The following is a 115343-nucleotide window of genomic DNA, read 5'->3' on the forward strand; positions in this document are numbered from 1 at the left end:
GCCGCAATTTTCGTTTCTAAAAGATACTTTGCCATAAAAAACTACACCTCCAATTGTTATGTGTGTCTAACAATTGGAGGTGCAGTTCATTCGCTCAGTGCTTTTTTAATTCCTCCATCACCTGCTGGTCAAGGTTTCTTGCAGCCTGTTCGTCATATGTTTTGGCAAAAGCAGGTTCTGTAACGATTTTTGCGCCGTAAAACATAACATCCCGCACTTCGTCTATCTCAAGACGGATAATTGAAAGACCGATTGGTACGTCTGCCGATGACTGACCCGCCACTTTCGCTCTGCCACTGATAGAATAAGTGCTTCCACCTGCAATGATCGAGAGTGAGCAGAGTGGCTGTTTTTCGATATTCTGAATGATTCTTGAACGGTGGTCCACCGCAAAGATCAGCACTGACTCATCCTTTGCATGTACCCATGACAGAGAAGCAATATTTGTACCTCCAGTCTGCGCATCCACTGTTGCCAGCTGCACAAACCGCTCATGTAAAAACTCCTCATATAAGCCCGGTGTCAGATGATCTTCAACTCTGTTAGCCACAACATCACTCCTTTTTTGGTTTATTATACAGCACATTTTCTTCCCTTAACAGTTCCCCGCTGCCTCGTGTTATAATATGTTCAAAAGAACTGTAAAAAGGAGCTTTGTCATGAGAGTTAAATGTTTTTTATGCGATAAAATCGAATCAATTGAAGATTTCAGTCCACTTGCCAAAAAGCTCCGCAACCGGCCGATTCACACTTACCTGTGCGAGGAATGCAACACACGTATTGAAAGTAAAACAAAAAAACGGATCGCTACCGGTAATTTTAAGCAATACAAGAGCTCAAGGAAAATTGAAAAAGACTTTTAAGTAACAAGACTAATTCATTTTTCAAACGAAAAAATGAATTGATTAAAAACCTATAGTGCAGCGAAATAATTAAGAGCCTGAGACAGCATACAGTCTCAGGCTCTTAATATGTTAAATAATCAACTTGCGCTTTGGTTCCTTCACTTCCCCGGCTAATTCAATACATTTACCGAGTTTAGCTGCATCAAAATTTCCGCCGCTCACAATGACGCCTGTCTGACCTGAATAAGATAATGTATTGCTGAGAAGAGCTGCAATACCCGCAGCACCTGCTCCTTCAACCATCATTTTTTCTCTTTCAAGCATAAACAGGATGGCTTTAGCAATCTCACCTTCTGTTACTGTCACCATATCATCTACGTATTTGTTGATGATAGAAGTTGTCAGTTTACCGGGTGATTTTACTTTGATTCCTTCAGCAATTGTTGGTAAAAACGGCACTTCACTGCTGGACTGTCCAAAGAACGACGCTGCGATCGCCGGTGCTGATGCAGATTGCACGCCGATTACTCTTACAGATGGCTTCAGCGCTTTAACAGCAAGCGCAGTACCTGCCAGTAATCCGCCTCCTCCTGCCGGCACAAATACTCTTTCAAGGTGCGGACACTGCTGCAGCATTTCGAGTGCAGCAGTTGCCTGCCCTTCAATGATTTTAAGATCATCAAATGGGTGAATAAAAACAGCACCTGTTTCCTCCTGCTTTTTGCAGGCTGCTGCATATGCCTCATCAAATGATTCACCAGTAAGGACAACTTCAGCACCATACTCACGCGTGGCGTTTACCTTTGTCTCAGGCGTTGAAAGTGGCATAAAGATGGTCACTTCCACCCCTTTTTTCTGACCTGCAAGTGCCACACCTTGCGCGTGGTTACCGGCTGATGCCGCGATAATACCTCTTTTACACTCAAGCTCAGTCAGTGAAGATACTTTATTCATCGCTCCCCTGACTTTAAATGAACCTGTTTTCTGAAGGTTTTCAAGCTTCATCCATACCTGCTGTCCAGTCATCTTATTCAGTGTTTCAGACTGTTTGCATGGCGTTCTGTGTACATAACTGCTTAGTTCTTCTGCTGCGTCAAATAATGCGCTCGTGTTATAGAAATTCCCAAGTTGATCATCCTCTCATTTTAATTAGACGTGTGACTCTTCATATTTCCTGATCGCTTCTTCATACTGAAATGTAATTGAAATTTCATCCCAGCCATTCAGAAGCATCTGTTTCCAGTAAGAATCAATTTCAAAGTGCCACGTTTCACCATCACAAGTAACGGTTTGTGATTCAAGATCAACAGTAGCAGCCTTTCCATCTTTTCCTGCCTTTATGACTTTATCCGCTTCCGGAAGTCTGATTGCGAGTATACCATTCTTTACGCAATTATTGTAAAAAATATCCGCGAAACCTGGTGCAATAATAACTTTAAAACCGTAGTCCTGCAGTGCCCAGGGAGCGTGTTCTCTTGAAGAACCGCAGCCAAAGTTTTCACCCGCTGCCAGAATTTCAGATCCTTTATAGGTAGGGTTATTTAATACAAAATCCTGATTTGGTGTTCCATCTTCATTAAAGCGCCAGCCATAAAAGAGAAACTGACCAAATCCAGTACGTTCAATTCTTTTCAGAAACTGCTTCGGTATGATCTGATCGGTATCAACATTGATACGGTCAAGCGGTGTTATATTGCTTGTTAATTTTTTTACCGGTTCCATCAACTTCCCTCCTTATGCATGTACGTGAAGCTTTCTGACATCTGTGAATTTGCCTTCAACAGCTGCTGCTGCTGCCATTGCAGGACTGACAAGGTGAGTTCTGGATCCTGCACCCTGTCTCCCTTCAAAGTTACGGTTAGAAGTTGATGCGCAGCGTTCACCGGCTGGAACGATATCGTCGTTCATCGCAAGACACATACTGCATCCTGATTCACGCCATTCAAAACCTGCCTCCTTGAAAATCCTGTCTAACCCTTCTTCTTCGGCTTTGATTTTCACTGTAAATGATCCAGGCACGACAATTGCCGTTACATTCTCATGAACCTTCTTACCTTCAATTACTTTAGCTGCTGCTCTCAAATCTCCGATACGCGAGTTCGTGCATGAACCGATAAACACGTGCTGGATTTCGATATCAGTAATCGGCATTCCCTCTGATAAGTCCATATAGGTCAGCGCCTGCTTCAGCTCTTCTTTTTTTGATTGAGTCGAATAGTCTTCAGACCTTGGAACCGTAGCCGAGATACCTGATCCCATTGACGGGTTCGTTCCCCACGTCACAAACGGTTCGATCTCATCTGCATGAATAGTCAATGTCTGATCATAAACAGCCCCTTCATCAGAAGCATAGCTGAGCCATTTATCTTTCAATTCCTCATACTGCTCAGCCGGTACATGTGCACGGTTCTTTAAAAATTCAGCTGTTGTTTCATCAGGACTGATCAATCCTGCACGGGCACCTGCTTCAATCGACATATTACATACTGTCATACGCTCTTCCATCGACATCTTTCTGATCGCATCACCTGTATACTCCACAACGTACCCTGTTCCTGCATCAACGCCGAACTTAGAGATAATGGCAAGAATCACATCTTTAGCTGTTACACCAAACCCGAGTTCACCTTCCACTCTGATTTCCATCGTCTTCGGCTTTGACTGCCAGAGTGTCTGGGTAGATAATACATGTTCAACTTCGCTTGTACCGATACCAAATGCCAGCGCGCCGAATGCACCGTGCGTTGAAGTATGGCTGTCACCGCAGACGATTGTTTTACCCGGCTGAGTCAGACCGAGTTCAGGACCGATGACGTGAACGATTCCCTGATCAGGGTGATGCATGTGAGCAAGTGGTATACCAAATTCCTTACAGTTATCTGCCAGCGTGTTCATTTGCTGCTTTGACACCGGGTCTTTAATCACTTCACGATTTTTAGTGGGCACGTTATGGTCCATCGTGGCGAAGCTTAAATCAGGTCTTCTGACTTTTCTTCCTTGTAACCTTAATCCTTCAAATGCCTGCGGTGAAGTCACTTCATGGATCAGGTGCAGATCAATATAGAGAAGATCAGGTTTATTCTCTTCTTCATATACAATATGGTCGTTCCAAACTTTTTCAATAATCGTCTTCGCCATAAGACTGTTCCCTCCTCACTTATACATAAGCAGACAAGATATGATCTGATACCAGTTCTCTTTCAAGTTCTTCAATTACTTTATCTGCAAAAGCGGATGTGCTCAGTACTCTGTGTCCTGCTTTTTGAACATCCGTTGTACAATATCCATCGTCAAACACGCTGTATACAGCTGTTTCAACAGCAGACGCTTCTGTTTCCATTCCAAATGAATATTTAAGCATCATTGCAACCGACAGAATGGCTGCAGATGGATTGGCAATATTCATTCCGGCGATATCAGGCGCTGAACCGTGTACGGGTTCGTATAGACCGAAGCCGTCAGAACGGATACTTGCTGAAGGAAGCATACCAAGCGATCCAGTAAGTACGGATGCTTCATCACTCAGGATATCTCCAAACAGATTCTCAGTCACAACTACATCAAATGATGCAGGCTGGGTAATCAGTTTCATTGCTGCAGCGTCAACCAGCAGGTGTTCGACCTCAACATCCGGATAATGTGCTTTCTTTTCTTCCACTACTTCTCTCCACAGCTTACTTGTTTCAAGAACGTTTGCTTTATCGACAGATGTTACTTTTCCTTTTCTAAGGCGTGCCAGCTCGAATCCCTGTTCAACAATGCGCTCGATTTCTGCACGTGAATACGTCAATGAATCAACCGCTCCGTTATGGGTTTTTCTTTTTGGTTCACCAAAGTAAAGTCCACCTGTTAATTCTCTAACAATCATCATATCAACGTCTTTTGACAGATGGTCCTTTAGAGGAGATGCTTCACTCATGCCTTTGACCGCTTTAACCGGTCTCAGGTTAGCAAATAATCCAAAGTGTTTTCTGATGCCAAGAAGTCCTTTCTCCGGGCGGAGTGCTGAAGGGTTTTGGTCCCATTTCGGACCTCCAACTGCACCAAGTAAAACTGCATCGCTTTTCTCACAAACCTCAAGTGTTTCTTTTGGCAGAGGATCACCTGTTTCATCAATAGCAATTCCACCAATCAGCCCTTCTTCAACCTCAAATGTATGGTCAAATCTCCGTCCAACTGACTGGAGAACTTTCACTGCTGCCTCTGTTACTTCCTGTCCAACTCCGTCTCCATGTAGAACTGCTACTGTTTTCTTCATGATAATTCCTCCCCTTTGCTATACAGTTTTTGCGTAAGATCTCTTGCGTTCGTTGACCAGCTGCCTGTTGATGGCATTCAGGTAAGCTTTAGCTGAAGCTTCAAGTACATCCTGAGCAACATCACGACCTGTCGTCGATTTTCCGTTATACGTCATATTCACAACTGCTTCTCCAAGTGCGTCGCGTCCTTTTCCAATAGAAGTAACACGATAATCAAGCAGATGAACTTTCCCCTTCACCAGACGTTCCAGCGTATTACAAATTGCTTCTACACTGCCTGATCCGGTAGATGCTTCCTGCAGCAGATCACCATCAGGTGAGATGACTGATACTGAAGCGGTCGGAATGCTTCCATTACCGTATTGAACCTGTACTGATTTCAGTTCATATACCGGAACTTCTTCTTCCTGAATCTGCTGATCTGTTAACAATACGTACAGATCATCTTCTGAAATCTCTTTTTTCTTATCAGCAAGTGCTTTAAATGCTTTAAATGCTTCAGTAATCTTTTCATCACTCAGCTCAAAGCCAAGTGCAATCGCCTTGTCTTTGAATGCATGACGACCGGAATGTTTTCCGAGTACGATTTGTGTTGAATTTTCACCGATCAGTTCAGGTGTTATAATCTCATACGTTGTGCGTTCTTTCAGCATGCCGTCCTGGTGAATTCCTGATTCATGAGCAAATGCATTTTTACCAACGACTGCTTTGTTTGCCTGGATTGCCATTCCTGTCAGCTGGCTAACAAGCTGGCTCGTACGTTTGATTTCATCTAATTTGACATCAGTGCCAAATGTGAATTTATCTTTTCTGATATGAAGGGCTACTGCAAGCTCTTCAAGCGCAGCATTCCCTGCACGTTCACCAAGACCGTTGATTGTGCCTTCAACCTGATCTGCACCATTTTCAATCGCTGCGATTGTATTCGCCACGGCCATTCCAAGGTCATTGTGGCAGTGCGCTGAAAGTTTTACACGATCAATGCCATGAACATTTTCTTTCAAATGTCTGAACATCGCCCCATACTCAGAAGGTGTTGCATAACCGACTGTATCCGGAAGATTAATCGTAGTCGCACCCGCTTTAATGACTTCCCTAACGACTCTGACAAGAAAGTCAGGGTCTGATCTGAATGCATCCTCAGCTGACCACTGCACAAGCGGAAAATGCTTTTTGGCATATTTCACAGATTCAACTGCGATATCAACCACCTGATCAGGCGTCTTTTTTAATTTGTGCGTCATATGAATCGGTGACGTTGCCAGGAAAATATGAATATGTGGCTGCTCACCGTATTTAAGTGCTTCCCAGGAAGTATCAATATCGCTTTTTACTGATCTCGCAAGTCCTGTCACAATTGAACCTTTAACTGTTTGCGCGATTTTTTTAACTGCTTCGAAATCACCCTGTGATGAAGCAGGAAATCCTGCTTCAATCACATCGGCATTAAAACGTTCAAGCTGTCTGGCAATCTCAAGTTTTTCTGCAGTGTTCAGGTTTATTCCGGCTGACTGTTCACCGTCTCTAAGCGTTGTATCGAATACATCAATTTTTCGCACTCGCAACCACTTCCTTCTGTTTTTCTTTACCTGCTTTAACAAATGGCATCATGCTGCGCAGCTCTCGACCCACCTTTTCGATCTGATGTTCGTTCTCTCGGTTAGCAATTGCTGTGAATTCCGGGCGGTTCAGCTGATTCTCAAGCAGCCATCCTTTAGCAAACTTTCCGTCCTGGATATCTGTCAGGATGTCTTTCATGCGCTTCTTCGTATCTGCATCAACGACACGCGGACCCGATACGAAATCTCCCCACTGAGCTGTATCTGAGATTGAATATCTCATTCCGCTCATGCCATCCTCATACATTAAGTCAACGATCAGCTTCAGCTCATGCAAACATTCGAAGTATGCAAGTTCCGGCTGATAGCCTGCTTCTACAAGTGTTTCAAATCCTGCTTTCACAAGTGAAGTAAGTCCTCCACAAAGTACTGCCTGCTCTCCGAATAGATCTGTTTCAGTTTCTTCTTTAAATGTTGTCTCAAGTACACCTGCACGCGCGCTTCCGATTCCTTTAGCGTAAGCAAGTGCTGTTTCAGCAGCTTGACCTGACTGATCCTGATAGACTGCGAACAGTGCCGGTACACCTGCGCCTGATTCGAATGTTCTGCGGACCAGGTGTCCAGGGCCTTTAGGTGCAACAAGGAATACATCTACATCAGACGGTGGAACGATCTGGTTGAAGTGAACGTTAAAACCGTGTGCAAATACAAGTGATTTACCTGCGCGTAGACCCGGCTTGATTTCTTCTTCATATACATGCGTTTGTCTTTCATCCGGAAGAAGAACCATGATGATATCTGCTTCTTCAGCTGCATCTCTTACTGTTTTTACTTCGAGTCCATCCTGTTCAGCCTGCTCCCATGACTTCCCTTTTCTTACGCCGACTACTACGTCATGACCTGTATCTTTAAGGTTTTGTGCGTGTGCGTGACCTTGTGATCCGTATCCGATTACTGCTACTTTTTTGCCTTCTAGTGAGCTGTTGATGTCCTGATTGTAATAAACTTTTACCATGATAAATTCCTCCAGTGTTTGTTTGAGTTTTAGTTTTCAATAACCGCTGAATCTCTACGTGGAGGACTACGCTTTCCTGCCCCCGGACGGTGAGCTTCCTCAGGCTGCGCCTTGCGGGATCTCACCACTCCTTTCCCGGGGCGGGAGTCTACGTCCGTAACGTAGAGTTTCAGCTATTGTGGATTTCAAAAGTATTCATTTTAATCAATCAATTTACTAATCAATAATTTATAAAATTGATAATTGCTGGGATGGTGTTTTCTGGTTTTCTCTGACAAAGGCTGTTGCGCCTGTTCTGGTCATTTCTTTGATGCCGTATGGTCTGACCAGGTCGATAAATGCCTCTACTTTTTCAGGATCACCTGTTACCTGAACGGTGATGACATTTTTACTCATATCAATGACAGTCGCTCTGAATGGTTCAATGATACTTGTGATCTCACTTCTGACTGCCGGCGGCGAGAGCACCTTAATCAGTGCGAGCTCTCTCGTAACAATGGCTTTATCTGAAATGTCATTTACTTTCAGCACGTCAATCTGTTTTTGCAGCTGCTTTAAGAGCTGTTCAAGCTTTCTCTGGTCCTCTACATGAACAACGAATGTCATTTTTGAAATGCCAGGCTGTTCAGTGTGCCCTACTGTGATGCTTTCAATGTTGAACTGTCTTTTCATTAGCAATCCGGTCACCCGGTTCAGTACACCGCTTTGGTTAATAACGGTTGTTGTGATCACTCGTTTCATGGTTTCACCCCTAACATTTCATGCAACCCTTTTCCTGGTGCAACCATTGGGTATACATTTTCAATCTGTTTGACTCTGCAGTCGATCAGGACTGGTTTATTTGAATTTAACGCTTTTTCAAATACCGCATCTGCTTCATTAAGGCTTGTTACTTTGTAACCCTCGATGTCGTATGCCTCAGCCAGTTTGACAAAATCCGGCTGGGATGGCATCAGTGACTCAGAGTATCTTTCCTGATAGAAAGTCTGCTGCCACTGGCGTACCATTCCGAGACACTGGTTATTCAGAATGATGACTTTCACCGGAATCTGACTTTCCTGCAGCAGTGAAAGCTCCTGCAGTGTCATCTGGAATCCTCCATCACCTGTGATAGCAACAACTGTTTCTTTCGGCTTAGCCAGCTGAGCGCCAATCGCTGCCGGGAAGCCGAATCCCATTGTGCCAAGACCGCCTGATGTTACCCAGTGATCAGGATGATTGAACTTATAGTACTGGGCTGTCCACATCTGATGCTGTCCTACGTCAGTTGTGACAATGGCATCACCGCGAGTGTGCTTGTGTATCATCTCGATTGCTTCCTGAGGGAGTATACCTTCTTCTTCATTTTTATAATGCAGCGGATATTCCTCTTTCATTTCATTTAAATGAGCTGTCCACTGTTCAATTCCTTCTGTACTAATGCCAAGTTTGAGTAATGCCTGGATTGCTTCCTTTGCATCAGCAACTATCGGGATATCAGTAGGAACGTTTTTACCGATTTCAGCAGGATCAATATCAATGTGAATGACCTGCGCATTCGGTGCGAAGTGTTCCAGATTTCCAGTCAGTCTGTCATCAAACCTGGCACCGAAGTTGATGAGCAGATCGCATTCACATATTGCCATGTTCGCTGCGTATGTACCGTGCATGCCGGCCATACCAAGGAACTGTGGATGCTCTCCGTGAATCGTACCGAGACCCAGGAGTGTGTTCGTCACTGGAATTTTTGTCTGTTCTATAAAAGCTGTCAGGTCTTCTGCAGCCTTAGCGTGTAATACACCCGCTCCTGCAAGTACAAGCGGCTTTTTTGCTTTCTGAATTGCCTGCGCCACTTTCTGAATCTGCAGAAAATTTGGTGTAGTGGTTGGCTGATAACCAGGTAAGTTCACTTCAGTCTGTTTCACTTCAGCCATTGTAAAGATTTCGTTTGATACATTCTTTGGAATGTCTACCAGAACAGGACCCGGTCTTCCGGTTGAAGCAATGTGAAACGCTTCATGGATAATTCTTGGCAGATCATTCACATCTTTTACCTGATAATTGTGTTTGGTAATTGGCTGTGTGATTCCTACGATATCTGCTTCCTGGAATGCATCCGTACCGATTACCGCACTGGCAACCTGGCCGGTAAAAACAACGAGCGGCAGTGAATCCATCATGGCATCAGCAATACCGGTAACAAGGTTTGTCGCTCCGGGACCGGAAGTTGCAATGACAACCCCTGTTTTACCCGAAACTCTCGCATAACCTTCTGCAGCATGTATTGCGCCCTGCTCATGTCTTGCCAGAATATGAGGAATCGGATTTTTGTATAATGCATCATAGATCGGCAGTACTGCTCCACCCGGATAACCAAAAATCATTTCCACCCCTTCGTTTTGAAGTGACTGGATAAATATATCTGCTCCCTGAACTGCCTGCTTCTCTACATCACCGCCAAGTGCTTCTGCCTGTTTCGTATTAACTTGCACACTCATTGAAACATGCCTCCTTTAATTCCTTTTATTGACATATAAAAAAGTCTTTCAATCCCATACAAATAGATACGTGATCCTTTGTATAGGGATGAAAGACTTTTCATGGTACCACCCTACTTCGCAGCAAATGCTGCCTCATGAACAGTTAAACTGTTCTTTGATAACGAACAAAAGTCCGTGAACACCTACTGAAATTTCAGTGTTCCACTCCGAGGGGATGTCATACACAGCTGGCAATACCGGGTTCCACCAATCCCGGCTCTCTGTAAATGCCGCTTGCTGCATACTTTAACCTCATCAATGATTTAACGTATAAGTGCTTTAACTCACGAAAGTTAAGCGATAAATTTTTAGCCGGCGTTTAATGCTGAATTATATACTTTCACACCGTCTTTAATGACTAATTCTCTAAATGATTCTAATAAATCGTTTGTTACCTGACCCGGAGTACCATCTCCTACAACACGGCCATCAACTTTAACAACTGCAATGACTTCAGCTGCTGTACCTGTAAGGAATACTTCATCTGCTACATATACATCATGTCTTGTAAAAACGGCTTCTTCCATCTCATAGCCTTTATCTTTAGCTAATTCAATAATGGCGTTTCTCGTAATGCCTTCCAGTGCGCCTACATAACCTGGAGGCGTCAGGATCTTGTTCCCTCTGACAATAAAGATATTGTCAGCTGATCCTTCTGCTACATAGCCCTGATCATTTAACATCAGTGCTTCAGGAACTCCTGCAAGTCCTGCTTCAATTTTTACTAAGATGTTATTTAAATAATTGAGAGATTTTACTTTTGGACTCAGTACGTCTGAGCGGTTTCTTCTGCTGGCAACTGTAACAATTTCAATGCCAGTTTCATAAAGCTTTTTCGGAAACAGTGCTAAGGATTCGGCGATGACAATGACACTTGGTCTTTTGCAAGTAAATGGATCAAGTCCAAGGTTGCCAACCCCCCGTGAAACAACTAATCGGATATAACCATCTTTCAAGTTGTTTTTCTGCAGTGTTTCAATCACAATCTGCTGCATCTCCTCTTTCGTATAAGGGATTTCCAGCAAAATTGATTTTGCAGAATCATATAGTCTCACAAGATGTTCTTCGAGCCGGAATACATTTCCATTGTAGGAACGAATACCTTCGAACACCCCATCGCCATATAAGAAACCATGATCATAAACAGAGATTTTTGCATTTTCTTTTGACACATATTCTCCATCCAGAAAAATTAATTGTTCACTCACCTTATTCACTCCTTCCATCGCTTTATTGTCGCCCGTAGGCTTGAATTGTTGACAATCATAACGCGGATATACAAGTCCGTCAACAGCTGAAAATTAAATTTTTAGACAAATTAGAATTTTATGATATTATGTATGCGTTTTCATTGTTGATACTATGCACTTTTTTGCAGAAGAAAAATTTTTTATTTTTTACACACTGATGTGAGATATTTTTTGACAAATCCCTTTATACAGGTGTCTTGACACCCCCTGATGGAACGATTTTTTGATTCGGGTGACTAAATTTGACGATGATTAAGACTATGCATTTTAAAGAATTAATATTCATCATTATTCATACTTTTTCTAAAAGAATGTTTCTAAATAAACATTTAATAAAAAATGTCACTCAATTATTTATGCATTCATTACTGATTTTACACATAAAAAAAGACACCTGCATAAGCAGATGTCTTTGTCTTTCATACGTCGGATATAAACTCTATACTGTCCCTTTAGCCTGTTCCCTTCTTAGTCTGATCTTATAAATAATCAGAATCAGCGCTGCAATGATCAGGCCTTCTGTAACCGGGAGAAATACTGCCAGAAACGTCAGCACTGTACAGCCCAGAATAAGAAACAGGTAGATCAGTGCTGATTTTAATGGCGGCAGCTTTTTTGCAAAGCCGAGCTTATAAACAACAATTGATAATAGAATAATCGTGAGGTAAAGATACCACATTCCTGCCTCAGGATTTACATCCACTCTGTAAAGCGCAGGAAAAAACGATAAACGGTCTTCTACATTTACCATGGAGGCAGTCAGCTCCTCTTAATTATTTACCTGCTTCAGCGTACTTCTGTTTCTTTTGTGCACGCTCACGTTCGTTCTTGTCAAGGATCTTCTTACGGATTCTGATTGATTCTGGTGTGATTTCACACAGCTCATCATCATTCAGATACTCAAGAGATTCCTCAAGTGTCATTAATCTTGCTTTTTTAAGCGTTGTAGTCTGCTCTTTGTTTGCAGAACGGATATTGTTTGCCGCTTTAATTTTCGTTACATTAACTGTCAGGTCATTTTCACGGGTATGCTCACCAACAACCATTCCCTCGTACACTTCTGTACCCGGTTCGATAAAGATCGTACCACGGTCTTCAACACCAAGGATCGCATACTGTGACGCCTGACCCTTATCCATTGATACAAGCACACCTGCGCGGCGTCCGCCTACGCGGCCCTGCTGCATCGGCTGATAGCTGTCGAATGAATGGTTAATGATACCAAATCCACGTGTAATTGTCATAAACTCAGTTGTGTATCCAATTAATCCGCGTGCCGGTACCATAAATACAAGACGTACCTGACCATTACCGTTATTGATCATATCAAGCATTTCGCCTTTTCTTGCACCCATTGATTCAATAATTGAACCTGTATTTTCTTCAGGCACGTCAATTTGAACGCGCTCAACAGGCTCACAGCGAACACCGTCAATTTCACGTACGATAACCTGAGGCTTGGAAACCTGCAGCTCGAATCCTTCACGTCTCATGTTTTCGATCAGAATCGACAGGTGAAGCTCACCACGTCCTGATACGACCCAAGCATCCGGTGAATCAGTCTGATCGACACGAAGACTTACATCAGTCTCAAGCTGTGCTTCAAGACGCTCTTCAATCTTACGTGCAGTCACAAACTTACCTTCACGTCCAGCGAATGGACTGTTGTTTACAGAGAAAGTCATCTGTAGTGTAGGCTCATCAATACGCAGAACAGGCAGTGCTTCCTGATGATTGACAGGCGTTACTGTTTCTCCTACGTTGATGTCTTCCATTCCTGATACTGCAATCAGATCTCCTGCTTTTGCAGACTGGATCTCTTCACGCTTCAAACCGAAGAAACCAAAGATTTTGGTTACACGGAAGTTTTTCACACTGCCGTCAAGCTTCATAAGTGAAACCTGTTGTCCAACTTCAATTGTTCCTCTGAATACACGGCCAATTCCGATACGGCCAACGTAATCGTTATAATCAAGAAGGGCGATCTGGAACTGAAGCGGATCAGTGCTGTTATCAACTGGTGCAGGGATGTTCTCTACGATTGAATCATAAAGACATTCCATTGTTTCATCCTGCTGTTCAGGATCAAGACTTGCCGTTCCGTTGATAGCCGAAGCATATACAACAGGGAATTCAAGCTGATCTTCATTTGCATCAAGTTCGATGAAAAGCTCAAGTACTTCATCAATGACTTCTGCAGGACGTGCAGCGTCACGGTCAATTTTATTAACGACAACAATCGGTGTAAGATTCTGCTCAAGCGCTTTTTTCAGTACAAAGCGCGTCTGAGGCATACAGCCTTCATATGCATCAACGACAAGCAGAACACCATCTACCATTTTCATGATACGTTCTACTTCTCCACCGAAGTCTGCGTGTCCCGGTGTATCGAGAATGTTAATACGTGTATCTTTATATTGAATCGCAGTGTTTTTCGCAAGAATCGTAATACCGCGTTCTCTTTCAATGTCATTCGAATCCATTGCACGTTCGTCTACATGCTCATTTGATCGAAAGATACCTGACTGTTTCAAAAGCTGGTCTACTAAGGTTGTTTTACCATGGTCAACGTGAGCAATAATTGCAATGTTTCGTAAGTCTTGCCTAATATTCGTCATTATTTCACTCCTGTTTTTACGTTCTAATCTTTTCTAACTGTACTATTGTATCACAATTGGTGGAAATATAGAAATGAATTATGTAGAATGGCTTTATAGAGGAGGATGACGATGAAAAATAATGCAGTATTTTTACTATATGCTTTTGCCGCGGTCATCGCAATGTCCGGTATTGGTGTAGCAATCGCTGAACGCAGTGCGATCGGTGCCATTGTGTCTATACTGGCTGTCATTGCAGTATTTGGTATGGGGTTCAAAACGAAGAAGAAATATCGTGAGCAGGCTGAGAATTAATAAAAACGTGCAGACAATTTCCTGCACGTTTTTTCATTTATTTTTTTAAATATTGATTGAGCACTTCCTGATGGACAGCAGGGTTACCTGCAAAGACAGGTGAGTGATCCACCATTGAAAGCTCTTCACCATTCAGGTCTGTTACGACGCCACCAACCTCTTCAATCAGTACTTTACCACCTGCAAAATCCCACGGTGACAGCCTCAATGTAATATATCCATCCAGGCGGCCGGCAGCAATATAAGCCAGTTCAATGGCTGCCGATCCATATGACCTTGTCCCTCTTACCCTGTGTACTAATGGTATAAAGGTTTCATGGTCAACTTTTCTGTTAGGCACGAGCCATGTTGCATTTAATGAAAGAATCGCTTCTTCAATGGGCACATCCTTCAGTGGGGAAAGCTTTTCATCATTCAGGAAAGCTCCGTGACCTTTCCGGGCATGGTAAAGCTCATCTGAAACCACATCATATATATAGCCAAGAACCCCTTCACCTTCATGGAATACACCGATTGAAATCGCAAAGTTTCTCTGCTGATGAACAAAATTCATTGTTCCATCAATCGGATCAATGATCCATACAGTGCCTTTCATATCCTCAACCTGATCTCCAAAGCCTTCTTCACCCATCACTCTGTGTTCAGGATATTGCTTGTCTATCATTTCTACAAAAAACTTTTCAATTTGTTTGTCCATATTTGTAACAAGGTCATTTACATTAGTTTTTGTCTGTATTTTCAGTACTTCATCAAAAGAATCAATAATTTTACGGCCTGCTTCTTTAATTGCCTCTTTTGCAAAAACATCAATATCATTCCAGTTTTTGTCCATTCCAGCTACCTCCAGTACCTAACAATCTTAAACTAAACTGTAGAGGATTCTGATGACTTTATCAAGAAAACTGCTACCATAAGCAATGCTAAGACGAACGCTTAACAAATAAGCGCTCGTCTTAGCATTGCTTCAACCCATTAACAATTAATTCTTTCATCTTGCAAATCCGTCCAGTTCATTGATCTCATGGCGGATTAGTGACAATCTTTCCTTCGTGCTGTCGATATCATCGTTATTCCCAAGTTCCATGGCTTCAAATAATACTGCCAGTTCATAATCAAGTTCCATTCTAAGTACAGCGAGTCTCTCCTGAATATAGTCTCTTTTTCTTGTTACCTGGATTACCTGCTTCATACCCTCTCACTCCTCTTGAATTATTGTGTTTAAAGCAGTTTATTCAATTCAAATCAGTTTATTCGCAAAGATCAAATATGCTAGAATAAATTCAGTTTCAGGCGGCCTGTTACATGTATTATAGCCAAAATATGCAGAGCTCAAACTGATCAAAGAGTTTTATAACACAACGGAGGGTTGTTCATGACCGGGTATTTCAGTACAAAAGATTTTGAAGTATTTAATATTGATGGGTTAGATGAAAGAATGGAAAGTATCCGTTCGAGGATTCAGCCAAAGTTTCAGGAGCTAGGTGATCTTACGGTTCCTGCACTGTCAGAACAGACTGGTGAGGAGATGCATTTACACATCGCACGTCATGCCAGACGTTCAGTTAATCCGCCAAATGACACCTGGATGGCAGCAGCACCGAGTAAAAGAGGCTATAAGAAAATGCCTCATTTTCAATTCGGACTCTGGGGTGACCACCTCTTTATCTGGACAGCTTTTATTTACGAGCTTCCTGAAAAAGAAAATATTGCGAAAACAATGATTGAAAACTTTGATGATTTGATGAAGGTTCTGCCTGAGGACGGTTATATCAGTGCTGATCATATGAAAAAAGAAGCCAAGAAAATCAGCGAGATGAACGAAGGCGATATCTTACATGTTCTTGAAAGATTTGAAAAAGTAAAGAAAGCGGAATTTCTCGCCGGGAGAAGAATTGAAGCTTCTGAAGCAATTAAAATGAGTAAGGATGAATTAAGTGAACTCATTCTGCAAACCTGGACAGAGCTTCTGCCTCTATACAAGCTGGGTACACGTGTACAGCAGGCTGTATAAGATAAAAAATGCGGGTGCCCAAAGATGCACACCCGCATTTTTTATTTTTTCATCGATATTTTATCCCCGGGTGCAGCTTCCCTGGCTTTTTTCTGAGTGCGGTAAATCGAATAGCCGCTCATCTCTTGAAATTCCTTATCAATTGTTTTCTCTTCTGCTTTTCCGGGAACGATTTCCTTAAACCGTTTATAATGACTCATAAATTCTTCTCTCTTAATTGTCTTTTCGTAAGCTTTTTCGACAGCTTCATAAAATTTCACTGCATCAATCACTTCTTCTGTCGACCAGTCCATTGACAGCGGATACTGATATTCCATGATTCAACTTCCTTTCTGTACATACACACAAATATTTCTTTTTATATGATGAAATGCTATAATTCTTCTGTTATCCTTCTTTAGATAACAATACCGCTAATGAGGTGAATTTTCAATTGTCCAATACACCTTCATCTCTGCTTAATGTAGAGAGAAAAGACCATACTTTAACACAAAATGATACGCCATTATTCACAGGATTAAAAAAACATGCAGACCGCAACCCTGTTCAGTTTCATATTCCGGGTCATAAAAAAGGTGCCGGAATGGACCCTGAATTCAGAGCGTTTGCCGGTGACAATATATTATCAATTGACCTGATTAATATCGCTCCACTTGATGATCTTCACCAGCCCAAATCCCTGATAAAAGATGCTCAGGACCTTGCTGCAAAAGCGTTTGGTGCTGATCATACATTTTTCTCAGTACAGGGAACAAGCGGAGCGATTATGACAATGGTAATGAGCGTATGCGGACCCGGCGAAAAAATTATCGTCCCGAGAAACGTTCATAAATCTGTCATGTCAGCGATTGTGTTCTGCGGAGCCATTCCAATTTTTATTCATCCTGAAGTGGATAAAGAGCTTGGTATCTCACACGGGATCACGCCGATTTCTGTTGCGCATGCACTTGAACAGCATCCGGATGCGAAGGGTGTGCTGGTGATTAATCCAACATACTTCGGCATTGCCGCAGATCTGAAAGAGATTGTTAAAATCGCCCACGCACAGAATGTACCTGTATTAGTGGATGAAGCGCACGGCGTTCATATTCACTTCCATGACAGACTCCCTGCTTCTGCTATGCAGGCTGGTGCAGATATGGCTGCTACAAGCGTTCATAAGCTTGGAGGATCAATGACACAGAGTTCTGTGTTAAATGTAAAAGAAGGGCTCGTCTCACCAAAGCGTGTACAGTCCATTCTCAGCATGCTGACAACTACTTCAACGTCCTATCCACTGCTGGCATCACTTGATACAGCCAGAAGAAGACTGGCGATCGACGGAAAAGAACTGATCAGTCAATCAATTGACTTAGCTGAAGATATCCGGGACCGCTTAAGTAAGATTGATCAGATTAAATGTATCGGCAGTGAAATTTTAGGCACACCTGCGACGTACGATTATGATCCAACCAAGATCATCATTTCCATTAAAGAACTTGGCATCACAGGGTATCAGGCTGAGGTATGGCTGAGGGAGCAGTATAACCTCGAAGTTGAGCTTTCAGACCTGTATAACATCTTATGTATCGTGACACCTGGTGACACGCAATATGAAGCAGATATACTCGTTGAAGCAATGCAGGCCCTTGCAAAAGAGTTCAGACATGACAGCAGTCATTCAGTTCCTGAAGTAATTCTGCCTGACATTCCTTTACTTGCAGTTACTCCACGCGAGGCATTTTATGCGGATACAGAACTTTTACCGCTGGATGAAACCGTCGGAAGAGTATGTGCTGAATTTATCATGGTCTATCCGCCTGGTATTCCAATCTTTATTCCAGGAGAGATTATTACTGAGGATAACCTGAGATATATTCATGAAAACATTGAAGCTGGTCTTCCGGTCCAGGGGCCTCAGGATGAAACGTTAACTAAATTACGCGTGATTAAAGAGCATAGAGCAATTAAATAAATGACAACGCTAATGCAGCCCTGCATTAGCGTTTTTGTTTGATCATAAACAGAAGTAGTAATTTTTTCTATTTAACTGTGTTTTAAGTATGATAACGTGATAGAATGGTTGAGGCCACACAATATATTATAAGGAGCAATGTTTTTTGTCTTATAAAATCTTGTCTGCAGTTTTTCTTTTAGTGATTGTCAGTGCATGTTCGGCTGACTTTGTTTCTGTTAACACTCCGGATCCAGGTGATGATCACTCAGGTGCAGTAAATCCAGTACTTGAAAAAGATTCTGACTACACGAACTTAATTCAAAAAGCTCATTTTACAGCTGTAGGTGATTTGTTAGTTGAACGTCCCATCTTATTTGATGCCATGCAGAAGGATGGAACTTTTAACTTTGATCCTCTTCTCTCAAATGTAAAACATCTGATTCAAAAAGGGGACTTTGTATATGCAAATCAGGAGACTCCGATTACCGGTTCCGAATACGGGCTTGGAGATGGTGACTTTGTCTTTAATAACCCCTACGAGCTTGGACACTATTATTATGAAACCGGTTTTAATATGCTCCAGCTTGCTAATAATCACACACTCGATATGGGCTATGAAGGGCTCGAGAGAAATTTGGCTTTTTGGGAAAACCATTACCCCGATGTTGCACTGAGCGGAGTTTATCCATCTTCTGATGAGGCCCGGGAAATTCCGGTCATTGATAAAAACGGAATATCTGTTGCTTTAATTTCAAGTACATACAACTCTAACCTGCCCGTTGAATACCCGGATACAGTTAACATCTTTACCGAAAATGAAGAACGGCTTATTAATGATGTAACTCGGGCAGAGGAAATTGCTGATGTTGTAGCAGTCGGCATACATTGGGGAAATGAATATCAGCAGCCTGTCCAGGAGCAGGAGGAGCTTGCTCAAAAGCTTGTAAATAACGGAGCTGATATTATTCTTGGACATCATCCTCACATTCTTCAGCCGATAGAGTGGCTTGAGGGTCCCGATGATCAGCCTGCACTGGTTGCCTATTCCCTCGGTAACTTTATCTCAGGCCCATTTGATGATCGGGTACCTCATCTTGACTGTGAACGTCTGACAGGTGCTATGATCGGGTTTGATCTTGTCAAACAAGGTGAGAAGGTAAGCTTTGAATCTGTTTATGCGGTACCTACTTTTACTTCATTCACTGAAGACTTTTCGGATTATCAGATTCTTCCATTAGATGAATTCGAACAGGATGAATTCAGGTGGTGTGACCTGCCTGTCCATAAAAATAATGTAATTAAGACGCTTTCAGAACGGACGGACCTTGTGGAAATCAGAATGAATACATTAGGCAGATAACAAACTGAATAACAATTTTTTGCCGTAAAAAAAAGCTGATGTCATTCACATCAGCTTTTTTCTTTCCCTCATTATTCATGACGAGTATATATAGATTGCTCACCCGTTTGGCTTACTCCCATCCCCATATGTTTGTAAGCGCTTCCGATTCTTATTTTAACGCTTCAGTATAAAAAAGACAATATCAAATTGAATAGATATTAAATTTTGTATGTTCTGAAATTTTCTGGTTTTTAGAGTGAGTACAGTCACTCTAATTGATGATGTCTGTCCAGCTGTATACACCCTCTGACTTCATGTTAAGACGGGGTCAATTATCTCGCCACTAACTATAGCCTTATGATTTCAGCACTTATGAAAAAAAGAGCAAGGCAATGATGCCTCACTCTGAACTACTTACTTCATACCCTTTAATCGTTTTTGGATCGACAATTGTATAATCTTTTGCTCTAAGACCTTCAACAATATCTGTTAAAGCGTCGTTTGTCCAGGCACGGTCATGCATCAGCAGGTTAGCGCCGGCAGATAAATATTCTGTATTCACCATAATATCAGCAAGTGCTGCTGCATCCTGGTAATCTGCTTCCCAGTCGTATCCGTAAGTCCAGTTCATCAGCACCATTCCCTCTTCTTTTGCCAGTGCTTCTGTAAAATCAGTATTCGCTCCAAACGGTGCTCTGAAAAACTTCGGGCGTTCTCCAATGATTTCTTCCACCCGATCACTAAGAGAGATTATTTCTTCACGCTGCTCATCTTCTGAAATGTCTCGCAAATTAGGATGTGAGTATGTATGGTTTCCGATTGGAAAGCCGAGCTCATGAATTTCTTTCAGCATTTCTTCTTCTTCAGGTGTATCCAGAAAATGACCGTTTACAAAAAAGATTGCAGGTGCATCCGCGGCGTGGAGCTTTTGTGCCATCTCAACAGCATGCTGATCGGGCGCATCGTCAATTGTGAGTAATACCACATTCTCAGGCGCGTCACTGATTGGTGTTACTGACCAGTTTGCTTCATTGATTTCATATAATGGCTCTACTGGCTCTGCAGCAGTTTCCTCCGCTGGTTCTTCATCTTCTGTGACTTCCTCCGGATTTTCTTCCACCGTCTCATCGGCCTTTTCTTCAGTAACTTCTTCAGAGGATACTGCCTGTTCCTGTTCTGCTTGTTCTGATTGCTCTGCTTTTTCTGAACCGCAGGCAGCAAGTAATAGCACTGCTGATACAGCTACTGGTGCATAAATTTTCAAAGAATAACCTCACCTTTCAAGATATGTATATGTTCAGTATAGCACAGACTATTTTCCATATTTAACTGAAATATGACAATTTAAAAAAGAGCTGTGCTTTATCGCACAGCTCTGAAAATGATTATTTTACGATGTGGATTGGTGTTCCAAGTGCTACTTCTGCAGCTTCCATTGAAATTTCACCAAGTGTTGGGTGAGCGTGAATCGTCATTGCTACATCTTCAGCTGTCATTCCAGCTTCGATTGCAAGACCAAGCTCAGCGATCATATCAGATGCACCGTCTCCAGCGATCTGAGCACCGATGATCAGCCCATCTTCTTTACGCGTTACAAGCTTAACGAAACCTTCAGTCTGGTTAAGTGCAAGCGCACGGCCATTAGCGCCAAATGGGAACTTAGCAGCATTCACTTCAATACCTTCTTCTTTAGCCTGTGCTTCGTTGTAACCTACTGTTGCCAGTTCAGGATCTGTGAAGCATACAGCAGGAATTGCAAGGTAGTCTACTTCAGACTTTTCACCGCCGATTACTTCAGCAGCAATTTTACCTTCGTATGAAGCTTTGTGTGCAAGTGGTGGTCCGTCAACGATATCACCGATTGCAAAGATATTATCAACACTTGTACGGCACTGCTTGTCCGTTTTGATAATACCTTTATCAGTCATTTCGATTCCAACCTGATCAAGACCGATCTCATCAGTGTTTGGACGACGGCCAACTGTTACTAATACGTAATCTGCATCAATTGAAACTTCTTCACCTTTAGCTTCATATGATACTTTTACGCCGTCTTCAGATTCTTCAACGCCTTTAGCCATTGCTTTTGTAATGACATCAACGCCTTTTTTCTTCAGACCTTTCTTAACAACAGAAGTCATCTGCTTTTCGAATCCGCCAAGGATATCGTCAGCACCTTCGAGGATTGTTACTTCAGAACCCATATTTGCATATGCAGTTCCAAGCTCAGTACCGATGTAACCTCCACCGATTACAACAAGCTTTTTAGGGATTTCTTTAAGTGCAAGTGCACCTGTTGAATCAAGTACACGCTTAGAGAATTTAAATGATGGAATTTCAATTGGGCGTGAACCTGTTGCCACAATTGCATTCTTAAACTTATAAGTTTGAGAATTTTTTTCATCCATTACTTTCACTGTTTCACTGTCCACAAAGTACGCTTCACCGCGAACGATTTCTACTTTGTTACCTTTTAGAAGCCCTTCAACACCGCCAGTAAGCTTTTTCACTACACCGGCTTTCCATTCCTGGGCTTTATCAAAGTTGATTTTTACGTTCTCAGCTACAACACCCATATCTTCTGAGCCTTTTGCATGCTCATAGCGGTGGCCGATAGAAATCATTGCTTTTGATGGGATACAGCCGACATTCAGGCAGACACCGCCAAGGTTTTCTTTCTCAACGATTGTTACTTTTTGTCCAAGCTGTGCTGCACGGATTGCTGCAACATAACCTCCAGGACCTGATCCGATGACGAGAGTATCTGTTTCGATTGGGAAATCTCCAACTACCATTGTTTTACGCCTCCATTAGTAAAAGTTCTGGATCGTTCAATAAACGTTTGATGTGGTTTAACGCGTTTTGTGCAGTTGCACCATCAATCATACGGTGATCGAAGCTCAATGATAATGCTAACACAGGAGCCGCTACAATTTCACCATTTTTTACAACAGGCTTCTCTGCAATACGACCAATTCCTAGAATTGCTACTTCAGGGTGGTTAATAACTGGTGTGAACCACTGTCCGCCAGCTGAACCGATATTTGTGATTGTGCATGAAGCACCTTTCATTTCATCACCTGAAAGTTTACCGTCACGTGCCTTAACTGCAAGCTGGTTGATTTCATCTGAAATACTAAATACAGATTTGCGGTCAGCATGTTTCACAACAGGTACTACAAGTCCTTTTTCAGTGTCAGCAGCAATACCGATATTGTAGTAGTGCTTCTGAACAATTTCCTGAGTCTCATCATCAAGCATTGTGTTAAGTACAGGGTACTCACGTAATGCTGAAACAAGTGCTTTTACGACGTATGGAAGGAATGTCAGCTTGATATCCTTTTCAAGCGCAATTTCCTTGAACTTCTTACGGTGAGCAACGAGCTTCTCAACATCAACTTCGTCCATCAGTGTTACGTGTGGAGCAGTGTGCTTAGAGTTAACCATTGCTTTAGCAATTGCTTTTCTCATTCCGCTCATCTTCTCACGTGTTTCAGGGAACTCACCCTCTGGAGCCGGAGTTGATTTTGGCGCTGATTTTTCTTCTTTCTGTTCAGCAGGCTGTTCTGTTGTTTCAGACTTAGCTTCAGCTGTATCACCTTTCAGATATGCATCGATATCTTCTTTAGATACTCGGCCGTTTTTACCTGAACCTGATACGTAACGGATGTCAACGTCGTTATCACGAGCGTATTTACGCACTGATGGCATTGCGATTACGCGGCGGTCAGGATCTACATCTTCCTGAGGCTTTGCTTCAGCCGATTCTTCTGAAGAAGCTTCTTCAGCCGGCGCTTCCTCTTTCTTTTCTTCCTTAGGCTCTTCTTTCTTCTCATCGCTGCTGTCAGAACCTTTGAACTGAAGGTTTTCATAGCCAGGTGCATCAAGCTTAATCAGTGTGTCACCTACTACTGCCACTGTTCCTTCATCTACAAGAATTTCTTCTACAGTACCAGCTACCGGAGATGGAATTTCAACAACAGCTTTATCGTTTTGAACCTCACAAAGCACGTCATCTTCTTCTACTTTATCTCCAACACTGATAAACCATTTTACAATTTCACCTTCGTGAATACCTTCACCGATATCAGGTAATTTAAATTCGAATGACAATGTTTTCACCCTCCTGGTTAGGAATTTTCTATTCTTGCATGTTTATGAAAAGGGAAAACGGAGAAAATTCTCCGTTTCACTCATTAAAATTCAAGTACTTTTTTAGCTGTTGCTACTACATCTTTAGCATTTGGAAGCCATACTGATTCTGCCTGAGAGAATGGGAATACAGTATCAGCAGCTGCTACACGCAGCACTGGCGCTTCGAGGCTAAGAATTGCACGGTCGTTGATTTCAGCTACTACGCTAGCTGCAATTCCAGCCTGCTTTTGAGCTTCCTGTACAACGATTGCACGGTTTGTCTTTTCAACTGACTTGATAATCGTTTCGATATCAAGCGGCTGAATTGTACGAAGGTCAATCACCTCTACAGAGTGACCATCTTTTTCAAGCTGTTCAGCTGCTTTAAGTGATTCATGAACCATTGCGCCGTAAGTCACAATTGTAAGGTCAGTTCCTTCACGCTTCACATCAGCTTTACCAATTTCGATTGTGTACTCTTCTTCAGGTACATCTTCACGGAATGAACGGTAAAGTTTCATGTGCTCAAGGAAAATAACTGGATCGTTGTCACGGATTGCTGAAATCAGAAGTCCTTTTGCATCAGTTGGTGTTGAAGGGATAACTACCTTCAGACCAGGCTGCTGCGCCATCAGACCTTCAAGTGAATCAGCGTGCAGTTCAGGTGTATGAACCCCTCCGCCAAATGGTGAGCGGATTGTGATTGGTGAACTGTATTTGCCACCGCTGCGGTATCTCATACGAGCCATCTGACCGCTTACTGAGTCCATTACTTCAAATACGAAGCCGAAGAACTGAATTTCCGGCACTGGACGGTAGCCTTCAAGTGCAAGACCGATTGCAAGACCGCCGATACCTGACTCCGCCAGTGGAGTATCAAATACGCGTTCTTCACCAAATTCTTTTTGCAGACCTTCAGTTGCACGGAATACGCCTCCGTTATTACCAACGTCTTCACCGAACACAAGAACATTTTCGTCATTTTTAAGTTCTGTCCGGAGTGCATCTGTAATTGCCTGAATCATCGTCATTTGTGCCATGGCTTACTTCGACTCCTTCTCTTTATAAATTTCATATTGTTCATTTAAGTTGTATGGCATTTCTTCATACATGATTTCCATTAGATCAGTAACCTTCTGCTTAGGCGTATCATCAGCTTCTTTAATTGCAGCTTTGATTTCCTCTTTTGCTTTTTCGATTACTTCATTTTCTTTTTCTTCATTCCATAGTCCCTTCTCTTCAAGGAACTTGCGGAAACGTACCAGTGGGTCTTTCTTTTCCCACTCAGTATCCATATCATCAGTACGGTAACGTGTCGGATCGTCACCAGCCATTGTATGTGGACCATAACGGTAGCAAAGTGTTTCGATCAGTGTTGGACCTTCACCCGCAACTGCGCGATCACGAGCTTCACGAGTCGCTGCATATACTGCCAGAGGATCCATTCCATCAACAAGAATTCCAGGGATACCGGCTGAAACAGCTTTTTGAGCGATTGTTTTACCTTTTGTCTGCTTATCACGAGGTGTTGAGATCGCGAACTGGTTATTCTGAACAACAAAAATTGCTGGTGCATTATATGAACCTGCAAAGTTAATTCCTTCATAGAAATCACCCTGTGAAGATCCGCCATCACCAGTGTAAGTGATTGCTACAGTATCTTTACCGCGCTTTTTAAGACCAAGTGCAATACCAGCAGTCTGAACGTATTGAGCACCGATAATGATTTGCGGCGGAAGTACATTAACACCTTCAGGAGAGTTGTTACCCTGGAAATGACCTCTTGAGAATAAGAAAGCCTGTGCAAGTGGTAAGCCATGCCAGATAATCTGAGGTACATCACGGTAACCAGGTACTACCCAGTCTTCTTTTTCAAGTGCATAATGAGAAGCAATCTGAGAAGCTTCCTGACCTGCAGTTGGTGCATAGAAACCAAGACGGCCCTGACGGTTTAATGAGATTGAACGCTGATCAAGAATACGCGTATAAACCATACGGCTCATTAATTCCTGAAGCTGCTCATCACTAAGTTCCGGCATTGCATCTTCGTTTACTACTTTTCCTTCTTCGTTAAGAATCTGGAACATTTCAAACTTTTCTTCGATCTGTTCTAAAACTTTTACAGAATCGAATGGTGTCTTCTTTTTAGAAGCCATGTAATCCACCTATCCTTTCGGTTTTGTCAAATTCATGCGTGTTCGTCTTCAGAACACAATTACTTTATATTTTTCCACAAATCCAGTGGTAAAAAACCTAAAGTGTTAAATTCTTTTTATCTGTATTAATTTACAGAGAAAAACTATTAATACAGTTCACGAAATAAATTCTACATGAGAGGCGATATATCGTCAATCATAAAGTTTTAAAGTGTTTTTCCGAGGAATTATTTTACACACATTCTTGTAACTGTATTAATTAAAACCAATCCTGTACTATATTAATAACGATAAGCAGGAACTGTTATATGTCTGTTTTTACACCCGCATAAAAAAAGAGCAGACATTTGTCTACTCTTCAGTATCAAGCTCAGCCAGATCATAATACTCTGCCTTTAGCTCGTTATATTCACTTGTTAAATCATTAAAAGCTGTATTCGCCTCAATGATGACCGCGTTCTGATCATTTACTGAAGTGATTTGCTCCTCAAGTTCTTCTAATTGAAGATCTTCGTTTTTCAATAGCTCATATAATTCTCTGTTCAACGCAATTCCTGATTCGTACGCCGAAGTTAATTCTTCATGAGAAAGATAGCGGTTATTCATTGTTTCAATCATTAACTCAACATGCTGCCTGACTTCATCGGAATCCAGGTCTTCAGTAAGCGCTTCTACTCCGCTGAACTCTTCTTCAGAGCTTTCAATTGCAGCTCTTTCTTCAGCAAGCTTTTCTTCCCGTGCTTCCAAATTCCCTAAAGCTTCGTCTGCCAGTGAATTAATCTGCTCAAATTCTTCCATACTTAGCGACATAATTTCGTCATACAACTGCTGTTCTTCAGTTTCTAATTCACGCAAGTCATTCTGGGCACTTACGTAACCCTCTTCTGCTGCTACAGCAGCTTCTAGCTTTTCACTGATTTCTTCTTCTGCAGGTGTTCCGAACACACAACCGGAAAGAAAAATAGCTGAAAAACAAAAAGCGCCTGCTATGTATGTTTTCACTTAATGTAACCCCCTTGAATAATAACACTTAATATCATATCTATGATTAGGCCAAACTTCAATCTTTTTTAGCCCTGAAGGTGAAGGAAATCACCGAAACCGAAATATATTTGTCAAAAAATAGCTTTTCAATGCATGTTTTAGCCTCAGTAATTTTTTTCATCTGTATAATCTGATATGATAATGTTTATACTGATTTGATCGGGAGGAAAGTAAGATGATTACAATGAAAGATATTGTCCGGGATGGTCATCCTGTGCTGCGGCAAAAAGCCGAAAAAGTGGATTTACCACTAACAGAATCTGATAAAAAAACAATGGCTTTGCTGTTGGAGTATATTAAAAACAGTCAGGATCCGGAAATTGCATTAGAGCATGACCTGCGTCCCGGAATCGGACTGGCAGCTCCGCAGATTAATGTTTCTAAACAGATGTTTGCTCTTCATCTTGAAGATCAGAATGGACGGGAGTACAGCTTTAGTATTGCCAATCCAAAAATTATCAGTCATTCGGTTGATAAGACGTATCTTACTTCAGGAGAAGGCTGTCTTTCTGTTGATGAAAACATTCCCGGTTATGTCGTGCGCTATGCAAGAATAACTGTCCGCGGAATTGATATAGACGGCGCTGAAGTAAAGTATCGGCTGAAAGGACTTGCTGCAGTAGCCGCACAGCATGAGATTGATCACCTGAACGGCATCATGTTTTATGATCATATTAATCATGAGGATCCTTTTAAAGAGCCGGCTGACGCTGAACCTTTGGAGAGATAATTAAATAACGTTTTTTACCCCCTATGTCAAGAACCTTATCTTTACAGATCGCTCATTCCGCGTTATGATAATGATAAGGAGTGATCCGCCATGTTGAAGAAGCTTAAGAAAAAGCTTGCACGACAGTGGAGAGACATGTTGCGTAAAAAGATGATTGCCTGAGCCCCTGTAAAGCCCTTCATCATCAGGAGGGCTGTTCTTTATGTCCGGGGTGATTATAATTTTTAAATTAAATTAATGGATCCCCACAATCGGGTGAAGTTTTTTAAATTTGTTGAACATGATAATTAAAGCGCAATGATTGCGCTTTTTTAGTAATTATATGAAGGAGAGATACACATGATTTTTAAGGTTTATTATCAGGAAATTGCATCAGAGGTACCAGTACGCGAAAAAACAAAAGCGATGTATATCGAAGCTGAAACGGAAGAGGAAGTCCGTAAAAAGCTTAGCGGACATGGCTTTAACATTGAGTTTGTACAAAAGCTAGAGGGCAAATATTTAGAGTACGAACAAAATCATCATAATTACAAATTGGAACAGCTGTAATTAATGAAATTCGTTAAAAATGACCAGACTGCTGTGTTTGCCCTCGGCGGTCTTGGTGAAATCGGAAAAAACACTTACGGTGTACAGTTTCAGGATGAAATCATTCTGATTGATGCCGGAATCAAATTCCCTGAAGATGAGTTACTTGGAATTGATTATGTTATTCCGGATTATACTTATCTTGAGAAAAATCTTGATAAAATTAAAGGCCTTTTCATTACACATGGTCACGAAGATCATATTGGCGGAATCCCTTACTTACTCAGACAGGTGAATGTTCCGGTCTATGGCGGAAAGCTTGCACTTGGTCTTTTAAAAAATAAACTTGAGGAACACGGTCTCCTGAGATCCACTCGTCTTCATACGATTGACGAGGATGATGTGATTAAGTTCCGTAAGACTGCAGTTAGCTTCTTCCGCACGACACACAGTATTCCTGATTCATTTGGAGTTGTTGTTAAAACACCACCGGGTAACATCGTTCATACTGGTGATTTTAAGTTTGATTTTACACCTGTAGGGGATCCTGCAAACTTAACAAAAATGGCTGAGATCGGAAAAGAAGGCGTACTTGCTTTGCTTTCTGACAGTACAAACAGTGAAGTCCCGAATTTTACGTTATCTGAACGTAAAGTCGGTGAGAGCATTGATGATATTTTCCAGACAGTTAACGGACGTATTATCTTTGCAACGTTTGCTTCAAACATTTACCGTCTGCAGCAGGTTGTAGAATCAGCTGTTAAATACGGACGTAAGGTTGCTGTATTTGGACGAAGTATGGATAATGCGATCAACATCGGACATGAACTCGGTTATATTAATGCACCGAAAGATACGTTTATTGATGCGCATACATTAAATAGAATGCCTGCTGATAAAGTTGTGATTTTATGTACAGGAAGTCAGGGTGAACCAATGGCTGCTCTATCTAGAATTGCCAATGGTACACACCGTCAGATTCAGATTATCCCTGGTGACACAGTTGTATTTTCATCATCACCAATTCCGGGTAATACAATCAGCGTAAACCGTACGATTAATCTTCTTTACCGCGCAGGAGCAAATGTTATTCATGGATCACTTAACAATATCCATACGTCCGGTCATGGTTCTCAGGAAGAACAGAAATTGATGCTTCGTCTGATCAAGCCGAAATTCTTCATGCCGATTCACGGTGAGTATAGAATGCAGAAAATGCATGCCAGCCTTGCCGTTGACTGTGGCGTCCCTGAGGAAAACTGCTTCCTGATGGAAAATGGAGATGTTCTAGCCTTAGGCAGCAATGAAGCAGCAATTGCAGGGAAAATTCCTTCAGGCAATGTTTATATCGATGGCAGCGGTATTGGTGATATCGGAAACATCGTTCTGCGGGACCGCCGCATTCTGTCAGAAGAAGGACTTGTTGTCGTTGTAGTGAGCCTTAACCTGAACGATCATAAGATTGCATCCGGCCCTGATTTAATCTCACGCGGCTTCGTCTATATGAGAGAATCAGGTGAACTGATTAACCAGGCACAGCACCTTCTTTACAAGCATTTAAATAAAGTTCTTGCAAATAAGACAAGCCAGTGGTCAGAAATTAAAAATGAAATTACAGATACACTTGAACCGTTTCTATATGAAAAAACGAAGCGCCGCCCTATGATCCTGCCGATCATTATGGAAGTTTCGTGATATGAGAAAAAGGATGAGACAGTAAATTGTCTCATCCTTTTTTCATTTCACTGCGCTTCAGGTGGACGCTTTCCGGACGGAGATTGCTGTGCCTCCTCGGCTTCACTGCGGGGTCTCAGCTTCCCTCTAATCGTTCCGGAGTCGCCACCTAACGCTACGCTGCACATATGACCTTTAAAAACATGAATATACTTTTCAAAATAAAGTGATTTTTATTGCCTTTTCTTATTTTCAATGTTTTCAATATTAATGGTACCTGATAAAGAAATCGATTCACTTTTTGCGATTGGTTTCGTTTAGATCGTTTATACAACATATTTTCATACTAATTAGCGTCAATTTAAAAAGGTTTGGTCACATTGACCAAACCTTTTTGTTATTGCATAACCCGCTTCTCAAAGCGGTTAATATCATTATCCGCTCCGATTACGATCAGAATATCACCTTTACGGATGACATCGTTCGCCTGTGGAGAGACGATAATGTCGTCTCCTCTTTTAATTGCTACAATATTGATGCCGTATTTTGCACGGATATCAAGTTCAATAATGGAATTGCCGATCAGCAGATTGTTTGCTGCGATTTCTACGATTGAGTGTTCATCAGATAACTCAAGATAATCAAGTACATTGTTTGAAACGATATTGTGTGCAATCCGTTTCCCCATGTCTCTCTCAGGGTGAACCACTTTATCTGCACCAATCCGCTCTAACACTTTTTCATGATAATCATTTTGCGCTTTAACAGTGATTTTCTTTACACCAATTTCTTTCAGCATAAGGGTTGTCAGTATGCTTGCCTGTATATCATCTCCGATTGCCACAATCACGTGATCAAAATTTCTGATCCCAAGACTGCGTAAAGCAGCTTCATCAGTTGAATCTGCCATGACAGCATGCGTTGCAATCGTTGCAAATTCATCGACTTTATCTTCAAACTTATCAATTGCCATTACTTCCATTCCCTGCTCAATCAGTTCACGTACAATACTGCCGCCGAAACGGCCAAGCCCAATTACTACAAATTCTTTTTTCACGGTTTTTCCCCCACTATCATGTCCTTACTTCCATTTTAGCATAGGAAATTTCAGAAAATGAGCTTATTTTTTACCTTTTACGTAATCTGCATCAAATAGGAACAATCTCATTAGCAGATAGAGTGAAGGAATCAGTAAACACAGTCCGAGTATGAATACAATGACAAGCGCTGTACCCATTGTTTCGTTTACTACACTTCCTTCAATCGTGATATACGGGTAAAGAATATAAGGCAGATGAGACGCTCCGTAGCCGAAAAACGCAAAGAAGAATTGAAGCATCACCATCAGGAATGCTGTACCATATTTCTTCTTTTGCTTAATTAAATAAACTGCTATGAGGAAAAACACAAGCGATAATCCAAACATCCACCAAAGGTCCAGTGCTCTCTCAAAGTGTTCACCATTGTGAGACCGTAATCCTGCAAAAACCAGAAGACTGGCACCAATTGTAGGTGCACTCCACCAGAGCGCAAACTTTCTCATGATTTCTCTGGAATCTTTATCTTCTGCGCGGTCTGCATAATACGTCAGAAAACTTGCACTGATAAATAAAACAGAGACAATCGCTAAGAATACAACACTCCATGAGTATGGGCTTGTAAATAACTCACCCGCAAGAAATGTCACACCATTCTCATCTTCAGTCAGGTAACCACCCTCGGAAATTGTTAGTGCAGTTGAGAGAGCTGCAGGGATTAACAGCCCTGTTGCACCATATAAGAATAAGTAAAGCGTGCTGTCTTTTGAACCGTAATTACCAAATGCATAAAATGACCCTCTGATCGCGATCAGGATAATCGCAACAGATCCGGGCAATAAAAGTGCTGTTCCATAATAATAAGCAGTATCCGGGAAGAACCCTACCAGTCCAACGAAGAAGAATACAAAGAATACGTTTGTCACTTCCCAGACCGGTGATAGATATCTGCTGATCAACTTACTCATAATATGTTCTCTTTTTGAGATTCTCGCATAATAAGCGAAGAATCCTGCGCCAAAATCAATAGAGGCGACAATTAAATAACCATACAGGAATAACCACAATACAGTAATCCCCAATACTTCTAAACTCATTTAAGTAACTCCTTCCCTCTGGCTTATTTCTTAGTTAAGTATAAGATATGGATCAGCAGACGGGGAAAATCCCCGTCCACTGCTTGTGTTCTTCACATTAACTGTCCAGCGTGCCTCCAGGGAAGCGTTTTTCAAGCTCTGCTTCAGGTGGTCTGTTCTTGAACATTCTGAGTAATACTTTCACACAGAAGAAACCAAGCACCGCATACAGTGCGAGGAACAGACCGAATGCAATACCTACAGAACTTGATGTAGTAGCAGCTTCATCCACTGTCATAATTCCTCTTAAGATCCATGGCTGTCTGCCGACTTCAGCATAGATCCAGCCAAACTCAATCGCCATCATCGCAAGCGGCCCGCTTGCAACAATACCCATCAGCAGCAGCTTATTCCATTCATTGAATCGTTTGATGAACATAAACATCACGAACAATCCGGAGATAAATAATGAGTACATCCCGATACTGACCATCAGATCGAACATGTAGTGGATCCATAGCGGCGGTCTTTCTTCTTCAGGAAACTCATTCAGACCGATAACCTCAGTATCAAACGAGTTACCCGCTAGGAAGCTTAACATACCTGGTATCCGAATCTCATTACTGATTTCACCTTCATCATTAATTGTACCGAAAACAATCAGATCCGCATTAGATTCTGTTTCGAAATGCCATTCAGCAGCAGCAAGTTTTTCAGGCTGTTCCTTAGCAAGGAATTTTGCTGACAGGTCGCCTGCAAGAGCAGTTCCCGCTGCGAAAATCAGACCTGCAACCATTGTGAGACGGAGTGCTTTTTTGTGATAATCTGTCCCTTTTTTCATCAGAATAATAAAAGCGGTAATAGCAGCCAGAATCAAAGCTGATGTCATATAGGCTGATGTAATAACGTGAAACACCTTAGTTGGTGTAGCAGGGTTAAACATCGCTGCCAGCGGGCTGATATTCACTGTTTCACCATCAATAATATCAAAGCCCTGAGGCGTATTCATAAATGCATTTACTGTAGTAATAAAGAATGCTGATAGTGATGCCCCGATAACAATTGGAATATTCAGCAGCCAGTGTAACCAGCGGTTTTTAAATCTGTCCCATGTATACAAATAGATCCCAAGGAAAATTGCTTCAAAGAAGAATGCGAATGTTTCCATAAACAGCGGAAGTGCAATGACCTGTCCGGCAACCTGCATAAAGCTTGGCCATAGCAGTGAAAGCTGCAGCCCAATCGCCGTACCGGTTACAACCCCTACCGCAACCGTAATCGTAAATCCTCTTGCCCAACGTCTGGCAAGAATCAGATAGTGAGGGTCTTTTTTCTTAATACCCATGAATTCGGCTATCGCAATCATTACTGGAATCCCAACACCAATGGTGGCAAAAATAACATGGAATATAAGGGTAGTAGCTGTTAACAGCCTACTGAGCGTAACGCCATCTAATTCCAACATGATTCCCCTCCTAAAAAACTTCATACTTGTAAATTTACTATATCACTGTTCCCCAAACATTTTACAACATTAACTGTGTATGTGATATGTTGAACATGAACAATTTGTGACATCCTTCACAAAGGTTTGAATTCAGTATATCCGCGTTCAGAATATATTTCAATTCAGAGTACTTTATTCTAATGTAAAAATTTCAGCACCTGTTCATTTTATAGACAAAAACTGACCAGAAAGTTAACCTGATCAGCTTTTGTTGAAGGTTTGAAAAGATCGACAAAGTATCGAAAGAAATAGAAAGTGCCGGATCATTCCGAAGACTCCTGCGGAAAACGATCGAGAGAGACCCCGAAGGGCAGTGGTTTTCTGCCCAAGGAGGCTCGAACGTTCGTCCGCGGAAAGCGAAGGAATGATCCGGCACGGTTTATAAGGTTCAACAATCTGATCAGATTGTTATCATCCTGTATTCTGCTGCATGGTGAACTGCGAATGAACGAGCCCCTGATAAATACCTTTATGCTTCATTAATTCATCATGGTTTCCGCTCTCCATCAGGTTCCCGTGATCAAGCACATAGATTCTGTCTGCATCACGGATTGTTGAAAGACGATGCGCAATAATAATAGCGGTTCTTCCTTTCAGCAAGGTTGCCAATGCTTTTTGAATGACCACTTCTGTTTCTGTATCAATTGAAGCAGTAGCTTCATCGAGAATAATAATTCTTGGATCTGCAAGCAGCGCTCTTGCAAATGAAATCAGCTGACGCTCTCCAACTGATAAAATATTTCCTCGTTCTTCAACCTCTGTATCATATCCTTTAGGCAGCTTCTGAATAAATCCGTGTGCACCAACCGCTTTAGCTGCTTCAATCAGCTGCTCATCCGTGGCGTGCGGGAAACCGAAACGGATATTATCCTTAATTGTACCTGAGAATATAAACGTATCCTGAAGAACAATCGAAATCTGTGAACGCAGACTTCTGAGCGACACATCCCGTAAATCATGTCCATCCATCTTAATCGAGCCCGCTGTCGGATCATAAAAGCGTGTCACCATATTGGCAATCGTTGTCTTCCCTGAACCTGTATGGCCGACCAGTGCAATCGTTTCACCCGCCTTAATATCAAGGTTGATCCCGTTCAGCGCCTTCCTGTCTCCCGAATATGCAAAATCAACCTGGTCAAACTCAATATCACCTTTGATTTTCTCAAGTTCGACTGCATGTTTCTTTTCAGCGACATTTGGCTGTTCATCTAAAAACTCAAAGATTCTTTCTGATGAAGCCATCCCCATCAGCAGCTGGTTATACACCATCCCAAGTCTTGAGATCGGCTCCCAGAACATTCCGATTAAAAAGGCAAATGTAACAAATTCCCCGATCTCAAGATTACCTCCCTGAATCAGAGTTGCACCATACCAGATCAAAATTGCTGAACCGACTGCATTCGTCATTTCAACTAGCGGTCTGAATGTGGCATTTTTCTTTGTCGCATCTCTCCAGCTGTCAAAGGTTTCATGGTTAACACCCTGGAAATACTGGGCATTTTCTTTTTCCTGGGTGAATGACTGGGTAATTCTCATCCCCTGCAGACTTTCGTTCAGATGCGAATTCAGCTTGGACTGCTTCAGACGTACTGTTTGCCACGAACGTCTGATCTTTTTACGCAGCTTCGTTGAAATAAAGAACATTGCAGGAAGGACAATCATGACTGCCATTGCCAGCTCCGGACTGATTGTAAACAGGACAATAAAGATCCCGATCAGCATAAGGATATCCATCAGCAGGTTAATCACACCGTTCGTAAATAACTCCTGAAGTGAATTAATATCATTCATAATTCTTACAAGGATTGAACCGGCTGATCTCTGATCGAAGAAGCGGTTACTCAGCCACTGAACATGTGTAAAAAGATGCTTACGCAAATCATAAATTACACTTTGACCAAGAATATTCATCCATTTGATCCTGAATACATTCGCGATGTAATTAATGATATAAAGTCCCGCGATGACTCCGACAAGCTGCATCAGCAGGTCCCCGTCTCTGCCGGCAATTGCTTCATCAATGACATACATCCCGATCAGAATTGGTATCACAAGTCTCACTGCTGTCGTGATCAGGACCATGATGATTGATAACGGGAGAAGCTTTTTTGAATAAGGCTTCAGATATCTCAGCAGTCTCCAGAGCTGCAGCCAGTTAAATGGTTTTTCAATTACCTGATCGGTGGAGTATTTAAATCTGTTTTGAATCCTCTTTTGTGCTTCGCTATTCATCTTTTCACCTCGTTCCCGTTGCAGAAAGTGATTTCTGATCTTTATACTGGATGTCATAAATTCTCTTGTATTGTCCTTCAAGTCCGATTAATTCGTCATGTGTTCCGCGATGGGTGATCTCCCCGTTATCAAACACAAAAATCTCATCTGCATGCTTTAAAGAAGAAATACGGTGGGCAATAATAAATGTCGTCCGCCCCTTCATGACTTCCTTCAATGCTTTCTGGATTTTAAATTCTGTCTGCATATCAACTGCACTTGTTGCATCATCAAGAATTAAAATACTCGGGTCAAGACAGATTGCACGTGCAATTGCAATCCTCTGCTTTTGTCCGCCTGACAGACCGAGTCCTCTTTCTCCAAGCATCGTATCGTAACCTTCAGGCATTTCCATAATGAAATCATGAGCTTCAGCTTTCTTCGCTGCATCAATGATTTCATCCATTGTAGCTTCAGGTCTTCCAAAAGCAATATTTGCTTTAATCGTTGATGAAAACAGAAATGATTCCTGAAGCACGAACCCTACATTTTTACGCAGGGATCTCAGCTTATAATCACTTACTTCCTTCCCATCTATCATGACTGATCCTTCTGTAGGCTCATAAAACCTGGTCATAAGCTGCGTCACACTTGTTTTCCCTGATCCGGTAGCGCCGATTAACCCGACTGTCTTTCCACTATCAACCTTAAACGATACATTGTTAATCGCTTTTTCATCATCAGCGGTATATTGAAGTGTCACGTTTTTAAATTCCACTTCTCCTGAAGAGCGTGTCATATCAATTGCATCCGGCTTTTCTTTAATGGTCTCCTCTGCCTCAAGAATCTCAAGTAAACGTTCACCTGAAGCCTTTGATTGTGAAAACTGATTAATAGTAAAGCCAAGGTTCATAATCGGCCAGATAATAAATCCGACAAGGCTGTAAAAGGCTGTAAGCTCACCAGCTGTCAGGCTGTCATTGACGACAAGGTATCCACCGTAACCAAGAAGCATAATCACGCTGACGTTTCCTAAGAATTCCATGAGCGGGAAATACTTTGCCCACACATCTGAAGTAAATAGGTACTTTTCTTTGTAATCCTGATTCGAACTGTTGAATTTATTAATCTGGTGCTCTTCCCTCGATAATGACTTTACTGTGTTGATCCCGCTGATATTTTCCTGCACATTTGTATTCAGCTTCCCAAACGATTTTCTGACACCCCTGAATGCCGGGTGTACTTTCTGGTCGAATTTGTATACAGCAATTGCAAGAAATGGAATAGAGAGCATCGTAACAATGGTTAAAGGAACTGAGTAATAAAGCATAACGCCTGTTGTGACAACTAACAAAAGCACAAGTCTGATCAGTTCCGCAAACCCGAATGAAAGGAAAAAGCGGAACCCTTCCACATCCGCAGTCAGTCTGGACATGATATCACCGGTTTTTGCATTGTCATAATACTGAAACGGCAGGCTCTGAAGCTTGTCATAAAGCTTTTCACGAAGGTCATAGACTGCAATGATGCCAAATAAATCTCCATTATACTGGGAAATAAACGTTGCAACCCCCTTCACTGCCATGATCGCAATAAATCCAAATGCCAGATATGGAATCAGATTATATCTGCCTTCTCCTACAACATCATCAATTGTAATCTGCAATATAATTGGATAAACAATTGTAATCAGCGTCATCACAAATAAGAAAATAATTGATAGTATAAAGTGGCGTTTATGAGGCCAGTAAAATTCTTTTAACTTTTTAAACACATCCATCGTTTATCCCTCCTTTTCAAATTCCTTCTATATAAATAGACACCTATTAAATATATCGGTTTTCGAAATATTTTTCCACCTTTATTTGAATTTTTTCTCATTTCTTACTATTGTCATTGTATCTACCCGAAAATAAAAAAAGATCAGCCCGCAGGCTGATCTTTCATCGTTCATTTGGATTAAAGTGTTTTTTGACCCGGCTTCCAGTTTGCTGGGCAAAGTCCACCAGTTTGAAGTGCCTGAAGTACACGAAGTGTTTCGTCTACGTCACGGCCGATGTTGTTGTGAAATACTGTCTGATACATAAGCTCGCCTTCAGGGCTGATGATGTAAAGTCCGCGAAGTGCAACACCTTCATCTTCAATCAGTACGCCATATTCGCGTGAAACCTGATGATTCGTATCAGCTGCAAGTGGATAGTTCAGATCACCAAGACCATTGTCTTTGCGCTGTGTATTGATCCATGCAAGGTGTGTGTGGATTGTATCAGTAGAAACTCCGATTACCTCAGCATCAAGGTCTTCGAATTCGTCATAACGGTCTGACATTGCAGTGATTTCTGTTGGACATACAAAAGTGAAGTCCATTGGATAGAAGAATAAAACTGTCCATTTATCTTCTTTCATGTTTTGTTCAAGGCTTACTTTTCCAAATTCTTTGTTAGCAAGTACTGCATCCATTTCAAATCTTGGCGCCTGCTTGCCTACCATACGTTCTGCCATCAAAAATCCCTCCAGATAAAAATACATTTTGGAACGGTAAAACCGATTCCCTTTAAAACTCACGATTCTCATGATAATATACTGCATTTGAATAGTCAATTTTATTAAAGAATTAGTGTAATTCGGTAAAGAATTCTTGATTCAAGTTTTCACGTTTGTTATAAGGGTATAGTGGGATGATAGACCAGCATGTTCACGAGAAAGGATGACAGTCATTGGATTATTTGTTTAACTTAAGCGCACTTGGCGCAAGGCTTGCTGAATATGAATGGGGTGCCCTGTTCATCGAAATCGGGATTGTTGCATTAAAATTAATAGGGATCCTGATTGTATACTTAATCGTCAGAGCGATTGGTAACAGAGTGCTATCAGGTATTTTTGCTAAATACGAGAGCAAAGAGAATATTTCGGTCGGCAGAGCCCGTACATTAGAAAGCCTAACCAAAAATGTATTTGGCTATGCATTACTCTTTATATTAATTGTAACCATTTTACAGCTTGTAAATATCGATGTGACAGCGCTGATTGCTGGTGCTGGAATCGTCGGACTTGCAATCGGATTTGGTGCCCAGGGGCTTGTAAGTGACGTAGTAACAGGATTCTTTATTCTGCTCGAAAAGCAGATTGATGTCGGTGATTATATTACAACCGGAGAGTTCTCAGGAATTTGTGAAGAGGTAGGCCTGAGACAGACAAAGATCAGAGGATTTGACGGCACACTTCACTTTGTACCTAACCGTGAAATTACGAGCATGAGTAATCACTCACGCGGTAATATGCGCGCAATGATTGATATTGGTATTTCATACGATGATGATATTGATAAAGCGATCAAGGTTCTCCAGGACGTGTGTGATGAAGTAGCAGCTTCAAATACCGCAATTCTGGACGGACCTAACGTAGTCGGTGTTCAGGAGCTTGGATCATCTGACGTTGTGATCCGTGTCATTGGGCAGACGGCTAATATGGAACAGTGGGCTGTTGAGAGAGAGCTAAGGAAAGCAATGAAAGAAGCACTTGACCGCAACGGCATTGAGATTCCGTATCCGCATCAGGTATATGTTCAAAAAGAAGCGTAATGTAAAGAGCCTGGGACACTGTCCCAGGCTCTTTAATTGTATCGCTGCACTTCACTTACAGCAAAAAATTTAGTATTTTACCAGCTTCTATTGCTTTGTCACTGCGTTTTTACTTCTCAAATAATCTGTAATGAAGCTGATTGCCGGTTCAATCGCTTGCTCATCCGGATTAAGCTTTGAATGATGCAGACCATACTCAGACCCTACGCCGAGCCAGAACATGAATCCAGGGATTTCTTTAAGGAAATAACCAAAGTCTTCTCCTGTCATCGCTTTTTCACATTCAATACACTTAATACCCTGATGGTTTTCTGCAAACGTCATAAAGTCTTCAGTCAGCTGATGGTCATTGTACACCATATAATAAGGCTGATTAAACTCCACCCTCACTTCACAGTCAAATGCTAATGCGATACCGTCACAAATTGCCTTTACCCTCGTTTTTAATGTTTCCATGACATCCGGATCCAGACTTCTCATTGTTCCATTTAATTCAGCGGTTTCAGCAATAATGTTTCCGATGGTTCCCGCTTCGAGCTTCCCTACCGTTACAACCGCACTGTTCAGCGGGTCAATTGATCTGGAGACAATTGACTGCAATTGTGTGATCAGATGCGCACCAGCAACAATCATGTCTTTTGTTTTATGTGGATATGCCGCATGTCCGCCTTTTCCGGTCAGGGTAATTTTCAGTTCTGAAGTATTAGCAAAGAGAAGCCCTTTTTTCACGGCTATTTCTCCTGCCTGATATTCAGGTGCAATGTGAAGCCCCATTATCTCATCCGGCATCCACTCTTTCATTTCCTGTGAATGCAGCATACGCTCCGCTCCGCCTGGTCCTTCTTCTGCAGGCTGAAAAATGAACAGAATATTGTCATGTAACGGTTCGTTCGCAACAGTAGAAAGTACCCCAAGTGCGATACTCATATGAAAGTCATGTCCACATGCGTGCATGAACCCCTGATGCTCTGATGTAAATGGGAGTCCGGTCTGTTCTGTAATCGGCAGACCGTCTATATCAGTTCTGTAAGCCAGTGTCCTTGGCGAATTCCCTTTTCCTCTAACCAGCACGAAGATTCCCGTTTCCCATTTCTTGATCGAGAGGTGATCCTGCGGCAATTTTTCTATAAAGTTAAGCAGATATTGCTGGGTTTTGAATTCCTGATATCCGACTTCAGGAATTTTATGAAGGTCTCTGCGGACCTGGATAAATGATTCCATTTTAATGCACCTTTCCAACCTGTAGTTTTTAATCATGAAAAAAACGCAGAATGTCATCTGCGTTTTTTAAAGCAGCTATTACAGCTGACGTAGTTCCTGCTTGATTTCTGTTTTAGACTTTGTCTTTTCATCAATTTTTTTCAGGACTTTGGCAGGTGTTCCTGCAACCACTGTATATGGCTCTACGTCTTCAATAACGATCGCACCAGCAGCAACAACTGCACCCTTACCAACTGTTACGCCTTCAAGTACAACTGCGTTTGCTCCGATTACCACATCATCTTCTACGATGACAGGCTTTGCAGATGGCGGCTCGATTACACCCGCAAGTACAGCACCTGCACCAATATGGCAGTTCTTACCGACTGTTGCGCGTCCACCTAATACTACATTCATGTCAATCATTGTACCCGAACCGACAACTGAACCGATGTTGATTGAAGCACCCATCATGATCACTGCATTATCACCAATCTCAACCTGGTCACGAATAATGGCACCCGGCTCAATACGCGCTTTGATATTTTTCATATCGAGCATTGGGATTGCAGAGTTTCTGCGGTCATTTTCTACAACATAATCCCAGATTTGATCAGTGTGCTTCTCAAGTGCCGGCTGTATATCAGCCCATTCACCGAAAACAACTCCTGAACCTTCAGATAAAAAAGTCTGTGATTCGTCTCCAAAGTTAATTTTGTGAAGGTCAGCACCTTTCACATATACTTTTACAGGCGTTGATTTCTTCGCATTCTGTATATAAGAAATAATTTCATTTGCATCCATTGTATTCATTTGAATTCCCCTCTCAATCTTTTGTATAAGTATTCAACTGACTTTTACTTTATCAGATCACCGTACCACAACACAAGTAATCAATATTAGAAAAATCAATTAAATTTTATGTGGTTTATCCAAATGCTTTTGTACTGATTCAATAAAAGCTTCGACCTGCGGGAGTTCGAAGGCTGACTGGTAACCAATCAGCCAAGTATCTCTCTTTAATGTCTGGTCTTCTGTATGAAGTGGTGTGCAAAAGACACTTTCATAACCAGTCAGTGTAATGGATGGCAGGATCGCATAACCGATTCCGTTAAGTGCCATTTGTTTGCAGGTCTCTATCTGATCGACAAGGATGTTCTGACGGGGTGAGATCTGAAACTGTCTGCTCCACCATTCCTGTATCTCCTGATAATATGTTGAATCGCTTTTGAACTGGATAAATGGTCTGTTAGTCAGGTGAAGGTCTTCAATACGTTCGATCTCTTTATCCACCAGATAAAGCTGATCCTGAAACAGATGCATTTTCGGTCCTTTCCAGTCAGGAGTCCCCCGGATAATCCCAATATGAACCTCACCATTATAGACAGCCTGCAGGATTTCACTGCTCCAGCCGGTCATCAGTGAGATTCTGGCATGAGCATGTGTCTCAACAAAATCTTTCAGGACTTTAGGCAGCCAATTCTGTCCGACAATCGATGCGCAGGCAATTTTCAGTGTTCCGTAAACTTTCGTATCCATTGCAAGGATCTGTTCTTTGACAGCTTCTTCTTTTTTCATGATCTCCCTCGCCATGGCAACAATCATTTCGCCGGCAGGCGTCAATGTTAATCCCTTTTTCGAACGGATAAATAATGGCTTCTGCCACTCTTTTTCAAGCGTCTGTAAACGCTGGGAAAGGGCGGGCTGGGACACAAACAGCCTCTCAGCAGCTTTTCTCATATTCATTTCTTCTGCCAGAACATCAAGCATACGATAATCTGAATGGTTCATAATTCATACATCCTATTCTTTTCGGGGTAAAAACAGTATAAAAAACAGACTGATCACAGCAAATGCAAAAACAATAAAATAGACTATATTCAATCCGTCTGTCATTGCAAGCTGCAGCTGCTCAAGAACACCGGGTTCAATTTGACTTCTCTGCTCCGCTTCAAGAAGGCGGTTCACCGCGTCAACTCCCAGAGACTGCACCGCAGGATTTTCACTTTCCTCGAACGTTGAGCGGATCGATGAGTTCAGAATTCCCCCAAGCAGAGCGACGCCGACAGTGCTTCCGAGGTTTCTCATAAACATATTGGCGGCAGTTGCTGCACCGCGTAAATTCCATGGGACTGAACTTTGAATTGATACAATGAAAGAGGTTGTTGTGAGCCCCATTCCCACACCAACAAAAAATGAAGAAATCGCAGGCCATAATGGACCATATTCAGGTTTCATCAGAACAAAGAGTAATGAACCAATGATTAATGAAATCCCGCCGATCAGGCTTGTACGATAATAACCGATTTTAATGAGCAAACGCCCTGCAACCGTAGCTGCAATTGGCCACCCGATAGACATTGCAGTGAGTGTAAACCCTGCAATGCTCGCACTTTCCCCCATCACACCGGTTACAAAAGCCGGCAGGTAACTTGAAATCCCGATCAGCAGCACGCCAGTCGTCAATGATACAATATTTGCAATAAATATCGCACGGTTTTTCCAGATTGAAAAAGGCATCATCGGATCAGGAGCCTTTAATTCGTGACGGACAAAAAGAATGATAATCAGCGCTGATAATGCAGCCATGATCATTGCAGTTGGTGACAGCCATGGAATAGAAATACCGCCTTCTACGAACAGATACAAAAGAATGGTTAATCCTGCTGATAGAAGTACTGCACCTTTATAATCTATTGGGGATGTATTTTTTTCTACGTTTTCCTTTAAGAATATCCATAATACTGTTAATGATAAAATGCCAAGCGGAACATTGATCCAGAATACATATTGCCATCCAATCGTCTCTACCAGAAGACCTCCGATCGCCGGGCCCATCACAGCAGATATTCCCCAGACACTTGACAGGTATCCCTGAATTTTTGCCCGCTCTTCTTTTGAATAAATATCACCGACAATGGTTGAGGCAATCGGCATTACTGCACCGGCGCCAAGTCCCTGAATAAAACGGAAAGCAATCAGCCATTCCATCGATTCAGCAAAGCCGCACAATATAGATCCAATTAAAAACAGTGACATGCCCAGTGTCAGTACAGGTTTTCTGCCAAAAATATCAGAAAGCTTACCATATAATAATACAGTGACCGTACTCATTAACAAATAAGATGAAAAAACCCAGCTATATAGCTGGAATCCTCCCAAATCAGCTGTAATTGCAGGCATTGCAGTCGAGACAATTGTTGCTTCAATTGCCCCGACAAACATTGCCAGCATCACTGCTGCTAATATAAATGGACGAAATTTTAATTCACGGTGCTCATGAACTGATTGTGACATTGATAAGCTCCCTTGACGTTACGAACGCTGAATTTGTTTATGAATATGTCTTTGCAGCTGCTTTAACATTACTCTTCTTGTCAGCAGCCCTTCAAAATATCCTTCAGGGCTCATGACACATACAAATGGATGGTCTACGAGGAGGTTAAGTGCAAATTGAAACTGATCTTCTTTTTTCAGTGAGGGAATATCTGAGCGCATGACATCTCTCACTTTTTTTTCATTTAATCTGCTAAATTCTATTTCTTCAAGTCCGAGCATTGAATCTGTAATCATCTGAACACTGATCAGACCTTTCAGATGATAAGAAGCATCAAGTACCGGAATGGAAGAGTAACCACTTTTCGTCAGAACAAGTAATGCATGTTCAGCTGTATTCATCTCCTGAACATGCGCTATTTTATCAGACGGAATAATATATTGACTGATTGACGTCTCCAAGAATTCTTTATGCTCTGTTGTTAACATGCGTTAAACCCCTTTTACAAAATCTCTCTTCACACATCATAACATAATCAGCCGCTCAGCCCACTATGCAGCTGACGGATTATCTAAAAAAATCCAAAAAAAAACCGGTTAGCCCGGTTTCTTCATTACGCCTGATTATTGTTTTCTTCCTGAAGTAATTCATAGATCTCAATAGCAGTCATATCAATATTGTCAAAAGGATACTTTTGCGGTTTTTGATCTTTATCATACACTTCAAGTTCGAACGTATCATTTGTGCCAAAATATTTAACCTGACACACTCTTTTACCGTTCAATTCGAAAAAGCGGGAAGGAACTTCACCTGATTGATCCTGCTCCTGCAATGTTTTAAGTCTTTGAATAATACCCATCAGTTGAGACATGTGGTATTCTCCCTTCTGTTTGTTGATCATTTCATTATAACATTTGATGAGGAATAACAGATGATGAAGTTTTGATCAAATCTCCATCATCTTTCCCGTATTCGGCTCTAACAAAACAAAGAATACTATAACACACATCTTCAACTCATAACAGCGCAAATTCAGGATCAGGCAAAAGAGCCTGCAAATTCTTTGACAGCATCCGTTATTTGCGGGAAACTGTTAGTAGAGACAAATCGTTAAAAGGAAGTGAGCAGCGTGCAAAAAGTAACTTTGTACACTCAGCCTCAGTGCCCGCCGTGTGAAATTGTCAAACGTTTTTTCAAAGCTAATGATATTCAATTCAGTGAAATAAATATTAAAGAAGATCTTTCATCTCAGGAATATATGATAAAAACGCTGGAGTCATATTCGACCCCAACGGTTCTAATAGATGATCATGAAGTCGTAAGAGGGTTTAACCTTGAAGCGCTGGCGGAAAAACTGAATATTTCATGTGATTAAACCGGCTGATGCCGGTTTTTTTCATATCATGTAATATAAAATGATCCCAACACCGGCAATACCGGCGATGCTGTAAATAATAATAACCGGATTAAAAAGAACCGGATGATTGCTTACTTCATCAGACACTTCGTCACGCTCGCTTTTTTTATTTGCGGCCTGTAAGGTACCTGCAAGTCCAATGACACAGATCAGGATGACAACTGAAATTGTGATAATTGTAATCATGTGATCCCCACCTTTAGTATCAGCGTGGTTAAAGCTTGATGATAGCGGAACGCATCCAGAGATCTGGCACTGTCATCAACAGCATCATAATTGATAACCTTAACCACCGCTTATTCTTTAGTACTAAGATGGTCGATTCTGATAAAATTATACATTCAGTACGATTAACCTCTCGTGCACGTTAAAAAGGAAATGCATTCAGCCATTGTCCACCATCGAGTGTGACACATTCTCCATTCATATAAGCGGCGTCTTCTGAAAGCATAAATGCTGCCAGTCCTGCAATCTCTTCAGGCTTACCAAGCCTCTTTAACGGCACACTTTGTAATGTCCGTTTTGCTGCCTCTTCAGATTCAAAGAGCTTTTCTGCTCCACCGGTTCTCTCAATTGGGCCAGGTGCAATGGCATTCGCTCTGATTCCGTATTTATGTCCCCATTCAACAGCAATGGTTCTTGTCAGAGACAGTACACCGGCTTTTGCAGCTGCCGAGTGGGCAACACCAGCACCTGCATTCCACGCATATGTAGCAACCATATTAATGATAACACCCTTGATCTGATGCTTGATCCAATAATCACCGACTGCTTTTGTACAATTGAAAGTCCCATTTAACACAATATCAATGACAGATCTCCAGGCATTAGCAGACATTTTTTCAACCGGACAAATAAAGTTACCGGCTGCATTATTAATGAGCCCGTCTACTGTACCGAATTTACTGACTGCTGCTTCTACCATCTGTTCAGCCATCTCAAGCTCACGGACATCCATTTGAAAATACTCAACGTTTGATCCGATTTCTTCGACTGCTGCCTTCAGCTTTTCTTCATCCCGTCCTGTAATTAAGACTGAGTTCCCATCATCTGCAAGCCTTTTTGCCATATACTTCCCCATACCATTTGAACCACCGGTTACGATATATACTTTTCCCATCTGAACCCCTCCTGAAATTTAATGAATGATTATTCATTCATTATACTATCTGTTGAAGGGACATTCAATTTTTTCCTTCATAATCTTTTTTTATAAAACAAAAAAACTGATCCAGCCTTTTAGGCCAAATCAGTTTACTGATGGTGATCCTGATGAATTGTGTTTTTGTGATGCAATTTTGCGATTGCTCGCACAATTGTTTTCTTTTTATTAAATCCAGTTGCAGCAACATGCTCTTTGTTCAGTTCTGCATAGACTGTACCTTTTGAATTTTCTTCATTAAAACCTTCTATATATACTGTGATCACACCCGATGTTACTGGAATACGAAGGATATTCAGCGTCAGCCCTTTTTTCAATTGAAAAAGCTCCTTTAGTAAAATACTTAATTTCTGCACAACAGCTTTACAGTAAACTACTAAAAGGAAAATGTCAATGTATCTTTCACACAATGTCGAGCAGCTTTCTCTCCATTTCTGCAGAAGGCAGGGGTTTACTGAAAAAGTATCCCTGTCCCTTTTGACAGTGCTCTTTTCTTAAAAATAATACCTGCGCCATTTCTTCAACTCCTTCTGCCACAACTTCAAGTCCAAGGCTGTGTGCAAGGTGGATAATTGTCTTAGTAATTGCTGCATCCTTATGTTCTGACTGTATCTCCCTGACAAATGACTGATCAATTTTCAAAATATCAATCGGGAAAAGTCTAAGGTAATTTAAAGACGAGTATCCTGTTCCAAAATCATCAACTGATATTTTCACACCAATTTTCTTCAGCTTTTTCAACATAATCAATGTGGTGTTCATATTACTCATTGCACTTTCTGTAATCTCAATTTCAAGCAGACTTGCATCAACATGGTACTTTTTCAATGCATTCATAATCACCTGATCAAAATCCGTCTGCGCAAACTGTTTTGGAGATATATTGACAGCAATACGTATATTGTTGATTCCCTGTAATGACCATGTCTGAAGCTGCTGGCAGGCCTGGTCGATCACCCAGGCACCAATAGGATGAATCAGTCCATTTTCTTCTGCCATCGTTATAAATTCTGATGGCGGAACAGCACCGAATTTTCTATTATTCCATCTGAGCAGCGCTTCAATACTTGAGATCTCACCATTTTGCAGATCCACCTGCGGCTGATAATGAAGACTCAGTTCATTCAGTTCAATCGCTCTTCTGAGATGTGTTTCCATAATCATTTTATCAGGAAATGCCTGTGTCATTTCATTATGATAAAAGCTGACAACTGATCCATCTGCTTTTTTAACAGTATGTAATGCCTGCGCTGCTCGATTAATCAGCACTTCACTTTCAATACCATCCTGAGGGAAAATACTGATGCCAATTCGTGCTGATACAAAGTATTCCTGCTCATTAATATTAAAAGGCTGCTGAAATAAGGTCAGGACATGATCAGCAAACTCTTTTGTTTTATTATGAGTCGTCTGCTGCAGCAGGTATACAAATTCATCCGCATTCATCCTGTATAATGAGTCTCCCTCATTCAGAAGGGTTCTCAGTCTTCCTGCCACTTTTTTCAGCAGCTCATCACCAGCGTTAAAGCCAAGTGTATTATTCAGCTTTTTAAAGTTATCAAGATCAAGACATAAAACTGCATGTGTATCCTTTGTCAGCTCTGATAACTCATCAATTTGATGCCCGAACGCCTGACGATTAAACAGTCCTGTCAGCCTGTCATGCGAATATAAGAAATTCATTTTTTCCTTTGTTTCCTGTTCACTTGTCGCATCTCTGACAATCATGTATACACCTTTGGCATGACCCTGAACAATGATTGGGACAAATTTCGTGTGAACCACAATCGCAGCACCTTCTGCAGTTACAGCAGGAACGAAATGGACTTCATGAGGACCTTCTTTAATCGCTTTTTGTATACAACTTTTCACATTAAAAGATGTCCGGTTTGAAAATAAGGATGTGACAGGCTGATCTACAAGCCGTTCAGTCTCCAGTGCAAATGTTCCTGCAGCAGCTTCATTCACTGATGTAATAACGCCGTTCTCTGATAATGTCAGCACTGCATCCAGGTTATGCTGGATAATTGATTGATAATGCTCATGCAGGTTTCGCAGTTTATTTTTTTCATTCTCTTCCTCTGTTACATCACGCACAACTGCCACAATATAGCGCCGCCTACTGTCAGCATCTGAAAGTGCTGATAAATTCGTTTCATAGTATTTTCTTTCTCCGTTGACATACAGCAGATCCCGGTACCGGAAATCTTTATCAAGACTTTGTGCATGTCTGTATAAATTAATCAGCCTTCCGCTCATGCTGCCCATCACTTCCTGGAGGGTCTTATCCAGCAGATCCTCAATTTTTTTATTAACGATACCAAGGGCAGCCTGATTGGCGTACTTATATTTAAATCCTCCATCCACTTCTTCCATAATGAATACTGCATCTGCAATATGCTCTGTAATAATGACTGAAAGCATATCAAATATATGAGAAGAAAAATTCATTTTATCATCAAATGACTGTATGCGTGGGGTATCCATGGGTCCATCCTTCCAATAACCGTACTATCTTAATCATTCCAAATTTTATTTTTAAAGTCAATCACTTTATGAAACTTTAGTATTACATACAAATAGTTATTTATACTCACTATTCTTCCCCTTCTGTAATTCTATATGCCTCCATCAGGCAGATTTTTTGAGCGTTCACTTCCGGCTTGTCATTACGCTCAATGTAAGTATAAATCCCATTCTTATCCTGAACCCTTGCTTTCATATTATCTGCAAGCTGCAAATCGAGAATTCTTTTAACCCTGTCTTTATGAAGCTGCTCAGTTACAGGGAAAAGTAACTCTACCCGTTTATCCATATTACGTGTCATCATATCCGCTGATGAGAGCATACATTTTTCTTCTCCGTTATGATGAAAATAATAGATCCTGCTGTGTTCAAGAAATCTCCCTACAATACTCCTTACAGAAATATTTTCACTCACACCTTCTACTCCGGGTCTTAAACAGCAGATTCCACGGATAATCAGATCCACCTTTACACCCGCAGCAGATGCTTCGTAAAATTTCATAATAAGCGGCTTGTCAGTCAGAGAGTTCATTTTAGCTATAATATGCCCATTTTTATGTTTTTTATGAAATGAAATCTCATGATCAATTAACCCGATAAATGAATCACGGATAGAAAACGGTGCAACGATTAAATGATGGTAGGATGGCTTTTCAGTATAACCGCTCAGATAGTTGAAGAAATTTGTCGCATCAGTGCCAAATTTTCTTTTGGTCGTAATAATCCCCATATCAGTGTAAATTTTAGCCGTCTGATCGTTATAATTTCCCGTTCCGAGATGAACAAACCTTTCAATTTTCTGATCTTTTTTACGGACGATCAGTGTGATTTTGCTGTGCGTTTTTAAAAATGTCATACCATAGATCACGTGGCAGCCTGCTTTTTCAAGTTCCTTTGCCCACTGCACGTTATTTTCTTCATCGAACCTGGCTTTCAGCTCAACAAGCACGGTGACCTGTTTACCATTTTCAGCAGCTTTTTTCAGTGCATTAATAATTGGAGAACCACCACTTACCCGGTAAAGTGTCTGCTTGATCGCTAACACATCAGGATCTTCAGCAGCTTCATCAATGAAGTCAACGATCGGATTAAACGATTCATATGGATGGTGAAAAAACAAATCACGCTTTAACGCCTTATCAAAAATATTCTCTCCTGGCTGAAGATCCCCGGGAGGCTGTGGAATAAATGATTCAAATATCAAGTGATCTTTATCTTTTGAGCAGTTTTTAATAAAGTCAAACAGAAATGTTAAGTCCAGCGGTCCCCTGATTGTATAAATATCATTCTCTTCAATTTCAAGCTCCGATGATAACATGGCAAGCAGTTTGGGCGGTGCTTCATCATATTCAATTTCCAGACGGACAGCCGCCCCCCATTTTCTTTTTTTCAACTCTTTCTCAATTTCAAGCAGAAGATCACGTGCCCCTTCTTCGTGAATCGTCAAATCAGCATTCCTTGTGATTCTGAACAGCAGGCTTGCATTGACCTGATAGCCGACGAATAACCTGTTTAAGAAGTACTTAATGACATCTTCAAGGAGAATACATTCAAATCCTGTGATGGAAGGCAGCCTGATATAACGCGGCAGGACTGAGGGCACCTGCACAATCGCAACCTTTTTTTCGTGATGCTTACTTGCCAGCTCCACCATAATATTTAAACTTTTATTTAATAAAATCGGAAATGGCCGGTATGCGTCTACCGCCAGCGGAGTCAGGACAGGAAACACCTGCTCCTTAAAAAAGTGTTCAATAAAAGTCAGCTGCTTGGATGACAGGTCATCAATGATCCTGAACGAGATATCTTCTTTACCCAATTCCTTTTTTAGTGTAGTAAATGTTTGATACTGAAGTTTAACAAGGTGATGCGTCTTTTCTGAAATAGCACTGAGCTGCTGTTTTGGCGTCAGCCCGGCTTTGTTCTCAGGCTTAGTAAAATTTGCCTTCACCTGATCTTTCAGGCCGGCTACCCGTACCATATAGAATTCATCAAGGTTTGAGCTAAATATCGAGAGAAACCTCAGGCGCTCAAGCATTGGATTTGTCATATCAAAAGACTCTTCCAGAACTCTCTGATTGAACGCCAGCCAGCTTAGTTCACGATTATTAAAGTATTCCGGCTTACTGAATTTTTTATCCTGATGTCCCATATTGATCTCTCCTAAACTTTCTGTGTAATCGGAATAAAGTCCAGTACAATCGTTTTCTTCAACGTTTTTTCTAAATGTTTTTTCTGTTTACCTGCCTGATATTCTTCAGCCAGTGTTCTCCCTTCTGCATACAAGCGTAAATGCAGCTCATCACCTTTTCTTCTCATCTCAATCTGATTGACCAGATTTCTTTTCGAACCATTAAGACTATAAGCAAGCTTAATAATTGAGCCGATCAGCCGGATTTCATGCAGCTCTTCATCACTGAACCAGTCGTCAAACGGTTCCAGAAACTGATTGAACATTGATTTACTCTTAAAGGAAGCAGCCAGTGCAAGTGCAATACGGTCTTTATGTAATACGCCATCAATTGACCGATTTGCAATGATATAAAAAGTATGCTGACTGCTTGAATCAGAATCAATATATTCACCAAGATAATATAGAAAAGCAGCTCTCTTCAGTAGCTGTAGACCCTTTTCAGTCTCCTTCAGTTCACCAAGTGCCCCAAGGTGAGAATATAATTCAGAAGCAAGCGAGATCATATACTCAGCTTCTTCACGCTCAATTGCATAATCAAATGCCAGCTCCTTCATACTCGATAAAAACACTTTTTCTTTATCCAGTGGAGCAGCATATTTCTTCATTAACTCCTTAAACACAATGCCGTCCCTCAAGCCCTTTCTGCTGAACATAAATCCTTTGGCATCCACAATGTCATAGAGCTCACAGAACACCTGGGAAGCCGGCGCAATAATATCTGTCCGGTCACTTGATAGTCCGTCAAGCTTTTCAAGTTCCTCCTCTGTCATCTCAATAAGCTCATCATTTACTTCCTGAAGGTTTTTTTCTGTCATCCAGTATTGATGGACACCTGCAATCGGGTAATTCACAGACTGCTGATGGATCTGCGCAATATTTCTCGCACTTCCGCCAATCGCAACAATCGGTACTTTTTTATCCGAAAGCCATTCAAGACTTAAGAAGGATTCCCTGATAAATTTAATTAATTTTTTCCTTTCACTTTTCGTGATCTGCTCACCCGATACAAAATCCTTTTTCAGTGAAACAGCACCAAAGGGAAAGCTATGTGAATGCTGAAGCTGCTTATGTTCATAATAAGTCACCTCTGTACTGCCGCCACCGATATCAATCGTTACTGCTGACATCACAGGAGTTGAGTGCACGACAGCCAGATATCCAAAATAAGCTTCTTCCTCTTCAGTTAAAATCTTAATGCTGATGCCGGTTTTCTTTTTCATACTGCTGACAATTTCATCACTGTTTTCAGCCTGGCGCACCGCAGCCGTCGCTGCTGCTCTTACATCTTTTATCTGATGAAAATCAATGATCTCATTAAATGCCAGAAGTGCTTCTTCAAGAATGGCCGCCCCCTCATCGGTCAGGTTCTGCTGATCATCGAGATACATTTTCAAACGGGCGACTGTTTTAATGTTTTCGATTTCTTTCATCCCTTTGTCAGGATCATATTCATAGAGGACCAGTCTGATTGTATTTGAACCGATATCAATTACAGCCGTTTTATTCTTCAACCTGCATCACGCTCCAGCTTTAAATTTTCAATTATTTAAGGTATACTTGTCCAAATCAACTAAAAAGGTGAGTGAAAAAATGAGTGACCCCTCAGAACTTTCTTCAGAGAAAATTGCCCAGGCAATATTTACAGTGAACAAACACGCAAAAACAGCACCGGATTCAAGATTTCTTTATCAAATGAAAAAAGCTGCAATCGACCAGATGCTGAAAGAAGGTAAAGCAAAGAAAGTCGGACTTCAGTATTCAAGGAACCCGGGACTCAGCCAGCAGCGTTCAGACTTACTTGTAGAATGTGCAAACTATATGTTTCACATCCCTCCCCAAAAGGAAGACTTCAAAGAACTCCCGCATCTCGGTAAGCTTTCAGACAATGTAAGAAATCCAAAAACCAGAATGAATCTCAGAGAAGCAAAAACCATTCTTCAATCCTATACCGGACTGAAATCCTCTCCTGTACAAAAACAGAAGCCGGCCTATCAGCGCCCGGTATTCAAAAGACTTGGAGAATAACTGATAGTTATCTCTTCCCTTTACTGCATATATAAAAAACCGGAGCAGTTCAATTATTTAACTGCTCCGGTTTTTTATTATAGAATATACCGGTCGATTGAATGAATCAGCTGATTAATTTCAGGCTTACTGATCTGATCATCAGCCCCTACTTTATTGCCTTTATGCTTTAAATCATCTGTAATCAGTGATGAAAAGATAACGACTGGCAGTTTCTTCAGTGCCTGATGCTCTTTAATTTTTCTGGTCAAATAGTGTCCGTCCATCTGCGGCATTTCAATATCTGTAATGACCAGCTGTACATGATCTTCAACTTTTGACTGGCCGGCAGCTAACGATTCCAGATAACTTAGCGCATCCTGACCATTCTCGAAAAACTCCGCCTGGTCATACCCTGCTTCTGTTAATGTATCTGAAAGAAGCTGCCTGAGCAGTGGTGAATCTTCAGCAACTACCAGCTTCTTCACTGACCGTTCCCTTGGTCCCAATTTTTTTACCATTCCCACATTGATCCCTGTCTCAGGATTGATCTCAAGAATGATACTTTCAAAGTCCAATAGAAGCAGCATCTCATCTTTTCTTTTAATTACACCGATCACTTTTGTATGATTACTCTGATACATATCAGACGGCTTTTCAATCTGATCCCATGACACTCTGTGAATCATAGAAACGTTATCTACATGAAAGACAACTTTCTGCTGGTTAAATTCTGAGACGATATATTTTTCCTGGGTGTTTGTTTCAGCCGGGTGACTGCCGAGTACCTGCCTCATATCAATCACAGGAAGTACTTCACCTCTCAGCTGAATAATTCCTTTTATGTATTGATGCGAGTGTGGAATCGGATTAACAGCTACAGGCTGAATGATTTCCTTCACCTTAATGACGTTAATACCATATTTACTGCCGTTTACTTCAAATTCTACAATTTCAAGCTCATTTGTACCGCTCTCAAGTAAAATCCCATTATGCTCTGCCATTTTTCTCTCTCCTTTACCCGTTCAAAAAAAGCTTCCTTCACCTTATATATCGGGTAAAGGAAGCTCTTATTGAATAGGGATATTATTTTTCTTCAGTATCAAGCACTCTGTTCAGACGCTTACGCAGCATTTTCATACCACTGCCTCCAGCCTGGAAATGGCGGAGCTGACCTTCTTTATCAAATACATAATAAGCCGGTACATATTGGTTTTCAAATGCTTCAGTCAGTTTATGCTCACTGTCCACATAGATCGGCTGTGAGATATCGTGGCCCTGTGCCACCTGTTCAATCACTTGCATGTCCAGATCATCTTCAGAACGCGGCATGTGAACAGCCACTACATTCAGATCATCTTCATATTCGTCACGCAGTTCATTAATATCAGGCATCGCTTCTTTGCAAAGATGACAGCTGACTGACCAGAAATGAATGAGTGTCGGCTTTTCTCCAACAAGCTCTTCTCTGCTGACTTCACTGTTTAACCATTTTACTGCGCCGTCTAATTCAGGCATTGGTGCTCTTAATTTCATGACAATTCCTCCTGGCAACTTTGAACCCATTAAACTTTTCAAAAGCCGGCTGAAGATTTCCGCGACAGGGGGACGCTTTCCGCGGCCTGGCGGTGAGCCCTCAGGCTCCGCCTAGGCCTCACACGTCCCTTCCTGGCGCAGGAGTCGCCCCCTGCATCGAGAATCATCAGCTGTGCAAAAACGATAGGTTTCGTTAGATAAATAATTTACTAACAGGTTCTACAATTTAAAATCATTATTAAAAAACACAATTTCCATTATAGGAATGACTGTCCTCAGAGTCAAGTATTGGCATCAGGTTCAGGCTGCTTTACTTTTATCAGCAGAATCATTCCAATCACTGCCATGACAATTAATGAAGATAGTGCTATTCTGCTTGCAAGTTCTCCATACTCCCTCAGATTAAGTGTGATCGTTCCGTAAATTGCCGGACCGATAATGGATGACACTTTCCCTGAGAAGGCAAACAGACCAAAGAATTGACCTCGTTTTTCATAGGGGGTCAGATCAATAATCAGCGTTCTGGACGTAACCCACATAGATCCAAGCGCAACCCCGATGAGCGCACCTGCAATCCAGAACATCCACTGTGCAGTTGCAAGCGCTGCAATCGTAAGCGCTGTTATTAAAATAACCGATACCAGCATAACACCAATTTTCGCACCGGTCTTTTTTGTAATGTATCCAAAAATAAAAGATCCTATTACGGCAAATATCGTTGAGCCCAGATATAAAATAATAAACTGACCGCTTGAAAAGCCTACAACAGCGGTGGCGTAGATCGCCATAATTGCAATTGTGGTTGCAATGGCATCATTTAAAAAGAAGTAAGACAGCATAAAGGTAAAGGTGTTCTTATATGATTTCATTTCCTTAAATGTTGCATAAATTTCTTTGTAACCTGTCAGAAAGTGCTCTTTTTTTACTTCCTTAGCCGGCGTGTCTTTCAGAAAAAAGAATAATGGCAGTGAAAACAGCAGGTACATGACAGCAGTCGGGATAAATGCCTGCTCGGGACTTCCTTCCTGGACAAATAAATAAACTGAAAGGCCAACAATGGTTCCTAAATATCCAACGGCTACACCAAAACCTGAGATAAGCGGAATCTCTTCTTTCGTACCGAGGTCACCGAGCATCGTGTCATAAAAAACCAGACTGCTGTTAAAAAAGAATTTTGCAGCGACAAATGCAATGACTACAAAAAATAAATTGATCGGCAGGTTAAACCATTCCCCGGCCATATTTGTTGAAGCAAAAATCCCCATTAGAAATGTTCCAACGATCGATAAGGAAGCCAGCCACACAATATACTTCTTTTTTTGCCCTGTCCGGTCTATCCATACGCCATAAAGAGGAGAAAACACGACAAGTAAAAAGCTTGCAAATGCATTGGCATAAGAAATAAATGTACTTGCAACCTGCTCCATTTCAGCACTTCCGCCAATTTGTGCATCCAGATAGAACGGAAAAAACACTGTATTAATATTTGAGGAAAAAATCGTATTTGCAAAATCATATAAAGCCCACGATAAAATTGGCAGCGTAAAAAATAATTTCATCCCGCTTCTTGGTACCTGTTCAGTCCGGTTCATATGACTAACCCCCATTTCTTTCCTCTACACTTCCATCATCTTCATTCAAAACCCTTTATTATTTTTATTTATTTTGTGTAGACACCACACACACTAAAAAATGCAGGTCAAGATTGGATCATGACCTGCATCACTGTTAACGTCTGAATATTCTGCGCCGTTTTTTCTTTTTAGATCTTGAGAACTGAAGCCAGCCGATCTTTCTGAATACAATAAACATCACAATGGCAATGAACATCATTACACTAAGCAATACAAAGTACCCGTATTCAAACTCAAGCTCAGGAATATAGACAAAGTTCATCCCATATAACCCTGCCAGAAAAGACAGCGGCATAAAAATAGTTGTGATGACTGTTAACGTCATCATAATATTATTCATTTTATCAGAGCTCACTGAGATATAATTATCCCGGATATCTGATGAAAATTCCCGGTAAGATTCGAGCATCTCTGTCAGTTTAATCACATGATCATAAACATCTGAGAAATATAATTGCTGCTCTCTTGTCAGCGCCACATTTGTACCGTTTAATAACCTGTACAGCAGATCCCTCGTTGGCACAAGCGACCTTCTCAGCTTCTGCATATCGTGTCTGACATCAAAAAGTCTGTCCATGAGATCATGCGATGAATTCTCATCCGTTTTTTCCTCAATGCTGTTCAGCACATCTTCAATTCCGTATACAGATGGAAAATAATCATCAACTGTAATATCCAATATTGAATGAAGCAGCCCGATCGGATTATGTTCTTCTGCCAGACCCTCTCCTGTCAGCTGCCTGTTCCATATTTCATCAACCATTTTCAACTGATCATAATGCCAGGTTACGATCATCTTGTCATTGACAAAGATATCTATTTCTTCAGCTTCATATGTATCCTTTGATAAATGATGCAGGACAAGAAAAATATATTGATGATAGCTGTCAAATTTCGGACGCTGATATCCTTTTTCCACACAATCCTCAATTGCGAGCGGATGAAAGGAAAAAGTTCTGGACAGCTCTTTCCCTTCCCGTTCAGTAGGCTGGGAAAAGTCCACCCATATCCAGCGCAGGTTTGCTTTTCTGGCTTCTTTTATCGTCTTAAATTGATTCAGGCTTCCACCTGCTGTCATGCCCATTACTCTGATCACTTGACTCACCTCCCGTATCTTCATAACTGTTATTTATCCTCAATCCATCAGTTTTAATCAGATTTCCTTTCAGAAATTTCACCCTCACTTATTTTTGCGATACAATAGCTGTTATACATATATGCTAAAGGAAGTGACACCAATGAATGAAGCAGTAAAAAATATAGAGATTTCAGGTATCAGAAAGTTTTTCAACCAAATCCAGCATATCGATGGAATGATTTCACTCACAATTGGACAGCCGGACTTTCCGACACCCTCACATATTAAGGATGCCGCTAAAGAAGCGATTGACCAGAACCATACAAACTACACACATAACGCTGGTATTATGGATCTGAGAAGCGCGATCTCTGCTTATATGAAAGATAAATATAACCTGCGTTACGCGGCTGAGAATGAGATCATCGTGACAAACGGGGCTTCACAGGCGATTGATACGGCACTTCGAACCATTTTATCTCAGGGGCAGGAAGTCATTTTACCGGCACCTGTCTATCCGGGATACACACCTGTTATTAAACAATGCGGCGCTGTGCCCGTTTTCGTTGATACGACTGAGCACCATTTTAAAATGACTGCTGAGATGATCCGGCCCCACATTACAGAAAAGACTGCCTGCATCATTCTCCCATACCCGTCCAACCCAACTGGCGTCAGCCTGAATGGTTCAGAATTAAAGGAAATTGCTGACCTTGCAAAAACGCATAATCTATACATCATAGCAGATGAAATTTACAGCGAGCTTACCTATGATGAACCGCATGTGTCGATTGGGACACTTGCCAGAGACCGGACAATCGTAATCAACGGGCTATCGAAATCACATTCAATGACCGGGTGGAGAATCGGTGTATTAATGGCTCCTTCAGTAATAGCTGAGCAGTGTCTGAAGGTTCATCAGTATAACGTTTCGTGCGCTTCATCCATCTCTCAGTATGCAGCCCTTGCTGCGTACACAGCCGGAAAAGATGATGCTCAGCCGATGAAAGAAGCGTACAGGAAAAGAAGAGCATTGACAGAGGAAAAGCTGACTGAACTTGGATTTGACGTTGTAAAACCGGATGGAGCATTTTATTTCTTTGCAGGTATACCGGGAAGTAAAAGCGCTGAACAGTTTGCACTCGCTCTCGCAGAACATGCGAAAGTCGGTGTGGTTCCAGGTACGGCATTTGGCTCTGAGGGGGAAGGCTATATAAGGGTTTCTTATGCCTGTTCTGAGGAGCAGCTGCAGGAGGCCTTTAAACGGATTAAAAACTATCTGGACTCATTATAATGAAAACACCTTTTGCAATCCCCGGCTCTGGCCGGGAAGCAAAAGGTGTTTTTTTATATCTGGTCCTCGTAAACTTTATATAAAGCCTGCGTTCCTTTTTCAGCCAGGCCGATATCTTTTGCCTGCTCATAAGTTTTAAGTGCAAGCTCAAGACCCGGCAGTGAAAGGCCCATTCTTTTTGATTCTTCCAATGCTATTTTAAGATCCTTAATAAAATGATGAATATAAAACCCTGGTTCATAATCACTCTTTAAAATACGCGGTGCAAGATGACTCAGACTCCAGCTGCCTGCTGCCCCCTGGGAAATGCTTGCAAGTACCTTTTCCGGATCAAGACCTGACTTCACCGCATACGTCAGCGCTTCACAAACCCCCATCATTGTTGAGCCGATCACAATCTGATTGCTCATCTTCGTATGCTGCCCGCTTCCTGCTTCCCCATGGAAAACAATATTGGATCCAAATTTTTGCAGCAGGGGAAGGACCTGCTGAAAAATATTTTCTTCTCCACCTGCCATAATAGAAAGTGTTCCATTTTTAGCGCCGGTATCACCACCTGAAACCGGTGCATCAATCATGTGAATACCGTTTTGTCTGCCTTTTTCAAACAGATCATACGCCAGTTCCGGCTTTGAAGTTGTCAGATCAATACAAATTGACCCTGCAGCAGCAGATTTAAAAATGCCTTCACCGCCTGTATAGACCTCGAGCACATCATCAGGATATCCGACCATTGTAAAAATTACGTCACAGTTTGAAGCAAGTGCTGAAGGCGTCTCTTCCCATACCGCCCCACGATCAATTAAATCCTGCGCTTTCTGTTTTGTCCGCGTATAAATATGTACTGTTTGATCTTTTAAAAGATGTAAAACAATCGACTTCCCCATTACGCCTGTACCAATAAAACCAATTTTCATCCTCATCCCTCCTCTCATTCATTGTGACTCACTTTTTGAAAATTGCAAATGAAAGATTCTGTTGGTAAGATTGGCAAAAAGGAGGGTGTCATGAATAAAAATCTATATGTTTTCAAAAATAATAAAAGATATGATGTATTAATACGAAATTATCATGAACAGGATTTTGAGGATTTAATTGACCTGCAGCGAAAAGCATTTCCTCCACCCTTTCCACCGGACCTTTTGTGGAATCATGAACAGCTGACTTCACATATTACGAGATTTCCTGAAGGCGCACTCTGCATTCAGGTTGACGGCCGGACAGCAGGATCTATTACTGCACTCAGAACAAATCACCCAAACGAAAGCCATACCTGGGAACAAATCACTTCAGACGGTTATATTAAAAACCATGAAGATGATGGCGAAGTGCTCTATATTGTGGATATTTGTATTGATCCTGATTACAGAGGTCTCGGGCTTGGAAAAGAATTAATGAGAGCAATGTATGAAACCGTCGTCTATCTTGGTGTTAAAAAACTCGCCGGCGGGAGCAGAATGCCCGGCTACAAAAAAGTACAGGATCAGATGACTGTTGAAAAGTATTATGAAAAGGTTGTTAAAGGAGAATTAAATGATCCGGTCGTGACATTTCTGATGAAGTCCGGCAGAATGCCTGAGCGGCTGATGAAGAACTACCTTGAGGATGAAGATTCAGCAGACTGTGCTGTGCTGATGACATGGAAAAACCCTTTTATGACATAAAAAAAGAACCGGATTATGGGGGGAATCCGGTTCAAAAAAGGGAAATCAGAATGAAAAAGTATGCTTGTACTACTAATATACTTCCCCCTGTTCATTCATTTAATCCCTATTTAAGTAACATTTTTATTACAAATTTATTTCTTTTTTACAGCTTCAATCACTTCTTCATTTGTTGAAAGTGTTAACACATGCTCAGCCAGTGCCTTCATTTTATCATCTGAAAGCTGTTTAATCTGAGTACGTGCAGGCAGAATAGAAGTTGCGCTCATAGAGAATTCATCAAGTCCAAGTCCAAGCAGGATCGGAATCGCAATTTCATCTCCAGCCATTTCTCCACACATACCAGTCCACTTACCTTCTTTATGAGAAGCATCAATCACCATTTTAATCAGACGAAGAATCGCCGGGTTATATGGCTGATAAAGATATGACACTCTTTCATTCATGCGGTCAGCAGCCATCGTGTACTGAATCAGGTCATTTGTACCAATGCTGAAGAAATCTACTTCTTTCGCAAACTGGTCAGCCATAACTGCAGTTGATGGAATCTCCACCATGATTCCGACTTCAATTGAATCAGACACTTCTGTGCCTTCAGCAATCAGCTCTTCTTTTACTTCAAGAAGGAGCGATTTTGCCGCTCTGAATTCCTGAAGGTTTGAAATCATCGGGAACATGACTTTAAGATTTCCGTATGAGCTTGCACGAAGCAGTGCTCGCAGCTGTGTACGGAACAGATCAGTCTGCTCAAGGCAAAGTCTGATCGCACGGAAACCAAGGAATGGATTCATTTCTTCAGGCAGGTTCAGATAAGGAAGCTCTTTGTCTCCGCCGATATCAAGCGTACGGACAACAACAGGCTTACCTTTCATTCCTTCTAACACTGCTTTATAAGATTCGAACTGCTCATCCTCTGAAGGAAGTTCAGTTCTTCCCATGTATAAAAACTCTGTACGGTAAAGACCAATGCCCTCACCACCGTTGTTTGTTACACCCTGAAGGTCTCCAGGTGTTCCGATGTTTGCAGCGAGTTCCACGTGACGGCCATTTGCTGTTACTGTCTTTTCATCAACAAGCTTTGCCCACTCTGCCTTCTGATCAGCGAAGTCAGCAGCCTCCTGCTTGTATTTACTGATGATTTCTTCAGTTGGATTTACATGAACTTCACCATTCAGTCCATCAACAATCACCATATCGCCATTTTCAATTGTTACAGTCGCTTCTTTCGTTCCTACTACTGCAGGAATTTCCATTGAGCGTGCCATAATCGCTGAGTGTGACGTACGGCCTCCGATGTTTGTTGTAAAACCTTTAACAAATTCACGGTTTAACTGAGCAGTGTCGGAAGGTGTTAAGTCGTCAGCAATGACAACAACTTCTTCTGAGATCATGCTCGGATTAAGTACCTTTACACCAAGCAGATGCGATAGTACGCGTTTTGTAACGTCACGGATATCAGCAGCACGTTCTTTCATGTACTCGTTATCCATCTGTTCAAACATCATAACAAACATATCTGCCGTCTCTTTAAGTGCTGCTTCTGCGTTAACCTGCTCGTTTTTGATCTTGTCCTCAATTGGAGAAACCAGTTCAGGATCACTTAAAACAAGCAGATGCGCTTCAAAGATTGCCGCTTTATCTTCACCAAGTTCTGTTTTGGCACGGTCACGGATGACTTCAAGCTCCTGCTTTGATGTCTGTAGTGCTTCCTGGAAGCGCTGTACTTCCTGATCTGCATTTTCAACCTTCTTCTGCTCGAAAGACAAATCAGGCTCTACAAGACGGTAAGCCTTTGCAATTGCAATCCCGCTTGATGCCGCAATTCCTTTTAATACTGAAGACATTCTTACGCCAAACCTTCGTTCTTTAGTGTTTCTTCAAGACTTGCCAGCGCTTCCTCTTCATCGCTTCCATCAGCATAAATTGTGATTTCAGCGTCTTTCCCTACACCTAGAGACATAACACCCATGATTGATTTAAGGTTTACTTTCTTCCCCTTGTACTCAAGCTGGATATCAGAATCGAATTTACTTGCGTTTTGTACCAGAATAGTAGCTGGACGTGCATGAATCCCAGTTTCTGCTGTTACTGTAAAAGTTTTTTGTGTCATGATTAATCTTCTCCTTTTCTACACTTGTATTTACAACATCACTTTAATAAGTTAACGAATTCAGACGTTGCCGTCAATAAAAATCATTCACTTTAAAGTGATGAGTGAAAACTTCCTCTTTAAATCATAAGAATAGCATGACGTCGGCATAATCACAATGAATTTGACACACAGACCTGCCCATTTATTCAGAAATTATTTACCCTTTTTTCAAAATCCTTAACAAATTGTTCAAAAGCTTTATATTCAGACTCTGTTAATTCTTTCCCGGCATAACGGATCTTTTCATAGATAACTGCAAAATCCTGTGCGTGCTGAACATTCAATCGTGTAAACCATTCCCGGACTGTTTCTGACTTCCGCCTTCCTGCATCCTTTTTTTGCGCTTTTTTCTCCAGCTTCAGCATTTCTTTTCTGATCACATGATTTGGTACTGCCATTTTTAATGAGGCTGGCTGATCAGCATCTTTTCTGCGTATGACCATTCCACTTTGATTATTCTGCTTATATTGAAGCGGCCCTCTAAATTTTTTCACTATTTTCCATGTGAAGAGAGTCAGTACCAGCAGACCCGCGATTAATGCAACAAGCTCCACGGTACCAACCCTGACTGTTTGTTCAATCTCAGTCACTCCGAAAGGATTAGGGCTGAACAGGTCCCCTCCTTCAGATGGTTCAGCTTCCTCCAAAACAATCTCCGGCACATCAATATCAATGCCTGTCTGGTAAAGAAGAAGTGTTACCCATGAGATCATTAGATTGACTCCTTCTATAAGAAGAAGCCTGAAAGGACTGATCAAAAGATAAAGGATGATTGCACTGGCCAGAAATAAACCTGACCATTTGGTATACAGCTTCAAAGCCTTCGTTCCGGTATAACTGCTGAAGTAAGGAGCAGCGCTATATAACATAAAGCCTCCAATCAGTGAAAGAATCACAAGTCCCGGGGGATAGACTTCATAGGTTAACTGAAAATTGTAGACACTGATGAAAACAATCATTAAAAGAATAAGCTGAACGGTTGTGATGTCTTGTGTATCCTGATGATAAGACCTCGCCAGCAAACGCCAGAATAAAAATATACCAAGCGCAATAACAGGTAGCGCTGACCAGCCGCTGAAAAACAGCGCAAGAAGGGAGCCAAAAACAATTAGCAGAGTTCCTGCCTGACGGATATTTCTTATAAATAATGCAAGGATAAACAAACCTGAACCATATAGCAGAGCAGCATAATGGATCGGAAATATTCCCCCTGCTGCAATGACTGTAAGAATCATAAGAGGAAAAAGAGAATCAAATAATAATGCTGATGATAATTTTAGTGAATGCCTGACTGCTGTTTCCATATGCCCGTCGCACCTCCGCTCACTGTCCAGACTCTGCCTTTTAAAGATAACAGCCTTTCTGCAGAGCCAATATCCCCGATCAGAATATAATCCGTTGCAGGAACCTGCATAATCGCAAGCTGATTCAGCAGGACATTCACAGGAAGTGTTGCATCACCGAGTGACAGTACACTGAGCATCTCAAGACATCTTCTCGTGTGACTGACTCCTCTGTCAGGAGCGATAAAATAGAAATTCGGCGATGCTTTTGTTCTGACATTTACACACAGACCAAAGGGCTGATTTTTTCTGTGAGCCTCAGTCATGATATAGGCAGCCTGCTTAATAAATTTTTCAAAATGGATGTTTTTCGCGTGCTTATAAGTCACATTTAATATCAGCATATATTTTTCTTCAATAACAGGTTCATATAGATTTGTCTGCAGCTGTCCGGTCTTAGCAAATGCTGACCAGTTAATGCGCTGCATGGTGTCACCCATTCTGTATTCCCTCGTACCTGCAGGCAGCGTCAGATCTTCATACAGTGAAAAAGAGGCAGCTTCTTCCCCAGGTTTTTGTGATGCAGGAACAGGTAAAAGATTCACCTTTTCAATTTCAGGATATATCCGCTTTTCCTGTTTAAAATGCCCTTTATACTGTAGAATTTTATAACCATATCCAAATAGATGCGGCACGTAAAGCTGACAGGACACCATTTTCATCTTACCCCTCCTAATTGCTTCAAAAGGGATACTGATTCTGACTTCCTCATACTGATCAAGTGAAAGGTGGCCATTCCAGTGAATCGCATTGCCTGCCTTCTCCGTTTCGTGATCCATAAATACTGCATGATTAGTAAATCCAAGTGTTAGTGAAACGTTTCTTAGCGGATATTTCCCATTTTTAAAAACGACTGACCACTCAGACTCATCATTCACAGTAAGCCTCTCAACTGGCTCCTCATCAACCAGAACAAGATCAGAACCAGCGTTTTGACTGTAATGAAGATAAAACCTGATGAAAATAAGAATGATGATAAATACAGCACTGACTGCGAACTGGCTGCCTAAAAAGAATAAAAGACCGCTGATGAATGTCAGAACTTCTAAAACCAGGATATGTCTGTTTGAAGACCTTGCTTCAAGCCACATGACTTAAAGCCTCAATTCAACCGGTGCATCAGCTGAAGCGATTACATCGTCTAAGACCTGCTCATTATTTTTCATTAATGATGCTTCAGGAGTCAGCTGGATCCGGTGTCCAAGCACGTAATGAAACAATTTTTTCACATCTTCCGGAAGCACATAGCTTCTGTTCTGCAGATAGGCTGAGCCCTGTGCTGCCTTAAGCAGCGTCACAGCAGCTCTCGGGCTGGCCCCGTACTCGATTGACTCATGGGATCGCGTTGCCCTGATCAGCGTCAGAATATAATCTGTTATTTCGTTATGTACGGTCACGTCTCTTACTTCTCTAGATGCCTTCTTTATCTCTTCTATTGCAACCACTTCTTTCAAAAGAGGAAGTTCACGTTTAGACACCCATTGCTTTAAAATGCCGGCTTCATCTTCATAGTCCGGATAATCAGAAGGCAGTTTGAACATGAAACGGTCCAGCTGAGCATAGGGAAGCGGAAAAGTTCCCTGCTGAGACTCAACCGGGTTTTGGGTTGCAATGACCATAAAAGGAAATGCAGAAGTCAGCGTTTCCCCATCAATCGTGACCTGCTTTTCTTCCATTACTTCAAGAAGACTAGACTGTGTTCTCGGAGTAGCCCTGTTAATTTCATCAGCAAGCAGAAAATTCGTCATCACAGGTCCTTTTTTCAGTTCAAAGGTTCTTGTTTCAGGATTAAAATAATGAAGCCCTGTCACGTCAGATGGCAGCACATCCGGTGTAAACTGTACACGTGCAAAGTCCCCTCCACATGCTTTAGCAAATGATTTAGCCAGCAGCGTTTTCCCCGTGCCTGGAACACTCTCAAGCAGTACATGTCCACCCTGCAGGAGTGCGATCGTTAATAATTCTACTTCTTTTTCTCTTCCTACGACTGCTTTTCCAACTTCTTCGATCAGTGCGTTTTTCATCTTACCGCTCCTCTTATAAATAGTCTTATCCATAGTATACTTAACATTCTGAAAAAAGGTTTCATGTTTTTTGGAAGACAGTAGGCATATGAGAGCATAGTTAATTTAGTTTAATAAAATTTAATTTTTTTCACACCTATAAAAAAACCTCCGGATCAAATATCCGGAAGTTCATCACCTACAATATTATTTAGTGCTCATAAATCATTTTTCTCGTCATCCCGCCATCAATGACAAGATTTTCACCATTAATGAAGTTATTCGCTTCATCTGTCAAAAACAGGCATGCTCTCGCAATATCCTCCGGCTTTCCGACTCTGTTGGAAAGATGCTGACCGTGATCTACTTCCCTCAGTTCTTCATAATCACCCGTATGAATCCAGCCGGGACTGATTGCATTAACCGTAATATCTTTTTCAGACAGGGTCACTGCCAGCGAGTGAGTGAGTGCAAAAATGCCTCCTTTAGTCGCTGCATAGCCTTCAGTGTTCGGCTCAGACATATGGGCACGTGTGGAACAGAGATTGACGATTGATCCTCCCTGATCCATTAATAAAGCTGCTTCTCTGGAACAGTAAAAAACACTCGAAAGGTTTGTATGCAGAATGCTTTCCCAGTCTTCAACTGTGACTTCCCAGATCGATTTGAACTTTGAAATCCCTGCATTGTTAATTAGAATATCAATTGAACCAGACTGTTCTTTTACATGAGTGAAAAGTTTTTTGACGTCTTCATATTTAGACACATCAGCTGTCATTGCCTCTGCATTTTCTAATTTACCGGCTTCTTCTGTCAGCTTGTCTGAATTGATATCTGCCATATAGACAAAAGCGCCTTCATTCACATAAGCTTTTGCAATAGCCAGTCCGATTCCATTTGCAGCACCTGTTACGACTACGGTTTTCATCAAATTCCCCCTTAGCTTCTTGGCTCTTCAAGATATTGATACACTGTTTTCCCAAAGTGTCCTGCGATCCCGCGAAAATGTTTAAAGTCATCTCTTTCAGTCAGCACACTTCTGAAAAGATCAAAGTCTTCCTTTGCTACTGTAACCTCTTTTACCTCTCCATTTTTTAATTTCTCGAGTAGCTCACCAGCTTCTTCTTTCATCAAATTGATTCACCTGCTTTTAACATATTTATTGTCTATATCACTTTATGGTTTTTTTGAAACTTTTACAAACTTATACCGTCTACTTGATATAACCGCATACATACCGAATGGAGGAATGAAGATGAAAAAGCTGATGATATTCATGCTTGTACTCATGCTTACTGCTTTTATGGCGGCATGCGGTACGAATAACGCTGAAGAAGGCTCGAACGGTGAACAGGCTCAGGAAGAAGCAACTGAAGAGACTGAGGCTACTGAGGAAACGGAGACGCCTTCCGGGGAACCTGATGAGGTGACTGAGGAGGAACAGCCTGCTGAAGAGATGGAAGAAGCTGAGGAATCAGAATCTCCTGTTGAAGAAGAGTCCGCTGAAAAAGGAAATGAAGAAGAAGCTGAGGAAACTGAAGCAGGCACTGAAATGAGACTGCTCGAACAGCCAATGATACTTTCAATTAACGGTGAAGAAACTGAACGCACTGCATTTCTACAGGAAAGCGGAGAAAACAATTACAGCTTCTACTTAGCTGAAGGCTTTACTTTTACACCTGAAGAACCGACTGTAGACCAGGTTTTTTATGATGAGGACGGCTCTCAATTTATGCGGATTTACACATATCCTAAGGCTGAGGCTGAGACTGCTTTAATTGAAGAGCAGATGAAGGGTCAGGCTGATGCCATTCAAGGAGAAGCTGCCGGAGAGTGGACACCTGAAAGCAGTGCGAATGAGATCATCGCAGGCTATGAAGCAGCTGCCGGTGAAGAACAGTTTAAAACTTATTTCTATGAAAAAAATGATCTATATGTAAGAATTGCGATTCATACAAAAGCAGGTACCGGTTTCGAGGATGCATTTATTAAGATGGCAGAAACAATTGAATAAAAGACTTGACCACTTCCTTATTAAGGGAGTGGTTTTTTTGCATTATTTTAAACAGTTAACATGTAAACCCTCCACTCCACAACCGCGAACAGCTAACAGAGCTCGCAAAAAACCACTTCCACTCTGCAAAATTTACAACCGAAACAAAATACTTGAAAGTCAATAAAGGTCAAAGTATACTGAAATCAGAAAGTCAAAGTTAGTCAAACTTTCTTTGATCAAAACTACTGAAGGAGGAGTCACAATGATTTGTCAAAAATGCCAGAGTAAGCCTGCAAATATACAATTCAGAGTTCAATTAAATGATCAGGTTCAGGATTTTCATTTGTGCTCCGCTTGCTATAAAGAAGAGCGCTCAAAGCTTCATGCTGCAATGAATAAAAAAGGCAATGATCAATTCCAGCCTTTCGGACAGGCGAAGCAGCAGGAGTCTGAAGCACAGTCTCATGAAGGACTGTTAGAGGAGTATGGAAGAAATCTGACTAACCTGGCTGATGCAGGTCTAATTGACCCTGTGATTGGCCGTGATGCTGAAATAGAACAAATGATTGAGATTCTGAACAGAAGAAACAAAAATAACCCTGTCTTAATTGGTGAGCCGGGTATCGGTAAAACCGCTGCCGCTGAAGGACTTGCACTGAAAATTGCTGAAGGTACTGTTCCGCAGAAGCTGAAGCAAAAAGAAGTGATTCTGTTAGACGTAGCCTCCCTTGTTTCAAATACAGGGATCAGAGGACAATTTGAAGAGAGAATGAAACAGCTGATCAGTGAGCTGCAGCAGCGTAAAAACGTGATCCTGTTTATTGATGAGATTCACCAGATTGTCGGTGCAGGCTCAGCAGAAGGTTCAATGGATGCAGGAAACATTTTAAAACCTGCTCTTGCACGCGGTGAAATGCAGCTGGTCGGTGCTACAACACTAAGTGAATACAGAAAGATTGAAAAGGATGCCGCACTGGAGCGCCGTTTCCAGCCGATTCATTTAAAAGAGCCTTCTATTCCAGAAGCAATTGAGATTCTTAAAGGACTCGCACCGAGATATGAAGAGTTTCACAGCGTACAATACAGCCCTGAAGCAATTGAAGCGACGGTGACATTATCAAAACGTTACATTCAGGACCGGTTCCTTCCTGATAAAGCAATTGATCTGATGGATGAAGCAGGTTCGAAGCTGAATCTAACATTAGACAACGCTGATCTGGCTGCTGTGGAGAAACGGTTAAAAGCGATTTACGCTGAGAAAGAAGAAGCGCTTAAACATGAGGAATACGAAAAAGCAGCTAAATTAAGAGATGAAGAAGAAGAACTTGAAAAAGCGTTGAACAAGCCTGCGACTTCAGAAAAGCCTGTCGTTGGTATTGAATTAATACAGAAACTCATAGAACGGAAAACAGGAATTCCTGTCGGAAAGCTAGAACAGGATGAGCATAAGAAAATGACTGAGCTTGAAGAAAATCTGCGCACACATGTAATCGGACAAAACGAAGCCGTAAAACGTGTTGCAAAAGCTGTACGCAGAAGCCGTGCAGGTCTTAAATCTAAAAATCGCCCAGCTGGTTCATTCCTCTTTGTTGGTCCGACCGGTGTTGGTAAAACTGAATTATCCAAAACACTCGCAGAAGAATTATTTGGTTCAAAAGACCATATGATCCGTCTTGATATGAGTGAATACATGGAGAAACACAGCGTATCAAAACTGATCGGTTCACCGCCTGGATATGTAGGACATGATCAGGCTGGACAGCTGACTGAAAAAGTCCGCCGTTCTCCTTATACCATCCTGCTGCTGGACGAGATTGAAAAAGCGCATCCTGACGTCATGCATATGTTCCTTCAGATTATGGAAGATGGACGATTGACTGACAGTCAGGGCCGCACAGTCAGCTTTAAAGAAACGGTGATCATCATGACAAGTAACGCCGGAGTTGGAACAAGAAAGAAAGCTGTAGGCTTTGGTGCAACACAGGCAGCTGATGAAGCATCCATTCTTGAATCACTCAGCGACTTTTTCAAGCCGGAATTCCTGAACAGATTCGATAGTATTATTGAATTCGATTCACTTGGAAAAGAGCACCTGATCAAGATTGTTGACCTGATGTTGAATGAGTTAAATGAGCTGATTGAAGAACAGCAGATGACACTCGAGGTGACAGAGGAAGTCAAAGCAAAAATTGCTGATCTCGGCTATCATCCATCATTTGGTGCACGTCCGCTCAGAAGAGTGATTCAGGAGAAAATTGAAGATCAGGTTACTGACTTTATGTACGATTACCCTGAAGAAAAGCAGCTGAGAGCCGTGCTTGTTGGTGAGGAAATTAAAATTGAAAAGGTTTTAAAATAAATGTTGTGATTTAACAATCTATTTTGTTGAGTTAAACAATTTTATAATAAACATTTAAGTGCAGCGTAGCGTAAGGCGGCGACTCCACCGGGATGTGACGGACAGGTGAGACCCCGCAGGCGCGCAGCGACGAGGAGGCTCACCGCCGTCCCCGGGGAAAGCGTCCGCCTGAAGCGCAGCGAAACGAGTAAGAGGATGAGACAACTTATTGTCCCATCCTCTTTTAAAATTAAAGCTTTTTATCATCCACGCCATCAAGCCAATTCTCAATTTCTTTCACAACCGACTCAAGACTACCTTCTTCAAAAGGTGATTTGAGATTTGCTTCTTTCACCAGTTCTGTGAATGATTTCGAACCGCCAAGCTTGCATAAATGTACATAGTCCTTCCAGGCCGCGTCAAAATCTTCTCTTGATTTTTTCCAGAATTGAAATGCACAAATCTGGGCAAGTGTATAGTCAATATAGTAGAATGGCGCTTCATAGATATGACCCTGGCGCTGCCATACACCGCCGCTGTTTAAATAGTTGTGATCCCCGTAATTACGGTGCGGCAAATAGATTTCCTCAAGCTCTTTCCATACTGCTTTTCTCTCAGCAGGTGTCATATCCGGCTTTTCATAAATGCGGTGCTGAAACTCATCAACGGCAACCCCATAAGGCAAGAATAAAATACCACTGCTTAAATGTGCAAACTTATACTTCTCTGTTTGTTCCCCAAAGAAATTTTCCATCCACGGCCACGTCAAAAATTCCATACTCATTGAATGGATTTCTGCCGCTTCATGCGTCGGCCAGACATATTCCGGAATGTCTGTATGTCTGCTCATATAGACCTGGAATGCATGTCCTGCTTCATGCGTTAAGACATCAATATCACCTGAAGTTCCGTTAAAGTTTGAGAAAATAAACGGGGCTTCATAGTTTTCAATAAACGTGCAGTAACCGCCCGCTTCCTTTCCCTTCTTGGCTTCAAGATCCATCAATTCACGTTCATTCATAAAAGTAAAAAACTCATTTGTTTCAGGCGAGAGCTCCTGATACATCTGTTTTCCTTTTTCAATAATCCATTCAGGACCACCTTCAGGATTTGCATTCCCTGTTAAAAATGCCAGTGATTCATCCCAGAACATTAAATCCTGCACACCGATTCTCTCTTTTTGCCGTTCTCTGAGCTTTGTGGCAAGAGGAACGATATATGTACGTACCTGATCTCTGAATTTCGCAACTTTCTCTGCGTTATAATCCACTCTCAGCATCCTCAGGTAACCGACATCCACGAAGTTTTTATACCCCAGCTTTTGTGCAATCTGATGTCTCGTTTTCACCAGTTTGTCATACAGTTCATCAAATTTTTTCTCATTTTCCGCAAAAAAATCAAATTTTGCTTTTACAGCTTTTTCCCGGATTTGACGATCAGTAGACTCAGTATAAGGATCAATCTGCGCAAGTGTCAGCACTTCCCCTTCAAACTGGATCTCAGCTGATGCCACCAGCCTGGAATATTCGGATGACAGACGGTTTTCTTCCTGAAGTAATGGAATAATTTCCGGTTTAAAAGATTTAATTGAGAAGTCAGCCAGATCAAAGAACTGAGTGCCCCATTTCTCCTCCAGCTCTCTCCGGTAAGGTGACTTTACTAGTTCCTGATAAAACAGCGTACTTAACTCCTCAAACTCAGGTCCGGCTTCGTCGAAAAAATTTCTTTCATTCTCATAAAATTCATCTTTTGTATTAATTGACGCTCTGATAAATGCCAGGTTTCCCTGAGTGGAAACATCATCTCTCAGCTGGTTAATCTTTAAAATAATCTGTTCCTGTTCCTTGAGTGCCTGTGCATCTCGAAATGCTTCAAGCTGCTGATTAAATTCAGCTTTTATCTGCTCCAGATCAGGACGTTTATATTCATAGTCACTAAACTTCAACATATACATTCTCCTTACCTATTGGTCTATAAATATATTTCGACTGACAGTGTGTACCTTCCTTCATCTTCCCAGAAAAAAACACCGGAATGATCCGGTGTAAAGTTCTCGGGTTTGCCGCTGATTCAGGTTAATACGAAAGATCCTTAATGGAAAGTCCGAGTTTTTTAAGAAGATCAATTGCCTGTTTCTGCTCTTCGTCTGACAAGGCCGTCATCAGCTCATGCAGGTTTTTTTCATGTTCAGGAAAAATTTCACTCATAAACCGGTGACCTTCCTCTGAAATCTCAGCATATGTAACCCTTCTGTCTTCTGGAGAAGCAATCCTTGTGATCAATCCCTTTTTTTCAAGCTTGTCTACAACATAGGTAATACTCCCGCTTGCAAGCAGAATCTTACCGCCGATTTTCTGAAGAGGCTGCTTTCCTTTGTGGTAAAGTAATTCAAGCACGCCAAATTCAGTAGGGTTCAGCCCGTGCTCCTGAAAAAACTTGCTGCTGGTTTCATTTATTGCTTTGTACGCTCTCGATAATACAATAAACAGCTTTAATGATTGGTTATAATCCGCTCCATCTGTCATGTTCAGTCATTCCTTTTGTCAGATTCATCTTTTAAAGTATAGCGATGAGCACTAAAAGAAGTCAATATAATCCTTTAGTCTCATTTTTTTCAACCAATCGTTTACTGTCTGATCCTTTGATTTTGCAGCCTTAAAATGATCCGGCACCTTTTCACGCAAACTCCAGTTAATTGTTTCAAGCTCCTGGAAATGAATCAGCTTTTCGATCTCAGCGTCAGGCTCAGTTTCACGGGCTGAATGAAATAATCCCTCGATCGCTTCAATTTTAAATGAAGACCCAAAACCGGAAAGTGACACTTTAACCTCTCCTAGCACTTCTCCGTAACCACCGGATTGCATAACAAATTTCCCGTTTTTAATCTCACTGATTTTCTCGTGCTCCCTGCCGGTTAAAAGAATGTCAATTCCATCAATTGAACATATTGCCTCTCCCTGATCGATGCTGCGGGAAGAAGCACCATTAAATCCGCCGTGATAATTCACAACGACAAGGTCGGGGCTTTCTGTCTCATGAATAAAACCGACCCAGCGCTTTGCAGCAACATAGGCATCTTCAAACAGAATGTCTTTAAACACAAATGGTTCTTCTCCATTTTTTCTGGTCGCCGAAATACCAAGTATCGCGACCTTAACACCGTTTACAGTTTTCACTGTGTAAGGAAAACCAAAATAGGGTTCTTTTGTTGTCTTATGCACAACGTTTGCCGCAAGCCAGGGGAAGAAAGACCTTCCAACCGCTCTGCTGAGAAAAGGAAGACCATAATCAAAATCATATTCTCCAATTGCAGCACAATCATATTCAAGATGATTCATGATAGAAATCATCGGATTCGGCATATGATCATTATATTTTGCGTAATGGTACGTTAAGGGACTTCCTTTTAACATATCTCCTGTATCAAGCAATAATAGATCAGGATCATTCTGACGTATCTTTTTAATCAGGGAAGACAGCCGTGCCATACCGTGTGTGTCATCTGTACCCCAGTGAGAAGTAGACCTCACATGCCCATGAATATCACTCGTCTGCAGAATTGTTAACTGAACATGATCATTTGCCAATCGCTTCACCTCATTTGCAGCATATCTGTTTATGTATTAAAAATATTGAGCTTTGATAGTCTTGCAGCGGCTTCTTCAATTCTTTCTTCATCAGCGAGCAGCGCTACTCTGACGTAGCCTTCCCCGCTCTCACCAAAGCCGATTCCTGGTGCCACAACAACGCCCGCTTTTTCAAGAAGCAGATCACTGAAGCTTTCTGACGTATACCCTTTCGGCACTTTGAACCAGGCAAAAAATGACCCTTTAGGCGCTTCCACCTGCCATCCTGCTTCGTTAAATGCCTGGACCATTGTATTTCTTCTTTTTTCATAAGTATCAGACAGCGCCAATGCAGGTTCATATGATTCAATTAATGCTGACTCAGCTGCTTCCTGCACCGCGCCGAATAAACTGACATGTAAATGATCCTGCAGAAGGTTCAGCGCCTTTATAACTGAAGGGTTCCCTACAGCAAAAGCTACTCGCCATCCTGCCATATTAAAGGTTTTAGATAAAGTATAGATTTCCACACCATTTTCTTTCGCGCGCTCAGACTGCAGATAGCTGACCGGCCGGTTTCCATCAAAACCGATGGAGCCGTAAGCAAAATCATGCACCACACAGATATCGTACTTTTCAGCAAAAGCAATGACTTCGTCGAAAAATGATTGATCTGCAAGCGCTCCGGTAGGATTATTAGGATAATTTAAAAACATCAGCTTTGCTTTTTTTGCAGACTCTTCATCAATCTTATTTAAATCTGGAAGAAACTGATTCTTCTCAAGCAGTGGCATCATGACCATCTGAGCTTCAGCCAGTGAAACACCTGACCAGTAATCTGGATAGCCCGGATCCGGTACCAGAACCACATCTCCTGGATTTACAAGGCACTGCGGTAATTCCACAAGCCCTGCTTTTCCGCCAAACAGCAGTGCCACCTCGTGATCAGGGTCAAGGTCCACACCATACTCACGCTTATAAAAAGCTGCTGCAGCCTCTCTTACATACTTCATTCCTTTAAAAGGAGAATATTTATGATTCACCGGATTTTCAGCAGCGCTTTGAAGTCTGCTGACAATATGTTCAGGTGTCGGCAGGTCAGGATTTCCCTGCCCAAGGTTAATAATATCGTGCCCTGCTGCTACCTTTTCCATTACTTTTGATGAAAGCTTAGCAAAGAATTGCTCAGGTAAATGATTCAGACGATCCGATTGTTCAAACGTTTTCACAAAAATTCCCCTCTTTCAAATTATTGCCCTAAATGTTATAACGTAAATGTATAATTGTAAAGATGATTCTGAAAAGTGGGTGAAGCACGTGAAAATAGCGATATTCCAAATGGATATAACTTTTGGATCTCCTGAAGAAAATGTTAAGAAAGTGAAGAGCTGGATTGAGAAAATGGAGCCGGCGGATGTGATTATCCTGCCTGAACTCTGGACCACAGGGTATGACCTGCCAAATCTTAAAAATATGAATGATCACTTTAATCAGACAGTGGCCGTTTTAAAAGACCTGGCAATTAAACATAACATTCATTTTATAGGCGGTTCGGTAGCAAAATCTGAAGATGGTCATATTTATAATACAATGCCGGTGATCGATCATAAAGGCAGTTTGATTCATGAATACAGCAAATTGCATTTATTCAAACTGATGGATGAACACCTGCACTTAAAAGAGGGTAATGATGACCCGGCATTTAAGCTTGGCCCCATTCATTTTGCCGGCTTTATCTGTTATGACATCAGATTCCCCGAATGGATTAGAAAATCTGTCCTGAACGGTGCTAAAGCAGTTGTCGTACCTGCTGAATGGCCGGCACCGAGAATTGATCACTGGATTACATTACTAAAGGCAAGAGCGATAGAAAATCAGGTATATGTCATTGCCTGTAACAGGGTCGGGCGTGATCATGCGAATGAATTTGGCGGTCATTCCCTCATCATTGACCCCTGGGGTAAAGTAATCGCAGAAGGTTCTGACCGGGAAGAAATCATTTATGGTGAGATTGATCCGGAGGAAGTGGAGGAAATCCGCAAGAGAATTCCGATCTTTGATGACCGGAGAGCTGACTTTTACTGATCCAAAGCGATAAGCGGCCGCAAATGCGGCCGCTTTTTACTGTGATCTTTTATTGCTCCTCAACTGATTAACGGGAGTGAAATGTTAAACTGAGTCCCTTCATTTTCCCTGGTGATGACTTCAACAGAGCCTCTATGTTCTTCAATTATCTTCATACTGACAGGTAAACCGAGTCCGGTTCCATTTTCTTTCGTCGTATAAAAGGGCTCATTCAATTTGTCCAGCTTTTCTTTTGGAATTCCACACCCGTTATCACGGACTGATGCAATTAATTCTTTTGTTTTCTGATGAATCGAAATCTCTATCCTGCCTCTGCCTGTCGTGGCTTCTATTGCATTTTTTATCAGATTAATAAACACCTGTTTCAGACGGTTAGCATCTCCAAAGGTCCAGTTCTCATGATCAGAAGCTGTAAAACAAAGTTCAATCCCATGCAAAAGTGCCTGCGGCTGCATGATATGAACTGTTTCTTCAAGTACCTTCGTCATATTAATTTTCTGCAGCAAACTGTTTTTTGGCTTTGCCAGCATTAGAAACTCAGTCATCGTCTTCTCAAGTCGGTTCAGCTCCGAATGAATCACTTCAAAATACATCTTCTGACTGTCTCGCAGATCCGCTTCAAGCAGCTGAACAAAACCTTTCAGTGAAGTCATCGGATTCCTGATCTCATGCGCGATACCCGCTGCCAGCTGACCAACGACTTTGAGTGTATCCTGCTGATCTGCACGGTCCATGTATTCAATTACATGACTGATATCCCTGATCACAATTAAGTGATATCCGTCAGTTACATGATTTACTTTTGTAAATTCATAGCTTCTTTCGCCAATTGTAACGATTTGGCTGAGCATACTGCTTTCATTATGTGGTGCAAGCTGCTGAGCAAATCCGGGTAAATTCTCTTTAGTCTCAAATTGATCCATTTGTTGAAAAAAGTTTACCTCTTCATCTTTTTTTAGATCTAACAGTTTGTCAGCAAATAAATTTGATCTGACAATAACCCCATCTTCTTTTACAATTAGCAGGCCATGAATCGCTTTTTTAAATACATTTGCGTAGATCAATTCTTCCGGTATACGACCGGAGTCTTTCAGGATCAGAATAAATGCATCCTCTCCAGAGACAGGAATACATTCACCCTTACAATCCATCACATTCCATCCCGTAAAAAATTGAAGATCTTCCACACGTTGTTCTTCACCGAGCATACAAGCCTTTAACCACGCCATATGTTCACTTTTCAGATGTTTTGAAATCGCAGTTCCGCTCTCAGGATGAAATTGACATTTGCTCTGCTCATTAAAATTGAGTATAATTCCATCGGGATTCAGGACAATTGCACATTCATTTATATATTTTAGCAGCCGGTCAGATTGTGAGTCGGGTTTTGACTGATCCGCACGATTATGAATTGAATCCAATTGAGACAAATGTCTGGAGAGCATGATTGTATCCCTACTTTTCGTTAGAATGATGTTCATTAATAATTATGCCAATTTCACCAGATTTATTAATTATAAAAAAGGGTATGTATGATGAATGAACTGTAATAGAAAGCGGTGTAACAATGTCGAAACGTGATTATTATTTTGATAATGCGAAATTTATATTAATCTTTTTAGTTGTCTTTGGTCATGCGATTCAAAGCAGTATAGAGGAAGATCCGATTCTCATGACTACTTATCAGACAATCTACTTTTTCCATATGCCTGCATTTATTTTAATTGCCGGCTACTTTGCAAAATCATCCTATTCAAAAGGCCTGTTTTTAAAGCTTTTAAAGAAGCTGATTGTTCCTTATCTGATCTTTCAGCTGATCTATACGATTTATTATTACTTCCTCAGAAATCAGAATAACCTTGAGATTGATCCACTGAATCCGCAGTGGGCACTATGGTTTTTAGTCAGTCTGTTTTTCTGGAGTCTGCTGTTAATTTTGTTCAGAGACGTATTGAAATTGAAGTGGAAGGCAGCTATGCTGATCAGTATTATTCTCGGTGTGATGATTGGTTTTGTGAATGACTATACGTCCACGTTAAGCTTATCAAGAACATTTGTCTTTTTTCCATTTTTCCTTGCAGGTCATTATCTGAACAGGGATTTCTTCAGTCAATTAAAAGATAAGAGAATAAAAATCATTTCAGTGCTTTCACTTGCAGTGGCGTTTATTTCGATCTATTATTTACCGGACTGGAGCAGCAGATGGCTGTTCGGATCTCATTCTTATGAAGACCTGGGAACGCCGGTAGAAGCGAGCCCTTTACTCAGACTTTTAATTTATGCTGTCAGCTTCGGGCTGGTTGTTGCATTTTTCTCACTGGCACCTGTCTCAAAAACCTTTTTCACAAGATGGGGACTGAATACTTTGTATGTCTACCTCTTCCATGGGTTTATCATTCAGTTTTACCGTGAGAGCGGTCTTGGATTAATCGTCAATCCTTATGTGTCTCTGCTCATCATTATGGCAGCTTCCCTATTACTGACGATCTTCCTGTCATCAAGACTGGTAGCGGCAGCTGGACAGCCAATTGTCGAATTAAGGGCTTCAAAAGCAAGAAAAATGTTAAATCATAAAGAATGATGTTTTTTGAAATTTCCGACACGTCGTTGTCTTATTTTAACATTTGTTTTTGATAAAATAAACCATTTTTACCTTTCACTTCATTATAACGAACATTTATTGTCAACCCCTATTCTCTCATGTAGAATAGGGGTTGATTTGTTGATAAAGGAGCAGAAATATGAATACAGTACTGGCTTCATTAAATGCCAAATATATACACACAAACCTTGCGATCCGATATCTGAAAGCAGCAGCGGCTGAGCATGATATTGAACTTGCTGAATACACCATTAATGATCCAATTTTAAATATCGTAGGAGATCTTTATGCCAAAAAGCCGGATATCATAGGTTTCAGCTGTTATATCTGGAACATTGAAGAAACGATTCAGGTGATCCGCATGCTGAGAAAGATTTTACCTGAAGTCAAAATCATCCTGGGCGGCCCTGAGGTGACCTATGATGTGCAGTATTGGTTGAAGCGTCTGCGTGACGACGTCGACTTTATTGCAGTTGGTGAGGGGGAAGCGACATTTACGGAATTGCTTGATTACTTCTCAGGTAAAATTGATTTTAATCAGGTTCACGGCGCTGCATGCCTTGTGAATGATAAAATGCATCTTATTCCCCAGCCGCAAAAGACAGATTTAAAGACGCTCCCTTCCCCTTTCAGATTTGAAGAAGACCGGGCTGACTTGAGAAAAAGAATTACTTATCTTGAAACAAGCAGAGGCTGTCCGTTTCAATGTCAATTCTGTCTGTCGTCAATTGAAGTTGGCGTAAGATATTTTGACCGGGAAGCTGTAAAGGATGACATCCGCTATTTAATGCAGCATGGCGCCAGAGTATTTAAATTTGTAGACAGAACCTTTAACATCAGCAGAAGCTATGCGATGGAAATGTTTGAATTTCTGATTAAAGAGCATCTTCCTGGAACAGTGTTTCAATTTGAAATCACCGGGGATATTATGAGACCTGAAGTGATTCAGTACTTAAATGACCATGCGCCTGCAGGATTATTCCGTTTTGAAATCGGCGTCCAATCCACTAATGACCACACAAATGAGCTTGTTAAAAGAAAACAGAATTTTGAGAAGCTGAAGAGAACCGTCACAATGGTAAAAGAAGGCGGTAAAATTGATCAGCACCTTGACCTGATTGCAGGGCTTCCTGAAGAAAATTATCAATCCTTTAAGCAGACATTTAACGATGTCTATACGCTTGGTCCTGAAGAGCTTCAGCTCGGGTTTTTAAAGATGCTGAGGGGAACCGGTCTGAGAATCAATGCAGCAGATCACCAATATGTTTTTATGGACCATGCGCCGTATGAAATTCTCGGAAATAACCAGCTTTCTTTTGATGAGATTCTGCGCATCAAACAGGTTGAAGATGTCCTTGAAAAGTACTGGAATGATCACAGACTGGACGAAACAATTGATTATCTGACAACTGAAGTCTTTGCTACACCATTTGATTTTTATCAGGATTTCGGAACCTACTGGGATGAAAAAGGATGGTCCCGCATCGGTCACCAACTTGAGGATCTATTCAAAAGACTCTACCAGTTTATTGAAGAATATAAGCCTGAAGTGCTTCCGTATGTGTCTTATCTGATGAAAAAAGATTACCTGCAAAAACATAAATTCAAGCCTAGAAAAGCCTGGTGGAATAAAGAAGAAAAACGGTCCAGCAATGTCTATGACAGTCTTCTTTCAAGTCCACAGATGGCAGGAAAAACTTTTGTATCACTTGATCTGAACCAAAAAGAACTTCATAAGCACACTGTACTTGAAGAAGGTTTGAAGCTTCTTAACGGGCAGCCGGTTGCAATGTACCTGCTGGCTTATTATGATCCTAAAAACGGTGAGGCTGCCATATTTGAGTTTTCAAAAGACCAGGTTCAGAGTCTGACGAGGTAATAACCGCTCACACAAAAAGATCCTTAGCGCCTTTCGCGCTAAGGATCTTTTCATTATCCGATAATGACTCTTTCTTTTGGATAATGGAATTTCTCTTTTTTATTGTTACCGCCAATCATAAACAGGAATGAGATCAGACCAACACGTCCGATAAACATCAGAATCATCAGGATTATCTTACTTGGCGTTGATAGTGTCGGGGTAATCCCCATAGACATTCCGGAAGTCCCGAATGCAGATGTGACTTCAAATATAACAGCAATCACATCCAGATCTTCAAGAATCATGATTGTAATAACAGAAACCATAGACATCAATACTGCCAGGATAATGACAACGTATGATCTGAAAATATCAATCAGATGGATCTCTCTTCCGAACACCTGGATGTGGTGTCTTCCTCTCGAGAAATTGATCAGAAAAAGAACCGCTATAGCCAACGTTGTTGTTCTGATCCCACCGCCTACAGAACTTGGAGAAGCACCGATAAACATTAAAAGGCTTAATATTAACTGAGTTGGCTCTGTAAATGAACTTACCTCGATCGTAACAAGACCTCCTGATCGGGTGGAGACTGATTGAAAAAGCGCATAAAAAAGCCCCTGGTGCCAGCTTATATCAGCAAATCGCTCATTGAATTCAATTAAGTAAATAAGCAGCGTCCCAATAATAAGTAAGATTCCAAATGTAATCGTCGTTAATTTTGTAAACAAAGAAAACCGGAACGGACCTGATTTATGACTTAAAAACTGCTTTAACTCAATCAGTACAGGAAATCCAATCGCACCTAAAATAATCAGTAGTATTGTGATGATTTGTACGAAGTAATCATTTGCATACGGAATCATTGATTGTCCTGTTATATCAAAACCGCCATTAGTCGTAGCTGAAACCGAAGCGAATACGCCGTGCAGAACCGCTTCAGCCCACGTTTCATAAAACTGGGTAAAATAAAGACTTAATAATAAGGCCCCGATTGCCTCAATAAGCAGCAGGATTTTAATGATTTCAATAATAAGCTTAACTACACCGGATAAGTTATATTGATTATGATCCAGCATAATCAGCTGCCGTTCTCTCAATCCGATTCTTTTACCTATTAACAGCCATACAAAAGTTCCCAGAGACATAATACCAATTCCGCCAAGCTGCAAAATCAGCATAACCATCACGATCCCAAAAACAGTGTATGTATCTGAAATTTGTATGACGGTGAGTCCTGTTACACTCACTGCGCTTACAGCAGTAAATAATGAATCAATTAAGGAGACTTCCTGCCCAGGCTGGTGTACCCATGGCAGTCTTAATAGCCCGAATGACAAACTGATTGCCAGAAAATAATACGTAACAATCAGCTGGGCAGGTTTTAGCTTTCTAATTCTGTCTTTCAGCATCTGCCACATGGTTTTTAATTCCCTTCTGTGAAATCTATCATTAGCTTATACGAAAACCGGTAATAATTAAATAGGAATTTAAAAACTGTAAACAGTTGCCCAGTATTTCTGCTCAAAAAAAAGCAGGGGTTCACCTGCTTTAGTTTCCATTATTCTTTCCGTTACCATTGTTACCGCCATTGCCATTGCCGTTGTTGCCCACATTTCCATTATTTCCGTTGTTCCCATTATTGCCATTGTTGCCGCCATTCCCGTTATTCCCGTTATTCCCGCTATTTCCGCTATTTCCGCTATTTCCGTTGTTTCCGTTGTTTCCGTTGTTTCCGCCATTACCGTTATTCCCACTGTTTCCGGTGTTTTTGTTTTTTGATTCTTCCTTCTCTTCCTGCTTTTGTTCTTTTTTCTCCTGTTGCTCCACTTTCTTTTGCTCCTGCTTTTCCTGATTCTCTTCTTTTTTATTCATACCCTGACTGTTAGCAGGCACTGTTTCTGTTGGAGTTTCCTCATCAGGGACAGAAGCAGGTGGTGCCGGATCCTCTTCCGGTATATCAACCGGCTCTTCAACTGTCTCTACCAGATCATCTTTTTGCTCAGTGATTGACGCAGGTTTTTCCGGTGTAATCAGCTGCTCATTTTCACTTTTTTGCTCAGCCAGCAGCTGTCCAAAAGAAATACCTCTTTCATCTGCTCTTATCACATCCTGCATATCCCCTTTCAGGAAAGCAACCTGTGATACATTCGACGTTTGAGACCAGCTTTTAAGTAAAGACTGAAGCTCTTTTTCAAACGCATCGTCTGCTTCTTCAGATACAGCTGTTGAAATAGTCACGGCTCCATCCTCCGATGCTAAAAAGCCTGCCCGGATGCTTTCCTGGACGATTGATGCAATGACATCTCCAACCGGCTTGTTTTCCCAATCCAGATTTTCAAAAATCGCATGCGCATCGTCATTCACCGGCTCAAGCATAACCGCTTCATTATTTTTATTTAATTCAATCTCAAAGCTTGGATTAATATCTATTGAGACATGTGCATAGGTTTTCTGATTTAAAAAAGGTTGAAGGATAACAAATGCAATCATAAATATAGCTGCCATTGCACCTGTAGCAATCAGTTGGTTATAGGATCTGACCGTCAATTCACTCGAGACTACTTCATCACCCACGCCAACTTGTTCAGCAGGCTTTTTCACCCTGCAAAACTCGCCTTCTCCAGTTAAAAGAACAAGGTGCCTCCTCTTTACTTCCATCACAATTCCTTTTTTCATCATAACTGCTCCTTCACATACTCATATAGATAAGGAAAACGGCCATTCAGCAAAACGGCTACCGCAATAATGTATTTCCGGTTCCGTTCAATCGTTTTTCTGCTGACTTCAACTTCTTTTTCAATTTTTTTTATCGGCAGCCTTTTTTTATCCTTTAATTCTGCAAACCATTCTTTATTCGAGCTGACCAGCTTTGCGATAAAAATCGCATTTTTTCTGGCATCCTGGTGCTTTGGAGAACAGTTCACCAGTTCGCTGAATGTGAGCCCAAATGCTTTAAGTGTAAGAGTGTATTGCGCAATTTCTTCTTTTCTTAATTCCGATTCCAGCTCGGATTGATACTGCTTCATCGATTGATCATTTTCCAAATAACGGGCAGTTTCAAGTGATTCCCCACCCGGTTCGAAGAGCATTTCCTGCTTTTCTTTCCGGTGGGTTCTGATATAGTCAATCATTCGCCTTTTGATGACGATTTCTGAAAAACTGATCACTGAAGCACCCTTCTCCGGCTGATATTTCATTAACGCATCATTAAATGCGATTAATGCGATACTAAATTCATCATCAGAGTCATAAATGTATCGATGACAAATTTTCGATGCAGCTTTTTTCACAAAAGGCTTATAATCCTCAAGCACTTCAGATAAAAGCTGTGTATCCCCACTTTGTATATGAACCACTTTTTCTTCAAGCGTCATTTTAGAAGAAAACTTATATAATCCAAATAACAGGAAAGATAGCAACCTCTCCACCTCTATTCAACACGTCATAGATAAATTGTACCGGTAAATTGTGCTGAATGGAAGATGTCGCCTTTTAATAAAGCTTACGTAATATGTTTGTAATATGAGGGGGTGGTTTTCAATTTATTTAATCTTTCTGGATAGAGGCACAAAAAAAGCCTGCTCCCTTTAAAGAGCAGACCTTACACATTAATAAACAGTACTTTCCTGACCACGCTTCTTTGCCAGAATATATCCTCCACCAGCAATTAATACAAGCACTGACCAGAAAATAATTTTCCATTCAGTTGAGTGCGGGAAGTGTGTATCAATCAGCTGTACATTCGGGTGACCCAGTGTCAGCACCGCCAGCTTTACACCCACCCAGCCAACAATCAGGAATGCTGTTGTTTCAAGTAGTGGATATTTACCAAGCAGCTTCACAAACCAGTGAGCCGCGAAACGCATGATGATTAGTCCAATTAAACCACCCAGGAAAATGACGATAAATTGTCCTCCGTCCATCCCGCCGATTTCAAATGCGCCAACTGCAGGCAGCGTCAGCGCCAGTGCAACTGCAGCAAGCATTGAGTCAACGGCGAAAGCAATGTCCGCCAGCTCAACTTTTAAGACAGTCATCCAGAATCCAGAACCTTTCGCATTTTTTTCTGCTTCTTCAGCTTCAACAGATTCATCTTTTTTAGTCATAATCTGTTTTGTCACATGACTGATTGAAATGTATAACAGATAAGCCGCGCCTATTGCCTGTACCTGCCAGACATCAATTAAAACCGCAATTAAAAATAATGATGCAAAACGGAAAACAAATGCTCCGAATAAACCATAGAATAATGCTTTTTTACGCTGTTCAGGTGGCAGGTGTTTAACCATGACAGCCATTACTACCGCATTATCTGCTGCAAGGATCCCTTCAAGTCCAATCAGAATGAGAAGTACCCAGCCATATTCCAATAATAACGCTGCATCCATTCTTTATTTCCTCCTCTTTTCTATCTTCATTTTCTCCAATAACCGATGAATTAATCATGAAGCTCTTTTCAGTGGTTAAAAACGCAAAAAGACCTTCACCTAATAAAAGGCAAAGGTCTTGCAAAGCATTTATCATGCCATTATGACCGATGAACCGCTGTGTTCATGTCGTGACGATCATAATTAGCTGTCTGCACAGCTAAAGCTACTCCCCCTTGACAACCAGTCAAAGCGCTATTGAATTATGTTCATTATACCATTCTCTGGAATGGTGACAATACTATTTTATAAATGTATGGTAATTTTTTTCATGCTTATGGCGATTATAAAAGTCCACCATGGCGTCAAGTCCTTCTAAAAAGTCTGCACATTGAATACCTGATCCATTGAGATCCCGTGCAGTCTCAGACTGATCAAACTCTCCTTCCCAGAAGAAGTACTCAAGCCCTTCTCTTTCAGCCCCCAGATGCTTTCTGACCTTTGGGATAGCGAGAGCTTTATCCATTAACTTATGCGAAACAAATCCCGAAGGTGTCTTTCCAGTTTGTTTCTGCAGGAGAAAACGGTATATTTCTCTTGCCGGATATGGATTTGGATCTGTCAGATGATAGGTTTTCCCTGCACTGTCTCCATTTCGTCCTAAGTAACAGGCAGCTTCAATCACATATTCAACCGGTACGACATTCAGCTTCGCACGGCTTTTGCTGATATATGGGAGTCTGGATAGATTTTTCGTTTTATCAAATATATTCAGTAAATAATAAGGACCATCAAACTTACTTGTTTCGCCTGTAACGGTGTCCCCTTTTACAATACCGGGGCGCAAAATGGTCACAGGCATATCCTTTTTCAGCTGATCGACCAATACCTCTGCCTCAAACTTTGTTTCCTCATAGTAATTTCTGAAATGGTCAGGTCTGATCAGCTCAGTTTCTTTAATGACCCCGGTTCTGCGGCCGGCGACATAAGCAGTACTAAAATAGATATAGCGTTTCAGATCAGATAATGATTTTACCCATTCATTAACATGGTACGTACCTGTCACATTCACTCTGTAGGCAATTGGTTTTTCGATTGCCAGGTCATATGCTGCTGCAAGATGCCAGACATAGTGAATCTTATCTTTTAAATAAGCGGAGACTGTTGATGATAAACCCATATTACTTTTTGTAATATCTCCCTGAACAATATGAATAGTTGACGTCGTCTTGATTTCATTTCTGATCTTTTCAATCCTTTCAGCAGCTTTTTGCTGCATCGAAGGCAATACGAGCAGGTAGATATGCTTTTCATCTTTTTCATTGAGCCATTTTCTTAATAATTTTTCACCGATAAACCCTGGAAATCCAGTTACAAAATAGCCAGTTTTCATATGATCACTCCTCTTATTCTGATTATACAGAAAAAAACACTTTACGAAAAAGAACCCGAGACATTTTGTCTCAGGTCCTACTGTTATTTCGCCTTCTGCTTCTTATTCATTTTTCTTGTTTCCGGATCAAGGAAACTATAGACGATCGGCACAATGAACAGTGTCAGGAATGTCGAACTGATAAGTCCTCCAATCACTGTAATGGCCATCGGCTGATTAATTTCCGTTCCTTCACCGATTCCGAGTGCTAATGGCACCAGCCCAAGGATGGTTGTTAGTGCAGTCATCAGAATTGGACGTGCACGGTCTCTGACGGATGTATAAATCGCATCGTAACTTGCCATACCGGCAGCTTTTCGCTGATTAATATAGTCAACAAGTACGATTCCATTATTTACAACAATACCGGTCAGGATCAACAACCCGATAATCGAGGTTACGCTGACAGGTGTTTGCGTAACGAATTGCGCAATCGCAACACCGATAACCATTAGCGGTACTGTAAACATAATAACAAACGGGTACTTAAATGACTCAAACTGTGCAGCCATTACAAAGTACACTAATACAACTGCAAGACCTACTGCTAAAAGCATATCCATAATTGAATCTTCAAGCAGCTCTCTGTCTCCACCAAATACTACTTCAGTTTCATCAGCAAGATTCAGATCTGCAATTGCATCATCCACTTCCTGCGAGACCGCACCAAGGTTTGTATTTGTCGTATAGGAAGCTGTAAATCCTACTGCGGCCTGCTGGTCTATTCTCTGTATCGATACAGGACCTTCCCCAATCGAGATCTCTGCAACCTCACTAAGAGTTACAAACTCTCCTGATGGTGTCCTTAGCGCTAGATCTTCAAGTCCTTCAATTGTATTGGCAATTTCTTCTTCATATTGAATATATACGTCATAAACGTCTGAATCGTCCGTGATAATCTGGGTTGTCAATGCCCCTCTTGTAACAGCATTCACTTCCTGGGAAATCTGGGCAGGAGACAGTCCAGCTGCTCTTGCATCTTCACGGTTAATCTCAATTTGAACTTCTTCAACTGTATCTTCAAGGTCAGTTTCAACCTCAGTGATCGTATTGAGCTCCAGTAATGCATCTCTGATCTGATCAACAGATTCATTCAGACGGGTTTCATTTGTATCCCTTACACTGAATGATAAAGTTTGTGGTGAAGTACCTGTTGCAGTCTGCAGAGAAGCAGACACTTCTGCAGTTTCGTTTACTGAAGTTGCTGCCTCTTCTATTTCAGGTGTGATCTTTTCAATCAGTTCGAATACTGATATGTCACGATCTTCAAGCGGCTTCATCTTGACAAAGATATTACCTGACGAACCATCAGGTGAATTATCAATTCCACCCTGACCGGAGGAGCCAGCCTGACTCAGATAAACTTCAATTGAGCCCTCCTGTCTTAATTCATCTTCAATTGCCGAGATGACCGCTTCAGTTTCTTCTAAAGCAGTACCATTTTCAAGTGAGACACTGATATCAAAGAAACCTTCATCAGTGGCCGGAAGGAATTGAGTTCCGACTGATGCAATGCCGAAACCACCTGCACCCAGCAGGATAAATGTAATAAGAATTGGCACCCATCTGTGTCTGAGAGACCATTTAACCGACCCCATAAAGCGTTTTGTAAATGGAGATTGCCTTCTCTTTTTCTCAAGGTCTTCTTTTGGTTCTTTCAGCATTTTGCTCGCGAGCATCGGAATAACTGTTAAAGCGACGACCAGTGAGGCAAATAAACTGAATGAAATAGTTAAGGCAAATTCAGTAAATAAATCACCAATTAATCCTTCTATGAATACGACTGGTATAAAAACAGCAATCGTGGTAAGAGTAGATGCTGTAATCGCACTTGCTACCTCTTTAGCACCATCTCTTGCAGCTGTCTTAGGATCTTTTTTCATTCCCAGATGTCTGTAAATATTTTCAAGTACAACGATCGCATTATCGACCAGCATCCCAATTCCAAGTGCCAATGCACCGAGCGTGAAAATATTAAGTGAGAAATCTGCAAAGTACATCAATACAAAAGTCACAATGACTGAATATGGGATTGCCACACCAATAATAATCGGACTCTTAATATTTCTCAGAAATAAGAACAATACTGCCATCGCGAAAAGTCCACCGAAAATTAATGAACTGGCAATATTCCCTATCGCAAGCTGGATGTAATCCCCCTGATCAAAGAGCACATCTGCTGTTACGCTTTCATACTGTTCTTCTTCAAGTAATTCATTAAGCGCATCTTGAAATGCAGTGGAAACGTCCGCTGTGTTTGCATCTGCTTCCTGTAAAACACTGATCAGGACGGCACTTTCATCATTTGCACGTGTGATCACTGACTGCTCCGGTTCTCCGAGCTCTACGCTTGCGACATCCGCAAGCGTTATATCATCACCTGTGGCAGGATCTGCTGAGACAACAAGATCTTCAATTTCCTCTACTGAAGTTAATGTGCTCAAAATCCTTGTGGTCAGGCTCTTACCATCTGTTTCAACAGTGTCACCAGGGAACGAAACATTATTAGCCTGGATTACATTTGAGATATCTGTCTGAGTCAGACCAAATGTCTGAAGCTCGTCCTGATCAAGTGAAATTCTGACTTCCTCAGCAAGAGAGTTTGAGATATCTACACTCGCAACGCCTTCTGTTCTTGAGAGTTCCACTTCAAGTTCTTCAGCAAGATTACGGATATTCGTTTCTTCATCTGAAGATCTGAGACTCATCTGTATAACAGGGAACTGAGACGGGTCAAATTTAAGAACACGGGGCTGATTTGCATCATCCGGCAATTGCACCTGCTCCACTGCCCGTCTGATATCCCCTTCAACCTCATCAATATCTGTTGAAAAGTTAAACTCAAGCAGGACCAGGTTAGATCCCTCTGTTGAAGTAGACTGGACATTTTCAAGCCCGGGAAGCTGTGCCACCTGTGCCTCAATGGGCTTTGTAACTTTTTCAAGCACTTCTGTCGGGCCTGCCCCCGGATAGGATGTAACGACAACTGAGACCGGCGCATTAATGTTCGGGATCAGCTGAAGCGGGATCCTGGTTAACGAGATTGTACCTATTAAAAGAACAATCAGCATTGTTACGATTGTAAATACGGGCCGTCTGATTGAAAAACGACTGATGTTCAAGTGAAACGCTCCTTCCGCCAGTCTAAATAAACCAGCATTTTACTGTACTTTTCACTATACCGACAAACCTGTCGCTAATCAATTTTAAAATGTCCCGTTCACAATATCATCAAATCATTCGGCTCTCGTAACAGTCCATCCAGTGAAAACATAAAGCAATGTCAGGACCGGAGAGATCAGGCAAAAGAAAGCAAAAGGAAGGTAATCAATCACCTCAACGCCTAAAACACCTGTAATGAATACACCGCACACGCCCCATGGTACCAGCGGATTGATCACCGTGCCGGCATCTTCAAGTACCCTTGACAGATTCTTTCTTTCAATTTTTTCTTCATCCACTTTATGGGCAAATGTTTCGCCTGTCAGAAGAATTGATAAATACTGTTCACCGATCAGCACGTTTGTTCCAACAGCTGTACCCGCTGCTTTAACGAGCGTATTTTTTGAATGATTTATTTTCTCAAAGAGCGCAGGAATTACACCTGTCGTAAATAATAATCCACCGAGTCCCAGGGCAAGGAATACAAGTGAAATCGTGAACATCATTGACTCAACCCCACCTCGGTTCAGCAGTTCATTAATCTGCTCGTTCTCGGATGAAGCTGAATAACCTGAAAATAAAACCTGAAAGAGCTCTGATACTGGTACAGTACTGTGAAAATAAGTAATCACAATACTGAACAGAATGGCTGATATGAGTGTCATCAGCGCTGGAATTTTTTTAGCTGCAAAAATAAACAGTAAGAGAATCGGCAGCAGGCTGTATAAATGGACCAACCCTGTGTCCAACAATTGGTCTCTGATTGCCGAGATTCCGCTATTTCCGGCTTTCTGATCAGATGAAAAAAGCATAAAAAATACTGCCGTTAAAACAAATGCCGGAATCGTTGTCCATGACATATGGCGGATATGGGTAAAGAGATCGACACCCACAACGGATGAAGCTAAGTTCGTTGTATCAGACAGCGGAGACATTTTATCACCGAAAAAAGCACCTGATACAATCGCACCCGCTGTTACCGCCAGAGATAGATCAAGTGAACCGGCAATACTAATGAATACCACACCGACTGTTGCAACAGTAGTCAGAGAGCTGCCTATACTGATTCCGATAATGGCTGTAATCGCAAATACAGCGGTAAAGAAAAATGGAAAATCAGTTAAATACAACCCGTAGTACATGAGTGTCGGAATTGTGCCCGACAGCATAAATGAACTGATTAACACACCTATAAACAAAAAGATAAAAATTGCTGCCATTCCGGAAGCTGCGCCTGAAATCATTCCTTCCTGCAACTTTTTGAATGGTGCTTTTTTAATCAATCCGAATAAAATTAAAAGTAGGATCGATATCATAATTGGCATATGAGGCACGGAACCAAAACCAATCATACTTACACTCATAATGGCAATGATCATTACAACAATCAGTGCTCCCTCTGTTAAAGAAGGCAGAATTTCCTGATGAATCTTTTTCATAAAAAGTCCTCCAAACCAGACAATGTAGACGCAAAAAACTCCGCCCCCACAAAAGGGACGAAGTTAACTCCGCGGTACCACCCAAATTAGTATTACACTCACTCAAACCGTACATCCATAAGACAGTTGTAATTCGATCAGTGAACTGCCTGGGATCTCACCATCCTCCCAGTCTCTTTGTGCTGCAGGTCAAACATCTACTTTCTCTGCCGGATCATCGCAATATACTGTTTTACTTAAACGCTTTTAAGTGATAAAGTATACGATGATTTTATACGGATTCGGTTCAACCGTCAAGTCACAACCTTCAGGATGCGACTGATGTATTAATGATTGGTGTTGTTGCTGTCGGCTCAGGCTTACCGATTAAGTATCCCTGACAGAGATCAATACCGATCTCTTTACAGATTCTTAACTCTTCCACTCTCTCAAGGCCTTCTGCTAATACAGTAATACCAAGTTCTTTTGAAATGTGATTGACTTCAGCCAGAAATTCCTGTTTTTTCATATCTTCATCACAGCGGTCAACAAATGAACGGTCTATTTTCACATAATTAGGTTCGAGCATTTTCAGCATCTCAATCGTTGAAAAACCCGCTCCTACATCATCAAGTGCAACCTTCATTCCCTCACGCTTATATGTTTTAAATACTTTCTTTAAATGATCTACATCCTGGATTTTTTCAGTCTCAACAACTTCAAAAACAAGGTCGGCAGGGTCAACCTGATACTTATTTACAACATGGAATGTATGCTGCAGGCAGTATTCAGGATTATAAATAGTAGAAGGAAGAAAATTAATAAAGCTTTTAATACCTGAAGGAATGTGGTTTTTCCTTGCACGTATCGCTTCCTCTCTTGCTCTCTGATCAAGCAGCGAGTGCATTTCAGCCTGATTGGCTACCTGGAACAGTTCATAAGGCGAGATTTTCTTTTCACTGCTGTCAGCTCTCAGCAGTGACTCATATGCATACAGCTCTCCTGAGGAAATATTAACAATCGGCTGAAGATGGCTGACCAGCTTTCCATCCTGTATAAATTCGACTGTTTCCCTGTTTTCAAGCCTTATTTTAAACAAGTCAGCATTCATATATTGAGCATAGTGATTCTTCGATGAAATTCCACATTCAATGTGATTGTTCACCTGAATCACTTCATCTGCCATACTTTCAAGCTGATTCAGGTTTTCATAACCGGCTTTATATGCACCACCCAAACCAATGACCGGGAAAGACAGCGATTTTATTTCACTTTCACTGACATTTTTCAGATGAAAAGTGCCCTCTTCTGAAAATCTCATACTAACTCCGCAGTTTACACACTTGGTAACCATTCATTCGCCCCACCTTCATTTTTCTTTCATGCTGCTATTTATCTACCCTACAAAAGCATACTTTATTCCTACTCTTTAGTAAATTTATATTGTTTTTTATTAAAAAATATCCTGCCGGGCCTCCGGCAGGATATTTTTCTTTTCTATAAGAGACTGTATAATTTAATCTCTGGGTGCTTATCAGAAAACCATCTCATCGCAAAATCATTTTCAAATAAGAACACAAGCTTTCCGTATCTGTCTTTCACAAGCATACTTCTTTGTGATGACATGGCATCTTTCACATCTTCTTCATTTTCAATCCAGCGGGCAATTTTGGATCCGATGTTTTCCATCATCACATCAGTATTGTATTCATTCTTCATGCGGTGCTCGAACACTTCAAACTGAAGCTGCCCTACTGCGCCAAGAATGATTTCATCTGTTCTGTAGGTTTTATAGAGCTGGATCGCACCTTCCTGTACCAGCTGGTTAATTCCTTTATGGAAATGTTTTTGCTTCATTACATTCTTTGCAGTTACTCTCATAAATAACTCAGGCGTAAACTGTGGCAGCTTTTCGAATGCAAAATTCTTTTTCCCGCCGGTCAGCGTGTCGCCTATCTGATAGTTTCCTGTATCGTGGATCCCGATAATGTCACCACTTACCGCATTATCAACTGTGTTACGGTCATCTGCAAGGAAAGACGTGGAAGAACTCAGCTTAATCGTCTTTCCGGTTCTGCTCAGCTGCACAGGCATTCCCCGTTCAAATTGACCTGAACAGATTCTAAGGAAAGCGATTCTGTCACGGTGAGCAGGGTTCATATTGGCCTGAATCTTAAAGATGAAGCCTGAGAATTCTTCTTCTGTTGCTTCTACTTCACCTTGATCTGTCTGTCTTGGCTGCGGTGATGGAGCAAACTGCAGATAAGTTTCCAGGAACGTCTGTACACCAAAGTTTGTTAAAGCACTTCCAAAGAATACAGGTGTTACTTCACCTTTCTTCAGCCTCTCAGTTGTAAACTCATTTCCAGCTTCATTAAGAAGCATTACGTCTTCTAACGCCTGATCATATAGAGAAGTTTTTTTGATGTCATAGTCCCCATCAAGTTCACCTTCTTCATTTAATGGAAGAAAACGCTGGTTTTCATCTACTCTGAACTGTTCGATCCGGTTATGGTGACGGTCATAAATGCCCAGAAATTCTTTACCCATTCCGATCGGCCAGTTCATTGCATAGGACTCAATTCCAAGTACTTCCTCTAATTCCTCCATAATTTCAAGCGGCTCTCTACCCTGACGGTCAAGCTTATTAACGAATGTAAAGATTGGAATTCCTCTCATTTTACAAACTTTAAACAGCTTCAATGTCTGTGCTTCAATCCCTTTTGCTGCATCTATAATCATGACCGCACTGTCAACTGCCATCAGTGTACGGTATGTGTCTTCACTGAAGTCCTGGTGACCCGGTGTATCGAGTATATTAATTCTTTTTCCCAGATAGTCGAATTGCATCACTGAAGAAGTCACCGAAATTCCACGCTGCTTCTCAATTTCCATCCAGTCAGACGTTGCAAACTTTCCAGTCTTTTTCCCTTTGACTGTCCCAGCTGCTCTGATTGCCCCACCGAATAATAACAGTTGCTCTGTCAAAGTTGTTTTACCGGCATCCGGGTGAGAAATAATTGCAAACGTTCTGCGTGATTGTACCTCATCTATAAGTGTCATATCCATTTCCTCTCATGTATGAATTTCTACCTTTAACATCATATTAGTTTCTATAACATAATGCAATCCAACGCAAAATGTTAAAAAGCACATCCAGAGTTGTACAACTCATTAACACATTGTATAAATAAGTTGTACACTACTTGTACCAATTAAAAAAAGGAGCGTGATTTTTGTGAAGAAACTTTTTAGTTCGATCGCTGCAGCAATCATGGTAATGGCTATGATGGGCGGCGCAGCACTGGCTGACAATCATGAAGGTGGAGAAGGCTGGGTTCGAGTCATTCACGCATCACCTGACGCACCGGCAGTAGATGTTTATGTAAATGGCGAAGCAGTTGTTGAAGGCGCAGAATTCAAAGCATTCACAGATTACTTAGCACTCCCTGCAGGCGACCATGAAGTAGAAATCTTCCCTGCTGGAGACACAGAAACAGCTGTCATTTCTGAAACACTTACAGTTGAAGAAGGTATGTACTATACTGCAGCTGCTGTAGGAACACTTGATAGCATTGAACTTAACGTGACACAAGATGACCTTACAATTGGTGAAGGAATGACAAAAGTTCGTGCAGGACACTTCTCTCCTGATGCACCGGCAGTAGATGTTGGTCTGATTGATGGAGACGCAGTATTCTCTGGAGCAGAATTCCCTGGAGTTACTGATTTTGCAGAGCTTGAAGCTGGCACATATGACCTTGAAGTACGTACACCAGAAGGAGATCAGGTACTTGATCTGTCTGGTACAGCACTAGAAGCTGGAACAGCATACAGTGTTTATGCAGTTAATACACTTGATAGCATTGAGCCATTAGTGGTTACTGCATCTGCATCAGAAAGCATGCCTTCTGAAATGCCTGAAACAGGTATGGGCGGAGCAGCAAACCAGTCTAATGCAGGTATGATGGCAGTAGCAGCAATTGCTGCTGGAGCAGCACTACTGATTGTATTCCGCAAGCGCGTATTCCAATCATAATTAAAAATGAAAAGATTATTGATATTTACAGGGCTGATTTTGATGATGGGCGGCTGCTCATCATCTGATCAGCTTTTTTCTGCAGATACGGCTGCTCCTCCTGCAGAAGAAACGGAAGAAAATGTTGAGAATGCTGAAACGCCGGAACCCGATACTTCAGTGGAAGAAAATATTGAAAATGACGTTTCATCTGATACAGGTGAAGCAACTGTCACATCCATTGTCCGTGATGTCTCTCTTACACCGAGCAGAGTAACAATTCCTGCAATTGGCGTTGACGCAGTGGTTAATCCATATGGACTTGACAATTCAGGCGGTATGGCTGTACCTGACAATGGTGAAGAGGTTGCCTGGTTTGAGCCGGGGTATAAGCCTGGTCAAAGAGGTAATGCAGTACTTGCAGGACACGTTGATAGTGAAAAGGCACCTGCTGTTTTTTGGGATCTAAAGGAGCTCTCTCCCGGCGATGAGATTACTGTAACTGATCCTAACGGGGAATCACTCGTTTTTGTGGTAAAGGATTCAGTCGCTTATGAAACCGGGGAAGCACCAATTGAAGAGATTTTTGGTTCATCTCCTGAAAGAGGGTTGAATCTGATTACATGTACCGGTTATTTTGACCGTAGTAATGGCGGATATGTTGAAAGATTAGTAGTCTATACAGAATTAAAGGCTGATCAGAGCTGATCAGCCTTTAATATGGTTACATTTCTCCGGTCCAGCCGCGGATGCGTGAAGAAAGCTCTGAAGCCTCTGACTCAACTGTTCTATTAGATAATGACTCAGCGATTTGACGGTTGAGTTCCTCTCCTGCTTCTTCATATGTAAAAAAGCAGGACCACTCTAGTGAAGGAATCGCAACCAGAATGGATTCCTCTTTTTTATTCTCATGGATGTATACAGTTCTTTCCCCATTCGAACCATAGCTTTTTCTGATTTTCAAGTTTTCACCTCCTCAGATGTCAGACATCATACATTTGTTTGACGTTTCTGTGACGTTTATTGAAACGCTTGCAATTGCATTGTAGAATGAGAAAAGCAATTTAGCAACACACTAATTTATCAATTGTTAGGAGCTGGCAACATGAACATTTTATGGGGATTTGCAGGGATTTTAACTGTCCTTGGTATCGCCTTTATCTTTTCAAATAATAGATCACGGATCAAGTGGCGTCCTGTACTGGGTGGACTGGCCATTCAGTTGACTTTTGCTTTTATTGTTCTTCAGACAAGTTTTGGAGCACAGTTTTTAGAAACTTTAACTCTTGGCGTTAATAACATCATCAATTATGCAAATGCTGGTATTGATTTTGTTCTTGGAGGATTTGCTTACGCAAACCCAGACAATCCTATGGTTTTCGCATTTAATGTATTAACAATCATTATTTTCTTCTCTTCTCTTATTTCTGTACTATATTATTTGAAAATAATGCAAGTCGTTGTTAAATTTCTCGGCGGGGGACTCTCGTGGTTGCTTGGCACACGAAAAGCAGAGTCTATGTCTGCAGCTGCGAACATATTTGTTGGACAGACTGAAGCACCACTTGTTATTAAGCCTTATCTTAAAAACATGACTAATTCAGAGCTTTTTGCAGTAATGACTGGTGGACTTGCATCAGTAGCTGGTGCGGTTTTAGTAGGGGTTGCCGCGCTTGGTGTACCACTGGAATATTTGTTAGCCGCAAGCTTCATGGCTGCTCCTGCCGGGCTTGTTATGGCAAAAATGTTTGTACCTGAGACAGATAATACGCCTGATCCGGATGACTTCAAAATGGAAGCGGATGAAGATGCTTCTAACGTCGTTGATGCTGCCGCAAAAGGAGCTTCTACAGGTTTGCAACTTGCTTTGAACGTAGGGGCTATGCTAATTGCCTTTATCGCTCTAATCGCAATGCTCAACGGTATTCTCGGTGGAATTGGCGGCTGGTTTGGATTCGAACAGTTATCAATTGAATTAATTCTTGGCTATGTATTTGCTCCATTGGCATTTGCGATTGGAATTCCATGGGATGAGGCAATACGTGCAGGTAACTTCATTGGTCAAAAACTTGTCCTGAATGAATTTGTTGCTTATGCGAATTTTGCTCCTGAGATAGAGACATTCTCTGATAAATCTGTGGCAATTATCACATTCGCGCTTTGTGGATTTGCTAATATTTCTTCTCTTGCAATTCTGCTTGGCGGTCTTGGTAATCTTGCGCCTAACAGACGTCCTGATATTGCACGTATGGGTATCCGTGCAGTTGCAGCTGGTGCACTTGCATCAATGCTTTCTGCTTCTATTGCAGGAATGTTCTTCTAATTAGATGTTGAAAAAGGGTTGTCCTGAAAATGGACAACCCTTTTTGCTTTCAACAAACACTGCCCCCGCAGTGGAGAACTCCGCTTTCCGCACCCGGGCGCCGAACCTCCTAAGCTTCGCTTGCGGAGTCTCGCCTGCCCTTCCCCGGTGCAGGAGTCTACGTTCTCCGCTGCGGGGTCAGCTCAAGAAGCATCATTAAAAAGTTTTATTAAATTAACACCATTTAAAACCTCTCAGCAATGACTTCCAGTGCGATTTCGCTGTCGCTGTGGGGGTACTTGGTGTTTTCGATGATCTGGTAGTCTTCATGACCTTTACCGGCAAAGATAATGATATCGTCAGGCTCTGCCTGCTGCATGAGGTGTCTGACTGCTGCTGCTCTGTCACCGATACATGCGTAATCGTCATGCATCATGCCTTTTTCAAGATCAGATGTGATACTGTCATAGCTCTCATAACGCGGATCATCTGTAGTTAAAACAACATAATCTGCAAGTGAAGCCATTTCAGCCATTGCAGGACGCTTGGATTTATCACGGTTACCGCCTGTGCCAATCAGGAAAAGGATTCTGTTTTTCTTAAATGGCATAACAGATCTGATCGCCTTTTCAATTGCATCAGGAGTATGCGCATAATCAATATAAATAGACAGCGGCGCACTTGTCGGAACAAGCTGCATTCTGCCTGATACCGGCGCAATTTCTTTTAAGGCTTCTACAAGATCAGATACCTGATATCCTCTCGCATAAAGTGCTGCAATTGCCGCGAGGGTATTTGATACATTAAATGTGCCGAGAAGCTGTGTTTCAAGCTGATATTCCCCTTCAGGTGAAATAAGCTTATAGTAAGTCCGGTCAGCCATATACTGAATGTCTTCTGCATAAAAATCTGCCGGCTTTTCCATGCTGTAGCTGATCACTTCGTGCGGCGTCATTTGCTCATATCGCTCATACCACTCATCATCAAGGTTCAATACTGCTGCTTTCTTTTTCGTCAGATCCTGACCTAGCTGAGAGAACAGCAGCCCTTTGGCATATCCGTAATGCTCCATTGTGTGATGATAATCGAGATGATCATGACTCAGGTTGGTAAAGACCGCTACATCAAAGTCAATCCCCCACAGTCTTCCCTCAACTAAACCATGGGAAGATACCTCAAATATCATATTACTGATGCCCTCTTCTTCAGCAGTACGGATCATACGCTGTGTCGTTAACAGGTCACTGGTTGTATTTGCACTTTGACGAAGGTCACCGTCCAGATCAAATCCGATTGTACCGGATAAAGCAGATCGTCCGTTTAACTTTCTGATCAATTCATGAATTAAATTGGAAACTGAAGTTTTACCATTTGTCCCGGTGACACCAAATACAGTCATTCTTTCAGATGGCGAACCATAAAAACTGTCTGCAAGCACTGCAAGCGCACGTGATGAATTTTTCACAACCAGCTGTGCACACTCATCTGCAGGCAGCTCCAGTTCTTTTTCTGTGATAATCAGTCTTGCCCCCTGCTTAACAGCCTGTCCTGCATAATCATGTCCATCGACTGTATAGCCTTTCTGACAGATAAATGCCGCTCCTTCTGTTACAGCACGTGAATCAATTTCAAGTGCATGTATTTCTTCAGGTATTGTGCCTATTTGTTTAATAACTGATAGATTTTTTATACATTCAATTGTTTTCATCTCAAAATTCCTCGCTCATTAGATGATTTGTTCATTAGCTATTTTACTCTTTTTTTCTCATTCTTCAATCCTCACTTAATGGTGACTGAAGATATGTAAGGATAAGAGATTCAGTATGGTAAAGTGATTTTTCATGTGTCCGTTCATTTGCATGAGATGCATCTACGCCTGCACCAATTAAACCATGTCTGATATCTGCACCGGCTCTGACAGCGGCTGACGCATCAGAACCGTAGTAATTATAGATATCCACTTTATAATCAATCTGATTCTCTTTTGCAAGCTGCACCAGGTGCTTTCTCAAACCATAATGATAAGGTCCTGAGCTGTCCTTCGCACAAATTGACACTGTATATTCATCTGAGCTTTGTCCATCACCAAGTGCCCCCATATCTACAGCAATATACTCAACTGTTTCAAATGGGATATTTGAATTCCCTCCAAAACCGATTTCTTCATTATTTGCGATAATAAAGTGGGTCGTAAAGGGTAGTGTAAGCCCGTCGCCTGCAAGTTGTTCTACAGTCTTCATTAACATCGCAACACTGGCTTTATCATCAATGTGGCGTGATTTGAAAAAGCCACTCGGTGTGATTTCCGGACGCGGGTCAAATGAAATGAAATCTCCAACAGAAATGCCAAGCGCTTCTGCATCCTCTTTAGACTTTACAACCTCATCGAGCCTGACTTCCATATTCTGTTCACTGCGATCAGCAGAGCCTGCGTCTTTATATGTGTGAACTGACGCCTGATGGAGCAGAATTGTACCCGTATACTTAGTTCCTTCTGATGTTTCAACGGTACAATATTCGCCTTCTACAGCGTTCCAGCGAAATCCGCCGATCATCGTCATACTTAATCTGCCATCCGGCTTAATGGTTTTCACCATCGCACCAAGTGTATCTACATGTGCAGTCAGGACTCTGTGCTGATGCGTGTCTTCACCTTGTAAAGTCACGATCAGGCCGCCTTTATTTGTTACTCTTGATGGTATGTTTCTTTCTGCAAACCAGTTCTTAATATATGTAATGATTTCAGATGTATGTCCTGAAGGGCTGGGTATCGATACTAATTCTTTTAACAGCGCCATAGTTTCAAGTGTATTCGGCTTCATTGCAATTCCTCCTGTAAAATTCATCTAAGTATCAGTTTACTATACACTGATAAAAAGACAAAGCGGGCTCATCTGCCCGCTTTGTCTAATCATCCCATATTGTAGACATGATCTCACCTGATATGGCATTGATCTGCACTGTTGCATCACCTTCTTCAGTTTCAATCTCTATCAAAAAATAGGGAACGCCGTCTTGTTGTTCCAGGTCAACATCATCCACTTCACCCGACACTGTACCAAGGGCAATATCTATTGCTTCCTGTTCAGATAAAATTCTTGCAGGCTCTTCAGTGTTTTTTGTCTCTTCAGCTGTGACCCGGGATTCTCCTGAAGCTGCATCTACCTCTATTGTAAGGATACGATTTTCCTCCTCAAGAACCACCTCATAACGCTTATTCCCTTCATCTGCAAGCAGGGTTGAGGATACAACTTCTCCATTACTTGTTTCCCCTGCAACCGCGATTGCTTCTTCCTCTGTTAATTCCTCAGAGGCATTCTGCCCGTCTTCTGCCGGTTCATTCATTGAGACGTTATTAAGATAAGCAACACTTTTATTTTCCCGGTCTATCTCGAGCTCATACTCGCCGTTTTGGTTTGTCAGGTTGAACAAAAAGGTGCTTCCACTTTCATCAATCAGCTCAGGTGTGCTTCCAGGGTACTGCTCATTAATGAATTGAATGGCTTCTCCTTCAGTCATTGGAGCCGCTGAAGTCCCTGAAGTCATTAATTGCTGAACAATAACGATTAACACGACTGCGATCAGCGCGCCGCCTGTCATCCAGATGATTCTTTGTTTTTTCACCATTTTCACCTCAGCGTTTTTCTTTTATCTTAGCCTTTTCAGATTAGAATTTGATGAGAATTCAATTAAGATTCAGCCTGAAAATGAATAGACGCGGTTGTACCTTTACCTTCTGTACTTTCTAAAGTAAGCTTCATTCCGAGTGCTTCAGACAATTCTTTCGCAAGCGACAGACCAAGACCTGAACCACCGGATTTTCGTGTTCTTGCTTTGTCCACCCTGTAAAACCTGTCAAATACCTTAGGCAGATCGCTTTCGGGGATGCCGATCCCGTTGTCCTCGACATCAATTCTGCCTTTTGCCCCATCTCTGACTAATGAGACCCTGATCTCCTGCTCACTGTATTTAATGGCATTGTCTATCAGAATATAGATCAGCTGTTTGAGTTTTTGCTTATCTGCATACGCTATGATTTCCTCACCCTGCAGTGTAATTTCCCTGCTGTAAGCGTTTCTGAATGCCTGTACCGACTCCTTCAGCAAAGGATATAGATCAAACCGCTCTAATGACAGCTTCCACTGTTCACCATGCTTTGCAAGTAAAAGCAGCTGCTGAGTCAGGTCCTTCATCCTGATCGCTTCAGAGTGAATCGCCTCAACAGATTCAGCTACAACCTCCGGATTATCAATTCCTCTTCGCTTAATCAGGTTGGCGTAGCTTTCAATCACGGTAAGCGGCGTTTTCAGCTCGTGTGAAGCATTCGCTACAAATTGCTTCTGCTTATCATAGTTCGTCTCAAGGAGGTTCATCATATGATTAAAACTCTCACCCATTTGATACAGTTCATCTCTCGACTTTTCTTCCAGTGGGATTCTTTTAAATTCACCGCTTCTTTGAATTTCCTTCATTGTTCCGGTCATTGACCTGATCGGCCCCATGATGACATTCCCGAGAAGGCGGCCCGAGATAAAAACAGGGATCAGCGCTAAAATGACCACTACGATCAGCGTATTTCTCAGTATCTGAAGATTCGATACTGTAGTATCAATGCTCTCAAATATTTGCAGATTCACGATAGAGCCATCAGTCCAGATCATGGGAATGGAAACAAACGTGTATCTTGCATTTTCGAGCTCTATAATTTCTGCATACTGATTGTTATAAAATGTACGCTCAATGTTGTTTAATGAGTTTTGCCCAGAGGATGTGACGGTCCCGAGTGAACTGCCGTCTTCCCTGATTATAGAAGTAGCTCCATCAAGCGGACCGAATGATCTGAGCAGGTCCCCTTCCTGGATGACGCCGGCACTGGAGATCATACCTGAAGCCGTACTGGCAGCATTTAATTCAGCGGAATTCAATTCACTGCTATAGGTAAGGTTGCTGAAAATCACATAGATCGCAATACTGATCAGTAAAAGCAGGATGGCAAACACACCGGAAGTAAAAAGATGAATTTTATTCTGCAGCTTCATTCATTCACCTTCAGTACATAACCAACGCCTCTTACTGTATGAATGAGAGACGCATGACCCTCCAGATCAATTTTTTTACGGATGTATCTGATATAGACATCCACAACATTTGTATCCCCGTAATAATCATAACCCCACACTGCATTCAGAATCTGTTCCCTGTTCAAAACCTGTCTCATGTTCTTAAGAAGATATACGAGCAAATCAAATTCCCGCGGTGTCAGATCTATTTCATATGCGCCTCTTGTGACCTCTCTTGTTTGTTCATTCAAGACGAGATCTCCGGCTTTAAGTACAGCAGGATCATCCGTCTTTTTCGTTCTGAGGACTGCCCGCACTCTTGCCAGAAGCTCTTCAATCTGGAACGGCTTTGTTATATAATCATTTGCTCCCAGGTCAAGACCGGACACTTTATCCTCCACCGAATCTTTTGCTGTAAGTAAAATGACCGGAGTATCTGCATCTCCTGAGCGGATTCTTCTCAACAGCTCAATCCCTGTCATCTCCGGCAGCATGACATCAAGTAAGATCAAGTCCCAGCCGTCTTCTCTGTATTTCTCTAATGCATCATAACCTGAAAATGCTTTTTCAGTTTCGTAGCCTTCGAATCCTAGCTCAAGCTCAAGCACGCGGGCAATTTTCTCTTCATCTTCAACGATCAGCACTCTCTTTTTCATGATGATCTCTCCTGCATCTTTTTAAAAATATTGTAGCACAGGTTGAATTGATCTACCTTTTTCAGCTTCAGTGTTAAAATAATGATGAATTTTCATTTAGAAAGGAAGATTTGATGGCTGAACATTCTTTTCATTTAAATGCCGAATGGCCTGGTGGCCGTAATACAGTCGGGTCAATTGAAGCGGGAAATTTAAAAACAGAGATTTCAATCCCTCCCGAAATGAACGGACCGGGGATCGGTACAAATCCTGACGAAATGCTGCTCGGTGCTGCTGCAACCTGCTATATTATTACACTTGCGGCAAAGCTTGAGCGTGCCAACATTGTACCTGAGGAAATGTCTTTGTCTTCAGAAGGGATTGTTGAGGTGGATGACAGAGGTGTCATCACGTATAGGACGATCATTCACCGCCCATATGTGAAAGCAGATGCAGCCTTCAGGGAGAAAATAGAACGTTATATGGATCAGTCAGAACAGAGCTGTATGATTTCACGTGCACTGAAAGGGAACGTGGAAATCAGGCTTGAAAAACATTTTGAAGCTGTATAGCGCATTAAAAGGTTTCTATCCTTCTGAATGTGGAAAACATAAACTATTCCACATTTAGGAGGATTTTTTATGAACCAGCATAAACTATACATTAACGGACAATACACAGATTCAACCAGTGATGAATGGATTGACATTATTAATCCAGCTACAGAAGAAGTGATTTCAAGAACGCCTAAAGGGACTGAGGAAGACGTCAATAAAGCCATTGATGCTGCCTTTGAAGCGCAGAAACAATGGGAAAAGGTTCCTTCAAATGAGCGGGGTCAGATTGTCAGAAAGCTTGGAGATAAAATCAAGGAAAAGCGTGAAACATTTATTGACCTACTGATCGAGGAACAGGGCAAACCAAAAGATCAGGCCAGCGATGAAGTGGATACAGCGATTGATTACTTCTATTACATGTCAGAATGGGCACGCAGAATAGAAGGAGAAATCCTGCCAAGTGACCGTCCGAATGAAAACATATTGATTTATAAAAAACCGATTGGTGTTGTAGCGGGGATCGTACCATGGAACTTCCCGGTATTTATTCTTGCGAGAAAAGTAGCAACTGCCCTGATTGCAGGCTGTTCAATCGTACTTAAACCTAGCCAGCAGACACCTAATACTGCTGCTGAGTTCACCAAAATCGTAGACGGCATGGATGAGATTCCAAAGGGTGTTTATAACTATGTAACCGGTACAGGCTCTACAATCGGGAATGTCATGGCGTCACATCCTAAAGTCGGCATTATTACAATGACAGGCAGTGTAGGGGCAGGTACAAAGGTAATGGAAGCTGCCGCACAGAATATCACTAAAGTGAATCTTGAACTTGGTGGTAAAGCGCCGGCAATCGTAACCGAAAATGCTGACCTTGATCTTGCCGTAAAACATATTGTGACTTCACGCCTGACAAACTCCGGCCAGGCCTGTACGAACGCAGAACGTGTATACGTACAGGAGTCAGTAGCTGAAGCATTTACGAAAAAGTTGACTGAAGCGATGGAGCAATCACAGGCCGGCAACCCGAACGAAGAGTCAAGCCTGGACCTCGGACCGCTTGTCAGTAAAGACCGTCTTGATACTGTCCATGAGATGGTGCAGAAAGCAGTTGAAGAAGGCGCTGAAATTCTTACAGGCGGAAAACCGCTTGACCGTGAAAAAGGGTTTTTCTATGCTCCGACTGTATTAGGAAATGTGAAGCATGAAATGTCGATCATTAAGGAAGAAATATTCGGTCCTGTCCTTCCTGTCGTGACATATAAAACGCTTGATGAAGCAATTGAAATGAGTAATGATACAGAATATGGACTTTCGTCTTCTGTGTATACAGAGAATTATCATGAAACAATGAGAGTCATTAATGGACTGAAGTTTGGTGAAACATTCGTAAATCGCGAAAACTTTGAGGCATTGCAGGGATACCATGCAGGTGTGCGTAAATCAGGACTTGGTGGTGCAGACGGAAAGCACGGTCTCGATGACTTCCTGGTTACACACGTTGCTTACATGCAGTACAAAACAGAATAATAATCAAAAAGACTCACACCTCATAAAAGTGTGGGTCTTTTTTCTTCTTTTATATGTGTCCTGTTTAATCATTTGACTTCCGGGAATAGACTAATATCACTAAAAACAAAACGTTTAACATAGGAGGACATCATCATGAGAGAAGAAAACGTTTCATATACAAAGTCGGATATACTTACAGGATTTGCCGGAACCGGGGTTATTACTGCTATTCTACTCTTTCTTACAAGTATTTAATGAATTACAATAATATCAGCTAACAATGACTTCTGCTCATGAGGCAGGAGTCATTTTTATATGATCCTGCAGGAGTTGATAATATGAAGATTTATGATTTAATCGGAATTGGTCTGGGTCCGTATAACCTTGGAATGGCTGCACTAATTCAGGAAGCCGGTGCTTTTGATGCGCTATTCTTTGAGAAAGAAGCTGAATTTGACTGGCACCCTGGAATGTTGATTGATGGCACTGATCTGCAGGTAGCTTTCCTAGCTGACCTAGTAACATTTGCCAATCCAAAAAGCCGCTTTACTTACCTGAATTACTTACATGAGCACCAGCGGCTCTATCAATTTTTTTCATTTAAGGAATTTGAAATGCCCCGCTCTGAATATAATCATTATGCAAAATGGACTGCATCCCTTTTGGAAAATTGCCTTTATGAACGCAATGTCATTTCTTTAAGCGATCAGACAAGCCATGGTTATTATGAAGTCAGAGTGTTGACTGGAACCGGTGAAAACGAGACTTATTATGCAAAAAATATTAGTCTGGGTACCGGTAGCAAACCTTTTTTACCCGATGCTGCACAAAAGGTTTCCGGACTCACTCATTCATCAGATTACCTTCACAAAAAGGAAGAATATAAGCAGACTGACTCAATCGCAGTGATTGGATCAGGTCAAAGTGCAGCTGAGATCTTTCTCGACCTGCTGGAATCACAGCCTTATCACCAATACCACCTTTCATGGTATACACGCTCACCCGGCATACTTCAGCTGGAGTCATCAAAGTTCGGGCAGGAATTTTTCACGCCCGATTTTACTGATTATTTCCATGACCTCCCCCTTCAGCAACGAGAGCATGCCTTATCGATGCTTGATTATGTCAGAAACGGAATCGCGCCGGACACACTTAATTCGATCTACAGATGGATGTATCACCGTTCATCAGGCGGCAGAGAACTGGCCATTACAATTCAGCCGAACGCTGAACTGATCAATATTAAAAATGACGGCGAACAACTCAACTGTACTTTTGAGCATAAGCTGTCAAACAGGGAATTCACCCGCTCATTCCAGAGGATCATTGCAGCTACCGGCTATCAGCCAAACCTGCCTTCATTTTTCCAACAGGCATTTGATCATGCTGAAAAAGAAAACGGGCACTTTGTCGTATCAAGGAATTACCATCTTCTGTTTAATAAAGATCGCCATGAAAATGTCTACCTGCTGACGGCAATCGAAAAAACCCATGGTGCAGAAGCAACGAATATGGGCATGGCTGTGAACAGAAATATTCATATCATCAATAAAATCGCAGGCCGTATAATCTACAAAAACCCAAGAAACGTTACATTTCAGTCATTTGAGTGATTCTGTGCATCATGACATAACAGCGTACTTTACTTAAAAGTCAGCTTCGTGCATCCCAATGCGGCCACTGGTGTCCGCATCGAGCTGAGCTTTATGATATGAAGCCTGTGCATTCCGGTTGGAGCTGCAAACCGCCTCTCCTGCCGGAATATGTCCGGCTGACACTCAGAAAACGGGACATTTCGATTTTTCAATCACAAGTCAAAACTGAACTCCCTAACCCACTCATCCAGCTCCTCAGCAGGCATCGGTCTCCCTATCAGATAACCCTGGAAACAATCACACCCCAGGCTTTTGAGTAGCGTCAGCTGTTCAAAAGATTCTACCCCTTCAGCGATCACAGAAAGCTCAAGATTTTCTGCAAGGTCAATAATCGTTTTCACTAATGCCTCACTCTTTTTATTCTTTGTCAGCAGCCTGATAAATTCCCTGTCCACTTTAATTTCATTCACAGGATAGTCCTGTAAATAGACAAATGCTGAAAACCCTGTACCAAAATCATCAATAGAGAGCCTGATCCCTTTTTTACTAAAAAGATTTAACCGCTCAATGACAAGAGAATTTTCTTCCATTGCAACTGATTCAGTAATTTCAAGACACAGCTTATCCGGTGAGACTTCATGCAGTTTCAGTGTTCTCAGTATCATATCAGGCAGATTTTCATGAATGAACTGTCTTGGTGAAATATTGACTGAGATCATCGCATCCTTCATACCTGTACGCTGGAGTTCACTGATCTTCTGGATTGATTCCTCTATAATCCACTCTCCCAGTGGCACAATGAACCCTGTGGATTCAGCCAGCGGGATAAAAACATCCGGCGCTACGAGTCCAATCTCGGGATGATTCCATCTGACCAGCGCTTCAAAACCGGTAATTTCTCCGCTGGACGTGTTAATTTGGGGCTGATAGTACAATATAAACTGATTGAGCTCCAACCCTTTTCTTAGGTTCATTTCAATTTCAAAGTGGTCTCTGCTCGAATCCTTCATCTCACCTGTAAAGTAAGTCAGACCGTTTCTTGAGGTTTTTTCTTTACCCTTATTAAGTGCAATCTGAGCTGTCTGAAGCAGTTCTTTTGCAGAACATCCTGTTTGACTGATACCAAAACTGAATGAAGCGGCAACATCAAAATTATTCACTTTAAATGGTGTAGTCAGTAAAAATTGAATTTGATGAATTCTTTCTTCAATATTTTTACGGTCTGTGAAAAAGATGAAATGGGCCTGATCCGCTTTAGCCAGGAATTCACCCTCTTTTAACAGCCGGCTAAAACGGTCAGCTATCTTTTTTACGATGAGATCTCCTGAATCATACCCCAGTGCATCAATCATCTGATGAAGCTGATCGATTTCAATATAACAAACGCAGGGGGATAGCCTTTCCATCCTGTGAGCTGCTTCTTTATAAAACAGATTCAGGTTAGGCAATCCTGTTAGCGGATCATAATAAGCAAGATGTTCGAGTTTTTGTTCAAGTTCCTGCTGCTGGATACTGTCAAATAGAAAAGCGATCAGATCTGCAAAGCTTCCTGCCAATGACTCGTCCAGCTTGCCCCACTCGATCTGTTTTGAAGTTTCGCAGCATATCACACCGATCACACCATTCGCCATCACAATCGGTGCATCAATCATTGATTTGATATTTCCGGCTTCCCTGAAATAATGAGGATACAGTTCTTCTACTCTCTGATCAGTTGAAACATCACAAATTGACAGCACCCTGGTTCCTTGAAGCAGACTGAAGTAAGCTGGAAAATCCTCTTTATGTAACACAGCCCCTTTTGAATGACTGCCGTTAAAAATATTCACAGCTGTTAAGGCAGGTCTCTCCTGATCAAAAATCCACACACTGACCCGCTCACATTGGATCATCTCAGACATCGCTTCACAGAGCTGTTCAACAGTTGATTGAAGTTCGAGTGCTGATATTCTTTTTGCCTTAGCGAGCTGAAAAAGCCGCTGCTGCTGAATTCTAAAAAGGGAATGATTCATCGTGGACACTGTATTTACACCTTCTTCAGATTTAATTGAGTTAAAATGATGATAAAGACCCAAATGTTTTTATGTAATGAATAAATTTTACCACAACACTTACATTAGTTTTATATTATTTTTAATTTTCCCTCTGCACTTCGATCGATTTGTTAAAATGATAATCGACGTACATTATTTAAAAAGGAAGTGGAACCAATGAGCGATCAAAATGTATATACAGACTTTAAAAATGAGATGACTTATGCAGATTATTTATCTCTTGATCAATTACTCGCTTCACAAAACCGGCTTTCCGGGCATCATGATGAAATGCTCTTTATCATTATCCATCAGGTCAGTGAGCTCTGGATGAAGCTGATTATCCATGAAATACAAGCAGCATGTGATTCGCTGAAGCATAACCAGTTTGAGCCGGCTTTCAAGCAGCTTGCACGCGTGTCAAAAATTCAGGAGCAGATCATTAAAGCCTGGGACGTGCTGGCTACCATGACGCCATCAGAATATATTGAGTTCCGGGACTCTCTTGGTAAAGCTTCAGGCTTTCAATCCTATCAGTACCGCTTAATTGAATTTTCACTTGGCTATAAAATTCCGCATATCCTGAAAATCTACGAACAGGATCAGGAGATTTATGATGTGCTTAATCAGGCTTATCAGGAAAAAGGACTTTATGATATCGCGATTGATAAGTTATATGAGGCAGGCTTTCAAATCCCTGAGGAATTACTGAATAGAGATTTCTCAAAGCCTTATGTAAAAAGTGAAGAAGTAAAAGCTGCATGGAGTGCGGTTTATAAAGATAGTCAGACATACTGGACTCTTTACCAGCTCGCTGAAAAATTAGTTGACCTTGAAGACTGGCATCAGCAGTGGCGTTTCCGTCATATGAAAACAGTTGAAAGGATTATCGGATTTAAGAAAGGAACGGGCGGTTCATCAGGAGTCAATTACTTAAAAAGTGTTCTGGATTCATACTTCTTCCCTGAGCTTTGGGATTTGAGAACTGAACTGTAAAGTAAGCTTTCAGACGCAAAAAAACCGGGGTATCCCCCGGTTTAACAGCCGCCTTTGCCGTAGTTTAATTAAGAAAGTTTTTAAACCACCACTCCTCAAAGTGGGTGTTCGCAAAAGCGTTCATGCGCGTCCTCATACGCTGATGAGGCATGACAATCCGGCTTTTATTTAAAACTCCCGTTAACAGATCAAAGGTTAAAACTTACTTAGAACATACGAACAACGCAGCCTGAATTAGAATCATAGCGTACCATCAGGATTTTTTCAATCTTAATGCTTAAATTTATGATATGATACGTACTGACTAATAGTATGGAGTATGATATATGGATGTTTTAACAAAAGACCTGCTTGTAAATTTTTTATTAATGATTCTTCCCTTATTATTTATACAGATCGTTTATTTTTATTCTTACCGGAACCGTCTTCAGAAAAAAGAGGGAAAGTTTGCTGCGATTTTTCCTGCCATTTCCATTCTCTTATGCCTCTCCTTCCCATTTACCATCAATGAAGGATTTCTTTGGGACCTGAGAGCTGTGCCCATTGTGTTAGGGACATTATATGGCGGTTATCCAATGGGTATTTTCTTAACTGCAGTTGCACTCATCAGCAGAGCAATCCTCGGCGGTGATGGTGTACTTGTGTCAACCATAACCCTGTGTGTCATCTGGATTTTTTATTTTATTTTTATGAAGCAGTTTCAGCGCTCAAAGATTCCGGGGAAAATATGCATCGGTACCTTTCTCGTATCTTTTCTTGTAATTTGCAACCTGACATTATCTTATTTAATTTTTGATGTATTAATGCCTCTTGATGTCTGGATTACTTTTACAATTATTAATGTAGTTGGATTAATTGTTGCGTTGATTTTATGGGAAATCATCAGAACAAACTTTTTAATATTGAATGATTTAATCAGAGCGGAAAAATTATCAGTGGTGAGCCACCTGGCTGCGAGCATTTCTCACGAAGTAAGAAACCCGCTTACAGTCAGCAGAGGATTTATCCAGATGGCGGTGCAGGACCGTGATCAGGATGAGCAGCAGCGTTATTATTTAAATACCGCACTGAAAGAGATCGATCATGCGACTGATATCATTAACGATTACCTTACATTCGCAAAGCCTGCATCTGATCAACAGGATATGATTAAAATGAAGGAAGAACTGAATCATTCAGTCAACGTGATCCAGCCTCTTGCCAATATGAACAATGTAAATATCCTTCTCAAGGATCAGCTCCCGGAACGTGCACTGCTGCTGGCAGAGAAAAAGCAATTCCAGCAAAGCCTGATTAATATCTTTAAAAATGGAATTGAAGCAATGCCAGACGGCGGCATACTAACCATCGAAGCATCACAGCAACAGAATGGATATGTATTGATTGTAAAAGATCAGGGTTACGGAATGAGTGACGAAGAAGTTAACAGACTTGGCGAGCCCTACTTTTCAACAAAGGAAAAAGGAACAGGTTTAGGCCTGATGGTTTCATACAGTATTATCAGGGCAATCGGCGGCTCCGTAAAAGTAACAAGTGTAAAAAATCATGGGACAACCTTCGAAATACAGCTACCCGTCTATAAAGCACCGTAAAAGAGCGCAATTCAGCGCTCTTTTATGATATTTTCAACCGGATAGTCATCCGGGTCAATCATCGACTCCTCACCGATCGCCATTTTTGCTACTTCCTTCCCGATAAACGGTCCTGAAGTCAGTCCTGAAGAGCCCAGCCCATTAATAAATAGAAGCTGCTCTATTTGACGGAAAGCCCCTGCAACAGGCAAAAAACCTTGTGTGAACGGTCTATAACCAACCCTTGTCTCAATTAACTCAGCGTGATGCAGACCTGCAGCGATGTTTAAAGTCTTACTCAAAATGTCAGCTACACCCCCTGCTGTAACTTTATCATCCATTGGCCGGTCATTTTCATGTGTTGTACCTGCTACAATCCGTCCATCATCAAATGCAAGTAAATACTGATCTCCAGGCGGCAATACAACAGGAAGCCTGTCTGTATCTTCTTCAACACCCAGATGAACAATTTGCGCTTTCTGATAGGATACATCCACATCAATACCAGCTGATGCTAAAACCTCCGGTGCCCAGGCGCCTGCAGCGAGAATGACCAGGTCAGCTTGCAGCTTCTCACCATTGACCCGGGCACCGGTCGCCCGGTTACGCTCAATCGTAAGTGCTGCATCTCCTGTGACAAGTCTGCCACCATTTTTTTTCAATCCTCTTACAAGTGATGCTCTCAGCTTCCTGCCGTCAACTCTTGCAGCACCGGAAACATTGACCCCATAAAACATTTCGGTCAGATAAGGAAATTGTTCTTTTACTTCTGAAGGGGTTAAAGCAGTAATTTCACCGATTTCAGGGGCCTCTTCTTTCTTCTTCAATGCACGTTCGATCATTTTATCTCTTTTTGCTTCTTCTTTGTGAAGGGCAATCCCGCCGGTTTTTTTATAGCCTGTATCAGTTTCACCATCTTCTTTCAGCATTTCAATTAACTCAGGATAATATGCTGCCCCCTCCTTCACAAGAAAGTACCATTTTTTATTTCTTCTCTGTGACAGCCAGGGACAAATAATACCTGCTGCAGCACCTGTTGCCTGGCCGGCATCCTCACGATCAATTAATGTAACTGAACAATCTTGCCTGGATAAATAGTAGGCAGCTGACGCACCTGCAATGCCGCCGCCAATCACAATATAACTTTTCATACTGACACCTCGTTTAAATCTTCTCTTTTAAAACAATAACTGATTGACAATGAATTGTCTAAAAGGTAATATAATATTTGTCTTCATACATATGAAACCTCATCAATATTTAAATATGACCTGTTAGCTCAGTGGGAGAGCACTTCCTTGACAGGGAAGGGGTCGGGGGTTCAAGTCCCTCACAGGTCATCCGCAAGCACTTTTATAAAAGTGCTTTTTTTTATGCCTTTTTACCGCTAAAATAAACTCAAGTTCTTAAAAAAGGAGATCAAAATGAACATTTATCTTTTCTGGTTCATTCAGTTATCCTGGGGCATCGTGATTAATCTGTTTGGTTTATTGATAACTGTGATTTTGTTATGTCTGGGTATAAAACCTGAAAGATATAACCATGCCGTTTATTTTGAGATTGGAGAAAAATGGGGCGGTGTTAACTTCGGAGGGTTCTTATTTGTTCAGAAAAATGCCTCAGACAGGCTTAAATCGCACGAATATGGACACAGTTTTCAAAACCTGCTATTGGGACCATTCATGATTTTTGCCGTAACCATCCCTTCCGCTATCCGTTATCACGTAAGAAATATTCAGGCAGCAAAAGGAATCATGCTTAAACCTTATGATGATTTCTGGTGTGAATCCTGGGCTACAAGGTTAGGAGAAAAACATTCAAAATGTAAATAGACACAGGCGTCTTAACATATTTAAAAAGCATCCCGTTATCGGCTTTACGGCCGACAACGGGATGCTTATTTTATGCTTTAGCGGTTTGGAGGTTGTCCTTCCCTTTTCTCTTCCAGACGAACTGGATGATCAGAAGTGCAACAAATAGTCCAGCACCCAGTAAATCTGTAATTCCTTCCGGATAGATCAGCATAATTCCTGCTGCCAGCGCAAGAATTCTTTCAACCGGATGAACCGGTCGATACCAGTATCCGATTACAGCAGCACCAATCGCTGTCATACCAGCAAGTGCAGTGATGACTGAAAGTGTGATCTCCCCTGCATTCGTATCAATCAGTAAGAGCTGAGGAGAAAGTACAAACATGTACGGGATGATAAATGCACCAATGGCAAGCTTGGCGGCATTCACTCCGGTTCGTATCGGTTCCCCGCCCGATACCCCTGCGGCGGCGAACGCTGCGAGCGCAACAGGTGGTGTAATATCAGCTACAATACCAAAATAGAATACAAACAGGTGAGCTGCAAGCGGCGGCACGTCAAGCAAAATCAGAGCCGGTGCTGCAATCGTAGCTGTAATAACATAGTTTGCAGTTGTTGGTGATCCCATACCAAGGATGATCGCCGCAAACATTGTGAAGAATAATGTCAGTAACAAAATACCGCCGGATAGTTCTACAAGCCCGTTTGCAAGCTTAAGACCAAGTCCCGTACGTGTTACAACCCCTACAATGATACCGGCACAAGCGGTTGCTACAGCAACTGATAATGCCGTTCTTGCACCATCTGCAAGACCATCGAAAAACTTTCTGATGTTGATTCTAGTATCCTTTCGGATCATGCTGACTAGAATTGTGATGACAATTGAATAAAGCGCTGCTCTGATAATTGAATTACCATCGAGCAGTAAGAAAATAACAGCAAAGATTGGTGTAAGTAAGTAAATCTTTTTAAGTACTTCTGACTTTTTTGGAATTTCTGAGTCAGGCAAACCGGTCAGACCGATTCTTTTTGCTTCAAAGTGTGTAATGATCCAGATCCCTGCGAAGTACAGTAAAGCAGGAATTGTAGCTGCTTTGGCAATTTCCCAGTAAGTAACCCCACCGATAAATTCAACCATCAGGAACGCTGCAGCCCCCATGATCGGCGGCATGAGCTGTCCACCGGTAGAAGCTGCCGCCTCTACCCCGCCGGCAAACTCTTTACGGTAGCCAAGCCTTTTCATCATTGGAATTGTAAATGAACCGGAAGTTACTACGTTTGCAACTGAACTACCGCTGATTGTTCCCTGCATCGCACTTGAGAAAATAGCGACTTTTGCAGGTCCGCCGATCGCTTTCCCTGCAAATGCAACAGCAAGGTCATTAAAGTACTGCCCAATTCCTGTTTTAACGAGGAATGCCCCGAATAACAGGAATAAGAAAATAAATGTTGCAGATACGTATAACGGTGTTCCGAATATACCTTCTGAAGAAATGAACATTGTATTAACAAGTGCTTCAAGGTCTAATCCTCTGTGTCTCAGGAAACCTGGCATTTGAGGACCAAAATAAGCATACGCCATAAAGGTTACAGCAATGATCATAATTGGAAGACCTACTGCACGTCTTGTCGCTTCAAGGACCAACAGGATGGCAATCAGACCTGTCCAGAAGTCCATTGGTGAAATCGAACCGATCGTATTGACAATCCGGTCTTCATTTAATGGGTAATATGCACCTACCCAGATAGATAACAGCGCCAGGATGCTGTCGTACCAAGTGAGTTTGTTGTGTCCAACCTTCTTTTTTGTAACAGGGAAAAGAAGAAATACTAAAGTAAGTGCAAAACCTAAGTGAATAGATAATAGCGTTTGTCTCGGAATAGACTGTGTAATTGCTGCGTAGATCTGAAAAACCGAAAAAGCAATCAGCCCGATAAAGACAACCCAGTTTAAAAGGCCTTCATATTGCTTGGTTCTTGCATCCGGATCGTACTTCGCAAGCAGGTCCTTCTGCTCTTTTTCACCAAACTGCTCTTCATCTTTGTGCTCCATTTCAGCCTTGTTTTTTTCCTCAGTCATCCATCCCAACTCCTCTCAATAACTCTGCTAATGTCAATTTTTTAATAGATATTGTAATAAATGTTCCAGGTTCAATATAGTCATCCAGGGCATAATCCTTGTCATGGTAGTGAAATACATGACTGACTACGACCTGACTTGTATGCAGATTAATAGATGGAAACAGACGATTCATATGTTCAATCCTGTATTTCCCATCCTTTTCAACAAATTCTTCACCTTCGTACATTGCATTTGATGGCATACCAATCGCCATATCCTCATACTCCAGTGCCACTTGTCTGATCTCGTTTTCTTTTGTAATCTCATAAAAATCAATTACTTCTGATTTGTGAATTGAATGTGTATAGCTTAAATGAAAATCTTTCTGGTCTGATACGGGGATATAACTGATCAGTTCTCCTGACTGCTGATGGTGAAATGTGATTGCCTGTCTGACTGGCAGAAATACAGCAGCAAAAAATACTCCTGCTATGACAATGATCAAGACCGGAATCATTTTTTTCTTCTGCATTTCTTTTACAACTCCATAA

Annotated in this window: 101 protein-coding genes, 1 tRNA gene, 1 other RNA gene, 1 pseudogene and 1 other annotated feature; of the genes and pseudogenes, 28 read left to right on the forward strand and 76 right to left on the reverse strand. The window is 41.6% G+C overall.

Going from position 1 to position 115343, the window contains the following annotated elements; translation table 11 throughout:
- Positions 1 to 94: 94 nt before the first annotated feature.
- Positions 95 to 550, reverse strand: a complete 456-nt coding sequence (locus tag UFB30_RS11565; protein ID WP_322421861.1) for a pyridoxamine 5'-phosphate oxidase family protein — start codon at positions 548 to 550, stop codon at positions 95 to 97.
- A gap of 109 nt (positions 551 to 659) precedes the next feature.
- On the opposite strand from UFB30_RS11565, the gene UFB30_RS11570 reads away from it, so the two are divergent.
- Positions 660 to 863 (forward strand): YlaI family protein, encoded by a 204-nt coding sequence (locus tag UFB30_RS11570; RefSeq protein WP_322421862.1) that lies wholly within the window; start codon positions 660 to 662, stop codon positions 861 to 863.
- 111 nt (positions 864 to 974) lie between these two features.
- On the opposite strand, the pseudogene UFB30_RS11575 reads toward UFB30_RS11570, so the two are convergent.
- From UFB30_RS11575 to typA, 11 genes and pseudogenes are all read right to left on the reverse strand, one after another.
- Positions 975 to 1913: pseudogene (locus tag UFB30_RS11575) on the reverse strand (threonine ammonia-lyase); the annotation flags it as partial.
- Between the two features lie 81 nt (positions 1914 to 1994).
- Positions 1995 to 2567, reverse strand: coding sequence for a 3-isopropylmalate dehydratase small subunit (gene leuD, locus UFB30_RS11580; RefSeq protein WP_322421863.1), 573 nt, complete (start codon positions 2565 to 2567; stop codon positions 1995 to 1997).
- 12 nt (positions 2568 to 2579) lie between these two features.
- Complete coding sequence (leuC, locus tag UFB30_RS11585) at positions 2580 to 3983, reverse strand: 3-isopropylmalate dehydratase large subunit (protein WP_322421864.1); 1404 nt, start codon at positions 3981 to 3983, stop codon at positions 2580 to 2582.
- 19 nt (positions 3984 to 4002) lie between these two features.
- The gene (gene leuB, locus UFB30_RS11590) at positions 4003 to 5103 is read right to left on the reverse strand and encodes a 3-isopropylmalate dehydrogenase (RefSeq protein ID WP_322421865.1); all 1101 of its coding nucleotides are present in this window, start codon (positions 5101 to 5103) and stop codon (positions 4003 to 4005) included.
- Positions 5104 to 5121: 18 nt separating this feature from the next.
- Positions 5122 to 6663, reverse strand: coding sequence for a 2-isopropylmalate synthase (locus tag UFB30_RS11595; RefSeq protein WP_322421866.1), 1542 nt, complete (start codon positions 6661 to 6663; stop codon positions 5122 to 5124).
- Positions 6650 to 7678 (reverse strand): ketol-acid reductoisomerase, encoded by a 1029-nt coding sequence (gene ilvC, locus UFB30_RS11600; RefSeq protein ID WP_322421867.1) that lies wholly within the window; start codon positions 7676 to 7678, stop codon positions 6650 to 6652. Before ilvC ends, UFB30_RS11595 begins: the two co-directional genes overlap by 14 nt.
- A gap of 228 nt (positions 7679 to 7906) precedes the next feature.
- A complete protein-coding gene (ilvN, locus tag UFB30_RS11605) occupies positions 7907 to 8419 on the reverse strand; it encodes an acetolactate synthase small subunit (RefSeq protein WP_041122272.1) in 513 nt (170 codons plus the stop codon).
- Positions 8416 to 10155 carry an acetolactate synthase large subunit gene (gene ilvB / locus UFB30_RS11610; RefSeq protein ID WP_322421868.1) on the reverse strand — a complete coding sequence of 580 codons (1740 nt, stop codon included), beginning with the start codon at positions 10153 to 10155 and terminating at the stop codon, positions 8416 to 8418. The genes ilvN and ilvB overlap by 4 nt, the downstream gene beginning before the upstream one ends.
- 81 nt (positions 10156 to 10236) lie before the next feature.
- Positions 10237 to 10465 (reverse strand) — a binding site (T-box leader).
- A gap of 40 nt (positions 10466 to 10505) precedes the next feature.
- Complete coding sequence (ilvE, locus tag UFB30_RS11615) at positions 10506 to 11405, reverse strand: branched-chain-amino-acid transaminase (protein ID WP_322421869.1); 900 nt, start codon at positions 11403 to 11405, stop codon at positions 10506 to 10508.
- Between the two features lie 481 nt (positions 11406 to 11886).
- Entirely contained in the window at positions 11887 to 12198 is a 312-nt protein-coding gene (locus UFB30_RS11620; RefSeq protein WP_322421870.1) for a YlaH-like family protein, read from the reverse strand.
- Between the two features lie 22 nt (positions 12199 to 12220).
- A complete protein-coding gene (gene typA / locus UFB30_RS11625) occupies positions 12221 to 14065 on the reverse strand; it encodes a translational GTPase TypA (RefSeq protein WP_322421871.1) in 1845 nt (614 codons plus the stop codon).
- A gap of 111 nt (positions 14066 to 14176) precedes the next feature.
- Here typA and UFB30_RS11630 point away from each other — a divergent pair, with 111 nt between their 5' ends.
- On the forward strand, positions 14177 to 14359 hold the full coding sequence (locus tag UFB30_RS11630; protein ID WP_322421872.1) for a YlaF family protein: 183 nt from the start codon (positions 14177 to 14179) through the stop codon (positions 14357 to 14359).
- Between the two features lie 37 nt (positions 14360 to 14396).
- Here UFB30_RS11630 and UFB30_RS11635 read toward each other — a convergent pair whose 3' ends face one another.
- A complete protein-coding gene (locus tag UFB30_RS11635; RefSeq protein ID WP_322421873.1) occupies positions 14397 to 15191 on the reverse strand; it encodes an inositol monophosphatase family protein in 795 nt (264 codons plus the stop codon).
- Between the two features lie 156 nt (positions 15192 to 15347).
- Positions 15348 to 15548, reverse strand: a complete 201-nt coding sequence (locus UFB30_RS11640) for a YkzI domain-containing protein (RefSeq protein WP_322421875.1) — start codon at positions 15546 to 15548, stop codon at positions 15348 to 15350.
- A 183-nt stretch (positions 15549 to 15731) separates the two neighbouring features.
- Here UFB30_RS11640 and UFB30_RS11645 point away from each other — a divergent pair, with 183 nt between their 5' ends.
- On the forward strand, positions 15732 to 16370 hold the full coding sequence (locus UFB30_RS11645) for a YktB family protein (RefSeq protein ID WP_322421876.1): 639 nt from the start codon (positions 15732 to 15734) through the stop codon (positions 16368 to 16370).
- Positions 16371 to 16411: 41 nt separating this feature from the next.
- Here the strand turns inward: UFB30_RS11645 and UFB30_RS11650 are convergent, their stop codons facing one another.
- Positions 16412 to 16687: a UPF0223 family protein gene (locus UFB30_RS11650; protein ID WP_322421877.1), complete on the reverse strand. Its 276-nt coding sequence runs from the start codon at positions 16685 to 16687 to the stop codon at positions 16412 to 16414.
- A gap of 116 nt (positions 16688 to 16803) precedes the next feature.
- On the opposite strand from UFB30_RS11650, the gene UFB30_RS11655 reads away from it, so the two are divergent.
- Together UFB30_RS11655 and UFB30_RS11660 are read left to right on the forward strand one after the other, a co-directional pair.
- Positions 16804 to 18324 carry an aminotransferase class I/II-fold pyridoxal phosphate-dependent enzyme gene (locus UFB30_RS11655; RefSeq protein ID WP_322421878.1) on the forward strand — a complete coding sequence of 507 codons (1521 nt, stop codon included), beginning with the start codon at positions 16804 to 16806 and terminating at the stop codon, positions 18322 to 18324.
- A 145-nt stretch (positions 18325 to 18469) separates the two neighbouring features.
- Positions 18470 to 19666, forward strand: a complete 1197-nt coding sequence (locus UFB30_RS11660; RefSeq protein ID WP_322421879.1) for a CapA family protein — start codon at positions 18470 to 18472, stop codon at positions 19664 to 19666.
- A gap of 382 nt (positions 19667 to 20048) precedes the next feature.
- Here UFB30_RS11660 and UFB30_RS11665 read toward each other — a convergent pair whose 3' ends face one another.
- The 6 genes from UFB30_RS11665 to UFB30_RS11690 all read right to left on the reverse strand — a co-directional run bounded on the left by UFB30_RS11665 (position 20049) and on the right by UFB30_RS11690 (position 26940).
- On the reverse strand, positions 20049 to 20912 hold the full coding sequence (locus tag UFB30_RS11665) for a polysaccharide deacetylase family protein (RefSeq protein WP_322421880.1): 864 nt from the start codon (positions 20910 to 20912) through the stop codon (positions 20049 to 20051).
- A 121-nt stretch (positions 20913 to 21033) separates the two neighbouring features.
- Complete coding sequence (gene lpdA, locus UFB30_RS11670; RefSeq protein WP_322421881.1) at positions 21034 to 22443, reverse strand: dihydrolipoyl dehydrogenase; 1410 nt, start codon at positions 22441 to 22443, stop codon at positions 21034 to 21036.
- 4 nt (positions 22444 to 22447) lie between these two features.
- On the reverse strand, positions 22448 to 23761 hold the full coding sequence (locus tag UFB30_RS11675; protein WP_322421882.1) for a dihydrolipoamide acetyltransferase family protein: 1314 nt from the start codon (positions 23759 to 23761) through the stop codon (positions 22448 to 22450).
- Positions 23762 to 23844: 83 nt separating this feature from the next.
- Positions 23845 to 24822, reverse strand: coding sequence for an alpha-ketoacid dehydrogenase subunit beta (locus tag UFB30_RS11680; protein WP_039808614.1), 978 nt, complete (start codon positions 24820 to 24822; stop codon positions 23845 to 23847).
- 3 nt (positions 24823 to 24825) lie between these two features.
- Positions 24826 to 25938, reverse strand: a complete 1113-nt coding sequence (gene pdhA / locus UFB30_RS11685) for a pyruvate dehydrogenase (acetyl-transferring) E1 component subunit alpha (protein ID WP_322421883.1) — start codon at positions 25936 to 25938, stop codon at positions 24826 to 24828.
- Positions 25939 to 26289: 351 nt separating this feature from the next.
- The gene (locus tag UFB30_RS11690; protein WP_322421884.1) at positions 26290 to 26940 is read right to left on the reverse strand and encodes a YkyA family protein; all 651 of its coding nucleotides are present in this window, start codon (positions 26938 to 26940) and stop codon (positions 26290 to 26292) included.
- A 217-nt stretch (positions 26941 to 27157) separates the two neighbouring features.
- On the opposite strand from UFB30_RS11690, the gene def reads away from it, so the two are divergent.
- The 3 genes from def to rnjA all read left to right on the forward strand — a co-directional run bounded on the left by def (position 27158) and on the right by rnjA (position 29935).
- Positions 27158 to 27712, forward strand: a complete 555-nt coding sequence (gene def, locus UFB30_RS11695) for a peptide deformylase (RefSeq protein WP_322421885.1) — start codon at positions 27158 to 27160, stop codon at positions 27710 to 27712.
- Positions 27713 to 28051: 339 nt separating this feature from the next.
- Positions 28052 to 28261, forward strand: coding sequence for a DNA-dependent RNA polymerase subunit epsilon (locus tag UFB30_RS11700; RefSeq protein ID WP_322421886.1), 210 nt, complete (start codon positions 28052 to 28054; stop codon positions 28259 to 28261).
- A 3-nt stretch (positions 28262 to 28264) separates the two neighbouring features.
- The gene (gene rnjA / locus UFB30_RS11705; protein ID WP_322421887.1) at positions 28265 to 29935 is read left to right on the forward strand and encodes a ribonuclease J1; all 1671 of its coding nucleotides are present in this window, start codon (positions 28265 to 28267) and stop codon (positions 29933 to 29935) included.
- Positions 29936 to 30311: 376 nt separating this feature from the next.
- Here the strand turns inward: rnjA and UFB30_RS11710 are convergent, their stop codons facing one another.
- The 6 genes from UFB30_RS11710 to UFB30_RS11735 form a co-directional block, all read right to left on the reverse strand.
- Complete coding sequence (locus tag UFB30_RS11710; RefSeq protein ID WP_322421888.1) at positions 30312 to 30971, reverse strand: potassium channel family protein; 660 nt, start codon at positions 30969 to 30971, stop codon at positions 30312 to 30314.
- Positions 30972 to 31034: 63 nt separating this feature from the next.
- Positions 31035 to 32048 carry a cytochrome d ubiquinol oxidase subunit II gene (locus UFB30_RS11715; protein ID WP_322421889.1) on the reverse strand — a complete coding sequence of 338 codons (1014 nt, stop codon included), beginning with the start codon at positions 32046 to 32048 and terminating at the stop codon, positions 31035 to 31037.
- 97 nt (positions 32049 to 32145) lie between these two features.
- Positions 32146 to 33492 (reverse strand): cytochrome ubiquinol oxidase subunit I, encoded by a 1347-nt coding sequence (locus UFB30_RS11720; RefSeq protein WP_322421890.1) that lies wholly within the window; start codon positions 33490 to 33492, stop codon positions 32146 to 32148.
- 453 nt (positions 33493 to 33945) lie between these two features.
- Positions 33946 to 35766, reverse strand: coding sequence for an ABC transporter ATP-binding protein (locus UFB30_RS11725; RefSeq protein WP_322421891.1), 1821 nt, complete (start codon positions 35764 to 35766; stop codon positions 33946 to 33948).
- 4 nt (positions 35767 to 35770) lie between these two features.
- The gene (locus UFB30_RS11730; protein WP_322421892.1) at positions 35771 to 37525 is read right to left on the reverse strand and encodes an ABC transporter ATP-binding protein; all 1755 of its coding nucleotides are present in this window, start codon (positions 37523 to 37525) and stop codon (positions 35771 to 35773) included.
- A gap of 179 nt (positions 37526 to 37704) precedes the next feature.
- Positions 37705 to 38247, reverse strand: coding sequence for a peroxiredoxin (locus UFB30_RS11735; RefSeq protein ID WP_322421893.1), 543 nt, complete (start codon positions 38245 to 38247; stop codon positions 37705 to 37707).
- 224 nt (positions 38248 to 38471) lie between these two features.
- On the opposite strand from UFB30_RS11735, the gene UFB30_RS11740 reads away from it, so the two are divergent.
- Positions 38472 to 39326, forward strand: a complete 855-nt coding sequence (locus tag UFB30_RS11740; protein ID WP_435390890.1) for a mechanosensitive ion channel family protein — start codon at positions 38472 to 38474, stop codon at positions 39324 to 39326.
- A gap of 87 nt (positions 39327 to 39413) precedes the next feature.
- On the opposite strand, the gene UFB30_RS11745 is transcribed toward UFB30_RS11740, so the two are convergent.
- The 6 genes from UFB30_RS11745 to UFB30_RS11770 all read right to left on the reverse strand — a co-directional run bounded on the left by UFB30_RS11745 (position 39414) and on the right by UFB30_RS11770 (position 44674).
- Positions 39414 to 40547: an N-acetyldiaminopimelate deacetylase gene (locus UFB30_RS11745; protein ID WP_322421894.1), complete on the reverse strand. Its 1134-nt coding sequence runs from the start codon at positions 40545 to 40547 to the stop codon at positions 39414 to 39416.
- A 78-nt stretch (positions 40548 to 40625) separates the two neighbouring features.
- Positions 40626 to 41339 carry a 2,3,4,5-tetrahydropyridine-2,6-dicarboxylate N-acetyltransferase gene (dapD, locus tag UFB30_RS11750; RefSeq protein WP_322421895.1) on the reverse strand — a complete coding sequence of 238 codons (714 nt, stop codon included), beginning with the start codon at positions 41337 to 41339 and terminating at the stop codon, positions 40626 to 40628.
- Between the two features lie 99 nt (positions 41340 to 41438).
- A complete protein-coding gene (gene ccpC / locus UFB30_RS11755) occupies positions 41439 to 42317 on the reverse strand; it encodes a transcriptional regulator CcpC (RefSeq protein ID WP_322421896.1) in 879 nt (292 codons plus the stop codon).
- A 12-nt stretch (positions 42318 to 42329) separates the two neighbouring features.
- On the reverse strand, positions 42330 to 43823 hold the full coding sequence (locus tag UFB30_RS11760; protein ID WP_322421897.1) for an MDR family MFS transporter: 1494 nt from the start codon (positions 43821 to 43823) through the stop codon (positions 42330 to 42332).
- A gap of 18 nt (positions 43824 to 43841) precedes the next feature.
- Positions 43842 to 44291 (reverse strand): cyclic-di-AMP-binding protein CbpB, encoded by a 450-nt coding sequence (gene cbpB, locus UFB30_RS11765; protein WP_322421898.1) that lies wholly within the window; start codon positions 44289 to 44291, stop codon positions 43842 to 43844.
- Positions 44292 to 44416: 125 nt separating this feature from the next.
- Positions 44417 to 44674, reverse strand: coding sequence for a YkuJ family protein (locus UFB30_RS11770; RefSeq protein ID WP_039808582.1), 258 nt, complete (start codon positions 44672 to 44674; stop codon positions 44417 to 44419).
- A gap of 258 nt (positions 44675 to 44932) precedes the next feature.
- Here UFB30_RS11770 and UFB30_RS11775 point away from each other — a divergent pair, with 258 nt between their 5' ends.
- The gene (locus tag UFB30_RS11775) at positions 44933 to 45178 is read left to right on the forward strand and encodes a glutaredoxin domain-containing protein (RefSeq protein ID WP_322421899.1); all 246 of its coding nucleotides are present in this window, start codon (positions 44933 to 44935) and stop codon (positions 45176 to 45178) included.
- A gap of 21 nt (positions 45179 to 45199) precedes the next feature.
- On the opposite strand, the gene UFB30_RS11780 is transcribed toward UFB30_RS11775, so the two are convergent.
- The 6 genes from UFB30_RS11780 to UFB30_RS11805 form a co-directional block, all read right to left on the reverse strand.
- Positions 45200 to 45406, reverse strand: a complete 207-nt coding sequence (locus UFB30_RS11780) for a hypothetical protein (RefSeq protein ID WP_322421900.1) — start codon at positions 45404 to 45406, stop codon at positions 45200 to 45202.
- A 181-nt stretch (positions 45407 to 45587) separates the two neighbouring features.
- Positions 45588 to 46340, reverse strand: coding sequence for a 2,4-dienoyl-CoA reductase (fadH, locus tag UFB30_RS11785; protein ID WP_322421901.1), 753 nt, complete (start codon positions 46338 to 46340; stop codon positions 45588 to 45590).
- A 134-nt stretch (positions 46341 to 46474) separates the two neighbouring features.
- Positions 46475 to 46699, reverse strand: coding sequence for a hypothetical protein (locus UFB30_RS11790; RefSeq protein WP_322421902.1), 225 nt, complete (start codon positions 46697 to 46699; stop codon positions 46475 to 46477).
- 85 nt (positions 46700 to 46784) lie between these two features.
- The gene (locus tag UFB30_RS11795) at positions 46785 to 48869 is read right to left on the reverse strand and encodes a sensor domain-containing protein (protein WP_322421903.1); all 2085 of its coding nucleotides are present in this window, start codon (positions 48867 to 48869) and stop codon (positions 46785 to 46787) included.
- A gap of 109 nt (positions 48870 to 48978) precedes the next feature.
- Positions 48979 to 51060, reverse strand: a complete 2082-nt coding sequence (locus tag UFB30_RS11800; protein WP_322421904.1) for an RNA degradosome polyphosphate kinase — start codon at positions 51058 to 51060, stop codon at positions 48979 to 48981.
- A gap of 11 nt (positions 51061 to 51071) precedes the next feature.
- Positions 51072 to 52613 carry a Ppx/GppA family phosphatase gene (locus UFB30_RS11805; protein ID WP_322421905.1) on the reverse strand — a complete coding sequence of 514 codons (1542 nt, stop codon included), beginning with the start codon at positions 52611 to 52613 and terminating at the stop codon, positions 51072 to 51074.
- Between the two features lie 79 nt (positions 52614 to 52692).
- Between UFB30_RS11805 and UFB30_RS11810 the strand changes: the two genes are divergently transcribed.
- Complete coding sequence (locus UFB30_RS11810; protein WP_322421906.1) at positions 52693 to 53127, forward strand: YkyB family protein; 435 nt, start codon at positions 52693 to 52695, stop codon at positions 53125 to 53127.
- A gap of 77 nt (positions 53128 to 53204) precedes the next feature.
- Here the strand turns inward: UFB30_RS11810 and UFB30_RS11815 are convergent, their stop codons facing one another.
- The 4 genes from UFB30_RS11815 to corA form a co-directional block, all read right to left on the reverse strand.
- Positions 53205 to 54110 carry a chemotaxis protein gene (locus UFB30_RS11815; RefSeq protein WP_322421907.1) on the reverse strand — a complete coding sequence of 302 codons (906 nt, stop codon included), beginning with the start codon at positions 54108 to 54110 and terminating at the stop codon, positions 53205 to 53207.
- 82 nt (positions 54111 to 54192) lie between these two features.
- On the reverse strand, positions 54193 to 54642 hold the full coding sequence (locus tag UFB30_RS11820) for a TlpA disulfide reductase family protein (RefSeq protein ID WP_322421908.1): 450 nt from the start codon (positions 54640 to 54642) through the stop codon (positions 54193 to 54195).
- A 281-nt stretch (positions 54643 to 54923) separates the two neighbouring features.
- A complete protein-coding gene (locus tag UFB30_RS11825; protein ID WP_322421909.1) occupies positions 54924 to 56234 on the reverse strand; it encodes an MFS transporter in 1311 nt (436 codons plus the stop codon).
- Positions 56235 to 56370: 136 nt separating this feature from the next.
- Positions 56371 to 57372, reverse strand: coding sequence for a magnesium/cobalt transporter CorA (gene corA / locus UFB30_RS11830; RefSeq protein ID WP_322421910.1), 1002 nt, complete (start codon positions 57370 to 57372; stop codon positions 56371 to 56373).
- Between the two features lie 142 nt (positions 57373 to 57514).
- Here corA and UFB30_RS11835 point away from each other — a divergent pair, with 142 nt between their 5' ends.
- Positions 57515 to 58648, forward strand: a complete 1134-nt coding sequence (locus tag UFB30_RS11835; protein ID WP_322421911.1) for an aminotransferase A — start codon at positions 57515 to 57517, stop codon at positions 58646 to 58648.
- Between the two features lie 53 nt (positions 58649 to 58701).
- Here UFB30_RS11835 and UFB30_RS11840 read toward each other — a convergent pair whose 3' ends face one another.
- Entirely contained in the window at positions 58702 to 59565 is an 864-nt protein-coding gene (locus UFB30_RS11840; protein ID WP_322421912.1) for an NAD(P)-dependent oxidoreductase, read from the reverse strand.
- Between the two features lie 90 nt (positions 59566 to 59655).
- Between UFB30_RS11840 and UFB30_RS11845 the strand changes: the two genes are divergently transcribed.
- Positions 59656 to 60312 carry a GNAT family N-acetyltransferase gene (locus UFB30_RS11845; RefSeq protein ID WP_322421913.1) on the forward strand — a complete coding sequence of 219 codons (657 nt, stop codon included), beginning with the start codon at positions 59656 to 59658 and terminating at the stop codon, positions 60310 to 60312.
- Positions 60313 to 60446: 134 nt separating this feature from the next.
- Here UFB30_RS11845 and ptsP read toward each other — a convergent pair whose 3' ends face one another.
- From ptsP to ykzS, 7 genes are all read right to left on the reverse strand, one after another.
- On the reverse strand, positions 60447 to 62156 hold the full coding sequence (gene ptsP, locus UFB30_RS11850; protein WP_322421914.1) for a phosphoenolpyruvate--protein phosphotransferase: 1710 nt from the start codon (positions 62154 to 62156) through the stop codon (positions 60447 to 60449).
- Positions 62157 to 62158: 2 nt separating this feature from the next.
- Complete coding sequence (locus UFB30_RS11855; protein WP_039808554.1) at positions 62159 to 62422, reverse strand: phosphocarrier protein HPr; 264 nt, start codon at positions 62420 to 62422, stop codon at positions 62159 to 62161.
- A gap of 188 nt (positions 62423 to 62610) precedes the next feature.
- Positions 62611 to 63768: a DUF4129 domain-containing protein gene (locus tag UFB30_RS11860; RefSeq protein ID WP_322421915.1), complete on the reverse strand. Its 1158-nt coding sequence runs from the start codon at positions 63766 to 63768 to the stop codon at positions 62611 to 62613.
- Positions 63741 to 64898: a DUF58 domain-containing protein gene (locus tag UFB30_RS11865; RefSeq protein ID WP_322421916.1), complete on the reverse strand. Its 1158-nt coding sequence runs from the start codon at positions 64896 to 64898 to the stop codon at positions 63741 to 63743. The genes UFB30_RS11860 and UFB30_RS11865 overlap by 28 nt, the downstream gene beginning before the upstream one ends.
- A 3-nt stretch (positions 64899 to 64901) precedes the next feature.
- Positions 64902 to 65831: an AAA family ATPase gene (locus tag UFB30_RS11870; RefSeq protein ID WP_322421917.1), complete on the reverse strand. Its 930-nt coding sequence runs from the start codon at positions 65829 to 65831 to the stop codon at positions 64902 to 64904.
- A 190-nt stretch (positions 65832 to 66021) separates the two neighbouring features.
- The gene (locus UFB30_RS11875) at positions 66022 to 66738 is read right to left on the reverse strand and encodes an SDR family NAD(P)-dependent oxidoreductase (RefSeq protein WP_322421918.1); all 717 of its coding nucleotides are present in this window, start codon (positions 66736 to 66738) and stop codon (positions 66022 to 66024) included.
- Between the two features lie 11 nt (positions 66739 to 66749).
- Positions 66750 to 66941, reverse strand: a complete 192-nt coding sequence (gene ykzS / locus UFB30_RS11880) for a protein YkzS (RefSeq protein WP_435390884.1) — start codon at positions 66939 to 66941, stop codon at positions 66750 to 66752.
- 124 nt (positions 66942 to 67065) lie between these two features.
- Here ykzS and UFB30_RS11885 point away from each other — a divergent pair, with 124 nt between their 5' ends.
- A complete protein-coding gene (locus UFB30_RS11885; protein ID WP_322421920.1) occupies positions 67066 to 67824 on the forward strand; it encodes a DUF8580 domain-containing lipoprotein in 759 nt (252 codons plus the stop codon).
- Between the two features lie 244 nt (positions 67825 to 68068).
- On the forward strand, positions 68069 to 70165 hold the full coding sequence (locus tag UFB30_RS11890; RefSeq protein WP_322421921.1) for an ATP-dependent Clp protease ATP-binding subunit: 2097 nt from the start codon (positions 68069 to 68071) through the stop codon (positions 70163 to 70165).
- Between the two features lie 229 nt (positions 70166 to 70394).
- On the opposite strand, the gene UFB30_RS11895 is transcribed toward UFB30_RS11890, so the two are convergent.
- From UFB30_RS11895 to UFB30_RS11910, 4 genes are all read right to left on the reverse strand, one after another.
- Positions 70395 to 72092 (reverse strand): M3 family oligoendopeptidase, encoded by a 1698-nt coding sequence (locus tag UFB30_RS11895; RefSeq protein ID WP_322421922.1) that lies wholly within the window; start codon positions 72090 to 72092, stop codon positions 70395 to 70397.
- Between the two features lie 127 nt (positions 72093 to 72219).
- The gene (locus UFB30_RS11900; protein WP_322421923.1) at positions 72220 to 72669 is read right to left on the reverse strand and encodes a MarR family winged helix-turn-helix transcriptional regulator; all 450 of its coding nucleotides are present in this window, start codon (positions 72667 to 72669) and stop codon (positions 72220 to 72222) included.
- Positions 72670 to 72720: 51 nt separating this feature from the next.
- On the reverse strand, positions 72721 to 73731 hold the full coding sequence (locus UFB30_RS11905; protein ID WP_322421924.1) for a bifunctional metallophosphatase/5'-nucleotidase: 1011 nt from the start codon (positions 73729 to 73731) through the stop codon (positions 72721 to 72723).
- Positions 73732 to 73760: 29 nt separating this feature from the next.
- Complete coding sequence (locus UFB30_RS11910) at positions 73761 to 74939, reverse strand: pyridoxal phosphate-dependent aminotransferase (RefSeq protein ID WP_322421925.1); 1179 nt, start codon at positions 74937 to 74939, stop codon at positions 73761 to 73763.
- Positions 74940 to 75027: 88 nt separating this feature from the next.
- On the opposite strand from UFB30_RS11910, the gene UFB30_RS11915 reads away from it, so the two are divergent.
- Positions 75028 to 75795, forward strand: coding sequence for a carbon-nitrogen family hydrolase (locus UFB30_RS11915; protein WP_322421926.1), 768 nt, complete (start codon positions 75028 to 75030; stop codon positions 75793 to 75795).
- Between the two features lie 59 nt (positions 75796 to 75854).
- Here the strand turns inward: UFB30_RS11915 and UFB30_RS11920 are convergent, their stop codons facing one another.
- Positions 75855 to 77276: an ATP-binding protein gene (locus UFB30_RS11920; protein ID WP_322421927.1), complete on the reverse strand. Its 1422-nt coding sequence runs from the start codon at positions 77274 to 77276 to the stop codon at positions 75855 to 75857.
- 86 nt (positions 77277 to 77362) lie between these two features.
- Here UFB30_RS11920 and UFB30_RS11925 point away from each other — a divergent pair, with 86 nt between their 5' ends.
- Both UFB30_RS11925 and UFB30_RS11930 read left to right on the forward strand, forming a co-directional pair.
- Positions 77363 to 78376, forward strand: coding sequence for an acyltransferase family protein (locus tag UFB30_RS11925; protein ID WP_322421928.1), 1014 nt, complete (start codon positions 77363 to 77365; stop codon positions 78374 to 78376).
- 160 nt (positions 78377 to 78536) lie between these two features.
- Positions 78537 to 80276, forward strand: a complete 1740-nt coding sequence (locus UFB30_RS11930) for a B12-binding domain-containing radical SAM protein (RefSeq protein ID WP_322421929.1) — start codon at positions 78537 to 78539, stop codon at positions 80274 to 80276.
- 53 nt (positions 80277 to 80329) lie between these two features.
- On the opposite strand, the gene UFB30_RS11935 is transcribed toward UFB30_RS11930, so the two are convergent.
- From UFB30_RS11935 to UFB30_RS11975, 9 genes are all read right to left on the reverse strand, one after another.
- Entirely contained in the window at positions 80330 to 81679 is a 1350-nt protein-coding gene (locus UFB30_RS11935; RefSeq protein ID WP_322421930.1) for a TrkH family potassium uptake protein, read from the reverse strand.
- Positions 81680 to 81809: 130 nt separating this feature from the next.
- Entirely contained in the window at positions 81810 to 82937 is a 1128-nt protein-coding gene (locus tag UFB30_RS11940) for an anti-sigma factor domain-containing protein (RefSeq protein WP_322421931.1), read from the reverse strand.
- Positions 82937 to 83689, reverse strand: a complete 753-nt coding sequence (gene sigI, locus UFB30_RS11945) for an RNA polymerase sigma-I factor (protein WP_322421932.1) — start codon at positions 83687 to 83689, stop codon at positions 82937 to 82939. Before sigI ends, UFB30_RS11940 begins: the two co-directional genes overlap by 1 nt.
- 180 nt (positions 83690 to 83869) lie before the next feature.
- Positions 83870 to 84649, reverse strand: a complete 780-nt coding sequence (locus UFB30_RS11950; protein ID WP_322421933.1) for a TerC family protein — start codon at positions 84647 to 84649, stop codon at positions 83870 to 83872.
- Between the two features lie 280 nt (positions 84650 to 84929).
- Positions 84930 to 86021 (reverse strand): SDR family oxidoreductase, encoded by a 1092-nt coding sequence (locus UFB30_RS11955; RefSeq protein ID WP_322421934.1) that lies wholly within the window; start codon positions 86019 to 86021, stop codon positions 84930 to 84932.
- Positions 86022 to 86104: 83 nt separating this feature from the next.
- Positions 86105 to 89182 (reverse strand): efflux RND transporter permease subunit, encoded by a 3078-nt coding sequence (locus tag UFB30_RS11960; protein ID WP_322421935.1) that lies wholly within the window; start codon positions 89180 to 89182, stop codon positions 86105 to 86107.
- A gap of 114 nt (positions 89183 to 89296) precedes the next feature.
- Entirely contained in the window at positions 89297 to 90661 is a 1365-nt protein-coding gene (gene nhaC, locus UFB30_RS11965) for a Na+/H+ antiporter NhaC (protein ID WP_322421936.1), read from the reverse strand.
- Positions 90662 to 90968: 307 nt separating this feature from the next.
- Positions 90969 to 91994, reverse strand: coding sequence for an EAL domain-containing protein (locus UFB30_RS11970; RefSeq protein ID WP_322421937.1), 1026 nt, complete (start codon positions 91992 to 91994; stop codon positions 90969 to 90971).
- Positions 91995 to 92137: 143 nt separating this feature from the next.
- On the reverse strand, positions 92138 to 93703 hold the full coding sequence (locus tag UFB30_RS11975; RefSeq protein ID WP_435390885.1) for a peptide chain release factor 3: 1566 nt from the start codon (positions 93701 to 93703) through the stop codon (positions 92138 to 92140).
- 175 nt (positions 93704 to 93878) lie between these two features.
- On the opposite strand from UFB30_RS11975, the gene UFB30_RS11980 reads away from it, so the two are divergent.
- Positions 93879 to 94679 carry a DUF4397 domain-containing protein gene (locus tag UFB30_RS11980; protein WP_322421939.1) on the forward strand — a complete coding sequence of 267 codons (801 nt, stop codon included), beginning with the start codon at positions 93879 to 93881 and terminating at the stop codon, positions 94677 to 94679.
- Between the two features lie 6 nt (positions 94680 to 94685).
- Entirely contained in the window at positions 94686 to 95366 is a 681-nt protein-coding gene (locus UFB30_RS11985; RefSeq protein WP_322421940.1) for a class F sortase, read from the forward strand.
- Positions 95367 to 95382: 16 nt separating this feature from the next.
- Here the strand turns inward: UFB30_RS11985 and UFB30_RS11990 are convergent, their stop codons facing one another.
- Positions 95383 to 95622 (reverse strand): YueH family protein, encoded by a 240-nt coding sequence (locus tag UFB30_RS11990; protein ID WP_322421941.1) that lies wholly within the window; start codon positions 95620 to 95622, stop codon positions 95383 to 95385.
- A 141-nt stretch (positions 95623 to 95763) separates the two neighbouring features.
- Here UFB30_RS11990 and UFB30_RS11995 point away from each other — a divergent pair, with 141 nt between their 5' ends.
- A complete protein-coding gene (locus UFB30_RS11995) occupies positions 95764 to 96981 on the forward strand; it encodes a NupC/NupG family nucleoside CNT transporter (RefSeq protein WP_322421942.1) in 1218 nt (405 codons plus the stop codon).
- Between the two features lie 223 nt (positions 96982 to 97204).
- Here UFB30_RS11995 and UFB30_RS12000 read toward each other — a convergent pair whose 3' ends face one another.
- The 5 genes from UFB30_RS12000 to UFB30_RS12020 all read right to left on the reverse strand — a co-directional run bounded on the left by UFB30_RS12000 (position 97205) and on the right by UFB30_RS12020 (position 102676).
- A complete protein-coding gene (locus UFB30_RS12000) occupies positions 97205 to 98668 on the reverse strand; it encodes a UDP-N-acetylmuramoyl-L-alanyl-D-glutamate--2,6-diaminopimelate ligase (protein ID WP_322421943.1) in 1464 nt (487 codons plus the stop codon).
- 64 nt (positions 98669 to 98732) lie between these two features.
- Positions 98733 to 99782 (reverse strand): M42 family metallopeptidase, encoded by a 1050-nt coding sequence (locus tag UFB30_RS12005; RefSeq protein ID WP_322421944.1) that lies wholly within the window; start codon positions 99780 to 99782, stop codon positions 98733 to 98735.
- 85 nt (positions 99783 to 99867) lie between these two features.
- Positions 99868 to 100584 (reverse strand): PepSY domain-containing protein, encoded by a 717-nt coding sequence (locus tag UFB30_RS12010; RefSeq protein ID WP_322421945.1) that lies wholly within the window; start codon positions 100582 to 100584, stop codon positions 99868 to 99870.
- Between the two features lie 65 nt (positions 100585 to 100649).
- The gene (locus UFB30_RS12015; protein WP_322421946.1) at positions 100650 to 101999 is read right to left on the reverse strand and encodes a sensor histidine kinase; all 1350 of its coding nucleotides are present in this window, start codon (positions 101997 to 101999) and stop codon (positions 100650 to 100652) included.
- Entirely contained in the window at positions 101996 to 102676 is a 681-nt protein-coding gene (locus UFB30_RS12020; RefSeq protein WP_322421947.1) for a response regulator transcription factor, read from the reverse strand. The genes UFB30_RS12015 and UFB30_RS12020 overlap by 4 nt, the downstream gene beginning before the upstream one ends.
- Before the next feature lie 113 nt (positions 102677 to 102789).
- Here UFB30_RS12020 and UFB30_RS12025 point away from each other — a divergent pair, with 113 nt between their 5' ends.
- The 3 genes from UFB30_RS12025 to UFB30_RS12035 all read left to right on the forward strand — a co-directional run bounded on the left by UFB30_RS12025 (position 102790) and on the right by UFB30_RS12035 (position 106337).
- Positions 102790 to 103227 (forward strand): SACOL1771 family peroxiredoxin, encoded by a 438-nt coding sequence (locus UFB30_RS12025; RefSeq protein ID WP_322421948.1) that lies wholly within the window; start codon positions 102790 to 102792, stop codon positions 103225 to 103227.
- Positions 103228 to 103296: 69 nt separating this feature from the next.
- The gene (gene aldA / locus UFB30_RS12030; RefSeq protein ID WP_322421949.1) at positions 103297 to 104742 is read left to right on the forward strand and encodes an aldehyde dehydrogenase; all 1446 of its coding nucleotides are present in this window, start codon (positions 103297 to 103299) and stop codon (positions 104740 to 104742) included.
- Positions 104743 to 105062: 320 nt separating this feature from the next.
- On the forward strand, positions 105063 to 106337 hold the full coding sequence (locus UFB30_RS12035) for a lysine N(6)-hydroxylase/L-ornithine N(5)-oxygenase family protein (RefSeq protein WP_322421950.1): 1275 nt from the start codon (positions 105063 to 105065) through the stop codon (positions 106335 to 106337).
- A 194-nt stretch (positions 106338 to 106531) separates the two neighbouring features.
- On the opposite strand, the gene UFB30_RS12040 is transcribed toward UFB30_RS12035, so the two are convergent.
- A complete protein-coding gene (locus UFB30_RS12040) occupies positions 106532 to 108331 on the reverse strand; it encodes a sensor domain-containing phosphodiesterase (protein WP_322422108.1) in 1800 nt (599 codons plus the stop codon).
- A gap of 198 nt (positions 108332 to 108529) precedes the next feature.
- Here UFB30_RS12040 and kynA point away from each other — a divergent pair, with 198 nt between their 5' ends.
- Positions 108530 to 109348, forward strand: coding sequence for a tryptophan 2,3-dioxygenase (gene kynA / locus UFB30_RS12045; protein WP_322421951.1), 819 nt, complete (start codon positions 108530 to 108532; stop codon positions 109346 to 109348).
- Between the two features lie 41 nt (positions 109349 to 109389).
- Here kynA and ssrS read toward each other — a convergent pair.
- A non-coding RNA gene (gene ssrS, locus UFB30_RS12050) (6S RNA) lies at positions 109390 to 109582 on the reverse strand.
- A gap of 92 nt (positions 109583 to 109674) precedes the next feature.
- Here ssrS and UFB30_RS12055 point away from each other — a divergent pair.
- Positions 109675 to 110940, forward strand: a complete 1266-nt coding sequence (locus UFB30_RS12055) for a sensor histidine kinase (RefSeq protein WP_322421952.1) — start codon at positions 109675 to 109677, stop codon at positions 110938 to 110940.
- Positions 110941 to 110951: 11 nt separating this feature from the next.
- Here UFB30_RS12055 and UFB30_RS12060 read toward each other — a convergent pair whose 3' ends face one another.
- Complete coding sequence (locus tag UFB30_RS12060; RefSeq protein ID WP_322421953.1) at positions 110952 to 112070, reverse strand: NAD(P)/FAD-dependent oxidoreductase; 1119 nt, start codon at positions 112068 to 112070, stop codon at positions 110952 to 110954.
- Positions 112071 to 112187: 117 nt separating this feature from the next.
- On the opposite strand from UFB30_RS12060, the gene UFB30_RS12065 reads away from it, so the two are divergent.
- Positions 112188 to 112259: transfer RNA gene (locus UFB30_RS12065), tRNA-Val, on the forward strand.
- A gap of 84 nt (positions 112260 to 112343) precedes the next feature.
- Positions 112344 to 112751 (forward strand): hypothetical protein, encoded by a 408-nt coding sequence (locus UFB30_RS12070; protein ID WP_322421954.1) that lies wholly within the window; start codon positions 112344 to 112346, stop codon positions 112749 to 112751.
- 70 nt (positions 112752 to 112821) lie between these two features.
- Here UFB30_RS12070 and UFB30_RS12075 read toward each other — a convergent pair whose 3' ends face one another.
- Complete coding sequence (locus UFB30_RS12075) at positions 112822 to 114783, reverse strand: TRAP transporter permease (RefSeq protein ID WP_322422109.1); 1962 nt, start codon at positions 114781 to 114783, stop codon at positions 112822 to 112824.
- Positions 114784 to 114802: 19 nt separating this feature from the next.
- The gene (locus UFB30_RS12080; protein ID WP_322421955.1) at positions 114803 to 115324 is read right to left on the reverse strand and encodes a DUF1850 domain-containing protein; all 522 of its coding nucleotides are present in this window, start codon (positions 115322 to 115324) and stop codon (positions 114803 to 114805) included.
- Positions 115325 to 115343: the final 19 nt, after the last annotated feature.

Source organism: Jeotgalibacillus haloalkalitolerans (assembly GCF_034427455.1).
Taxonomy (GTDB): domain Bacteria; phylum Bacillota; class Bacilli; order Bacillales; family Jeotgalibacillaceae; genus Jeotgalibacillus; species Jeotgalibacillus haloalkalitolerans.

Excerpts from the sequence above, each read along its gene's own strand:
- UFB30_RS11875 (WP_322421918.1), bottom strand. The coding sequence starts at position 66,738 with ATGAAAACCGTAGTCGTAACAGGTGCTGCAAATGGAATCGGACTGGCT.
- UFB30_RS11935 (WP_322421930.1), bottom strand. The coding sequence starts at position 81,679 with ATGTGGCAGATGCTGAAAGACAGAATTAGAAAGCTAAAACCTGCCCAG.
- UFB30_RS11950 (WP_322421933.1), bottom strand. The coding sequence starts at position 84,649 with ATGGATGCAGCGTTATTATTGGAATATGGCTGGGTACTTCTCATTCTG.
- lpdA (WP_322421881.1), bottom strand. The coding sequence starts at position 22,443 with ATGGTAGTTGGAGATTTCCCAATCGAAACAGATACTCTCGTCATCGGA.
- UFB30_RS11735 (WP_322421893.1), bottom strand. The coding sequence starts at position 38,247 with ATGGCAGAACGTATGGTAGGCAAGCAGGCGCCAAGATTTGAAATGGAT.
- UFB30_RS11820 (WP_322421908.1), bottom strand. The coding sequence starts at position 54,642 with ATGAAATTAAGAGCACCAATGCCTGAATTAGACGGCGCAGTAAAATGG.
- UFB30_RS11955 (WP_322421934.1), bottom strand. The coding sequence starts at position 86,021 with ATGAAAACTGGCTATTTTGTAACTGGATTTCCAGGGTTTATCGGTGAA.
- UFB30_RS11855 (WP_039808554.1), bottom strand. The coding sequence starts at position 62,422 with ATGACACAAAAAACTTTTACAGTAACAGCAGAAACTGGGATTCATGCA.
- UFB30_RS11835 (WP_322421911.1), top strand. The coding sequence starts at position 57,515 with ATGAATGAAGCAGTAAAAAATATAGAGATTTCAGGTATCAGAAAGTTT.
- UFB30_RS12070 (WP_322421954.1), top strand. The coding sequence starts at position 112,344 with ATGAACATTTATCTTTTCTGGTTCATTCAGTTATCCTGGGGCATCGTG.
- UFB30_RS11930 (WP_322421929.1), top strand. The coding sequence starts at position 78,537 with ATGAATACAGTACTGGCTTCATTAAATGCCAAATATATACACACAAAC.
- ilvC (WP_322421867.1), bottom strand. The coding sequence starts at position 7,678 with ATGGTAAAAGTTTATTACAATCAGGACATCAACAGCTCACTAGAAGGC.
- UFB30_RS11815 (WP_322421907.1), bottom strand. The coding sequence starts at position 54,110 with ATGGCAGAGCATAATGGGATTTTACTTGAGAGCGGTACAAATGAGCTT.
- UFB30_RS11570 (WP_322421862.1), top strand. The coding sequence starts at position 660 with ATGAGAGTTAAATGTTTTTTATGCGATAAAATCGAATCAATTGAAGAT.
- UFB30_RS11840 (WP_322421912.1), bottom strand. The coding sequence starts at position 59,565 with ATGAAAATTGGTTTTATTGGTACAGGCGTAATGGGGAAGTCGATTGTT.
- UFB30_RS11780 (WP_322421900.1), bottom strand. The coding sequence starts at position 45,406 with ATGATTACAATTATCACAATTTCAGTTGTCATCCTGATCTGTGTCATT.
- UFB30_RS11745 (WP_322421894.1), bottom strand. The coding sequence starts at position 40,547 with ATGGAATCATTTATCCAGGTCCGCAGAGACCTTCATAAAATTCCTGAA.
- UFB30_RS11720 (WP_322421890.1), bottom strand. The coding sequence starts at position 33,492 with ATGTTGGAATTAGATGGCGTTACGCTCAGTAGGCTGTTAACAGCTACT.
- UFB30_RS11640 (WP_322421875.1), bottom strand. The coding sequence starts at position 15,548 with ATGAAGCAGGTAATCCAGGTAACAAGAAAAAGAGACTATATTCAGGAG.
- rnjA (WP_322421887.1), top strand. The coding sequence starts at position 28,265 with ATGAAATTCGTTAAAAATGACCAGACTGCTGTGTTTGCCCTCGGCGGT.
- nhaC (WP_322421936.1), bottom strand. The coding sequence starts at position 90,661 with ATGAAAAAGATTCATCAGGAAATTCTGCCTTCTTTAACAGAGGGAGCA.
- ilvB (WP_322421868.1), bottom strand. The coding sequence starts at position 10,155 with ATGAGTGTGCAAGTTAATACGAAACAGGCAGAAGCACTTGGCGGTGAT.
- ykzS (WP_435390884.1), bottom strand. The coding sequence starts at position 66,941 with ATGAAAGAAGAAGCTGGTGAGCTACTCGAGAAATTAAAAAATGGAGAG.
- UFB30_RS11970 (WP_322421937.1), bottom strand. The coding sequence starts at position 91,994 with ATGGTTACCAAGTGTGTAAACTGCGGAGTTAGTATGAGATTTTCAGAA.
- ilvN (WP_041122272.1), bottom strand. The coding sequence starts at position 8,419 with ATGAAACGAGTGATCACAACAACCGTTATTAACCAAAGCGGTGTACTG.
- UFB30_RS11760 (WP_322421897.1), bottom strand. The coding sequence starts at position 43,823 with ATGTCACAATCAGTTCATGAGCACCGTGAATTAAAATTTCGTCCATTT.
- UFB30_RS11890 (WP_322421921.1), top strand. The coding sequence starts at position 68,069 with ATGATTTGTCAAAAATGCCAGAGTAAGCCTGCAAATATACAATTCAGA.
- UFB30_RS12040 (WP_322422108.1), bottom strand. The coding sequence starts at position 108,331 with ATGAATCATTCCCTTTTTAGAATTCAGCAGCAGCGGCTTTTTCAGCTC.
- cbpB (WP_322421898.1), bottom strand. The coding sequence starts at position 44,291 with ATGTTAACAACAGAGCATAAAGAATTCTTGGAGACGTCAATCAGTCAA.
- UFB30_RS11715 (WP_322421889.1), bottom strand. The coding sequence starts at position 32,048 with ATGAGTTTAGAAGTATTGGGGATTACTGTATTGTGGTTATTCCTGTAT.
- UFB30_RS11985 (WP_322421940.1), top strand. The coding sequence starts at position 94,686 with ATGAAAAGATTATTGATATTTACAGGGCTGATTTTGATGATGGGCGGC.
- UFB30_RS11925 (WP_322421928.1), top strand. The coding sequence starts at position 77,363 with ATGTCGAAACGTGATTATTATTTTGATAATGCGAAATTTATATTAATC.
- UFB30_RS11920 (WP_322421927.1), bottom strand. The coding sequence starts at position 77,276 with ATGAACATCATTCTAACGAAAAGTAGGGATACAATCATGCTCTCCAGA.
- leuC (WP_322421864.1), bottom strand. The coding sequence starts at position 3,983 with ATGGCGAAGACGATTATTGAAAAAGTTTGGAACGACCATATTGTATAT.
- UFB30_RS11845 (WP_322421913.1), top strand. The coding sequence starts at position 59,656 with ATGAATAAAAATCTATATGTTTTCAAAAATAATAAAAGATATGATGTA.
- UFB30_RS12075 (WP_322422109.1), bottom strand. The coding sequence starts at position 114,783 with ATGGAGCACAAAGATGAAGAGCAGTTTGGTGAAAAAGAGCAGAAGGAC.
- UFB30_RS11620 (WP_322421870.1), bottom strand. The coding sequence starts at position 12,198 with ATGGTAAATGTAGAAGACCGTTTATCGTTTTTTCCTGCGCTTTACAGA.
- UFB30_RS12005 (WP_322421944.1), bottom strand. The coding sequence starts at position 99,782 with ATGAAGCCGAATACACTTGAAACTATGGCGCTGTTAAAAGAATTAGTA.
- UFB30_RS12060 (WP_322421953.1), bottom strand. The coding sequence starts at position 112,070 with ATGAAAAGTTATATTGTGATTGGCGGCGGCATTGCAGGTGCGTCAGCT.
- UFB30_RS12035 (WP_322421950.1), top strand. The coding sequence starts at position 105,063 with ATGAAGATTTATGATTTAATCGGAATTGGTCTGGGTCCGTATAACCTT.
- UFB30_RS11795 (WP_322421903.1), bottom strand. The coding sequence starts at position 48,869 with ATGGATACCCCACGCATACAGTCATTTGATGATAAAATGAATTTTTCT.
- leuD (WP_322421863.1), bottom strand. The coding sequence starts at position 2,567 with ATGGAACCGGTAAAAAAATTAACAAGCAATATAACACCGCTTGACCGT.
- leuB (WP_322421865.1), bottom strand. The coding sequence starts at position 5,103 with ATGAAGAAAACAGTAGCAGTTCTACATGGAGACGGAGTTGGACAGGAA.
- UFB30_RS12080 (WP_322421955.1), bottom strand. The coding sequence starts at position 115,324 with ATGCAGAAGAAAAAAATGATTCCGGTCTTGATCATTGTCATAGCAGGA.
- UFB30_RS11865 (WP_322421916.1), bottom strand. The coding sequence starts at position 64,898 with ATGTGGCTTGAAGCAAGGTCTTCAAACAGACATATCCTGGTTTTAGAA.
- UFB30_RS11630 (WP_322421872.1), top strand. The coding sequence starts at position 14,177 with ATGAAAAATAATGCAGTATTTTTACTATATGCTTTTGCCGCGGTCATC.
- UFB30_RS11635 (WP_322421873.1), bottom strand. The coding sequence starts at position 15,191 with ATGGACAAAAACTGGAATGATATTGATGTTTTTGCAAAAGAGGCAATT.
- UFB30_RS11860 (WP_322421915.1), bottom strand. The coding sequence starts at position 63,768 with ATGGAAACAGCAGTCAGGCATTCACTAAAATTATCATCAGCATTATTA.
- kynA (WP_322421951.1), top strand. The coding sequence starts at position 108,530 with ATGAGCGATCAAAATGTATATACAGACTTTAAAAATGAGATGACTTAT.
- UFB30_RS11650 (WP_322421877.1), bottom strand. The coding sequence starts at position 16,687 with ATGGAATATCAGTATCCGCTGTCAATGGACTGGTCGACAGAAGAAGTG.
- UFB30_RS11680 (WP_039808614.1), bottom strand. The coding sequence starts at position 24,822 with ATGGCACAAATGACGATGATTCAGGCAATTACAGATGCACTCCGGACA.
- UFB30_RS11810 (WP_322421906.1), top strand. The coding sequence starts at position 52,693 with ATGAGTGACCCCTCAGAACTTTCTTCAGAGAAAATTGCCCAGGCAATA.
- typA (WP_322421871.1), bottom strand. The coding sequence starts at position 14,065 with ATGACGAATATTAGGCAAGACTTACGAAACATTGCAATTATTGCTCAC.
- ptsP (WP_322421914.1), bottom strand. The coding sequence starts at position 62,156 with ATGTCTTCAGTATTAAAAGGAATTGCGGCATCAAGCGGGATTGCAATT.
- UFB30_RS11975 (WP_435390885.1), bottom strand. The coding sequence starts at position 93,703 with ATGACACTTATAGATGAGGTACAATCACGCAGAACGTTTGCAATTATT.
- aldA (WP_322421949.1), top strand. The coding sequence starts at position 103,297 with ATGAACCAGCATAAACTATACATTAACGGACAATACACAGATTCAACC.
- UFB30_RS12015 (WP_322421946.1), bottom strand. The coding sequence starts at position 101,999 with ATGAAGCTGCAGAATAAAATTCATCTTTTTACTTCCGGTGTGTTTGCC.
- UFB30_RS12055 (WP_322421952.1), top strand. The coding sequence starts at position 109,675 with ATGGATGTTTTAACAAAAGACCTGCTTGTAAATTTTTTATTAATGATT.
- UFB30_RS11895 (WP_322421922.1), bottom strand. The coding sequence starts at position 72,092 with ATGTTGAAGTTTAGTGACTATGAATATAAACGTCCTGATCTGGAGCAG.
- UFB30_RS11940 (WP_322421931.1), bottom strand. The coding sequence starts at position 82,937 with ATGAAAAAAGGAATTGTGATGGAAGTAAAGAGGAGGCACCTTGTTCTT.
- fadH (WP_322421901.1), bottom strand. The coding sequence starts at position 46,340 with ATGGGAAAAGTATATATCGTAACCGGTGGTTCAAATGGTATGGGGAAG.
- UFB30_RS11725 (WP_322421891.1), bottom strand. The coding sequence starts at position 35,766 with ATGAATAGCGAAGCACAAAAGAGGATTCAAAACAGATTTAAATACTCC.
- UFB30_RS11825 (WP_322421909.1), bottom strand. The coding sequence starts at position 56,234 with ATGAACCGGACTGAACAGGTACCAAGAAGCGGGATGAAATTATTTTTT.
- UFB30_RS11995 (WP_322421942.1), top strand. The coding sequence starts at position 95,764 with ATGAACATTTTATGGGGATTTGCAGGGATTTTAACTGTCCTTGGTATC.
- UFB30_RS11730 (WP_322421892.1), bottom strand. The coding sequence starts at position 37,525 with ATGGATGTGTTTAAAAAGTTAAAAGAATTTTACTGGCCTCATAAACGC.
- UFB30_RS12000 (WP_322421943.1), bottom strand. The coding sequence starts at position 98,668 with ATGAAAACAATTGAATGTATAAAAAATCTATCAGTTATTAAACAAATA.
- UFB30_RS11800 (WP_322421904.1), bottom strand. The coding sequence starts at position 51,060 with ATGGGACATCAGGATAAAAAATTCAGTAAGCCGGAATACTTTAATAAT.
- UFB30_RS11870 (WP_322421917.1), bottom strand. The coding sequence starts at position 65,831 with ATGAAAAACGCACTGATCGAAGAAGTTGGAAAAGCAGTCGTAGGAAGA.
- def (WP_322421885.1), top strand. The coding sequence starts at position 27,158 with ATGATTACAATGAAAGATATTGTCCGGGATGGTCATCCTGTGCTGCGG.
- UFB30_RS11900 (WP_322421923.1), bottom strand. The coding sequence starts at position 72,669 with ATGACAGATGGAGCGGATTATAACCAATCATTAAAGCTGTTTATTGTA.
- pdhA (WP_322421883.1), bottom strand. The coding sequence starts at position 25,938 with ATGGCTTCTAAAAAGAAGACACCATTCGATTCTGTAAAAGTTTTAGAA.
- UFB30_RS11885 (WP_322421920.1), top strand. The coding sequence starts at position 67,066 with ATGAAAAAGCTGATGATATTCATGCTTGTACTCATGCTTACTGCTTTT.
- UFB30_RS11700 (WP_322421886.1), top strand. The coding sequence starts at position 28,052 with ATGATTTTTAAGGTTTATTATCAGGAAATTGCATCAGAGGTACCAGTA.
- ccpC (WP_322421896.1), bottom strand. The coding sequence starts at position 42,317 with ATGAACCATTCAGATTATCGTATGCTTGATGTTCTGGCAGAAGAAATG.
- UFB30_RS11645 (WP_322421876.1), top strand. The coding sequence starts at position 15,732 with ATGACCGGGTATTTCAGTACAAAAGATTTTGAAGTATTTAATATTGAT.
- dapD (WP_322421895.1), bottom strand. The coding sequence starts at position 41,339 with ATGAATACAATGGATGCAAATGAAATTATTTCTTATATACAGAATGCG.
- UFB30_RS11770 (WP_039808582.1), bottom strand. The coding sequence starts at position 44,674 with ATGTCTCAACTGATGGGTATTATTCAAAGACTTAAAACATTGCAGGAG.
- UFB30_RS12025 (WP_322421948.1), top strand. The coding sequence starts at position 102,790 with ATGGCTGAACATTCTTTTCATTTAAATGCCGAATGGCCTGGTGGCCGT.
- UFB30_RS12020 (WP_322421947.1), bottom strand. The coding sequence starts at position 102,676 with ATGAAAAAGAGAGTGCTGATCGTTGAAGATGAAGAGAAAATTGCCCGC.